Genomic DNA, 115343 nt, shown 5'->3' on the forward strand with positions numbered 1-115343 from the left:
CCTCGCGCCCTGCGCCACGCCAGCGGAGGCGGTGGCGGCCATTGGCGCTGGCCAGCCGGCTTTTCTGCCGATCGATGTGCTGGCGCCGGACATGGCGCGGCTGTTGGCGCTGCGCCGCGTGCTCGGTGTGCGCAACAGCACTCATACACTGGTGAAGATTCTGCAGCCGCTGCAGGGACGCGCGCTGCGCCTGGTCTCCTACACGCACCCGGAATATCTGGAGATGCTCGGCGCTTACTTCACCGAAGCGCGCGCCGACGCCTTCCTGATGCGCGGAACCGAGGGCGAGACCGTGGCCAATGCCGTGCGCGCGCAGCAGATCGACTGGTTCCACGAGGGCGAGCGCACGGTAATCGTGGAGAAGCAGGGCGTGGCCGATACGCCGCCGGAGCTGCCCGTCGAACGCGACGCCGCCACCACGGCCGCCTGGATTGGCCGCGTGCTGGCCGGTGCGCTGCCGGTGCCGCCCTCGATTGCGGACCAGGTGGCGCAGTGCGTGCGTGTGGCGCGGGCGATGCACCAAGCCGGTGCCTGAAACGTGGCACGTGTCTTGCTGTGATGCCCGTATGTGCAGCGACAGGCGGGACGAATATGGGCAAGGTGATGTTGGTGGGTGCGGGGCCGGGCGATCCGGAGCTGTTGACCCTGAAGGCGGTGAAGGCGATTGCGGCAGCCGATGTGCTGCTGGTTGATGCCCTGGTGCCCGATGCGGTGCTCAGGCATGCGCGGCCGCAGGCGCGTGTCATCCATGTGGGTAAGCGCGGCGGCTGCGCCTCCACCCCGCAGGCCTTCATTGAAAAGCTGATGATCACCGAGGCGCGTGCGGGCCATTGCGTGGTGCGCCTGAAGGGCGGCGACCCGTATATGTTCGGCCGCGGCGGCGAGGAGAAGGCGCACCTGGAAGCAGCAGGCCTTGTGGTGGAAGTCGTCAACGGCATCAGCGCGGGCCTGGCCGCGCCGGCCAGCATCGGCGTGCCGCTCACGCACCGCGACTTCAGCGCGGGTGCGATTTTCGTCACGGGCCACGAGCGGGCCGATGGCGGCGCGGGTAGCGCGCCCGATTGGGCGGCGCTGGCGCGCACCGGCCTGACCCTCGTCATCTACATGGGCGTGGCGCGCTGCCGCGAAATTCAGACGGCCCTGCTGGCGGCTGGCATGCGCGCCGCCATACCGGTGGCGGTGATCCAGTCGGCCAGCACGCCGCAGCAGGCCCAGTTGCTGACGACGCTCGATGCGATGGCCGAGGATATCGGCCGCGCCGGTCTGGGCAGCCCGAGCATCCTCGTCATCGGCGAGGTGGTGCGGTGCGCAGCGGCGCAGGCAGCGCCGCTGGCGGTGTCACTGGCGGGTTAGCGGACCGGCGGCGCGTGCCGCTGCGGCCAGCGCGTTCAGGGCTGCGGGCGCGATGCCGCTGCGCTGCGTGGCGTCGGCCAGATCCTTGAACAGGCCATCGCGATCGCGGCTGGCGACGGCGCGTGCGGCTGCCTCCGCGCCGATGCCGGGCAAGGCAGCCAACTGCGCCGCGTCGGCCGTATTCAGATCCCAGCACTGTTCGCCCGCCAGCAGCCACAGGGCGGGGCCGGTGTGCTCGGCCAGGCGGGCGGGTGCGGCCTGCACGGCGGCGACGGCGGCGGCCATCTCCTTGCGCAGGGCCTGCAGGGCCGGAACGAAAGCCTCGCCATCGCCTTTGCGCCCAGCCAGGGCCAGAGCTTCGGTCTTGCTGGCCAGGGCCGGTGCGCCCAGCACGCCGTAGCTGGTCTCCACAATCTGCTTGATGAAGGCCTGGCCGGCGGCCGGAGCGACTTTGTTGAGCGACTGGGCCAGCAACGGCAGCAGGGCGCTGTCCGGCGTGAGGGGCTGGCGGTTCAGATCCATGAAGGCGCGGAACAGCGGCGTGTAGCGCGCGGCCAGTGCCTGCTGGCTGCCAGGCGCCTGCTGGCGGTAGAACACGGTGGCCAGAAAGCCTTCGGAGGCCAAGAGCTGCGCGCCGTTGCGCAGACGGGCGCGGTCGAAAGCCGTGGGCTCGCTGCCGATCTGGTGGTGGACGAACAGATTCTGGCGCACGCCCTCGATGCGCATGGCGCGGTCGAAGTTGGATTCCCACAGCGGCGTGAAGGCCTTGAATTCGATGCCCTGGTCCTGCGCCTGCAGACGCGCATTGCGCGTGAAGCGGCGCGCCAGCGCCTGGAAATGGGTGGCGAAGCCTTCGTCAAACGCGGTCTGCTGGTCGGTCAGGCTGTAGCTGTGATGGGCCGCGCGCGCAAAGCCATTGGGCAGGGCGGGCAGCAGGCGGCGCAGCAGCACGTGGCCCAGTTCATGCGCGAAGATCTCTTCGAAACTGCCATCGGCCACGCTGTCGGCGTCGACCACCAGATCGACGAAGGGCTCGTCGACAAAGCGCTCGTGCGCGCCCTCGCGCAGCCAGAAGCCACTGCGCGCGAAGCCGCCGTCTTCCTGCGCCAGCATCAGCCAGGTGCGCTGGCCTTTGCCGGCCAGGCGCATCGCCGCTTCATCCAGCTGCAGCATGCTGGCGGTGAAGCCCTGGCGCGCCTCCTTCTGCAAAGCGCTGTGCAGGGCGCCGCTGTGCACGCGGGTCAGCACCGGCGCCGGCGCGCCGCCCTGCGGACCGGGGCGCATCAGCGCTTGCTTATCCTGGATGACGGGGGTGAGGACGGCCAGTTCGGCGGCCGCGGCTTCGGCGCCGATCAGCATCGACGCAGCAAGAAGAAGGCTTCGCATGGTCAGGAACAAAGAAATTGAACGCGGACAGGATACGCGATTCGCGGCGCTTGCTCGCGTACAATCTTGTATCAACTTTTTCCTTCGCGTATGCATTCTTCCTTTGACGTGGCCGTGATCGGCGCTGGCGCGGCCGGCATGATGTGCGCCGCCGTGGCCGCCCAGCGCGGCCTGCGCGTGGTGCTGATCGACCATGCCGAGAAGCTGGCCGAAAAGATCCGCATCTCCGGCGGCGGGCGCTGCAATTTCACCAATCTGCATGCCGGCCCGGCCAATTACCTGTCGCAAAATCCGCACTTCTGCCGCAGCGCGCTGGCCCGCTACACGCCGCGCGATTTCCTCGACCTCGTGCGCCGCCACGGCATTGCCTGGCATGAAAAGCACAAGGGCCAGCTGTTCTGCGACGATTCGTCCGAGCAGATCATCGCCATGCTGCGCGCCGAGTGCGAGGCCGGCGGCGTGCACTGGCGCCTGGGCTGCAAGCTGGGCGAGGTGGGGCAGACGGCGGACGGCGGCTTTCGGCTCGGCACCGACGCCGGTGAGTTGACCGTGCGGAACTTGGTCATCGCCACCGGCGGCTTGTCGATTCCCAAGATCGGCGCGACGGACATCGGCTACCGCATCGCCAAGCAATTCGGGCTGGGCCTGGTGGAGACGCGGCCCGGCCTGGTGCCGCTGAGCTTCGATGGCCCGGCTTGGGAGGCCTTTGCACCGCTGGCCGGCATCGCCCTGGAAGTCGATGTGGAAACGCGCCACGGCAAGGGCCGCCAGGCCGTGCACGGACAGTTCCGCGAAGACCTGCTGTTCACCCACCGCGGCCTGTCGGGCCCGGCCATCCTGCAGATTTCCAGCTATTGGGCGCCGGGGACGGCGCTCACGCTGAATCTGCTGCCGGAAATGGATCTGGCGCAAACCTTGATCGAAGGAAAGTCCACGATCAAGAAGCAGATGGGCAATGTGTTGTCGCAATGGCTAGCTTCGCGCCTGGCCGAGGGCCTGCTCGCCATGCATGGCATCGCCCCCGAGGCGCGCCTTGCGGATCTGCCGGACGCCAAGCTGCGCAAGTTGGGCGAGGCCGTGAACCGCTGGCAAATCGTGCCGACGGGCACGGAAGGCTATCGCAAGGCTGAGGTGACCTTGGGTGGTGTCAATACAAAAGAACTGTCGCAGCAGAGCATGATGGCCGAGCGGGTGCCGGGCCTGTATTTCATCGGGGAAGTGGTGGACGTCACGGGCTGGCTGGGCGGCTATAATTTCCAGTGGGCGTGGTCGTCTGGCAACGCCGCCGGGTGCGCCCTGCACTAAAAAAGCTGGCACAAATGCTCAATTTGGTGCTATCATCGCGGTCTTCCCTAAATCCGACGGTTTGAATTTTTACATGACCACTATCCGCCTGAAAGAAAACGAGCCGTTTGAAGTCGCTATGCGCCGCTTCAAGCGCACGATCGAAAAAACCGGCCTGCTGACCGAACTGCGCGCTCGCGAGTTCTACGAAAAGCCGACCGCTGAGCGCAAGCGCAAGCTGGCCGCTGCCGTCAAGCGCCACTACAAGCGCATCCGCAGCCAGCAACTGCCGAAGAAACTGTACTAATTCTCGTCCGACCCGTTCGGATTGAGCCGCAGACCCGCTCCGGTGTGACCGCAGCGGGTTTTGCCATTTAGCCCTCCAGCTTGCCGAGATTGCCATGAGCCTGAAAGCCCAAATCACCGAAGACATGAAAACCGCCATGCGCGCCAAAGACAGCGCCCGCCTGGCGACGATCCGCCTGATCCTGGCCGACATCAAGCGCAAGGAAGTCGATGAGCAGATCGAGCTGAACGATGCGCAGACCGTGGCCGTCATCGAAAAAATGGTCAAGCAGCGCAAGGATTCGATCACCCAGTTCGAGGCAGGTGGCCGTGCCGACCTGGCCGCGACCGAGCAGGCCGAACTCGTGGTGCTGCAGGCCTATATGCCGGCCATGCTGTCGGACGCCGAAGTGGCGGCCGAAGTGGCAGCCGCCGTCGCCGCCACCGGCGCCGCCGGTCCGGCTGACATGGGCAAGGTGATGGGCGTGCTCAAAGGCAAACTTGCCGGCCGCGCTGACATGACCCAGGTCTCGGCCCTGGTGAAAAAGGCCCTGAGCCCGGCTTGATGCCCGTTCCGGACCCCGGCAAACCGGGGTTCGTTTGATCCAGATCACGCCTGGCCGGCCCAGGCCTTATAGTGTGGCCTTGACACCATTGATCTGAACCCGTGATCCCGCAGACTTTCATTACGGATTTGTTAAGCCGCGTCGACATCGTCGATGTGGTTGGCCGCTACGTCCAACTCAAGAAGGGCGGGGCCAATTACATGGGGCTGTGCCCCTTCCACAACGAGAAGTCGCCGAGCTTTACCGTCAGCCCCAGCAAGCAGTTCTACCACTGCTTTGGTTGTGGCGCCCATGGCACGGCCATTGGTTTCATGATCGAGTATTCGGGCCTTGGCTTTGTCGAGGCCGTCAAGGAGCTCGCCCAGAACGTCGGCATGATCGTGCCCGACGCCGACGACAAGATTCCGCCGGCCCAGCGCGCCGCGCAGCAGGCCCAGGCCATGGCCCTGACCGAGGCGCTGCAGCGCGCCTGCGATTACTACCGCGCCCAGCTGAAAACCGCGCCGAACGCCATTGCCTACCTCAAGGGGCGCGGCCTGACGGGCGAAATCGCGGCCCGCTTCGGCCTCGGCTATGCGCCCGGGCATTGGGACAATCTGCGCGCCGTGTTCCCCCAGTACGAGGCCAGCGCGCTGGTCGAGTCCGGCCTGGTGATCGACAAGGTCGACGAGGACGGCCACAAGCAGAAGCGCTATGACCGCTTTCGCGACCGCGTGATGTTCCCGATCCGCAACGCCAAGGGCCAGGTGATCGGCTTTGGCGGGCGCGTGATGGACGGCGGCGAGCCCAAGTATCTGAACTCGCCCGAGACGCCTTTGTTCCAGAAAGGCCATGAGCTGTATGGCCTGTTTGAAGCGCGCAACGCCATCCGCGACGCTGGCTATGTGCTGGTGACCGAGGGCTATATGGACGTGGTGGCGCTGGCCCAGCTGGGCTTTCCGCAGGCCGTGGCCACGCTCGGCACCGCCTGCACCCCAACCCATGTGCAAAAGCTGCTGCGCCTGACCGACAGCGTGATTTTCAGCTTCGATGGCGATGGCGCCGGGCGCCGCGCCGCGCGCCGTGCGCTCGAGGCCTGCCTGCCGCACGTGTCGGACAACAAGACCATCAAATTTCTGTTCCTGCCGCCCGAGCACGACCCGGACAGCTTCGTGCGCGAACGCGGGCCCGAGGCCTTCGAGCAGGAGATCCACGAGGCCATGCCGCTGTCGCAGTTCCTGCTGCGTTCGGTCACGGCCGAGCACGATCTGGATACGCCCGAGGGCCGCGCGCGCGCCCAGTTCGACGCCAAGCCCCTGCTGCAGGCCATGCCGCCCTCGGCCCTGCGCCTGCAGATCGTGCGCGGCCTGGCCAATCTGACCGAGTCGACACCGGCCGAGGTCGAAGGCCTGTTCGAGCTCAGCAAGCCGGTCGCAGCCACGCGCATGGCGCCGCCGCGCAAGGGCCGGCCCCAGCCCGTGGGCCTGGAGCTGCAGTTCATCCGCCACCTGATTGCGCAGCCGCAGTTCTGCCGTACGCTGGACGAGGCCGCCCTGAAAGCCTTCGATGCCTTTGGTCAGGAAGCGGCCGAACGCCTGCGCCAGCTGGTGGCCGCCGGCGTGGCAATGGGCGAAGCCGGGAACTTTGCGGCATTCTCCCAGCATCTAAAGAACACGACCAACGAGTACGATAGCCTCATCGCCGAGCTGGCGGCCGAACCCGAGCAGGAGCCCGAGGTCGTCCAGCAATGGTTGTCGGGCGCCGTGCGACAGGTCAAAATGGACTTACTGAAAGCGGAACTCAATCAGTTGTTTTCCTCGGGATTGACCACAGATCAGATTGGCGTGCGCTACCGCGAAATCACGGCCCAGCAGGATCAATTGCTGCGCGAAGCGGAGGCGGAAAAAGCGCCGGGTTAAGGGTCTTGTCATAGAGGAAGCTCAACTGGAAAATGGGTGCCGCGTGCTATAATATTTCGCTAAGTGTTGTTTTCTTTGAATTTGTTTTTGTCCGGAAGAACGGCCGGCTGAAACGCCGGTTGGCCTAACAATCAACCTCGTCAAGCAATCCCATTGTTGTGACACCGAAAGCACCTGTGCCGATCAAGAAAACTGACTCCAAAGCGGCTGCCAAGCCAGCCAAGGCGTCCGCAGCCAAAGCGGACAAGTCGCCAGCCAAATCGCGCGCCGCCGCCAGCGCGCCGCCGGCGGTCAGCCAGACCACCGACGCCGCCGCTTTGGCCGCTATCGACACCTCCGGTTACGTTCTCCCGACCGTGAAGGTGCCGGGGCGCCGTGGCCGCAAGCCCAAAGAGTACACGCCCGAGACGGAAGAAGTCGCCGCGCTGAACGCGGTCGAGCGCGCCGAACTCAAGGCCGCCGACAAGGCCAAGGCCAAGGACCGCAAGGCCAAGGAAAAGGCGCTGCTGAAAGACGCGTTTTCGTCCGATACCGAGGCCTCGGAAGAGGAACTCGAGCGGCGCCGTCAAAAGCTCAAGACCCTGATCAAATTCGGCAAGGAACGCGGCTTCCTCACCTATGCCGAGATCAACGACCATCTGCCCGATAACATCGTCGACCCGGAAGCGATCGATGGCATCATCGGCACCTTCAACGACATGGGCATTGCCGTCTACGAGCACGCGCCCGATGCCGAAACCCTGCTGCTGTCCGACAATGTGGCCACCGTCACCAGCGATGACGAAGCCGAAGCGGCCGCTGAAGCGGCGCTGTCGACGGTCGACTCCGACTTCGGCCGCACGACCGATCCGGTGCGCATGTACATGCGCGAGATGGGCTCGGTCGAGCTGCTGACGCGCGAGGGCGAAATCGAAATCGCCAAGCGCATCGAGGACGGCCTGAAGGACATGATCCAGGCCATCTCGGCCTGCCCGGTCACGATCGCGGAAATCATCGCCGCCGCCGACAAGATCGCCAACGACGAAATCCGCATCGACGAAATCGTCGACGGCATGGTCGATCCGAACGAGGATGGCGAGCCGGTCGACGCCGCCGACGACGAGGAGGACGAGGACGGCGACGAGGAGGAAGAGGACGAGGAGGAAGAAGAGGCCAGCGCCGGCGGCGCCGCGGCCGGCTACTCGGCCGAACAGCTCGAGGCCCTGAAGGCCTCGGCGATGGAAAAGTTCGACGAAATCGCGAACCAGTTCGACAAGATGCGCAAGGCCTTCGAGAAGGACGGCTACAACTCCAAGGCCTATCTGAAGGCGCAGGAGGCGATCTCCAACGAACTGCTGGGCATCCGCTTCACGGCCAAGGTCGTCGAGAAGCTGTGCGACACGCTGCGCGGCCAGGTCGATGAAGTGCGCCACATCGAGAAGCAGATTCTCGACGTGGCCGTGAACAAGTGCGGCATGCCGCGCGCCCACTTCATCAAGGTCTTCCCCGGCAACGAAACCAATCTCGAGTGGGTCGACGGCGAAGTGGCCGCCGGCCACGCCTACAGCGCCATCCTGGGCCGCAACGCACCGACCATCAAGGAGCTGCAGCAGCGCCTGATCGACCTGCAGGCGCGCGTGGTGCTGCCGCTGCACGACCTGCGTAACATCAACCGCCAGATGGCGGCCGGTGAAATGAAGGCGCGCAAGGCCAAGCGCGAAATGACCGAGGCCAACCTGCGTCTGGTGATTTCCATCGCCAAGAAGTACACGAACCGCGGCCTGCAGTTCCTCGACCTGATCCAGGAAGGCAATATCGGCCTGATGAAGGCGGTCGACAAGTTCGAATACCGGCGCGGCTACAAGTTCTCGACCTATGCGACCTGGTGGATCCGTCAGGCCATCACGCGCTCGATCGCCGACCAGGCGCGCACTATTCGTATTCCGGTGCACATGATCGAGACGATCAACAAGATGAACCGCATCTCGCGTCAGATCCTGCAGGAAACCGGCGCCGAGCCCGATCCGGCCACGCTGGCGGTCAAGATGGAAATGCCTGAGGACAAGATCCGCAAGATCATGAAGATCGCCAAAGAGCCGATCTCCATGGAAACGCCGATCGGTGACGACGACGATTCCCATCTGGGCGACTTCATCGAGGACAACAACACGCTGGCGCCGTCCGATGCGGCCCTGCACGCCTCGATGCGCGGTGTGGTGAAAGACGTGCTGGATTCGCTGACTCCGCGCGAAGCCAAGGTGCTGCGCATGCGTTTCGGCATCGAGATGTCGACCGATCACACGCTGGAAGAAGTCGGCAAGCAGTTCGACGTCACGCGCGAGCGCATCCGCCAGATCGAAGCCAAGGCCCTGCGCAAACTGCGTCACCCCTCGCGTTCGGACAAGCTCAAGAGCTTCCTCGAAGGCAACTGAGCTCTTGACGAGGATAGGGCACAAGCCCTATCCTCGCCCCTCCACCCAGCAATCATCCCCCCCAGTGGGCCTCTAGCTCATGCTTGGTTAGAGCAGCGGACTCATAATCCGTTGGTGCGCGGTTCGACTCCGCGGAGGCCTACCAACCTTCTCCTTATTTTTCAGGGACTTGAGACGGAACACCGGCACTTGGGGCTGGTCCGTTACTGTCGGGTTGTGACGTATTTGTGCCATAGAGGATCCGGCCGACAATTTCCGCGTGCGACGCCATGTGGGCCGGGGACAGGTGGGCGTAGCGCCGCACCATCTCGCTCGACTTCCAACCGCCCATTTCCTGCAGCGTGTACAGCGGTGTCCCGTTCTGGACGAGCCAGCTCGCCCAGGTGTGCCGCAGGTCGTGCCAGCGGAAGTCCTGAATGCCCGCGCGCTTCACCGCATCGCGCCAATATTTCGTGTTCACGTACTTGATTGGCTTGCCCTCGCGCGTAAAAACCCAGTTCGGATGCTTGCCTTCCTGCCGCCGCAAGAGCTCGACCGCAAACTCGCTCAACGACACATGAATGTCTTCTCCGGCTTTCGCTTGCGACTCGGGAATCCACAAAGTCCGTCGCTCCAAGTCCACTTGTTCCCATGAGAGCAGGCGGACATTGGACTGACGCAACCCAGTCGCAAGCGAGAACAACACCATGTCCCGCTGGTAGGGCAGTCGCTCCGCAAGCAGCGTCTTAACCTGGTCTGGCTCGATCCAGCGCACACGCCGTTTTGGCTCGGGGTAAAGCTTAATTTTGGGAACACGGTCGATCCATTCCCACTCGAAGCAGGCCCGCCGCAGAATTGCCCGAAGCAGCGCCAGCACGCGATTGGCGGTCGAAGGACTGGATTCAGTCCGCTTGATCTCAGCAATCGCGATGATTTGGTCGCGCGTGATCGATGCGAGCAGCTGGCCGCGAAGGTGCTCTTGAAGCCAGGCCAGCCGCAGCACGTCGTCTCTGTGCGAGCGTTTGTGCTTGGTTTCCATCAGCCACTTGTAACCCGCTTCGTCCCACGTGTAGGCCGGCTTCGCCTTCATGACCTGGGTACGCCAGTATTCCGCCTTCAACGTATCGTGGAGCTCTTGCGCCTTCCGGCGATCTGCTGTCTGAGCAGAACGTCTAATTCGCTTTCCTGCTGGCGTAGTGAAGTCAATCCACCAGGTGCCTTCCCGTTTGTAGAGCGACATTCCGAATTCTCCGTGTCAAAGCTAAGGCCACAAGGCAATTGCTCATGGACGTATTGCGAACGAATGAATTCGACAAGATCACACTCGATGAATATCCACGCCCGGCCAATCTTCGCCCCCGGCAGCGTGCCCAGCTTTGCGCGGAGCCGAACTTGTTCCTTGTGCATGTGAAGGAACAAGGCCGCTTCCTTGAGGTTCATGGTTCGCATGGCTCAGCGCCCCAGGTAGACCGCCGTAATTTGTTCGCGCCCGTGGCCCATCTCGGCGGAGAGCTTGAGACGCGCCTCACGGTCAATTGCCTTGAGCTTTGTGTTGAGATCTTTCGACTTCGGTCCACCAGCTGCCGGAGCCGCCCAGCCAGTCAGTTGCCGATACCGGTCCTGCGCATACTTGTGCCGCAGCCCGTGTACACCGTTGATGCCTGCGCGCTGACACTCAAACCGAAATCGCTGCAACTGATCGCGGTACTTGAGTTCCTTTGGTATCAGGCTGCCGCCATTCGCCACTTGCCTCGCATGGTCCAAGGCCGCGCGCTGAGCATCCGTTGTGATGGGAATCTCCCGGTACTTGCCGCCCTTGGTCCAGGTATCCTTAAGGCGCAAGTACTCTGCCTGGTCAGCCCATTTCGGGTTGATCTTGATGCTCTCCTCGCGCCGCAGGCCAAACGCCGCCTGTAGGCGCAACGAAGCGGCCGTATGGGTGTCTTTGATGCGATCAAGGGTCGATGCGGTTAGCGTCTTTGCTTTCGAGACGTTGGTCACGAATTTGCGGTGCTCAATGCCATAGGCTTGATTGCTTCGCCCGATGATGTTGTCTTTGCCGATCTTCTCGGCCCACCATCGCAGCGCGCTCATGCGGTTCTTCAAGGTGCCTGTGCTGATGCCGTCCGCGCGCCATTGGCCGAGGAGGGCGGCGACATGCTTTGGCTTGAGGCTGGTCGCGTGCATGTCGCGAAAGCCGAGTTTCTCGAGCTGGGCTGCGGCCTGGCTCAAAATGCGCAAACGGTCGGCCCGGCCGGCGAAGCTGACATCGGGGTTCCGCTTGCACAACTGTTTCAGTTCATAATTCAAATCGCGCACGACAAGGCTCCTTGCAAGGGTTAGCAATCGTTCGGTGCAGATGAGTTCGGTAAGTGTTTTTAGCCGCCTGACTTGCCGCAGCAAAGCCAGGGAGTTGAAGGCTACGGGACACCACGCCCGTTCATGCGGTTTGTTGCACTGCTTGCCCACGCCGCATGCGTGTGTGGCGCCGCTGATGGCTTGAAGACCAATCAGCGGGCGGGCCAATGACCCAGGGCCCATGGAGTGCATCGACATGCACGAGACGGCTCCGTTTGACGGGAGCGAAGCTGCTGGCAAGCAGCATAGACGGTTGCTTGTGTGCCTACAGATGAGGCTGTCACTTGCTACCGTCACGTACCGTCTTCCTCCTCCTTGCTAGGCAGGAGGAGCGCGGTAGCGCGTCGTCACTGGCAGCGTTGCCACCAGTAACGACGCGCGGCGCACGCCGGTGGCCCAAATTACGGGCCGGCATGCTGGCGTCGGAACCCATGCTGCGGTATCCGACGTCCGGTACGTCCGCAGCGTGCGAGCGTGGCGGCCAGGCTGCAGCCGCGGGTGGTGGCCAGCGCGAGCTAGCATGCAAGCGGCTGAACGGCGTCGCTGGTAATGCTCAGGCGAAGCGACGACCGTACAACGAAGGTCCGCCGAAGCGGACGTGGCTATACGCGATCAAACTGCGAAGGCGTAAAAGCGGCAAAGGATGCCGCTGAGGTTGCGGACTAAGCCGCAAGCAGCAGAGCTGCTATGGAAAGGGCGCGTTTCATGCGCAGCGCCTGGAGCGTCACTCCAGGTCGGGCTTGAGCCCGCTCGGCGTTGGGGCGATCCCTGCCTGAATAAGCCCCTATTGTCGCGTGGCCCCATTCGAAACGACAGCAAGAACCCCCGGTATTTTGGAGGGGATTTGCGCTCACGGTTCGCGGAAAGAGGATATTTGCCGGTTTTTGGCCAAGGGATTCGGCCGGCCACGATGTAGCGGAATTCAGCGAGTGGATGAAATATGTCAAGTAGTCCATTGACATCTAGTAAATGGCAAATTCGTCATTGGAAATACATTCTTGGCAAGGTCTTATCGCCAGGAGTGAGCAATGTGTGTCATCAAGTTTTTCTCCGGAAAACGTACGTGTTCCTTCTTACTCGCTGCAATCATGTTGCTCTGGGTCGAACTGGCGCACGCGAATCCCGAAGGGTGGTTCGTCGCCGAACCACCTTTCACTCCACCGACTGTGGCGTCATCTCCAGAGCAGGCATGCGCCCACCACGGCCGACCCGCGGAATTCAAATTCATTGGTGCCGAACGCGATAGTGAGGACGGCACCGACTATATCTGCCACTACTACTTGCCCGATTTCGGCGTGTATTGGGTACTCAGGACGTTTCTCGTTTGCGACCATGATCGCAACCGCGTCCCACGTTCGCCTGGCGTGTGTGTCGACCTAAATATGCATAAGAACGTCTCGCAGTCCAATCGTCCCCCAGTGCCGCCGCCTTGCGACCCGACGTCGCCGGACTTCGAGGTGGGCAACCCGATCAGGCCAATCAGCGGCGAGAAGGTCCAGGTCGAGACCGACCTGACGCTGGTCGAAGGCTTTGCGCTCACGCGCCAATACCGCTCGGTGCGCGCAACGCGTACGAACGGGTACTTGGGCTTGCTTTGGTCCTTTTCATTCGAGCGACGTTTAACGCGGCAGGGTTCGCCCGGCAACTTCAGCGTCACTTTGGCATTCGGCGACGGTTCGACACGCGCGTTCAAGCAGCAGGGTAACCGCTTTGCGGACCAGGACAGCGGTGCTACGAATCTCGTGCTCGATGCCGCGGACGGCACGGCCTGGCACTACCAGGACCAAAACGGCACGGTCGAGGTCTACAAGCAGGTCGGAAACGACATCAGGCTGGTCTCCTTGGCCTACGCGAACGGGCGGCGGTTTGACTTGACCTACAAATCGGATGGCAGGCTGGCGCGTATTGCCGGCCCGTCCGGTAGAAGCCTGGTATTCGACATGAACCCGGATGGCACGGTTGCGGCAGTCCACGGTCCGACCTACAGCGTGAAGTACGATTACGAACCGTTCAAATTGGCAGGCATCGATACGGTAAAAGTCGGCTCTCAACTGAGCGAGGTCCATTTCTACGACGCTCAAGGCAATCCCGTTTCGGGCCGCAAGTTCGCCTATGTTGACGAAGACGGCAAGCGTCACCTCATCAGCGATATCATCGACGAGAAGGGGGGCCAGTTCGCCCATTACGAGTACGACGCCGACCTGCGAGCGACATTAAGCGAACATGCCGGGGGCGTGGAGCGATTCAGGGTCGATTACTCTGATCCATCCTCGCGAACGATCACCGACCCGCTTGGCACCGTACGCACCTTCCATTTGAGCGATGGACAGCGCGGCAAGGCCGTGACATCCATCGACCAACCTGCCGGCAGCGGATGCGCGGCGTCCGTCAGCCAAGCGAGCTACGACAAGTCCGGTATTAGTAGCGTGACCGACTTTACGGGCGCGAAGACATGCTACTTCCGTGATCCTGCAAGGTGGCTTGAAACGCGACGGGTCGAAGGCGTACCCGCAGGCACCAGCTGCGCGAGCGTAAGCTCAAGCGTGCCCGCAGGCGCACGCGCCATCAGCACCAAATGGCATCCAGACTGGTACTTCCCGACTGTCGTCGCGCAGCCGCTCAAGCGCGTGACGGTCATATATAACGGCCAGCCTGACACAGACGGCAAAATACTTAACTGCACGCCTGCTCCGAGCCTGCCTGGAGGCCTGACGCCGGCATTGGTCTGTAAGCGCATCGAACAGGCGACGTCCGATGCCAACGGTGCGCAGGGCTTGGGCGCACCCGTCGTGGGCCCAGCCGTGGTCCAGAATTTCACGTACAACGAGCGCGGCCAACTCATGAGCCAGAGCATCCGGCGCGACGAAGCCGGCCATGTGGACACGACGACCTTCACCTATTACGGGGACAATACAAGCGAGCACGCCATCGGCGATCTGGCGAGCGTCGTCGGCCCGACCGGCCACGCTCGCCATTACCTCAGCTACTACGCGGGCGGCCTGCCGCACGAAATTGAACGCGAGGACGGTTCGCACGCCATCTATACCTTTGACGAGGTGGACCGGATCAAGAGCATCACGATCCAGGCCGATGGTCAAAGCAGGACTACCAGTTATGAGTACCACGAAATCGGAGAGATCAGACATGAACGGCGTCCGGATGGAACGGACATTTACTTCGATTACGACGATGCGCACCGCCTGACGAGCATTCGCGACGGCCTCGGCAACCAAGTGCGCTACGTGCCTGACGACGCAGGCAACGTTGTGCGCGAAGAGGTTTATGACAAGGACGGTGTTCTGTCGCGCATGACCCGACGCGGGTTCGATGCCTTGAATCGCATGCAGTCGCTTGTGGTGGGCGGCAAGCTCGATCAGACCATCCCAGCTTCAGTCATGGGTTATGACGCGGAAGGGCGCCTGACCCAATTCTCCAACGAACTTGGGATCGGGACTTCGATCAAGCCTGATTTGCTCGGCCGGCCCGTCCTTCAAATCGGCCCGACGCGCACGAAGGAAGCCACAAGCCCTGCTGTGGTCCAGAAATTCGATCTGCAGGACCAACTGCGCGGCGTGACTGATCCCCGTCATCTCAGTACCACATACGACATCGACGGGCTTGGGCACTTGCATACCCTTGCCAGTCCCGACACCGGTCTGACGGGATACACGTTTGATGCGTCGGGCCGAGTCCAAACGGTGAAGGACGCTCGCGGCGTGGTCGCGACGCTCGGCTGGGACGGCCTCGACCGTATCAACTCGATCACTTACGGTAATGGTCCGAGACTGAGTTACTCATACGACCAAGGCCGCGGAGGAGCGACCGGAAAGCTGACTTTGATGACGGACGATTCGGGCCACACGAAATTCGACTTCAACGGCTTTGGGGAGCTCAAGCAGGTCACGCAAACCGTCGTCACAGGCAACCAGTCGCGCAGCTTCTCTGTAGGCTACGCGTACGGTTCGGGCGGCCCTGAAACGGGCAAGCTGACAGAGATCACCTATCCGAGCGGCATGAAATTGGCGTACGAGTACGGGAACGATGGCCGCGTGAGCAGAATCAAGCTGTTCCAACCCGGAAGCAAACAAGGCCAATATCTAATCAGGGACATCGCCTACACGCCTTTGGGCGAGGCCTTGGCATGGAACTGGGGCGATGACGCCAAGAGCCAGCCAGCGCGCTACGTGCGCGAAATGGACACGGCCGGCAGGATCGTGAAGTACCCGCTCGGGGACATTGACCACGGTGGCGTGGAGCGCATCTTGCATATTGATGCGGCCGGACGCATCAAGCAATACGAGCACCGGACGCGGGACGGCAAGCCTGTCAGCAACCTGGACCAAAGTTTTGACTACGATGACGCGGCCCGCCTGACCTATTTCACTGCGACAGGCACCACGCAACGCTTCCACTACGATGACAATGGGAACCGGACCAGAATCGATATCGGCGCGAATGGCTACACCAACGTGATCGACCCGAAGACCAACCATCTATTGAGCACGACTGGACCATTGCCCCTGCGAACCAATATCTACGACCTGGCTGGCAATCTTGGCAGCGACGCTCGCCTTAACCTAGCCCATGGAACGCGAGGACTGGTGACATCGGCTCAGTTTGGTAAATTCACCACCGGTTACCTCTATAACGGCTTCGCGCAACGTGTCGCGAAACTTTCGCCCACGCTGCGCGGCGGCGCGGAATACGCGATCTACGACCAATCGGGCCATCTGATCGCCGAACACGACGGCACGGGGTCCGTCATAGCCGAATACATCTACCTTGATAACACGCCCATCGCGACGCGCCAGCTTCACGACAAGGACAACGGCTTTGACGTATACCGCGTATTCTCGGACCAGATCGACACGCCGCGCCGGATCGAGAATGCTATTAACGGCAAGCTGGTTTGGAGTTGGGAAGGTGCTGATCCATTCGGTGTCGCGGGGCCGACCAAGAGCAAAGAAGCCTCTACGCGCTTTCGGTTTTCCCTCCGCTTTCCAGGCCAAGCTTTTGATGAAGAAACGGGACTGCATTACAACTGGCATCGTTACTACGACCCTCAGTTAGGCAGATATGTCGAGTCGGATCCGCTCGGTCTAATTGCGGGTATCAACACATACGCCTACGGTGCAAGTAGTCCGGCGCTGAAATATGATCGGCTTGGTCTTGCCACCTGGCACGGAACCTTGACCTTCTTTGGTGTTTCCAATATCGCGGGTGCTGGCGGCATGATGGTTCTATTTCAAATGACTTCCGAGTGCGTTCGAGGACAGAAATGGGTTGTTGAAGGTGATGGCGTTTTGGGGGCCGTGGGAATTGGGAAATTCCCGGTCAGTCAAACTCAATCGGCTGCCACGTTCGTTGACGGGCTAGACTATGTAAATCCCTATGTCTTCAACGGCCTGGCAAAGTCGTACGTGATCTTAAGCGGCGCGATGGGGCCTGGCGGTACGGCGGCAGGCCAAATTGCTTTGGGTGGGGCAATTGCGGACATCAGTGGCAAGCAAACAGGGGCTGATTTCACAATCCTTCAAGCTGCGCTAGGTTCATCAAAAGTGAACGGCGCGATAACGATTCAGTGTGGATGCAAATAACATGATCCGCGTATTTTTCTTTGCAGTCGTATTGGCTGCCGCCGTGGGTCTTGATGTGGGGACATTTCGCGGTTGCCCCTATTCTTCCAGCACAATCTCTTGGGGCACATTGTGCCTTGGGTTGGCGATCCAGTTGGCCGGATTCGCTTTGCTCGTGCGCGCCTTGTTTAAGGTCAGAGAGGAGATCATACCGAGCGATTATATCTACCATGGACTATTTCGGTCTCGATGGTTCTATGCAGTGATAGCAATTTATGCTGGCTGCATAATATTCGCGTATGGAGTGCACCATTTCGGACGCGACGAAGGAGGCCAATTTGCGCAGCAACTTTGGTTCTGCTCACAGAGATAAGAATGGACTCCTGCGGGAAATAGAGCCCTTAAACCCTGTGAGTGGTCAAAATGAACTTCAACCATGTCGACCGATGGCTAAGGGAATACAAGTCCCTGCTTGGCGTTTCTCTGGTTTGTCTTCTGGTGTTTTTCGCTTGGCTATCCATCGAATGATATTCGTTGCAGTTCTTGGACGAGCTCGCTCAACCAATGTGACGTATTTGTGCCGTGACAAAGAGAAAGGTGTTTCGACCTCCAGTTGTTCAACATTGACGCTGCCGCAGAGTTCAAAATCTAAGTCTTTGAATTCGCTGGGAATTTCAACCGAACTCTACGTCTCATAATCCGTTGGTGCGCGTTTCGACTCCGCAGAGGCCTACCGAAACTCTCTTAGTCAAAGAACTCCAACAGAATTCCAACGGAAGAGCAGCGGGCGCACGCCCTGCGGCCTACCTCGCCTTTGTTCGGCTCAAATCGCCTCTGCGCCGCGCTCTCGCGCATTCGGCAAGCAAAATCAACGGCAGGTCACTTCAATCTTGCGCTGGCCTGCCGCCTTACCGGGTTTGTGTGTGATCGTGCAATTAGCGATCCCATCATCGAGCCTGCGGGTTTGCATTACTTCACCGTACTCGCCATAGCTACATTCGAGCCATTTACCCTCGGGGAATCCTTGGCCATCGAGTTTGTACTTGGTTACCCAAGTTGTCTTGCCCCGCGACCAATCGCTTTCACCGACGAGCTGTGCTTTTCTTGTTGGCGGGCCTGCCGCAATAGCCGCCGTTGAGAGATACATCGGCCTCGCCGCCACAAGTACCCAGCCCGACTCACCGTGAATGCGGTGGAGGTCGTCTAAAGCGATCTGAGAGGGACACTGCAAAGCCTGCTTCGGAGCTTGCTTAGGCAAAGAAGCAGGTCCGTGCGCGGAAAGCCAAATAGCGAGTATGGAGAACATGATTCACTTGATAATGGAAAAGGCTGCGGCATTGTCTGAAGGGGTCACGAACGAGCCGTCCTTCTTCTTTCCCTTATCGTAAATGAATCGAATTGAGATCGTCTTCTTCTCTGGGTTGTCCCATTGGTCGACGATATAGATGCCATTGGAGACCTGACCTAAGTGGAACGCAGCGTGCTTCCCTTTCGGATGCGTGGGGTAGCGACCGTTTTCGAACGTCGCGATTGCGGTGCCAGGCGCTATTTCTTTATTGCCCAGGACTTTTTCACCCTCTCTCCAAACCATTGAAGGCGGGGCGTTCGTGTAAGTGCGAACGAGAGCAACACATTCAAAGTCGCCGACCTTGGGCTGGCCATCCAGCTTCCTGGCGTTGATGTAGACGTACGGCATCTGCGCCTCCAAAAAATGCGTGGGCCGTTTCCGGCGGAAACTCATTTTCAAGTTAGGCAGGAAAACGCTATTGCAATCGATCAATCCGTCGTGTGAAGGGCAGGAGGCCTAACGCGTCCTTCCAGTGCCCAACCCTGTCCAGTTCTGAACATCCATGCGTTACACTTAGCGCTTTTGAACAATTGCTAATCCTGACCATGCGTCTGTCCCAACTGTGCGCCGTTCTGTCCCTCACGCTCGTCCTCGCTGCCTGTGGTGGTGAGCAGTCCACGCCGATCGCCAGTGCCAGCCACAGCGCGCTGCGCGCGAGCCAGGGTGCGCCGGTGCAGGCCTCGGTGGTCAGCTTTGTTGGCCCGCTCGCCAATTACAGCTTCAGCAAGACCGCGGACGGCTATGTGGTGACCGACAACACCGGCAAGGAAGCGGCGCGCACGGTGGCGGCCACGGCGCGCCTGCGCTTTACCGACATCTCGCTCAGTTTCGATATCGACGGGATTCCGGGCCAGGCCTATCGTCTGTACCGCGCCGCTTTTGCCCGCACGCCGGACGTCGGCGGCCTGGGCTTTTGGCTCGGCGTGCTCGACAAGGGCTACAGCCTGGAAGCCGCCGCCAATGGCTTTGTCGACTCCCAGGAGTACAAGACCCTGTATGCGAGCGCGACCAGCAACAGCGATATCGTCAGCAAGTACTACCTGAACGTTCTCGAGCGCAAAGGCGACGCGGGCGGGCTGGCCTTCTGGAGCGGCATTCTCGACCGCAAGGACGGCACGCCGGCCGGTGTGCTGGTCGGTTTCAGTGAGAGCCCGGAGAACAAGTCCGGTACCGCGAGCCTGGTTCAGAACGGCATCGTCTATCAGGAAGATGGCGTCAGCTACAGCGAAAGCGTGCACAGCTTCCCGCTGCGTGCGGCCCTGCGTCAGCGCTCCCTGACGGCGGCGACCGATTACCTGAGCTTGACGGGCAGCTGCAATGGCTACGCGGCGTTCAACCGCATCGCCCCCTATGCGGGCACGATTGAAGGCAAGAGCGTGACGGTGGCGCAGACGAATGTCAGCGTCGGCCTGACCAACTGCAGCCCGACCTCGCTCGCCTGGTCCACCTACGACTTTTACGACAGCGCGGACAACCTGACCGGCCACTACGAGCCGGGCACCGAATACGACGTCACCAGTGGTGGCGCGCGCAGCCTGCCGGTGACGGCCAAGGTCGGCGACAAGGGTGTGTATGCGATCCAGGCCCTGTACCTCGACGCCACCAAGCAAGGGACGGCCGGCACGCGTACGCTGAGCTACAGTGTCGAGGCCGACGGCAGCTCGACCACGTCGGCGATCCTGCGCCTGACCGCGGTCCATGTCAGCGGGACAGGCGTGCTCAATCTGACGCGCGTGGCCAGCTACCGCGTGCACATCAATGGTCTGGTGCAGCCGCTGGGCGTGGAGGAAACCTACGCCAGCGGCATCAAGCTGACTTACACGCAAACGCCGGCCAATGCCCAACCCGCCAAGCTGATCATCAACGATACGCTCACCGGCACGGGGACCGTGTCGCAGAACGGCCAGACCCTGACCGTCAATTACACCGGCTGGCTGTACGACCCGAGCGCGGCCGACTTCAAAGGCAAGCAGTTCGACAGTTCCATCGGCCGCGGCCCCTTCAGTTTCCAGCTCGGTGCCGGGCAGGTGATCGCTGGATGGGACCAGGGCATGCTCGGCATGAAAGTCGGTGGCAAACGCACCTTGCTGATTCCGAGCAGCATGGGCTATGGCACCAGCGGCGCCGGCGCCAGCATTCCGGGCAATGCGGCCCTGGTGTTCGAGGTTGAACTGCTGAGCGCGAAGTAAGCCTACTTGACCCGCTGCTTCTCCAGCTTGCGGGCCAGTGTGCGGCGGTGCATGCCGAGCCGGCGCGCCGCTTCGGAGATATTGAAACCCGTCTCGGCCAGCACCTGGTGGATGTGCTCCCACTCCAGGGTCTTGATCGAGGTGGTGCGGTTCGTCAGCTCCACCTCGGTGACGCCGGCCACATGCCCGAAGGCGGCTTCGATATCGTCCGTATTCGAGGGCTTGGCCAGGTATTGGCAGGCGCCGAGCTTGATCGCCTCGACCGCGGTGTTGATGCTGGCGAAACCGGTCAGTACCACGATCAGCATGTCGGGCGAGTGGGTGTGCAGCATCTGCACGCAGGCAAGGCCGGAGTTGCTGCCATGGAGCTTCAGGTCGACCACCGCATAGTTCGGCGTCTCGGTCTCCAGCAGGCTGCGGACTTCGTCGATCGTTTCGGCGCGCGAGACGACATAGCCGCGCCGCTCGAAGGAGCGGGTCAGGGTGCGGGCAAAGGCGAGGTCGTCTTCGACAATCAGGAGCCGGCGCTCATTCTCCATTGGCATCCTCCTCGGGCAAGGCAATCGACCACAGCGGCAAACGCAGGTCGACAATCGCACCGTGTTCACCGCGGCGGGCTTCCACACTGCCGCCCAGGCTGCGCGCCACATTCACGACCAGGAAAAGGCCGAGGCCGCTACCAGGGCGGTTCTTGGTGGAATTGTACGGCTTCCCGAAATTGGCGAGGGTGGCGGCCGAAAATCCGGGACCGCGGTCGCTGACGCTCAGCACCAGCGTGTCCTGTTCGAGCGTCACCGTCAGCCCCACCCACTCGGGCGAGGCTTCGAGCGCATTGTCGAGCAGATTGCAGATGGTCTGCTTGAGCGCGGAATCGTGCACGACGGCGATATCGTCTTCCATCTGCACGGCATACGCGAGCACGGCCTGGGGCCGGGTGCGGCGCCATTCGTCCACCAGTTCGTCGAGAAAATGGCGCAGGGTGGTCGTGGTGGACGACTCGCCGCGCACTTCGCCGGCCGACAGCAGAATGCCGGTGACGATGCTCTTGCAGCGCTGCAGCTGGGTCTGCATTTCGCGGATGTCTTCCTGCAGCGCCGGATTGCTGTTGAATTCCTTCATGCGCAGCCAGTCGCCGAGCAGCACCGACATGGTCGCCATCGGTGTGCCGAGCTCGTGAGCGGCGCCGGAGGCAAGCAGGCCCATGCGGACGATATGTTCCTCTTCGGCTGCGCGCTGGCGGAACTGCGCCAGCTGGGCATCGCCCGCGCGCAGATTGGCGCTGATGCGGGTGATCAGCACCACCAGCAGCGAGGCATTCAGTGCAAAGCAGAACAGCAGGCCCACGACGTAGAGCTTGTTGAAGTCGTCGGGGCGCTCGAGCAGGGCGGGCAGGGGCGTGGACCAGAACGACAGGCCGGACAGGCAGAGCGCGGCAATGGCCACGAAGGTCCAGCTGGCCCAGGCGTCGAGCAGCACGGCCGACAGCACCACCTGCAGCAGATACAGCGAAGCGAACGGATTGCTGGCCCCGCCGCTGTAGTGCAGCTGGGCAGTGAGGCTGGCGACGTCGACCAGCAGGGCGACGAACATCTCGCCATTGGTGACGATGGGGTTTTCGTGCCAGCGCAGATGGCTGCCGATATTGAAGGCGCTCAGGCAGGCCAGCACGGCCAGCATCTGCGGCATCGGCAGGTGGCAGTCGAGCACCAGGCTGACAAAGGCGATCGTCGTCACCTGGCCGAACACGGCGATCCAGCGCAGCCGGATCAGATACAGCATGTTCTTGTGGCCCACCACATCGCCGACGTGGGGGCCGAAGCTCAGTCGTTTCATGCCTCGTCCATCGTTGCTTGGCGGCGCCGGATCTGCCAGACGCGCAGCAGCACCATCGCGGCAAGTGTAAACCAAGTCAGCGCATACACGAGATGGTGGTTGCGGAAGGCAATGACGGTCAGGCCGCCGACGGGGGCGCCGGGGGCGGCGCGCGGGTCCGCTTCGGCATCGATGAAATAGGGGGCGACGCTGCCCAGGCCGCGTGCGGCGGCGATGGCCTGGACATCGCGCGAATACCAGCGCTCGGCACGCGCATCGTTGTTGCGCAGGAAGCCGCCGCCCGTTTCGCTCAGGCGCAGCAGGCCGCTGACGCTAGTGCTTTCCTCGGCCGGGGCGGTGGGCAGGCGGCGCTCGGGTACGAAGCCGCGGTTAATCAGGATCGTGCTGCCATCGGTCAGGCGCAGCGGGGTCATCACCCAATAGCCGGGCCCGAGCGTGGTCGAAGCCTGGACCAGGGTGCTGCGCTGGTGTTGCAGAATGCCGCTGGCCTGCACGTGCAGGTATTCGGCATTCTCGGCGGTGAGACTGGCCCAGGCGGCGCGTGGGGGAGCGGGCTGGGCGGGCGCATGGACGCGCGCATCGACGCGCGCGATCAGGGCCAGTTTCCATTGCAGGCGAACCAGCTGCCAGCTGCCCAGGCCGAGGCACACGAGGGTGACCAAGGCCAGGGCGATGCGCCAGACCCAGCGGGCGGACATCAGGGCATATCCGCCATCGGTTGCGGCTGCGCGGCCGGCGCGCCGGCGGCTGCCGGGGCATGCTGCATGCCCGGCATCATATTGTGCTGCAGGTGGTACATGACCCAGATCGAGCCGGTCAGCACGATGACCACCAGCATGATCGTGAACAGCAGGGCCAGCAGATTCCAGCCGCCCTCGGCGCGCGAGTTCATGTGCAGGAAGTACACCATGTGGACGACGATCTGCACGGCGGCAAAGCCGAGCAGGATGGCGGCCGTGGCGCCCGAGCTCGGGATCACCTTGGCCATCACCAGCCAGAACGGAATCGCGGTCAGGATGACCGACAGCACGAAGCCGATGATATAGCTCTTGAAACTGCCGTGGTCGTGGCTGTCAGCATGGCCATGCTCGTGGCCGTGGCCGTGGCCGTGGTCGTGGTGCGCGCTCATGGCAGAACTCCCATCAGGTAGACAAAGGTGAAAACGCCGATCCAGATCACATCGAGGAAGTGCCAGAACATCGACAGGCACATCAGGCGGCGCATATTGGCTTCGCCCAGGCCCTTCTGTTTGAGCTGGACCATCAGGGTCAGCAGCCAGACGATACCAAAGCTCACGTGCAGGCCGTGGGTGCCGACCAGCGCGAAGAAGGACGTCAGAAACGCGCTGCGCTGGGGACCGGCGCCTTCGTGAATCAGGGCGGCGAATTCATGCAGTTCCAGATACAGGAAGCCCAGGCCGAACAGGCCGGTAATGGCCAGCCAGAGCAGGGTCTGGTTCAGGGCCTTGCGCTGGGCGTACAGCATCGCGAAGCCATAGGTGATCGACGAGAACAGCAGGAAGGCCGTGTTCAGGGCCACCGTCGGCAGGTCGAACAGTTCGGCGCCGGTCGGGCCGCCCGCGTAATTGCGGCCGAGCACGGCGTAGGCGATGAACAGACAGGCGAAGATCAGGCAATCGCTCATCAGGTAGATCCAGAACCCGAGCAGGGTGCCGTTCTCCGGATGGTGATCGCGCACGTAGAAGGCCATCTCGGCCTCGTTGGCGTGGAGAGTAGTGTCAGACATGGGCAATGCTTTCCAGAGTACGGGTACGCTCGGCTTCGGTGTCGACCACCTGGGCCGCCGGGATGTAGTAGTCGCGCTTGTAATTGAAGGTGTGGATCACCGAGGCGGCCACGGTGGCGACGAAGGCGACGATGGCCAGCAGCCACATCTGCCAGATCACGGCGAAGGCGGTCGCTGCGCTCAGGCCGGCGATGATGAAGCCGGCGGCGGTGTTCTTCGGCATGTGGATGTCGATGAAGCCGCTCAGCGGGCGGGTGTGGCCGCGGCGCTTCATATCGGTCCAGGCATCGTTGTCATACACGCGCGGCGTGAAGGCGAAGTTGTAGTCGGGCGGCGGCGACGAGGTCGACCATTCGAGCGTGCGCCCATCCCAGGGGTCGCCCGTCAGGTCGCGCTGGGCGCCGCGGCGGCGGAAGCTGACGTAGAACTGCACGAGCATGGCGCCGATACCGCAGGCGATCAGGACGGCGCCGACGGCGGCGATCTGGAACCAGATCTGCAGCGAGGGGTCTTCGAAGTGGCTCATGCGGCGGGTCACGCCCATCAGGCCCAGCACGTACAGGGGCATGAAGGCCAGGTAGAAGCCGATCACCCAGCACCAGAAGGAGATCTTGCCCCAGAAGGCGTCGAGCTTGTAGCCGAAGGCCTTGGGGAACCAGTAGTTGATGGCGGCGAACACGCCGAACACCACGCCGCCGATGATCACGTTGTGGAAGTGGGCGATCAGGAACAGGCTGTTGTGCAGCACGAAGTCGGCCGGCGGCACGGCCAGCAGCACGCCCGTCATGCCGCCGATCACGAAGGTGATCATGAAGGCGACGCTCCACATCATCGGCAGTTCATAGCGGATACGCCCACGGTACATCGTGAACAGCCAGTTGAAGATCTTGGCCCCGGTCGGGATCGAGATGATCATCGTGGTGATGCCGAAGAAGGAGTTGACGCTGGCGCCCGAACCCATGGTGAAGAAGTGGTGCAGCCACACCAGGTAGGACAGGATCGTGATCACGACGGTCGCATACACCATCGAGGTGTAGCCGAACAGGCGCTTGGAGGAGAAGGTCGAGACCACTTCCGAGAACACGCCGAACACCGGCAGCACCAGGATGTAGACCTCGGGGTGGCCCCAGATCCAGATCAGGTTCACGTACAGCATGGCGTCACCGCCGAAGTCGGCCGTGAAGAAGTGGGTGCCGAAAGTGCGGTCGAGCGAGAGCATGGCCAGCACGGCCGTCAGGACCGGGAAGGTCACGACGATCAGCACGTTGGTGCACAGGGCGGTCCAGGTGAACACCGGCATCTTCATCAGGCGCATGCCGGGCGCGCGCATCTTGACGATGGTGGCGATCAGGTTGACCCCGGACAGCAAGGTGCCGACCCCGGCCACCTGCAGCGACCAGATGTAGTAGTCGACCCCGACATCGGGACTGGCCAGAATCCCGGACAGCGGCGGATAGGCCAGCCAGCCGGTGCGCGCATATTCGCCGACGAACAGCGAGACCATGGTCAGCGCGGCGCCGAAGGCCGTCATCCAGAAACTGAAGTTGTTCAGGAAGGGGAAGGCGACGTCGCGCGCGCCGATCTGCAGCGGCACCACGTAGTTCATCAGGCCGGTGACGAAGGGCATGGCCACGAAGAAGATCATGATCACGCCGTGGGCGGTGAAGATCTGGTCGTAGTGGTGCGGCGGCAGGTAGCCGAGGTTCTCACCGAAGGCCATGGCCTGCTGGGCACGCATCATGAGGGCGTCGGCAAAGCCGCGCAGCATCATCACGAGGCCGAGCACCATGTACATGATGCCGATCTTCTTGTGGTCGATACTGGTGATCCAGTCGCGCCACAGCGGGCCCCACAGACGGTAGCGCGTCATCAGCGCCAGGGTCACCAGTCCGCCCAGCACCACCATGGCGAAGGTGGCGAGCAGGATCGGCTCGTGATAGGGAATGGCTTCCCAGCTCAGGCGGCCAAGCAGGGGCCGCGCCAGAAGAGATTGGTCTTGCATGATCAGTCTTTGCTAGGTTTGGTGTTCAGGGCCAGCGGCGTCGGCGTCTTGCACAGGCGCTCGTCCATTTCTTTCTTGCTCAGCACGGCGCGCGTGCGGGCGGCGTCGGCGGCCATCATCTTGTTGGCGCAGACCGTGCCTTCGGCCACGCAGCGATTCAAGATGGCGTCATACAAATCCGTTTCGACGCTAGCATAGTGGCGTACCGGTTCGCGTTCGCTGGGCTTCTCAAGCTGCAGGTACTCGGCGCGCTTGAGCTGGCCGTCGCCGGCCTTCATCTTGGCAACCCAGGCCTCGAAGTCCGTGGCCGATACGCCGTGGTACTTAAAGCGCATGTGCGAGAAGCCGGCGCCGCTGTAGTTGGCCGAGAAGCCGTCGTACACGCCCGGTTTGTTCAGCACCGCATTGAGGGTGGTGTCCATGCCCGGCATCGCGTAGATCTGGCCGGCCAGGGCCGGCACGTAGAAGGAGTTCATGACCGTCGAGGCGGTGATCTTGAAGCGGATCGGGGTGTCGACCGGGGTCACCAGCTCGTTGACGGTGGCGATGCCCTGTTCCGGATAGATGAACAGCCATTTCCAGTCCATCGCCACCACCTGCACGACCAGCGGCTTGTGGCTGGCGGCCAGCGGACGGTTGGCGTCGATGCGGCTCAGCGGGCGGTAGGGGTCGAGCAGGTGGGTGCTGATCCAGGTCAGCAGGCCGAGCACGATGATGATCATCAGCGGCGCGCCCCAGATCACCAGCTCGAGCTGGGTGGAATGGTCCCAATCGGGCAGGTAGGTGGCCTTACTGTTGTTTTTACGGTAGCGCCACGCAAAGAAAATGGTGAGCGCAATGACAGGCACAATTATCAATAGCATCAACAAGGTAGACACTGTGACGAGCTGTGCTTGCTGGGCAGCGATGTCGCCAGAAGGATTCATCACGACGGTATTACAACCGGCAAGACTGGCGGAAAGCAGAAGGAGCAGTATGATAGGCATTAGCAAGTTTCTTTGACCTGGATCAAGGAGTTCGATACTTTATCCACTGGGCAATAGTCTTGCGATTGGACATATTGTCCTACCAGAAAACTACATAACAGCAATAAATCTTGGTGATAACTCTACGAGCACTGGGATTGGAGACAAAAAATGCAAAGCATGACAGCACCGCTGCCGGGGCTTGCGGCCTCGAGCAAACCGTCCACTCCGGAGCGCATTGCGCCGTCTGAGATCGCCGTCGGCGTGATCATCGGGCGGGCCTCCGAGTATTTCGACTTCTTTGTGTATGCCATCGCCTCGGTGCTGGTCTTTCCGTCGGTGTTCTTTTCCTTCGAGCCCAAGCTCGATGCGATGCTGCATTCCTTCCTGATTTTTTCATTTGCCTTTTTGGCAAGGCCGCTCGGCACCGTCACCTTCATGGCGATTCAGCAGCGCTTCGGGCGTGAAACCAAGCTGACGGCCGCCTTGTTCCTGCTTGGCGCCTCGACCGCCGGCATCGCCTTCCTGCCGACCTACGAGACCCTGGGCCTGGGCGCGATTGCCTTGTTGGCCATGTTGCGTTTCGGGCAGGGGATCGCGCTCGGCGGCAGCTGGGACGGTCTGCCCTCGCTGCTGGCGCTGAACGCGCCGAAGAACAAACGTGGATGGTACGCGATGCTCGGCCAGCTCGGCGCGCCGACCGGTTTCCTGATCGCGGCCGGCCTGTTCGCGCTGCTGCTGTCGCAGCTGTCGCACCGCGACTTCCTCGACTGGGGCTGGCGCTATCCGTTCTATGTCGCCTTTGCGATCAATGTGGTGGCCCTGTTCGCGCGCCTGCGCCTGGTGTCGACGCCCGAGTACGCGCGCCTGCTCGAAGAAAAGGAACTGCAGCCGACCGATGTCGGCGAGATGCTCAAATCGCAGGGCCGCAATGTGCTGATCGGCGGCCTGGCGGCCCTGGCCAGCTATGCGCTGTTCCATCTGGTGACGGTGTTCCCGCTGTCCTGGATCAGCCTGTACTCGACGCGCTCGGTCAGCGAGTTCCTCACCATTCAGATGGGCGGGGCCGTGCTGGCTGCCATCGGCATCGTAGTCTCGGGCTGGATCGCCGACCGCGTCGGCCGCCGCCGCACGCTCGGCACCCTGGCCGTGCTGATCGGTGTGTTCAGCGGCTTCGTCCCGCTGCTGCTGCAGGGCGGCGATACCGGCCAGACGGTGTTCATCCTGCTCGGCTTCGGCCTGCTCGGCCTGTCGTATGGCCAGGCCGCCGGCGCCGTCACGGCCAATTTTGAACTGCGCTTCCGCTACACGGGCGCGGCCCTGACCTCGGACCTGGCCTGGCTGGTCGGCGCCGCGTTTGCGCCCCTGGTCGCGCTCGGCCTGTCGGCCAAGTTCGGCCTCGCCTATGTCAGCCTGTATCTGCTGTCGGGCGCGGCCGGTTCGCTGGCGGCCCTGAGCCTGAACCGCGCGCTCGAAATCAAAGACTGAGTCCACATAAAAACGCGCTGACCCGCCCGGCAGGTCAGCGCGTGTACTTTTGGGGCGGGACTCAGAACAGGTGGCGCAGCCCCCCCATCACCCCGCTTTGCGTTTTACCGCTGCCCACGCTGCCGCCGGCGTCGAGCGCGATGGCGGCATTGCCGTGGTTGTCCATGCGGCCCAGGCTGGCGTAGACGGCGCTGCGCGGCGACAGTGCGTAGCTCGCGCGCAGCACCAGCAGCGTCGTGTCATCGGCCGCGGCCTGCACATCCTTGCGTGCCACCTGGGCGTCCAGCGTCCACTGCCCCTGCGGCACACTCACTCCCAGATAGACCAGATCGCTATTCGTGATGCCGCTGGCGGCCAGCGTATGCCGGCGGATCAGGCCGCCGCCGAGTTTGGCGCTGCCCAGCATGACATAGGCATTCGCGCTCAGGCGGCGGTCGTATTTGTCGCTGCTGGTGAGGCCATTGGCGGCGCCGGCGTTGCCGAACAGCTTGTCGTAGCTGAAGCTGGCGCCATAGGCCTTGGACTCATAGCCGAGCAGCGCCGTGTACTGGCGGCAGGCGCGCGCATTGCCGCTGACTTCGCCCGCGCAATTGGTGGCGGCCGGGCCACCGGCGGCGGAGGCATCGCGGCCCAGGCTGTAGGTGGCGCCGGCGAGCACGCCATTGAAATTGCCCAGATAGCCGAGCGCATTGTCGCTGCGTGCGTTCGGCAGGTAGAGGTCGATGCTGCTGATCGAGAACAGGTTCGGGCGGAGCACATCACTGCGCGCCGTGGCGAGGAAAGTCATATTCGGGATGCGGCCCAGTTGCAGCGTGCCCCAGCCGCCGCGCAGGCCGACCCAGGCCTGGCGGCCGAACAGGCGCCCGCCCTGGCCCTGCACGCCGGTGTCGGGATTGAAGCCGTCTTCGAGCGTGAACACGGCCGCCAGGCCGCCGCCCAGATCCTCGCTACCGCGAAAGCCCAGGCGCGAGGGCAGGCTGCCGCTGAGCGAGGCCATCTTGGTGGCCGCATGGCCGGCCGCGTCGGTATTGGTGGTGCGTGCCAGGGCGGCGTCGATCACGCCGTACAGGCTGACATTGCTGTCGGCGTGAGCGAGGCCAGCGCCCATGGCCAGGGCCAGGGCGATCAAACTGCGTTTTTGCATCGGTGTCTCCGTGAGGTTTTTATTTGCTGGCCGCCAGCGGGCTGCTGACGGCGCTTGCGGGGGCGCTGCTGGGCTGGCGGATCATCGATACGGCCAGCGCGGCAAGCACGGCCGGAATGGCCATGGCCAGGAAGTTCTGCTGCAGCGGCAGGGCCATGCCGACCAGGATGCCGATCACGATCGGCGCCAGAATCGCGCCGCTGCGGCCCACGCCCGATGCCCAGCCGATGCCGGTCGAGCGCATCGCGGCCGGATAGAACTGGCCGGCGTAGGCATAGGTAACGATCTGGGTGCCGATGGTCGAGGCGCCCGCGAGGCCGACCAGTACGAACAGCAGCGGCGTCGGCATCGGGTAGCCGAGCAAGGAAATCGACACGGCCGCCAGGCAGTACATCCCCACCAGCACATGCTTGATGTGGAAGCGATCGGCCAGCCAGCCGCCGCCGACGGCGCCGATCACTGCGCCAAAATTCAGCACGAGCACGAAGTTCAGGGCCGAGCCGAGGCTGTAGCCGGCGCCGGCCATCAGCTTGGCCAGCCAGGAGCTCAGCGCATACACCATGAACAGGCACATGAAGAAGGCGACCCAGAACATCAGGGTGCTGAAGCCGCGCCCTTCCTGGAACAGGCGGCCAACCGGCGTACCCTGGCCGTGGTCGGCCTGGGCCAGCGTGTAGTGCTCGCCGGCCTGGGCACGGTAGTCAGGCATCAGGCGCTGCAAGATGGCCTGCAGTTCGGCGTGGCGCTGGCGGCGTGCCAGAAAGGCCATCGACTCCGGGAGGTTTTTCAGGATGAAGGGGATAAGCAGCACTGGCACACCGGCGGCCAGGAACACCGACTGCCAGCCGTAGCTGGCCAGCAGGCCTTTACCGAGCAGGGCGGCGAGCATGCCACCCACCGCATAGCCGCTGAACATCAGTGTCACCAGCGTGGCGCGGATGCGCTTGGGCGCGTATTCGGTCATCTGGGCGACCACATTCGGCATCACGCCGCCGATGCCCAGGCCGGCCAGAAAGCGCATCAGGCTGAAGCTGAACGGGTCGCTGCACATCCCGGCCGCCGCCGTGAACACGCTGAACAGCGCAAGGCAGATGACGATGGCCATGCGGCGGCCGATGCGGTCGGCGATGGTGCCGAGGAAGATCGCGCCGAACATCATGCCAAACAGGGCGGAACTGAGCATGAAGCCGGCGCTTTGCGGCGTCACGCCCATCTGCTACATGATCGAGGGCAAGGCGATGCCGGCCACGGCCAGGTCATAGCCGTCGCAGATGATGATCAGCGCGCACCAGAACAGGACGCCCGCGTGGAAGCGCTTGAAGGGGGCCGTGTCGGCCACCGCGTGAATGTCGATGTGTCGCATCGTGTGTCTCCTTTGTGGTTGTGGGTGTTATTTTTTGTGCAGCAGGTGGTGGGCGAAGCCCTGCTCGTCTATCCGAAGGCGCCGCGGCCCAGCTTCGCCGATCAGGTGCTGGCCGCCTTCGCGGCCGCCGGCCTGGTGCCCGAGCAGGTCAGCGAGGTGCGCGAGCTGCAGGTCGCCATGGGACTGGTTGCGGCCGGCCAGGGCATCGCCATCGTGCCCGAGAGCGTGCAGGGTATGCACCAGCGCAATGTGATTTACCGCCCGCTCGAGGACAAGCACGCGTTTTCGCCGATCTTCTTCAGCGCGCGCAGCCAGGACCGCACACCCGAACTCGAGAGCATGCTGGCCGCCGTCTACGCCACTTACGATCAGCTCGGCATTCCCTACACGCCGACCCAACTGTGAGGCGGCGGCTGCACTAAAATAGCGCCATTGCGCACATGAAAGGACCTGGCCATGAAGGCTCGTAACCTGCTCCGCACGCTGCTGCTGGGCGTCCTGGCCGGCGCGGCCTGGCCGGCGCTGGCCGCCTGCTCGCGCCCGATTCAGGTGCCGATGGCGCCGCATGGGGTCGCCATCGTCTCGAAAAACGACAAGGCGGCCGGCGTGCTGCCCGATCTGCTGCAAAGCCTGGGCGAGGCGCACGGTTGCAAATTCGTGTTCTCGCTGGTGCCGCGCGCGCGCCTCGAGATGCTGTTCAAGGAAGGCAATGCCGACCTCATCGTGCTGTCGACCCGCTCGCCCGAGCGCGACCGCGCGGGCAGTTTCGTCCCGATGATCAATTACCGCGCCGTCCTGGTCAGCAATAAACCCCTGCCCACGCCCGTGCACACGGTCGAGGAACTGGTCAAGAACACCGAACTGCGCATCGCCCTCGTGCGCGGCTTCGATTACGGCCCCGCCTACCGCACCCTGCTGGAGCCGGCGCTGACGGCGCGCGTGCAGCTGGCCAATGATCTGAACGACCTGATGCGCCGGCTGCAGGCGAATATCGCCGATGTCACCATCCTGCCCTACAGCAGCGCCTACAACACCATCGTCGACGATGCGCGCCTCAAGGGGCTCGATGCGACGCTCACGATCCACGCGCTGGACGACCTGCCATGGCAGGATGCGGGCTTCTACGTGTCGAGCCGCACGCTGGCGCCGGCCGACAAGAGCGCCCTGATCGACCTGCTCGGCGCGGACGAGGTGGGCAACCAGTTCATCAAGGGCCTGTCGAAGGCGATCCCGCCCAAGATTCTGGCCCTGACGGCGCGCCGCCATGCCAAGTGAGGCGGCGCCGCTGACGCTGGCGAGCCTGCCGACACCGTTTCGCGCCCTCGTGCTGGGCAGCTCGGGCGCGCTCGGCGCCGCCTTTGTCGAGCTGCTGCGCGCGCAGCCGCATTGCGCCGAGGTGGTGGGCCTGCACCGCGCCAGCAGCCCGGCCCTCGATTTCGCCGACGAAGCCAGCATCGGCGCGGCCGCCCAGGCCCTCGCGGGCGGGCCGCGTTTTCATCTGATCCTGAATGCCACCGGTATCTTGCATGCCGATGGGCTGATGCCGGAAAAGCGCCTGGCCGATCTGCACTACGCCCAGTTGCAGGCGACCTTTGTGGCCAACACTTTTGGCCCGGCCCTGGTGCTGCGCCATTTCACGCCCCTGCTCGACAGCGAACGCGGCCTGATGGCCCTGCTGTCGGCCAAGGTCGGCAGCATCGGCGACAACCGCCTCGGCGGCTGGTACAGCTACCGCGCCTCCAAGGCCGCACTCAATATGCTGGTCAAAACGGCCGCCATCGAACTGGCGCGCAGCCAGAAGAACGCGGTGCTGGTGGCCCTGCATCCGGGCACGGTCAATTCACGTCTGTCGCGTCCCTTCCGCGGCGAGCAGATCGGCCGTCCGGCGCTGGCGGCGGCGGCCGATATGCTGCGCGTGCTCGATGGCCTGGGCCCGGCCGACAGCGGCAGCTTCCGCGCCTACGACGGCAGTCTGTTGCCCTGGTAGGCCTAGCGCCAGCCCTGCAGCCAGCGGCTGCTGTCCTGCAGCTCGCGCCAGGGCAGGGTGAAGGCGCGCCGCGTCAGCACGGCCTCGAGCGTGACCAGCTCGATCGGCAGCTCGGGCTGCTCGGGCGCGATCACGGCGGTGACCATGAAATGCTTTTCCTTGTTGCGCGGCGTGGCCGCCGTCCATTTGCTGCGCAGGAGTTTGGCCGGATTGAGGCGGGGTGTGGAGCTGGGCATGATGCGGCCGTGGAAGCAAAGCGTGGCCGAGATTGAACGCCCTTTTGCCGGGCGCGTCAATGGCGCGCCGGAACTGCTAGACTCGCTGTATCACAACAGGACGGATCCACCATGCCAGGACGACATCGCGAACGCCATCAACTGGGCCAGGTCGGCTGGCTGCGCGCCGCTGTGCTGGGCGCCAACGACGGGATTGTGTCGACGGCCAGCCTGATTCTCGGGGTGGCCGCGTCGAATGCCTCGCATGCCAGCATTCTGGTGGCCGGCGTGGCCGGGCTGGTGGCCGGTGCGATGTCGATGGCGAGCGGCGAGTATGTGTCGGTGCAGTCGCAGGCCGATACCGAGCGCGCCGCCATCGAGAAGGAGCGCGCCGAGCTGCGCGACAATCCCGATGGCGAGCACGCGGAGCTGGCCCACATCTACGTCGAACGCGGGCTGGAGCCGGCGCTGGCGCAGCAGGTGGCGGCCAGCCTGATGCGCCACGACGCGCTGTCGGCCCATGCGCGCGATGAACTGGGCCTGACCGACACGCTCAGCGCACGCCCGCTGCAGGCGGCCGTATCGTCGGCGCTCAGCTTTGCTGTCGGCGCCGCGCTGCCGCTGCTGGTGGTGCTGGCCGCCCCGCCCGCGCGTCTGATTCCGCTGACGGTGCTGATGTCGCTGCTGTGCCTGGCCCTGCTCGGGGGTCTGGCCGCGCGCGCCGGCGGCGCCAATGTGCTGCGCGGCGTGCTGCGCGTGAGCTTCTGGAGCGCGCTGTCGATGGCGGCCGCGGTCGGCATCGGTGCCCTGTTCGGCACCAGCGTCTAGCGCAACTGGCGCCGGGCTGCGGGTGAGGACGCAGGGAGGCGCCAGCGTGAGAAGTCTCTCCAATGCTGAAGCCTGGGCGGAGACATCGGCCCGACTGTAAGCGCGAGGACACCGCCAATTGGTTTCCTTTTCTCCTGAATTAGAAGGTTTGTCACGTTCTAGAATTTCCCCTCGCGATGGAGGAGTGAGGGATGATTCTTGGAGAAGCATGTACACGTTTCCTGGCCTATTGCCGGGACGAGCGAAAACTATCCGAGGCCACGGTGCGTGCATATGGCCTCGATTTGCAGGACCTGCGCCAGGCGCTCGGCCCTGAGCGGCCGCTGGACGCCCTGGACCAGGCGGCGGCGGAGGCCCTGATTCACCGCTGGGCGACCTGCCCACGCTGGAAGGCGAGTACACTGAAGCGCAAGCTGGCGACGGTGCAGGTGTTTATCGTCTGGCTCTGCCAGCGGCGCCTGCTGGCCGCTGATCCATTCACGGCGATCCGACCTTCGATCAAGCTTCCCAAGCGTCTGCCGCGCAATCTGTCGACATCGGAAGTGGCGGCCCTGCTGCGCCCGGCCGGTGCGTCGCCGGATGCTGGTCCGAGCGGGCGCTCGCGTCGTGACATGGTGGCCGATTGGGACCGGAGAACGGCGCGCCTGGCGGCCGAGGTGATCACTCTGACCGGAATTCGCGTGGGCGAGCTGGTGCAGATTGCGCCGGCCGATCTGCGACTGGACCAGCGTCAGATCCGCATTCGTGGCAAAGGCGACAAGGAACGCTTGGTCGTTTTCCCTGACGCGGTGACGGCCGAACGCATTCGTGACTATCTGGCCAGCGCACGCCGGCGCTTCGCGATTGAGGCGCCGCAGACGGTGTTCATTAGCGCCCACGCGCGCTGCGCGTCGGATCAATACATCAGGCGGGTGCTGCGTCAATATGCTTCGGACGTCGGGCTCGACCGTCGCATCACGCCGCACATGCTGCGCCACACGGCCGCTACGCAACTGTTGGAGGCAGGGCTCGATATTCGTGTCGTGCAGCGCCTGCTCGGCCACGCCAGCATTAGCACAACGGAGATCTACACCCATGTCTCCGATCAGGTGCTGCATGCCCAGATTGCACGGGCCGATGTCCGAAGGAGGCTGGAAACCTACGGATAACTAGTAATTATCTGCCTTCCGATGGTGCAGCCCGTCAAATTTGCCAACAGAACTGTTGAAATCGCCAAGTTCAGGCAGTTTTTTCAGAGCCGTGATCCGACCAAGCGGGCAATCATCTTCCGAGCATCGAAATCCAGCGGGATATCCGAGTTTCTCAAACATCTGGCAGCCAGCCAGGAAAAAAGCGGGATTGCCATCTACTTTGACATGGCGGCCGGCGGCGTTTCTCAATTAGCTGATGCGTTGAAGGACAAGCGCGACGAGCGCTTGCTCTGCCGCCTTGGCTTTTTCTTCCAGGCGCCGCCGCTTATCTCCTTTCTGTCCAAGCTGGTCACGCTGTCGACAGCCACGCAGACCTTTGCCTCGCGCTTTGGCGTCACCACCCTGGTCGGCATCGGCGAGGGCATTCTGCTGACCCCTTTTCCGTCGACCTCGACCGCGCGCATTTGCAAGATGGCATTGACCTGGCCGCGGCCGGATGTGCTGTTTTTTTTGGACAACGCACAGAAGAAGACCGCGGAAATCGTCCAGCTCGCCCAAGCCTGTGCGGCGGATGACCACTATCGGCATGTGCGCTTTGTACTGGCGGTGACCGATGAAACGGAGGGTAATCTAGCCGAGGCCGGCTTCCGGCAACGATTACCATTCGGCCCTGAGGCCATCGACGAACAAGCACTGCAACCGATCGACGCTCAATTCGTCGCCGCCATTTGCGCCGCTAATGGTCTCGCGCTGGATACGGCCGATTTCGACCGGTATGCGGCGCTGGCCGGGAACGACATGTGGATGCTGCTTAGTCACCTGACTGTGCGCGGAACGTCCGCCCGTCCTGTAGCACTGGGACCGGTCAGTGAATTCCTGGTCCGCCTGCTGGTCGTTGCAGAGCAGCCACTGCGGCTGGCGGACATGCGTTTGCTTGCACTTTATTCAGAACAGATCGTTTGCACGCCGGATGCATTTGACAAAGCGATCGCTGACTTGCAGGCCCAGCGCATCATTCAGCGCCACGCAACGGAGGACGGTGAGGCACTGATTCTGCTGGTGAGTGATTCGGCGCTGCCGGTCCGCGCCATCAAGGGCGCTGAGGTCGCCAATCTCGCGGTGGCCCGCGATTTATACGACTTCTTCGCTGAAGCCGAACGTGCCGGCTCCGCGCGCCACTCTGATGCTGCGCTGGCTCAACTACTCTACCGTCTGGCGCACGATCTCGATCCGGCTGCGCTGCCGGCCCGCGCCCAGACCCTGGTGCGAATCGCCATGGCGCAAGGGTCGATGGCCGATGCGGAGCGCTATATTGCGCATGCCCAGAGAAAGCACGGGGCGGCCAATCTGCATGACTTCTTCGTGCAGATTTCACTCTTCGTCTCGCTGCAGGATTATGCGCGCGCCAAGGAGATTCTCGAAAAGATCCCTCGGGTCGAGTTCAGCCGCTATCGCATCCTGCGCATTCTCGACGCTGTTGCTCTGAATCGCATACGCAGTCACGCCGACGCCAATGTCGCGATCGACCGTCTGCTTGCTGAGCACGGTTCTGCGGAAGAGCGTGTGCTGCTAGTGTCGTACAAGATTGCCGGCCTCCTGCACGAGGAAGAATGGGCGGCCGCCTCCGCCGTGTTGAGTGAATGGCGCCCCCAGTTGAGCAAGGCAGCGAACTACCCCTACCTGCTTAGAACGGCAGCGGCCGTTCCCATGCTGCATCCGCAAGCGGATCTGGCGGCTGCTGAACAGATGCTGCTTGAGGCACTGCGGGGCTTCCGCGCTGCCAGGGACGCGTTTGGCGAGGCTACCACCGTATGCAATCTCGGGGTGACCAGAGCCTATGCCGGTGACTTTGCTGCGGCCGAGCGGGATTTTCACGTCGCCTATCGTAGCCTTGCCGTGCTCGGCACGCAGCATATTCAGGAGTCGGGGACAAATCTCGGTACGGCGCTATTGTGTTTGGGCGAATACGCGCGCGCCAGACTTCACATGAACAAACTTCTGCCGATGATGGAGATGAATTATCCGCGCGCAATCACAGAGGCGAACCTGGCGATGCTGCATTTGTACGACGGGCAGACGCAGCAGGCCCTCGATCAGGTGCGTGCCCTGATCATCGCCGCCGATGCGGTGAAAGTGCTTGATTGCGCGCGTCATGTGCGCTTTGCCGGTGCCTTGATCGAATACTGCGCCGGTTACCCGGTGCGCGCTACCGCCTTGCTCGATGAAATCGACACCATTGGCGGTGATAGTCCATATCTGAACCGACTACGTACGCGCTTCAGCGCTGGCCCCCTGGAAGCGGCTGAAGCACTCGCACTCTACCGCACCGACTGGATGCAATACTGGTCACAGAACCCACTTCAAATGCTGCCGGCTTCCACACTGACGGCCCAAAGCATGTTCCACCACGTGGCCGAGCACGCCTGACAGAGACAGGCCATGGGCTGCGGCAGCTAGGCCAATCGCACCATCGGCGCCGAGATAACAGCACAGGTTGAATTCCAGGAACTGGCGTTGCCCCGTGTGCGGGTCGTACCGGTAGTCGATGCGCAGGTAATCCATCGGGCCCGTGGCCGACCAGAGTGCCAGCGCATCGCGGCAGATGTCGTCTGCCACGCCGTCCAGCATCAGCAGTTCGTAGCCAAGCGGATCGTCCATCTTCAGATCCTCGGTCAGGATATTCCCGGCCTTGTCGGAGCGCGGATGAACGTGGCCGAGGATGAGAGGCATGGTGTCGCCAAGTATCGGTACGGTGACGTCAATGCCGGGAGCAAATTGCTCGACCAGGACTGGCACACCCTCGCGTAGCCGCTGGGCGGCGACCGCCTTCGCCCCAGACCAGGTATCCTGCAGCGACTGCGCTGTGATGCCTTCCGACCCTGCACCGAAGCGGTCTTTGATGAAGTAAGGGCCAGCAAATAAGGGCGCCGCCTCAAGGGCAGCCTCATCCGAGTAGGGTATGCCGTCGGGACAAGGAATGCCCAGTGCGCGCGCGGCCAGCTTGCTCAGCCATTTGTCTTCGGCGAGGGCTCGGATGCCCGGCGGAGCACCGAGGTAGGGAATGCGCGCATATTCGCAGAAGGCCGATACCAGGACTTCCGATTGGTTGAGCGGCATCCGGTTATACAACGAGAACACAAAATCGACATTGCCTCTGGCGAACAATGCGGAGGTCGGCTGGGCGGAGGAGCGCATCTGATAGCCCAGTTCGCCAAGCAGCTGCCAGATACTGAAATGGTAGGCCGGATAGCCGCCGTCTCCTGGGAAGGTCTTCGCGCATGGGGCAGATTCATCCGGCGCATACTCAGCAAGGAAGAGGATACGCCGCTGCTCGGGGACTTGTGGTTGCAGGATACGTTCGGCGATTGAGGGCGGCATGGTGATGATAATTACTAGTTATCACTTGTAGTACTGCCCATTTGATTTGATTTTGGCAATGTTGTCAATGATTGTTGAATTTATGGGGCCGATACGGGTGCTGCCGCGCTGTGTTCATGATTTCGTGACCGGCGCGTCCTGCAGGTGCGCGATCGCGCCGAGTGCGAAGTCCCATGCCACGCGACAGCCGCCGGCTTCGCTCAGGTCCCAGTGCGCATGGCCGCCCCAGCGCTGGCAGCGCAGGGCCATATTGCGCCGGCCCTGGCCGCTCCCGTCGGCATGCGCCGGCTGCAGGCCAATGCCATCGTCATCGAGCTGGAAGTGCAGGCGCTCGCCATCGAGCGTGATGCGCACGGCGATACGGCGCGCGCGCGCGTGTTTCAACGCATTGCTGACCGCCTCGCGCAGCACGCGTGCGATGTCGAGCGCGGCCGAGGGCAGTACCTCGGGACCGGGCGCGTCGAGCGGATAGTCGGGCGCTTCCCAGGCGAAGCGCAGGCCGGCATTGGTGATGCGCGTCGCCACCTCGCTGCGCAGGTCGGCCAGCAGAAAGGCCAGCGGCTGCGGCCCCTGACCGGAATGCGAGACCATCGCACGCAAATCCTGCAGCGCCGCGCGCGCCGTTTGCGCATGCTCGGGATCGGGTGCGGCGATCACCAGCGTCAGGAGCTTGGCGCCGATGTCGTCGTGCAGATCGCGGTAAATCTGTTCGCGCTCTTCCTGCAGCAGGCGGTCCTGCTGCAGGCGCTGGGCCTGGCTGGCGCTGTGCAGCGCCTCGGCCGTGCGCTGGTGGACCTGTTGCTCGAGGCCTTTGTTCATGTCGAGCAGGCGCTGCTGCATCAGTCGGTAGCGGCGCAGCACCATGAACAGGATACAGCCGAACAGCAGCACGCCGGCGAAGTGATTCAGCATCGGCTCGGCGAAATCGAGGCGGCCGGCCCACCAGGCCAGATCGTGCAGATTGAGGCCATGGGCGGCCAGCAGCACGCCGGAAACGACGATGGCTTCGGTATCGGCCGCGCGCACCCCATGCAGCACCGAGGCGCCGAGCAGGGCCAGGTAGAAGGCGCCGGGCAGGGCGAACAGGCCGGTGGAGGCGGCGGCGAAACCGCGCGGCCAGTCGTAGGCGGTGAAGCCGAGCACCAGCAGCCAGGTGACGATCATCAGCGGCGCCATCCAGCGCAGGCGCAGATGGAAGAAGCGGTAGAGGAACAGGCCGATCAGGTAGGGATAGGACAGGCGCGCCAGGTAGTAGTACATCTCCCAGCGCGCGCCGCCGATCCAGGGCGTCTCGCTGCTCCAGCCGAACACCGAGATCGCCCAGCAGATCATCGACAGGCCGGCGTAGGCGAAGCCGCGCTCGCCCATCGTGTGGTTCAGGCCCAGCATCATCAGCGCCAGGAAGATCATCGCCAGGCCAATCGCCTGCTGCGCGATCGGCTGCCAGATCAGCATCCGCTGGTAGTAGGGCGCGAGGCGCTGGTAGTCACCCACATACACCTGCGACAGGCCGCCGCGCAGGCCGGGCAGGGTCTTCAGGCGGATCGTGGCCCGGTGGCGCCCGGCTGTGCCGGCCGGCGGATCGAGCCGGTACAGGCGTGGCTGATTGAGCTGGCGCGGCGCCTCGCCGTCCCAGCTGGCGGGCATGTCGACCAGGTCGTCGTCCCAGTGCAGGGCGCCGGTCATCGACCAGCGCGGGATATACACGGCGGGCTGGCGCAGGTCGGCCGGCAGATCGAATTCGAGCCGGTAGGTCGCCAGGCCGGCGCGGCCCGGCGCACGCGCGTCCCACAGGTCGGGCAGGCTGATCGCCTGCCAGCTGCGTTCGCCGTCGTGCAGGACCCAGGCGCTGACGGGCAGCACGGCGTCGGCGGCGGCGGGCGCGCGGCCGACCAGCAGCGAGCGGCTGGCCAGGCTGATCAGAATGGCCGGCAGCAGTACCCCGAACGCCAGCCACAGGTGGCGCCGCTGGGCCAGCAGTTGGCGCAGCCAGCGCTTCATACGAGGCCAAGGGCGCGGGCGGTCAGGGCCGCTTCGGCGCGCGTCGAGACATTCAGTTTGCGGTAGATGACCTTGACGTAGCCGGCCACGGTATTGGCCGTTAGTTGCAGCAGGTCGGCCGCCTCGCGCAGGGTCAGGCCCTTGGCGATCAGCACCAGCACCTCGCGCTCGCGCGGGGTCAGGGCTTCCTCCAGCGGCGGGGCGCTTGCGCCGGCGCGGAAATGGTGGAGCAGTTTGCGCGCGATCGCGGGCGAGAGCGGCGGGCGGCCATCGAGAATGCCGCGCAGTGCCAGTTCGACGTCGCCGGCGGCGGCATCCTTGAGCAGGTAGCCGATCGCGCCGGCGCGCAGGGCCGGGAACAGATGCTGATCGTCGTCGTAGATGCTGGCCACCACGCAGACGGTGTCGGGCGCGTGTTCGCTGCACCATTGGATCAGCTCGACGCCGGAACCGTCGGGCAGGCCGAGGTCGATCAGGGCCACCGCCGGCGCGCCGGCGCGCAGCTGCGCCAGCGCGCTCTGGACGGTGTCGGCCGTGCGCAACGCAATCGGCGGAAAAGCACGGCGCAGGGCGGCGCTCAGCCACTCGCGCGAGGCAGGGACGTCGTCGACCACCAGCCCGGTTTTCATGGGTCCTCCATCGGTATAGCGCCATTGTGCAAGCCTGGCTGGCGCTGCCAACCCCCTGAACAGGGGATGCACAGATTAGCATTTTGCTAGCGAAAATGCCCGCGCTGTGTCCAATAACCAACCAGGATTTCGCCATGCAAAATCGCTCCCTGCTTCGTCTGTCGCCACTGAGCCTGGCCCTTGTGCTTGCCGCCTGCGGCGGCGGTTCTTCCAGCAATACGGCGCCGACGCCCGCACCGGCGCCCGTCCCGGCGCCCGCGCCCACGCCGACGCCCGCGGTCACCAGCGTCACCGTCAGCGGGACGGCGGCCACGGGCGCGCCGCTGGCCAATGCCAGTGTCCAGCTCAAATGCCGTGCCAATACGATTCCGGCCACAACCAGCGGCAGTACGGGCAGCTTCAGCCTGGCGGTCCCGTCCGATAGTTTCCCTTGCGTCGGCCGGGCCAGCGCCGGCAGCGTCACCTTGCACGCAGTGCTCGAGGGGGCCAGCGGCAATACGGCGCGCATGAACATCACCCCGTTCACCGAGATGATGGTGGCCCAGATGGCGGGCAGCACCCGCACCCCGGCCCAGTTCTTCGAGGCGATCGGCGTCAGCGCGGCCGGGGCGCCGGCCTTCAGCGCCATCAACGCCAGTGCGGTGGCGGCCGCCTTTGCCGGCCTGAAGAATATCGTGCCGGACAGCGTGCGCAGCGCGCTCAATGAGCTGGGCAGCGAAACCCCGCTGAACGTGAATTTCCTGGCCAATGGCAGCGGCCACGACGCCGCCCTCGACAGCTTCAACCAGGCCTTGGCCGCGGCCAAACTGACGCTGGCCCAGGCCAGTGCCAGCCTGGCGGCCAATCCGGGCGGCAGCGTGGCCCTGCTGCCGCTGGTCCAGGTGCAGACCCTCAGCGCCCAGGCCGGCGCCAGCATCAGCATCGCCATCAGCGGCAAGGCCCTGCCTGCCAATAGCGATGTGACGGTCCGCTTTGGCAGCATCACCACCGCGCTCGGCAAGACCAATGCCAGCGGCACCAGCGTGACGGTGACGCTGCCGTCCAGCCTGGGCGTGACCGGTCTGCCGCTTGCCGTCGCCGTCGATGGCGCCTATGGCTCGGCGCTGCTGACCGTGCTGGCGCCGCCGACGCCGGTGCCGCCTGCCGGCGAAAGCCGCAAGCCGCTGCTGGTGCGGACCCCGACCGGCTTCGCGGATCTGAACTACAAAGCCACGGCGGCCGATGTGGCCGAACTCGACGGTAAGAAGTTCGACGGCACCCTGGGTGACGGTTCGGCCTGCTCGGTGGGCTTCAACCGGGGCACGATGACGCTGACGGCGCGCGGCGCCAGTTACAGCGCCAGCTTCAACGGCGACAGCAACGACAGCATCGAGTCGAACATGGGCAATGGCTCGCCCTACCTGAGCCTGACGGCCGTGGACGGCGGCACCAAGACCGTGTTCGCCACGCTGGGCGCGGCCAGTATTGCCTCGGCCACCGGGGTGCCGGTCGGCGATGTCTGCCGCCTCAGCAAGGGTGCGGCGCTGCCGGCCGACTTCACGACCCTGAGCCTGAGCGACCGTTCCTGGGCCGCCAACAAGGCGCGCATCGTCTCTGCCACCCCGTACACGGGCAAGGGCAAGCGGACCGGCGGCAGCGGCACCGAGTCCTGCAGCGTGACGATCTCCGAGACGGCCGTCAAAATCCAGGTCGGCAGCGCGCCTGAAGTCAGCGTGCCGCTCGAGGTGCTGGCCGATGGCAGCGTGGGCGGGGTCAACTACGGCACCAGCGGCGCCTGGTTGCCCTGGTATGTGGCGCCGCTGGTCGCGGTCAAGGCGCCGGCGATCGAGTTCACCAGCTATGCGCGCCACAGCACGGCCGACGAGGCGGCCGGCAATGGCGCGTATGCGGAGATCCGTGCCTTCTACGCGGGCGATGGGAGCAACCAGATCACTGGTCTGGGCCAGGTGTTCGTGCGCAAGCAGAAGACCGCCGGCGGCACCTATGAGGACAACTACGCCTGCGTGATCCGGCAGTCGAAGAACGGAGTCGACTGGTAAGTCTGGCGTTCAGGCGGCGGGCGCGCTGCTGACGCGGTTGCGCCCGCCGTTTTTGGCTGCGTACAGGGCGCGGTCGGCGCGCGCCATCAGGCTGGCGATGCTGTCGTCCGGCCCCTGCAGACAGGCGCAGCCGATGCTGGCCGTGTACTCGGGCAGGCCGGCCGCGCGCCCGCCATGCGCGAGCCGGCTGCGGATGCGCTCGGCCACGGCGCTGGCGCTGGCCAGTTCGCTTTCGGGCAGCAGGATCAGGAATTCCTCGCCGCCGATGCGGCCGACCACATCGATCGTGCGCAGGGTCGACTGGATGCCGGCCACGGCATGGGCGAGCACGCGGTCGCCGGTGGCGTGGCCGTGCGCATCGTTGATGTGTTTGAAGTGGTCGATATCGAGCATCAGCAGCGAGAACGGGCGGCCGTGGCGGCGCGCGCGCGCCAGTTCGCCGTCGAGCGCCTCGAGCGCGGCGCGGCGGGTGGCGGCGCCGGTCAGCACGTCGACATTGGCCATGCGTTCGAAATCGGCGCGCACCCGTTCGCTGGCCAGCAGCACCACGCCGAGACAGGTCAGCATGCCGCCAATGCTGAAGGAGGCCAGGTAGACGGTCTGGATCCAGCCGGGGTCGAAGCGCGTGGCCGTGCTTGCCTCAAGAAAGGGCGCCGTGACGGCGCGCAGCAGCAGCACGGCGCAGCGCACGGCCAGAATCGCGGCCAGCAGGCGTCCGGCGAAACTCAGGCCGAAGCGCCAGTGCAGGCGCGCATGGGTGGCCGTCACCACCAGCAGGGTCAGCGCGTAGAGCACGACGCGCACGCGGTAGTCGGGCCAGATGAACATGAAGGCCGCCAGCGCCGCCAGCGCGGCCAGGCCGAACAGCAGCCAGCGGCGCAGCGACAGCGTCTGCTCGTAGAAGGCGGCGCTGCCGAACAGATTCAGGCCGCCGCTGGCCATCGACAACGCATTGCTCAGCATGGCCACGAGCGGCGCGGCCAGTATCCCTTCCAGACCAAAGGCCAGCGCCGACAGCGCACCAAGCAGGGGCGACAGCGCCCACAGCCCGGTGCCGCGCAGCGGACGCGGATAGTAGTGGCGCATGCCGAGCAGGATGCAGGCCATCAGCAGCCCCATGATCCCAGTGACGGCATTGATCGTGCGCAGGTCGAGCATAAGCGGCGGTGAAGTGGTAATTGACCAAGATTATACCCACGCAAAGTTGCCGGTCGTCACAGCCGCCAACCAATAGTTTGGCATGGGAATTGCTTATCAAAGTGTTCAGGACTTTTGCATTTGATAATCCTGACCGGCTTGCACCACTTTCTCGCGCCCGCCGCCATCCGGTGCGCGCGCAACCCAAAACGGTGCAAGCTCCAGCGGACAAAAGGACGCGGCCACAAGCCGCGTTGATGTATTGGCGAGGAGTAGGCGTGGCACGCTACAAGAATGTGGAAATCGATGGGGAGCTGGTGGAGCTGCTCCCGTACATGCGGACGGTCGAGGACTACCGCGAATCCCTGCAGAGCCTGCAGGCGGTCTGGGACAATCTGAACCTGCTCGGCCAGCTGTCGGGCACGGCGGCGGACATGACCGAGACGCGCGCCGCCTTCGCCGGTCTCAGCGACAGCCTGCTCAATCACCTCGGGCGCGAGATCCTAGCCAAGACGGCCGCCGAGCTGCGCGCCAAGGCCCAGGTGACGATCGATATGCTGGTGCGCAATCTGTTCGAGCGTACGGCCGATATCGGCTTCCTGGCCACCGACGAGGACGTGCGCGCCTGTCTGGCGGCGCCGTCGGAGGCCGCCGTCGGCGCCCTGCGCCAGCGCTTTGGCGCCTACCGCGCCAAGTATTCGGTGTACGCCGATATCCTGCTGTTCGACAGTGCCGACCAGCTGCTGGTGCGCCTCGAGTCGGGCGCCGCGCCGAGCGAGACCGATCGCCGCTTTGTCGAGCGCGTGCGCGCCTCGGACGCGCCCTACACCGAGGCCTACCGCCGCTTCGACTGTCTGGGCGCGGCGCCGGCCCTCGTGTATGCGGCGCGGGTCGGCAGCGGGCAGGGCGTGCTGTGCCTGGTGTTCCGCTTCGACGATGAGATGCGCCGCATCTTCTCGGCCCTGGCCGGCGAGCGCGGCGTGCTGCTGCTGCTCGACGCCGATGGCCAGGTCCAGGCCAGCGCCGATCCCTTCCATGTGGCGCCGGGCGCGCGCCTGCCGCAACTGGGCGCGGCCGCCTGGCGCGTGATCGAATTCGGTGGCAATGACTATCTGTTCTGCGCCTGCCAGGCCCAGGGCTTTCAGGGCTATCAGGGGCCGGGCTGGCGCGGCGCCGCCTTGCTGCCGCTGCGCCACGCCTTCCATACCGACGCGGCGCGCCTGCTGGCCGATATCGACCCGGCGCTGCTGGCCGTGGTCATGGAGCACACCAGCCTGTACAGCGAGGCCCTGCGCGCGATTCCGCTCCAGGCCGAACGCATCCAGCGCGATCTGAACCGCTCGGTGTGGAATGGCACGGTGCTGCAAAGCGGCAGCCAGCGCTCCTCGAATCCGGCCTTCTCCAAGGTGCTGCTGGCCGAGATCAGCAAGACCGGCGAGCGCACGCGCGAGATGTTCGCGCGCTCGATCGCCGACCTGCGCGCCACCATCGTCTCGACCGTGCTGCACGACTGCCGCTTCTATGCGGCGCAGGCGGTCGACATCATGGATCGCAATCTGTACGAGCGCGCCAACGACTGCCGCTGGTGGGCCCTGAGCACGGCCTTCCGCCAGGCGCTGGCCGACGGTAGGCCGGATGCGGCGCGCCGCGCTGAGCTCAGCCGCATCCTCGCCTACATCAACCGCCTGTACAGCGTGTACACGAATCTGCTGCTGTTCGACGCCAGCGGGCGGGTGGTGGCCGTCTCGCAGGACAGCGCGGCCGAGCTGGTCGGCCAGCGGCTGGAGGCGCCGTGGGTCGCGCGCACGCTGGCGCTGCGCCATCCGCAGGAGTATGTGGTGTCCGACTTCGAAGCGAGCCCGCTGTACGGCGGCGCGCCGACCTATGTGTATGCGGCGGCCGTGCAGGCGCCGGATGCGTCGGCCGTGGTGGGCGGCATCGCCATCGTGTTCGACAGCGCGCCGCAGTTCAGCGGCATCCTGCACGATATTCTGCCGCGCGCCGGCGGCTTCGCCTTGTTCGCCGACGAGCAGGGGCGGGTGATCGCCAGTTCCGATGGCCGCTATGCGCCCGGCCACTGTCTGCCGCCCGCGCTGCTGCGCACGGGGGCGCCGCCGGCCGCGCTGGTGCACGTGGCCGAACTCGATGGAACGCTGTATGCGATCGGCCAAGCCGAGTCCTGCGGCTACCGCGAATACAAGGGGCCGGACGACGTCTACCGCAACCCGGTGCGCGCCTTCGTGTTCCAGCCGCTGTGCGCGGCGCGCGCCGCCAGCGCCGCGCCGCAGCCGGCGCTGGCCCTGCGCGGCGACCGTGCGCGCGCCGGCGGCGACACGCGCGAGATCGCCACGCTGCGCATCGGCGCCAACTGGTACGGGCTGGCCTCGGCCGACGTGGTCGAAGCGGTCGAACGCCAGCCGATGGTGAGCATCAAATCCGAGGCCGGGGTGATGCAGGGCTACCGCATGATCGACAAGACCCCGGTGCCGGTGTTCTTCCTCGGCACCGCCCACGATGAGGCCAGCGCGGCCCAGCAGATCGTGATCCTGCGCCACCCCGAGCAGGGGCGCTTCGGCATCCTGGTCGATGAACTGGGCGCGATCGCCGATGTCGACGTCGCGCGCCTGAAGCCGCTGCCGGCCGAAATCAGCTGGGGCCGCAATGTGATGACCGAGTCGGTGCTGATGCTGAATCAGTCGGCCCAGCCGGGCCTGCTGCAGGTGATGAGCGCGGCGCGCATCTTCACCTGGCTGACGATGGCCTGCCCGGAGGCGGCCACGCCGCCGGCCCTGACGGCGGCCATGCTGGCCGAATACGCCTAGCGCGCGGCCAGGCGCGGCAGGGTCGGGGCGGCGCCGCCGGAACCGACGCGGAACATGCGCACGGCCTGGTCGAGCAGCTGCGCCTGTTCGCGCAGACGTTCGGCCGCGGCCGCGCCTTCTTCCACCAGCGCGCTGTTCTCGGCGGCGGCGTCGTCGAGCGCGCGCAGGGCCTGGTCGACGTGGGTGATGCCCTCGCTCTGGGCGCGGCTGGCGGCGGCGATATCGTGCATCAGCTCGGCCACGGCGCGCGTGCGGTCGACGATTTCGGCCATCGTGGTGCCGGCCTCCTGCACGTAGCCGGCGCCGGCGGTGGTGTTCTGCACCGAGGTTTCGATCAGCTGCTTGATGTCCTTGGCGGCGGCGGCCGAGCGCTGCGCCAGGCTGCGCACTTCGGAGGCCACCACGGCAAAGCCCTTGCCCTGCTCACCGGCGCGCGCCGCTTCCACGGCCGCATTCAGCGCCAGGATATTGGTCTGGAAGGCAATGCCGTCGATGACGGTGATGATGTCGGTGATGCGGCGCGAGGAAGCGTCGATCGCGCCCATCGCGCTGACCACGCGTTCGACCACGGCGCCGCCGCGCTGGGCCGCCTGGGTGGCCTGGCCGGCCAGCTGATTGGCCTGCTCGGCATGGCTGGCGTTGTTGCGCACGCTCTCGGTCATGTGTTCGACCGCATCGGCCGATTGCATCACGGTCTGGGCCTGGCGTTGGGTGCGCTGCTCGAGATCCATATTGGCGGCGGCCACCTCGTCGGCCGTGTGGGCGATGCTGATGGCGCCGTCATGCACGGCGCCGATGGCCTGGCGCAGCTGGGCGATCAGGGCTTCGAGCAGCTGGCCCGATTCGCTGCGCGGGGCGCTGGCCGGGGCCGACAGGTCGATCACGCCCTGCTGGGCGCCGACCAGGCCGGCGACCCGGCTGCGCAGTTCGATGGCGCGCTCGGCATCGCGCTTGAGCAGCACCGACACGTAGCACAGCACGGCGCTTTCCACCACGACGAACAGGGCATGCACGACCACGCGCATGAAGCTCGGGGCGGTGAAGCAGATCACGCCATAGCCGAGTTCCTGCAGCTGATTGAAGCACAGGTGGTGGACCGCCACCACGCCGGCGCCGACCAGGATCACGCGCCAGTCGCGGTAGACGACCAGGAAGGCCAGCAGCACGAACACGCCGAAGTGCAGCTCGGTGACGCCGCCGCCCTGGTGGATGTGCAGGCCGGTCATGGCCATCAGGCTGAAGGCCACGCTGGCGTGGGTCAGGAAGGCGTCCGGGCTGCGCAGGATCAGGATGGTCGGCAGGGCGGCGAAGGGCAGGCCGAACAGCAGGGCCCAGTTCAGGGTGTCGTGCATGCCGGACAGGCCGAGGGCCAGGACGAACAGGCCCCAGATGACGATCAGCATCATCCGGCTGGCTTGTTGGAATTCGGGGACGGCGGTATCAGTGGTGGCGGTGATGGTATTCATGGTTCCGGTCGGTGAAGGCGGGAAGAGGGCCGACAGGGGCGGGGGCGGCGCGGTGAGGCTCGTGTATGCACGATTGTAACTGTTTCTTGGTCGTAGCCAAACCGGTTTTAATAGAGAATATCCTCGCTAATTGTCGATTTGTCCAGGACAAAATAAGTGGGGACGAAAAAAGAGCCACGCCGTAACGTGGCTCTTTTGGCAAGCCGCCGGGCTTAGGCCTGGAAGGCGGCCAGGGCGGCGTTGAAGGTGGCGCTCGGGCGCATCACGGCTTTCACCTTGACGTCGTCCGGCTTGTAGTAGCCGCCGATGTCGGCCGGCTTGCCTTGCACGGCCAGCAGCTCGGCGACGATCGTGGCCTCGTTCTCGGTCAGGGACTTGGCCAGCGGCGCGAAGGCGGCGGCCAGTTCGGCGTCCTCGGTCTGGGCGGCCAGTTCCTGGGCCCAGTACATCGACAGGTAGAACTGGCTGCCGCGGTTGTCGAGCTCACCGGTCTTGGGCGAGGGCGACTTGCGGTTGTCGAGCAGCTTGCCGGTAGCGGCGTCGAGCGTCTTGGCCAGCAGCTTGGCCTTGTTGTTACCGCTCTTGATGCCGAGGTCTTCGAAGCTGACGGCCAGGGCCAGGAATTCGCCCAGCGAATCCCAGCGCAGGTGGTTTTCTTCGACCAGCTGCTGGACGTGCTTCGGTGCCGAACCGCCGGCGCCGGTTTCGTACATGCCGCCGCCGGCCATCAGCGGCACGATCGACAGCATCTTGGCGCTGGTGCCCAGTTCCAGGATCGGGAACAGGTCGGTCAGATAGTCGCGCAGGATGTTGCCGGTCACCGAGATGGTGTCCAGGCCGCGGCTGACGCGCTCGAGCGTGTAGCGCATGGCGCGCACCTGCGACATGATCTGGATGTCGAGGCCGCTGGTGTCATGCTCCTGCAGATAGGCCTTGACCTTCTTGGTCAGTTCGGCTTCGTGCGGACGGTAGGGGTCGAGCCAGAACACGGCCGGCATGCCCGAGTTGCGCGCGCGCGTCACGGCCAGCTTGACCCAGTCGCGGATCGGGGCGTCCTTCACCTGGCACATGCGCCAGATATCGCCTTCCTCGACGTTCTGGCTCAGCAGCACTTCGCCGGTGGCCAGGTCGGTGATATTGGCCACGCCGTCTTCGGGGATCTCGAAGGTCTTGTCGTGCGAGCCGTATTCCTCGGCCTGCTGGGCCATCAGGCCGACGTTCGGCACCGTGCCCATGGTGCGCGGATCGAAGGCGCCATGCCATTTGCAGAAGTTGATGATCTCCTGGTAGATGCGGGCGAAGGTGCTTTCCGGGATCACGGCCTTGACTTCCTTCAGGCGGCCGTCGGCGCCGTACATCTTGCCGCCGGCGCGGATCATGGCCGGCATCGAGGCGTCCACGATCACATCGTTGGGCGAGTGGAAGTTGGTGATGCCCTTGGCCGAGTCGACCATGGCCAGGGCCGGACGGTGTTCCTGGCAGGCGTGGAAGTCACGGATGACTTCGTCGCGCTGGGAGGCCGGCAGCGTGTCCAGCTTGGCGTACAGGTCGGCCATGCCGTTGTTGACGTTCACGCCCAGTTCCTTGAGCAGGGCGCCGTGCTTTTCAAACGCTTCCTTGTAGAAGGTGCGCACGCAGTGGCCGAACACGATCGGGTGCGAGACCTTCATCATGGTCGCCTTCACGTGCAGCGAGAACATCACGCCATCCTTGCGCGCGTCTTCGATCTGCTTTTCGTAGAAGGCCAGCAGGGCCTTGCGGCTCATGAACATCGAATCGATGATCTCGCCGTCGAGCAGGGAGACTTTCGGCTTCAGGACGATGGTTTTGCCGCTCTTGGTGATCAGTTCCATCTTGACGTCGCGCGCGCGGTCCAGGGTCATCGACTTCTCACCGTGGTAGAAGTCGCCGCTGGTCATGTGCGAGACGTGGGTGCGCGAGGCCTGCGACCATTCGCCCATCGAGTGCGGGTTCTTGCGCGCGTATTCCTTGACGGCGCGCGGCGCGCGGCGGTCGGAGTTACCTTCGCGCAGCACCGGGTTCACGGCCGAGCCGATGCACTTGCTGTAGCGCGCCTTGATGGCTTTCTCTTCCTCGGTCTTCGGATCGGCCGGGTAGTCGGGGATCTTGTAGCCCTTGTCCTGCAGTTCCTTGATGGCGTTGAGCAGCTGGCCGACCGAGGCGCTGATGTTCGGCAGCTTGATGATGTTGGCATCCGGCTCCAGGGTCATTTTGCCCAGCTCGCTCAGGGTATCGGGCACACGCTGTTCAGGCGTCAGGTACTCGGGGAAATTGCCGAGGATACGGGCGGCCACCGAGATGTCGCTTTGTTCGACCTGGATCCCGGCCGCCTTGGCGAAAGTGGTGACGACGGGCAGGAAGGCGTGGGTCGCCAGCAGGGGCGCCTCGTCGGTGAGAGTGTAGATGATGGTCGAATTGCTGCTCATGGGCTGTGTGCTCCGTCGGAGGGAGAAGTTGGATGGCGTTGCGGCTGGATTATGGTCTTATATAAGACATAAGACAGAATCCACATTATGCATTAGCTTTTCACGATATACAACACGTATAAGTGTAGTACATTCGCGCGCCGCCGCCGGAATGTTAGAGTGGCCAGATGGACAAGCTGATCTTTTTACAGCGCGCCGCGCCGCCCAAACCACCCCTGGGCCAGCCCTGCAATGGCTGCGGCGTGTGCTGTGCGGCGGCCACCTGTCCGCTGGCGCGCCTGGCGCTCGGCCAGTGGCGCGGACCGTGCCGCGCGCTCGAATGGGATGCGGCCCTGGCCTGCTACCGCTGCGGCCTGCTGCGCCAGCCGCAGGCCTATCTGCGCTGGCTGCCGGCCGCGCTCGGCCCCTGGTTCGGGCGGCGCGCGCGGCGCTGGATTGCCGCCGGCGTCGCCTGCGATTCGTCCGCAAACGTTGCCGATTAGCAACGAGTGAGAAAATAAAGTTAAGGCGCACCTGCACCAAGTCGGAGTAAAGTTGCACCTGGGAGGTGCATACAATGAACAACTTTACAATTTCGACCCGGATTCGCTTCCTGGTAATTTCTCTGTCCGTCATGTTGGTGCTGATCGGGGCCGTCGGCCTGTGGAGCACGTCCAAGACGAATGACGCCGTGCAAACCGTGTATGCCGATTGCACCGTGCCGACCGCCCTGCTGGCCTCGGTCAACCGCCAGAACCTGCGCAACCGCATTGCGCTGGCCTATGCGGTTATGGAAAACCAGCCCGACAAGCTGGCCGCCACGCTCAAGCAGATCGAAGAAAACATGGCCGTCATCGACAAGAGCTGGCAGGCCTACCGCGTCACCATCCTGTCCGACGAGGAAGGGCGGCTGGCGCGCGAATTCGAAACCAGCTATGCGACCCTGCTCAGCGAGGGTCTGCGTCCGGCCATCGCGGCCCTGCGCGCAGGCGACCTCGATCAGGTGCGCAGCCTGATGCTGAGCAAGGTGCGCACCCTGAACACGCCGACCGCCAACGCGCTCGACGGCCTGATCAAGCTGCAAAGCGAACTCGCGCGCGCCGAGTACGAGAAAGCCGTGGCGCGCTACGCCCAGGTGCGCAACTGGCTGATCGCCGGCATCGTCGTTGCCGTGGTGCTGGCCAATCTGATGGGCTTTGCCATGGGCCGTTCGATCGGCGCGGCGCTCGGCCAGGCGGTCGACACGGCGCATGCCGTCGCCGGCGGCGATCTCAGCCGCACGATTGAGATCAGCGGCAATGACGAGGTGGCCGAGCTGCTGCGCGAGCTGCAGACCATGCAGGCCAGCCTGCTCAACCTGGTCGGCAAGGTGCGCCACGGGGCCGACACGGTCGCCACGGCCAGCGGCGAGATCGAACACGCCAACCAGGACCTGAGCGCGCGCACCGAAGCCCAGGCCAGCGCGCTGGAAGAGACGGCCGCCTCGATGGAGGAGCTGTCGAGCACGGTCAAGCAGAACGAGGACAATGCGCGCCAGGCCAATCAGCTGGCCAAACAGGCCAGCAACGTGGCGCGCGAAGGCGGCGACGTCGTGCATGCCGTGGTCGATACCATGCAGGACATCAGCGCCTCCAGCCAGCGCATTGCCGACATCATCAATGTGATCGACGGCATCGCCTTCCAGACCAATATCCTGGCGCTCAATGCCGCCGTCGAGGCGGCCCGCGCCGGCGAGCAGGGCCGCGGTTTCGCCGTGGTCGCGGGCGAGGTGCGCAGCCTGGCCAGCCGGTCGGCCGAGGCGGCCAAAGAAATCAAGGCCTTGATCACCGAGAGCAATAGCCGGGTGGCCCAGGGCGCCGAGCTGGTCGGCAAGGCCGGGCGCACCATGGACGAAGTGGTCAGCAGCATCCAGCGCGTGACCGACATCATGGGCGAAATCAGCGCCGCCAGCAGCGAGCAGAGCATGGGCGTCAGCCAGGTCGGCGAGGCCATCACCCAGATGGACCAGGCGACCCAGATGAATGCCGCCCTGGTCGAGGAGATGGCGGCCGCCAGCTCCGGCCTGCGCCAGGAAGCCCAGGAGCTGGTCAACGCCGTGGCCGTGTTCACGCTGCCGGCCGGCAGCGGCCGCGCGCTGGCGGTCCGATGACGATCATTGGGCCTTTGCAGCGCCGCCAAAACATCGTAAGCTCTTCGGCTTCTGCATGAGTTTTCGGGCCTCGGCCTTTGATGTGATGCGCGATGATGCAAGCCCCTTCGAGTGGCTGGCGGGCCAGGCCAGGGACGACCTGCATGGCCTCGGCCAGTTACTGATCGAAATCGAATGTGCCAAGCTGGGCATGGTCCTCAACGATATCGAGGCCGTGCGCGCCGACGCCAGCCTGCGGCCGGGCAGCGTCGTGTATGGCGGGCTGTGCTCCCAGGTCGGGCGTGTCGCTCATCTGATGACGGGTCTGTGCAAGATCGGCGAATCGGCCTGCGCGGTGGCGGCGCCGGGCCAGCTGCCGGCCGACGCGGAGGCGGTGCAGCTCGGGCTGCAGGCCTTTGTGCGCCAGTTCCAGGAGCTGGAAACGGGCCTGCGCCGCGCCGTCGAGACCGACATCGCGTTTTTGTCCTGCGACGCCGATGTGCTGCTGACCCACCCCGAACTGCGCGCGCTCGAGACCCTGCAGCGCCGCTTCTCGCTGTGCAATGCCAGCCTCCTCGTGATGTCGGCGCGCTGGCGCGAACTGGCCGACACGGCGCGCGACAAGGCCGCGTTGTACGCCGCCAGCCTGGTCAGTCCGGCCGACTCCTTCCAGATTCACTGAGCGTTTCACCGCGCCGCGCCGGTCTCCAGGCGCGCGGCCAGTTCGGCCGCCAGCGCGGCGGCGGCCTCGGTCTCCAGATCGGCGAACAGGGCCGCAATCCGTTCGAGCTGGGGCGCGTGGGCGCTGCCGGCCAGCGCGGCGCCCGCCTGCTCGAGCAGGGCGCCGGCGCTGTAGTCGCCGGCGGCCAGCAGCGGCACCAGGCGCGCCAGCAGAGGCGCGGCGGCGCTGGCGGCGGCGACCGGCGGCGCGGCCGGGGCCAGCAGCTGCAAGGCCGCGTGGGCCGCCTCGAAGGCCTGCACGAAGTCCTGGATCAGCCGCGGCAGCTGGGCGTGGGCGCCGTCCCGCACGGCATCCTCGACGGCGGCGGCGGCCTGCTGCAGCTGCAGCGCGCCAAGCAGCGGCGCCGATCCCTTGATCGGATGGGCCAGTTCGGCCACGGCCGTGTAGTGGCCGGCGGCCGCGTGCGCGCGCACACGCTGCGGCAGGTCGGCATAGGCGCGCACAAAGGCCTGGGCGGCGCGCAGCACCAGGTCACGCTTGCCGTTCGATAGCGTCAGCGCGGCGTCGAAATCGATCACGGTCTGCAGCGGGGCCACCATCTCAGGCTGCCTCCTCGGCGTCGCCGGCGCGCCAGGCGATCTGATTGCGCCCGCCCTGCTTGGCCAGGTACAGCTGCTGGTCGACCGCTTCGAACAGGGCGCCCGCGGTTTCGGCGCCGCGCCCGCCGTAGGTGGCGCCGCCGACGCTGATCGTCAGGCTCGGGCCGACCGGCGAGGCGGCATGGGCGATCGTCAGCTGGGCGACGGCCTGGCAGACGCAGGCCACCAGATGGCGGGCCTGGGCGGCGAAGGTGTCGGGCATCAGCAGCACGATCTCCTCGCCGCCGTAGCGGCAGGCCAGATCGGCCGGACGCCGCATGAAGCTGGCGCAGGTGCGGGCCACGGCGCGCAGCGCGCGGTCGCCGGCCGGGTGGCCGTAATGGTCGTTGTACTGTTTGAAGCAGTCGATATCGAGCAGGGCCACCGACAGCGGGCGCCCATTGCGCTGGGCGCGCCGCCATTCGCCCTGGTAGACCTCGTCGAAGCGGCGCCGGTTGGCCAGCTCGGTCAGGGCGTCGACGTGGGCCAGGCTTTCGAGCAGGCGGCGCTGGCGCACCAGCTGCAGATGCATGGCCACGCGCGCCATCACCACGGTGGCGTTGAAGGGTTTCGCGATGTAGTCGGCGGCGCCCAGCTTCAGGCCATTGGCCTCGTCCTCGGGCCGGTCCAGGCCGGAGATGAAGATCACGGCGATGCCGGCCGTGGCCGGGTCGGCGCGCAGCTGGCGCAGCACCTCGTAGCCGTCCATATCGGGCATCATCACGTCGAGCAGGATCAGGTCGGGCGCGTGGCGCTGCGCGCGTTCGAGCGCCTGCGCGCCGTTCTTGGCCAGCAGGACCGTGTATTCGGGCTTGAGCAGCTCGCCCAGCACCTGGCGGTTGATGGCGTCATCATCGGCCACCAGCACCTTCGGCATGTCGACTGCGTTCATGCAGCTTCTCCCAGATTGATCTCCAGCGCCTGCGCCAGCGCCGCCAGCGGCGCCTGCGCGGCCGCGTATTCGATGTCGTCCACGGCGGCGCGGATCGCCTCCAGCAGGGCGCCGTGGGGCGAGGCCGCCAGCAGGGTCTGCAGCTCGGCCAGCGCATCCTCGGCGCGCGCGTCGTCGTGGCGCAGGTGGGTCTCGAGCTGGCGCACCAGGCGCGCCACGTCGGCCGGATCGTAGGCCGCCGGCGGCGGCGGCGCGCCGATCGCGGCCAGGCCCTGCACCACGCTCTCGCAGCTGGCGATCAGCAGCGGCACCAGGGCGGCCGCCTGTTCGCGCTCGCCGGCGCGCAGCGCCTGCTCGACTGCATTCGCCTGCGCCGTCAGGCGGCCCGCGCCCAGATAGGCGCCGCTCGACTTCAGATTATGCGCCAGGCGCTGGATCGTGTCGAAACTGGCCGTGGCCAGCGCCTCGCGCAGGGTCTGCGGCGCGCTTTGATATTCCTGCACGAAGCTGCGGATACGCTGGCGCAGGCGGCCCTGCTTGCCGCTGGCGTGGGCCAGCGCCTGGTTCCAGTCGAGGCCGGCGATCAGCGGCAGCACCAGGGCCTCAGCGCCGTGCCCGTCGGGCGCCAGCGGGGCCGGGGCCGGCAAGGGCCGGCCGGCCAGGCGCTCGGGCGCAATCCAGCTCAGCAGCGCACGGAACAGCAGATCGGGGTCGATCGGCTTGGTGATGTGGTCGTTCATGCCGGCCGCCAGGCTGCGTTCGCGGTCGCCGGCCATGGCATGCGCCGTCATGGCGATGATCGGCAGGCCGGCGCGGCCCGGCAGGGCGCGGATCTCGCGCGTCGCCGTCAGGCCGTCCATGCCTTCCATCTGGATGTCCATCAGCACCAGGTCGTAGTCGCCGGCGCGCACCATCTGCACGGCTTCGGCGCCGTTCACGGCCACGTCCACCTGCAGGCGCGCGGCGGCCAGGAAGTCGAGCGCCACTTCGCGGTTATTCGCATTGTCCTCGACCAGCAGGATGCGCGCGCCGTCCAGGCGCGACAGGTCGGCCAGCTGGGCCGGCATCGGCGGCGGGTTCTGGCCGGCCAGTTCGGGACGCAGCACCTGCAGCAGGCTGTGATACAGCAGGGCCGGGCCGACCGGCTTGACGAGGAAGGCGTCGACTGCGATATCGCCGGCCTGGGCCACGACGCCTTCGCGTGTGGTGGCCGACACCATCAGGATGGCCGGCGGGGCGGCCTCGCGCGCGTCGGCGCGGATGCGTTCGATCGTCTCGACCCCGTCCAGGCCCGGCATCGCATAATCCATCAGCACCACCTGGTAGGGCAGGCCGCGTGCGCTGGCGCGCGCCAGGCACTGCAGGCATTCCTCGCCCGAGGCGGCGCTGTCGGCCTGAATCCCGAAGGCGCTCAGCATCTCGACCAGCGCATCGCGCGCGCTCGGGCTGTCGTCGACCACCAGCACGCGCACCTGGCGCAGTTCGGCCAGGGCGCTGGTCGGGTCGGCATCGGCGCCGGCTTCGCCCAGGCCCAGGGTGAAGCTGAAGCAGCTGCCCACGCCCGGCGTGCTGGTCACGCTGATGCTGCCGCCCATCAGCTCGACCAGCTGCTTGCAGATCGACAGACCGAGGCCGGTGCCACCGTACTTGCGCGTGATCGAGCCGTCGGCCTGGCTGAAGGACTGGAACAGGCGCGCGATCTGGCCGGCGTCCATGCCGATCCCGGTATCGCTGACCGAGAAGCGCAGCTGCACCTGGCCCGCGCTGCGCGCCAGCAGGTCGACCGCCACCACGATCTCGCCGCGCTCGGTGAACTTGACGGCGTTGTTGGCCAGGTTGATCAGCACCTGGCCCAGGCGCAGGGGATCGCCGACCAGGCGCGCCGGCACCGCGCGGTCAACGCGGAACACCAGCTCGACCTTCTTGGCGTCGGTCTTCACCGCCGTCAGGCTGGAAAGATGGTTGAGGATGTCGTTCAGATTGAACGGCACCTGCTCGAGCGCCAGCTTGCCGGCCTCGATCTTGGAGAAGTCGAGAATGTCGTTGATCAGGCCGAGCAGATGCTCGCCGGCGCCGAGAATCTTGCCCAGGTAGTTGCGCAGCTTGGGATCGGGATCGGCCATCAGGGCCAGCCGGCTCATGCCGATGATGGCGTTCATCGGCGTGCGGATCTCGTGGCTCATATTGGCCAGGAAGTCCGATTTCATGCGCGTGGCCGCTTCGGCGCGCAGCATGGCCGTCTGCATGGCCTTGGTGCGCAGACCGAGGATGCGCATGAAGACCAGCATGTCGAAGGTATTGCCGAACTGGAGGGAATGCAGGGTCCAGAAATTGGCGCCGACCGTGCCATTGATGACCTGGGACAGCACCACCGCCGACAGGAAGGACACGGCCCAGCCGACCAGGAAGTAGATGCCGACCCGGTCGCCCTGGCGCGCGCGCTGGAAGGCGCCGGGCAGGCCAAGCAGCATCGGCATCAGGCCGAGCGTGTTGACGATCAGGACCAGCACCTTGACGTCGAACAGGTCGCAGCCATAGGCCACGGCGGCCAGCACGCAGGCCGCGGCCAGGGCGCGCATCAGGCGGCTGAACAGGCGGTCCATGCCGGGGCGCGCCAGCGCGTGGCCGACGAACAGGTAGGCGCCGCAGGCCGACATCAGGGCGAACAGGCCGCCCGCGTGCATCGCCATCCAGACGCTGTCATGCCACAGATACTGGGCGCCGAGGCCCGAGAACTCGAGCGAAAACAGGGTGGTCCCGGCCAGCAGCAGCGCGTATTTGCCGAACAGGTGCTCGCGCAGATTGATCCATTGGGCCAGGCTGTACAGCAGCAGGCACAGGGCCAGGCCGACCAGCAGGCCTTGCAGCATCTGCTCGTCGAGCGCGCGCTGCAGATAGCCGGATGGCTTGGACAGGCGCACCGGCAGGATCATCGAGCCGCTGTTCTCGACGCGCAGCAGCAGCACGTAGTTGGCGCCCGGCTCCAGCAGCAGCGGCAGGGCCGGCGCGCGCGCGTCGAGCGCATCGCGGTGGCGCGGCTGCAGATTGCCGAGCACCGCGCTGTAGACCAGCTTGCCCTCGCGCGTGAGCAGCACGTCGATCCGGTTCAGCACCGCGTAGTCGATGTCGAGCACCCAGCGGCCGTCGCTGTTGGCGGCCACCGTCAGCGGGATGCGCAGCCAGACGGTGTCGCGCGCCACGCCCAGCGTCGCATAGGCGCCGGCGGGCGGCTGGAACTGGGCGCTGGCGGCCAGCACCCGTTCGATGCTGTAGTGGCTACTGTCCTCGCTCAGCACGTTGACGGCCGGCCAGGCTTCGATCTGGGCGCGGGCGTCATCGAGCACCAGCGGGGCGCTGGCGTGGGCTGGCGCCAGCATGGCGCAGCACAGCAGGAGCAGGGACAGGAGGCGGATCATGCGCGGGATTCCTTCGGCGGTGGGGCGGCGCGCCCGGTCATGCGCCGTTCCAGCGCATTGACCCAGGCCGGCGCCTTGGGGTCGCTGCCCCAGCCGGCCGCAGTGGCGCCGACCTGGTTGAGCAGGGCGGTCGGCAGCTGCAGCGGGCGGGTCTGGTCGAGCAGCAGACGGGTGGTGAAATGGTAGCCAAGCGCGCGCGAGAACATGCGCGTCAGCGAGAACTGCGGCAGCAGCAGGCGCACCAGGCTGTCGATGGCGCGCGTCAGCCCCATGCCGAGCGCGAACAGTAGGCGTGGCAGCAGGCCCACCTGCTGGTCCAGCCCGAGTTCGGCGGCGACCTGCGGCCCGCACAGATAGCGCGTCATCAGCACCGGCACCGGCTTGAGCACGCGCAGCGGAATCACATCGGCCATGGCCGCCATCAGGGCCTGGCCCAGGGCCGGGCGCGGATCGGGCGCATACGGGTGGGCGCGCCCACTGGCCTGCAGGCGCGCGAACTGGGCGGCGGCGGCGTCGACACTGTGCGGCAGCAGCGCGTCGTCGATGCCGATCACGTGGCCCAGCACATTCCAGGTGTGCAGATAGGCCTGTTCGTCGGCCGGCGCGAAGCCGATTCCAAGTTTGCGCAGCCCGGCCAGGAAGATGTAGTGGAAGGTCAGCAGCGTGTAGGCCAGCTCCTCCTGGTTGACCGGCAGGCCGTCGCGCGCCGTGTCCCAGCCATGCGCGTACAGGGCCTGGTGCAGGCTGGCCGGGGCGCTGGCGCTGGCCAGCGGCGCCAGCGTGGCCGGCGCCGCCTCGGGCGCGCCGCGCAGCACCAGATGGCGGATCATCGCGTGGATCAGGCGCACCTTCAGGGCCTGGGCCAGGCCCGCGCCCTGCGGCGTGCACAGCCCGCCCTTGAGCATCACCGGGAAGATCATCGCCGCCGTCATGCGGATCCGGTAGTCGGTATGCGCTTCGAGCTGGCCGGCCGCGTGCAGCACGGCGGCCAGGTCCGGCACCACATAGCACTGCGGCAGGCTGGCGCAGAACAGCAGGGTGCAGGACATCATGCTCATCTCGTAGAACAGGGTCTCGGCCCGTTCGATGGCGGCCGGATCGGCCCAGGACGGCAGCTGGCTGGCGCTCGCCAGGTAGTGCTGGAGCGCGGCCACCGCCTCGGGCGGCAGCGGCGTGGCCGGCTGCCAGCTGGCCAGAGCGGCATTGCTGTCCCAGCGCGCGAATTCACGGTTGAGCAGAGCGACGCGCGTCCACAGGGCCGCTTCGTCGGCGCAGCCGGCCAGGGCGGCGCTGATGGTGGCATCGGCCAGCGGGTCGGCGCGTAGGCGCAGCGGATCGGGGGCGCTCATTGGGCCGCTCCCGCCGCGACCGGCTGCCAGCGCTGATAGCCGCACAGCGCGGCCAGCAGCGGAATCCCCATCGCGAACACGGCGATCGTGCGCGTCTCCACGGGCGCGCCCTGGCAGGCCTGGAACAGCATGCTGCCGCCGTAGACGGCCAGCGGCACCAGCGCGTGGCGCTTGTCGAAGGTCTGGCTGGCCTGGGCCGGGGCCTTGCCCAGGCTGAGGCGGAAGGCGAGGATGATGGCGCCGCCGACGACGGTCCAGCCGACGAAGCCCTGCAGGGTCTCGCCAAACCACCAGCCATCGGTCTTGGCCATGATCCAGGCCTTGAGCACATACACCATGTAGGGATCGGCGCCGAGGTCGTAGGCGCACACGATCAGGGCCGCCAGCAGGGCCATCACGAGGTTCTGGCCGAGCGACGCGGCATTGTCGCGCGCGGTTTGCCAGACCAGCAGATTGGCGATTACATAGCCGGTGTAGCTGAGCGCGAACCACATCAGCGGAATCACCACCGGCACTGCGCCAATGCGCGGGCCGAGCACCTCGGTGTAGACGTAGTCGCCGAAGAACCAGCCGCGCGTGGCGCCCATCTGTTCGGCGAACCAGCCGAAGCTCACGCCGAGCAGCACGAAACGCAGGGCGGCGCGGGCGCCGAGCAGGTGGATCGCGCTGGCCCAGCAGCAGGCGAACATCAGCACCGAGGCGATGATCAGGGCGACGGTGGTGTCCGACCAGGCGCGGCTGGCGGTGGCGGCGAGAAAGGCGAGCAGCAGGGCGGCGCTGATGCCGGGCAGATGCTTCATGGGGCGGGTGTCCTTTGCGGAGCGCGCGGGACGGTCGGCACGCAGCCGCGCCACCCGCGCGGGCGCTGCTGCGTGAAGCAAGTCGGATCAGTAGCGCGCATCCAGGCGCAGGGCGACGGTACGGGGCGCGCTCGGCACGCTCATGCCGAAGCTGTCGATCGTGATCGGGGCCACCTTGTTCTCGGCATTGCGCAGCGCCAGACCCAGGGTCCAGGGCGCGCCGTCGGGATGGTAGGCCAGCTGCAGATCGGTCTGGGTGCGCGCCGGAATCCGGTACTGCAGCAGCTGGGTCGGTACGCCGATCTGGTAGGCCGCGCTGGCGCGCGTGCTGATCCCGGCGCGCAGCTGGCCGCCGCCCAGACGCAGGCGCTGTTCGTAGCCAAGCGTGAACACCTGGGACGGCGCGCGGTCAAGCTTGTAGCCGGCCCAGGAATGGATGCCGTCCGGGCTGTAGCGCACGTAGTGGGCGTCGAGCCAGGTCAGGCCATAGTGCAGGCGCCCGCCGGCGCCCAGCAGCAGCGTGCCGTCGGCTTCCAGACCGCGCACCCTGGCGGCGCCGGCATTGGTGGTCACGTAGCGCGGCGCGCCCATCACAATGGCCACGCCGGACAGCTGCAGATTGCTGTAGTCGTAGTCGAACACGGCCAGATTCAGGCTCGCGCGCTTGTCCCAGAAGCGGCTTTTCAGACCGAGTTCGGTCGCGCGCAGGGTTTCGGGCTGGTAGAACAGGGTGGCGGCCGGCACCGCCAGCGGCGCCGGGCAGTCGATCCCGAGCTGGCGCTCGCCGGCCAGGCAGCCGTCATTGAAGCCGCCCGCCTTGTAGCCGGTGGCCAGGCTGGCATAGGCCAGGGTGTCGGGCGCTAGCTCGGTGTCGAGGCCGAGGCGCCAGGTGGTCTGATGGGTGCGCAGGCGCGCCGCGTTCAGCAGGCGCAGATCGGTGGCCGCATTGAACACCGGCCCCTGCTGGAAATTGGTCGAGCCCAGGCGCGATTTGTCGTCGTCTGTGTAGCGCGCGCCGGCGGTGAGGCGCCAGAGCGGCATGAAGCTCCAGCTGGCCTGGCCGAAGGCGGCGCGGCTGCTGGCCACGGTCGGGCCGTGCGGGAACACGTAGTAGGGCGGCAGCTTGAGCAGCTCGAGATCGCGGAACACGTAGACGATGTCGGAGTGCTCGCGGAAGTAGTAGAGCCCGGCCTGGGCGCTGAGCGGGCCGCCCGGCTTGGTCGCCACGCGCAGCTCGTGCGAGTTCTGGCCGTAGCTGCCGTCAAAGTGTTCGCGCACGCCGAGCGCAAAGCCGGGCGCGACCCGGTAGTAGAAATTGGTCAGGAAGTCCTGCGTGTAGCGGCGCCGCGCGCCCAGATAGTCGAGCGTCAGCGCCCCCAGGTCCCAGTGCAGCTCGGCGCCGATGCCCTGGCTGCGCTTCTCGCCGTGGCCCTGCTCGCGCGCGGCATTGAAGGGCAGGAAGCCGTTGCTCAGGGCGGCGTCGGTGGCCGGCGCGCGCCAGCGCGGATTGCCGCTCTCGATGCCCGTGTAGAAATTGGTGTCGGGGACAAAATTATCGGGATTGTCCTTGACCGTGCTGTGGTCCAGGCGCAGCAGCAGGCTGGCCTGCGCGCTCAGGGCCAGGCGCGCCGTCACGCGCGCCGACAGGTCGTCGCGGTCGAGGCCGAGCGCATACGGCGCGCCGCCCGTGTAGCGCAGATAGCTGTCGTGGCGGTTGGCGACGAAGGCCGCGCGCACGGCCAGGGTCGGCGAGAGCGGCAGATTCAGCATGCCGCCCAGCTTGCGGCTGGCGTAGTTGCCGGCCTCGAGCTGCACGGCCGCCTCGAACTGCGGGCTCGGGGTGTTGCTGATCACATGCACAACGCCGGCCGTCGTATTGCGCCCGTACAGCGTGCCCTGGGGGCCGCGCAGCACTTCGACGCGGGCCAGGTCGTAGAAGGCCAGGTCCTGGTTCTGCGGGCGCGCGAGGTAGATGCCGTCGAGCAGGAAGGCGGCCGAGGGGTCGCCTTTTTCGGTGGTGTCGGCGTTGGAGACGCCGCGGATTGTGATCTTCAGGCCGTCGGCCGCGCCTTCCAGGTAGACATTCGGCAGGCGCGCGCCCAGATCGGACGGACTGGCCACGCCGGCCTCGAGCAGCTGGTCGCCGCTGAGGACACTGATCGCGAGCGGGGTTTTCGAGGCCAGCGAAGTGCTGCGCTGGGCCGTGACCAGCACTTCGGGGACTTGGGTGTCGGGGCTGGTCTGGGCCTGCGCGCTGGTGGCGAGCAGACCGGACAGCAGCAGCGCCAGTCGCGGTCGACGGGGCTCGAACATGGGAGCAATCTCCTGCGTTTTATCTTTTTCAGTGGGGGCGTGGTCTGGGCCCGTCACGGCCACGCCGACCGTGTTGCAACTCGCGCATGTTTGCTTGAAAAAATATGCATGCGCGAGGGTGTTAATTTTGCAGTTGAAAGTCTAACAGGTCGTATTGATGGCATCCAATTTTTGATCGGACCCGCTGCGGGCGCGCCACAGCAGCGCTGCTAGAATGCGGTCTCTTCCGATCCGCGAGCTCTTGATGATGGTGGAATGTAACCGCACCCTGGAACAGGCGCGGCGCGACCTGGCGCAGGGACTGCTGCGCAGCGCCGCGCTGCTGCGCGTGCCGATGCAGCGCCAGGCCTGGCATGTGCATCTGGCCGGCGCGCGTGGCGACGCCGGCCTCCTGCTCGATGTGAGCACCCTGCAGCCGCAGGTCTTCCGTTCGCTCGACCAGGCCGTGGCCGTGCTCGAGCAGATCGGCTTTCGCTGCGATCAGTTGCGCGTGGCCTGAGCCGGTGCGCCGAGGGCGATGGCGCGCACGGCCGCCAGGGTCCAGCCTTCGCCGGCGCGGCGCAGGATGGCGATGGTGTGGAATTCGCGCAGCAGGCGGCGGCTGCCGTCGGCGCCCGGCTGTTCGAGGAAGACCGCGTTATCCGTGATCAGGTAGGGGCCGAGGGCCTCGACCCGGCGCACTTCGGTGCGGTGGGTGATCCCGGCCGGCACGGCCGCCAGCGACTGCTTGAAGTAGTCGGCGATGGCGGCGCGCCCGCTCAGGGCGCGGCCGCTGATGCTGAAGCTGGCGTCGTCGGCGTAGTAGCCGGCCAGACGCTGGGCGTCGCGGGTATTCCAGGCCTGGTCGGTCTGGTCGGCCAGCTGCTGCAGCTGGAGCGGCAGATCGGCGGCCTGCACGGCGCTGGCGCACAGCAACAGCAGGACGGCGCCAAGGCGGCGGATGAAAGACATGAGTTCTCCTTGTATGCATCGGATGATTCCGCGCGCCCCCATGGCGCAGCGGTAGAATGGCGATCCTAGAAACCTGTGGGCGCGCCTGCCAGCGCGTTTTCGCCAAGTGCCTGATTTCCTTCGCCAAATTCGCCAAATGCCGTTCGCGCTGCGTGAAATGCGCTGGCTGCGCCAGGGCCTGCTGGTGCTGGCGCTCGGCCTGCTGTTCGCCGCCTTCGGTCCGTTCGGCACCTATGCCGATCTCGGCTGGGAGGCGCGGCTCGGCTACTGGGTCGGACTGATGCTGCTGGCCTGGGGCGCGAGCGTGCTGGTGGCCCAGGCGCTGGCCCCGCTGGCGCTGGCGCCGTGGCTGCGCTTTGCCCTGGTCTGCCTGCTGGCGGCGCTGCCGGTGACGCTGGCCGTGGCCTGGGTCGAGGCCCTGCTGCGTCTGAGACAGGCAGTGCCGCCGCGCGTGATGCCGCGCGTGTATGTCAGCGTGGTCGGGGTCGAATTGCTGCTGCTGGCGCTGCTGACGCGCCTGCGCTGGGACCTGGGCCCGCTGCTGCTGGCGCGCACCGCCGCACCCGCGCCCACGCCCGCCGCGGCGGATGCGAGCGCCGTCGAGGCCGCGCCGGCGCCCTTCCTGGCGCGCATTCCGCCCCATCTGGGCAGCGAGCTGCTGGCGCTCGAGGCCGAAGACCACTATCTGCGCGTGCACACGGCGCGCGGCTCCGACCTGATTCTGATGCGCCTGGGCGACGCCCTGCGCGAACTGCCGCCCGCGCTCGGGCTGCAGGTGCACCGCTCGTGGTGGGTCGCGCATGCGGCCGTGCGCGCGCAGCGCCGGGTCGGCGGCAAATGGGTGCTGGAACTGGCCGGCGGCCTGCAGGTGCCGGTCAGCCGCAGCTGGCAGGCGGCCGTGCGCGCGGCCAACTGGCCGGCCGCGGCCTAGGCGGCCGGAAAGGCGGCGCGCACGGCGTCGCCGACATCGTCCAGCACGCTCTGCCAGCGCATCAGGCGGTTCTGGCGGAACAGGCGCAGCGACGGATACCAGGGACTGTCGGCGCGCCCGGTCAGCCAGCGCCAGTCGGGCGCGTACGGCAGCAGCAGCCAGGACGGCAGGCCGAGTGCGCCGCACAGATGCACCACGCTGGTGTCGACCGAAATCACCAGATCGACGTGGGTGGCCAGGGCGGCGGTATCGGCAAAATCCTTGAGCTCGGCGCCGAAGTGGCGCATGTTCGGATGCTGGCGCAGGGTCCCGGCGTCGCTCTGGCGCAGGTCCTTCTGCAGGCTCACATAGTCCCAGCCGGCTGGCAGCGCGGCCAGCACGTCGGCCAGGCTGAGGCTGCGCATCTCATCGTTCTTATTGCCCGTATTGCCGCTCCAGGCCAGGCCGATGCGCGGCTTGTGGCGGGGGCCGAGGCGTTCGCCCCAGGCGGCCACGCGGGCCGGGTCGGCGCGCAGATAGGCCGGGCTGGACGGAATCGTCTCGAGCGTGGTGCCGAACACCAGCGGCAGGCTCAGCATCGGGCAGTAGTAGTCGGCCGTGACGGCGGTCTGGCGCTTGGCGATCACCTCGTCGGCGGCCTCGAGCGTCTCCAGCAGCGCGCACAACTCGCTCGGCACATGCAGCAGCACGCGCGCGCCGCGCGCCTTGAGCAGGGCGGCATAGCGGCAGAACTGGATGGTGTCGCCAAAGCCCTGCTCGGCGCTGAGCAGCACGGTCTGGCCGGCCGGGTCCTGCTCGGCGCTCAGGCGCGGCAGGCCATAGTCGGGCAGGCGCAGGCCGTGCTTGTCGCTGCGCCAGCGCCACTCGTACAGGGGCCAGCCGCGCGCGAAGTCGCCGGCCAGCAGCAGGCACAGGGCCTTGTTCAGATGGGCGTCCGGGTCCTGCGGGTGGCGCGCGATGGCGGCGTCGTAGCTGGCCTCGGCCGCTTCGAACAGCTGCAGTTCGAGCAGCACATTGGCGCGGTTCGACAGCGCGGCCGGGTAGTCGGGACGCAGCTCGAGTGCGCGGTCGTAGGCGGCCAGGGCTTCGTCGTGGCGGCGCAGGGTGCGCAGCAGGGTGCCGCGGTTGCCATGCGCCTCGGGGAAGTTGGGGCGCACGGCCAGGGCCGCGTCGTAGGCGGCCAGGGCGGCCTCGTAGCGGCGCAGCTGCTTGAGCACATTGGCGCGGTTGAAGTGGGCCTGGGCGTCGTTCGGCTTGAAGCGCAGCGCGCCCTCGAAACTGGCGAGCGCCGCTTCCGGCATCTTCAGCTCGAGCAGGATCATGCCGCGGTTGCTCCAGGCGTCGGCGTAGTCGTGCTTGAGGGCGATGGCGCGGTCGTAGCTGGCCAGCGCGGCGTCGAAGCGGCGCAGGTGCTGCAGCGAGATGCCGCGGTTGGCGTAGAAGGTGGCGTTGCCCGGCAGGCGCGCGATGGCGCGGTCGATCAGGGTCACAGCCTGCTCGTGGTCCTGATCGATCTGGGTGCACAGCACGCCGAGCAGGTGCAGCGCGTCGGCCTGCTCGGGTTCCGTCGCCAGTACGGCCGCATACGCGGCGCGCGCCTCGGCCAGCTTGCCGCTCTGGTGCAGGGCGACGGCGGCCTGCAGCTGTTCCTGGAGCGTGCTCATTGGGCCGTGTTCTGCAGCAGGCGATGGTAGAAGCGGATCATCTCCGTGTAGTTGCTGACGGCCAGGCGCTCATTGGTGCCGTGGAAGCGCGGCACATCGGCGGGGCCGGCGCGCACAGGCGAGAACTTGAAGATATTCTCGGTCAGGCCGGCGTACAGGCGCGAATCGGTCGCGCCCAGCATCAGGGCCGGGGCTACCACGGCGCCGCTGAAGACTTCGCGCACGGTGCGGTTCAGGGCCGTGTAGGCGGGCGTGCTGGTGGGCGTCACGCGCGAAGGTTCGGCTTTGCCGTCCATCACGCGCACGCTGATGGCCTCGTTCTTGATGACCGCCTTCACGTGCTCGACCACGTCGGCGATGCTGGTGCCGGGCAGCATGCGGAAATTGACGGTGGCCGTGATCTTGCCGGGCAGGACGTTGTCCTTGTCGCCGGCCTGGAAGATGGTCGGCGCCGTGGTCGTGTGCAGCATGGCGGCCGTGGCCGGGGCCTTGGCCAGTTCGCGCGTCAGCAGCGGGCCGAACAGCCACAGATTGCTGAGCGCCACCCGGTTCACGCCCGTCATCTCGGGCGCCAGGGTCTCGAACATCTCGCGCGCCACGCCGCTGGCCTGGGCCGGGAAGCCTTCGCGCTCGAGGGCGGCGACGGCGGCGCTCATCTGGCCGATGCCGGTGGCGGCCGGCGGCGTCGACGAGTGGCCGGGCGGCACGCGCAGTTCCAGCACCACGCTCGCATAGCCTTTCTCGGCCACGCCGATCAGGGCGGCCGGCTGCGCAAGGCCGGGCAGCATGCCTTCGGTGACCAGCATGCCCTCGTCGAGCACATAGCCGAGCTTGATCTGGCGCTGCTGGAGCAGGGCGACGATGGCGCTGGCCCCGTGCACGCCGCCGACTTCCTCGTCGGCGCCATAGCCGAGATAGACGGTGCGGCGCGGGGTAAAGCCCTGGGCCAGCAGGGTCTCGATCGCCTCCAGCTGGGCCAGCAGATTGCCCTTGTCATCCCAGGCGCCGCGCCCCCAGACGAAGCCGTCCTTGACGACCCCGGCGAACGGCGCCTGCTGCCAGTCGGCCTCGGTGCCGGGCGCGACCGGCACCACGTCCTGGTGGGCCAGCCACATGATGGGCTCGGCCTTGGGATCCTGGCCGCGCCAGGTGAACAGCAGGCTGCGCCCGACCAGTTCGCGCTGCAGGCTGGCATGCACGCGCGGGAATTGCTGGGCCAGATAGTCCTGGAACTGGGCGAAGGCCTCGGCATTCGCGTCCGGCTGGCCATGCAGGGAGATCGTGCGGAAACCGAGGGCCCCGCCGAGCCGGCGCGCGGCGGCGTCGGCATCGATGGCGAGCGCCGGGGCCGGCTGCACGGCCAGCTGGCGCGAGGGGCTGCGCCAGGTGTTCACGGCGACAGCCACGGCCAGCGCAGCGACAGTGGCGGCGGCGAGGCCGAGCACGGTTTTCAGAGGGGAAATCGGCATGGCGGCAAGTTCTCCAGAGAAAGTGAACTTGTCGATTGTAGCCGATTGGCGCGCCTCTAACGGGGGGGAAGCTGGGCCAGGCTGGCGCCCTGCGCCTCGGCGGCCGCCTGGGCCGTGCGGGCCTGGGCCAGTTCGCGCTCGACGATCTGGGCCAGCTCGCCGCTGGCCTGCAGACGCTGGACGGCCGCATCGAAGCGGCGCAGCAGGGCCGGCGTGTCGGGCCGCAGGGGCAGCACCAGGTGGATCGGGGTCTGGCTCAGGACCTGGGCGGCCGGGCTGATCGGCCGGAACTCGGGCAGGGCGCGCGCCATGCCGCCGGCCAGGGCATTGGCCACGACGGCGTCGACGCGGCCGATCACGAGCTTGCGGAAGTTCTGGAAATCGGTGCCGACGTCTTCGGTCTGGAACAGGCCGGCCGCGCGCGCCGCGTCGAAGGCGGGGCCATACGACCAGCCGCGGATCACCCCGACCGTCCGCCCGTGCAGGCTGGCCAGGCCGGCGAACTGCCATTGCGGCGGGCTGCGCTGGTAGAGGCGCAGCTCCTCCCGATAGTAGGGCGCGCTGAAGCGGCCGATGCGCTCGCGCTCGGCGGTGGCGACCAGGGCGCCCGCCCCCAGGCTGCCCGCACGCAGGCCCTGCAGAATGCGCCGAAATGGCAGACTCTGCAGCGTGACCGGTTCGCCCATCAGCGCGAACGCGCGCCGCACCACGGCCGGATAGACGCCCGCAGCCGCACCCTGCGCATCGGCGTACTGGGTGGGCATGCTGGCATTATCGAAGGCCACCACCAGCGGCGCAGCCGCGGCCGGCCCCAGCAGGCAGCACAGGCCAAGAAACAACAGACGTCGCATGCGCTTTTCGCTTCACCTCGCAATCGGAAAGGCGCCCATTGTGGCGCGCGCGCGCCGGACCCGGCGCACTCTTGACTCCACGCAATTTGGCGTGCGCGCCGCGCCAGTAGGCTGCGCATTTTGCGCGGGAGGCGGCGATGGGGACGGCATTCTGGCTGGCGGCCTGGCTGCAGGCGGCTGCGTGCGGCGACGATGGCGGCGCCAGTGTGCGCTATGTGAGCAGTCCGGCGGCGGCCCTGTATCCGCAGCCGCAGGCCGAGGCGCCCGGCGCCCGTCTGCCGCTCGGCACCGCGCTCGAAGTGGCCTGCAGCCAGGGCGGCTGGCTGCAGGTGGCGGCGCCGCGCTATCCGGGCCTGCAGGGCTGGCTGCCGGCGGCCAATGTCGACGAGGCCCAGCCGACCCTGGGCGCGGTGCTGCGCGCGCTCGACGCGGCCGACCCGGAGGCGACGGCGCTGCGGCGCCGCCTCGCTGCCCAGGCCGAAGCCCTGGCCCCGCTCGACCCCGAAGTGCTGGCGCGTGTGCTGGCCGTCGAACGCGAACAGGGCGCGGTCGGCGCGGCTGCCGCCACCGCCGCGCGCCTGGCCCAGGTGCTGACGCCGCGCGTGGCGCCGCTCGGCCAGCCGGCCCTGCTGGCGCTGGAGAACGGGCTGGCGCGTCCGCTCGCCAATCTCGGCCCGCACGGCCTGCTGCCCTTCGGCGGCAGTCTCGAGGCGCAGCTGGCGCCGGCACGCGCCTACCGCGCCAGCAGCGGCGCGCTGGCCCTGGTGGCGCAGCTCGAGCCGGCCGCCTGCGGCGTGCGCGCGCGCCTGGCCTGGCCGCAGTCGGACGCGCCGCCCGAGCCGCTGCTCTTGAGCGACGCCGCGCCCGGCACCCTGAGCCCGTTGACCCTGCGCGCGGCCGCGCCGGCCGAATGGGAAGGTCTGACCCTGGCCATGCGCGCCAGCGCGCTGTGGCGCAAGCGCGTGCGGCGCGGCCAGGCCTGGTGGATCGCGGCGCCGGTGGGCCCGCCCTGGCTGCTGGCGCTGCTGGACGAGGGCTGGCTGCTGGCGCAGCGCGCGCCGCATGGCGGCTTCCGGATTCAGGCGGGGGAAGTGCGGCGCGGACCATGGCGCCTGCTGGGGGCGCTGCGCCTGGCGGCGACGCCGCTGCTGTTCGTGGCCGACGCCCAGGGCGACCATGTGCTGGCCGCGCGCGGCGCCGGCTGGCAGCGCCAGGCCCTGGGCGCGCACGCCTGCGCGCTCAGCGCGGCGAACTGAGTCCGGTACTGGCCAGACGTACGCAGTCGCGCCCGTCCTGCTTGGCGCGGTACAGGGCCTGGTCGGCCTGTTCGATCAGATGTTCGATGCGCTGGCCGGCGCGCGGGCTGAGCGCGGCGATGCCGGCGCTGACCGTGACGATCATGCGCGGCGCCTTGGCATGCACGATGCCCAGGCGGCGGATGTCGGCGCCGATCTCCTCGACGATCTGGCGCAGCTGTTCGGACTCGGTGCCCGGCGCCAGGAAGGCGAATTCCTCGCCGCCGTAGCGCGCCACCATGTCGCTGGTGCGGCGCGCGTGGCGCGCGATCACCTGGGCGATCTGGCGCAGGGTCTCGTCGCCGGCCTGGTGGCCGTAGTGGTCGTTGTAGGCCTTGAAGTGGTCGACGTCGATCATCGCCAGCGCCACCGTGGTGCCGGCCCGCTTGGCGCGCCGCCATTCGCTGTTGAGGGCGATGTCGAAGCCGCGCCGGTTGCTGACCGAAGTCAGGCCGTCGGTGGTCGACAGCGTGGCCAGCTTGCGGTTGCTTTCCTCGAGTTCGCGGGTGCGCTCGGCCACCAGGGTTTCGAGCGCGGCGCGCTGGCGCGTCAGGCGGCGCACGCGCAGCTTGTAGGCCAGGGTCAGGCTGCCCAGCACCAGCAGGCTGGCCAGGGTGCGGAACCACCAGGTGTCCCAGAACGGCGGATGCACGCGCAGCGGCAGGCTGGCCGCATACTCGCTCCAGGTGCCCTGGTCGTTGGCCGCCTTCACCTCGAACACGTAGTAGCCGGGGGCCAGATTGGTGTAGGTGGCGGTGCGGTGGCGCGCGTCGGTCTCGACCCAGTTGCGGTCAAAGCCGGCCAGGCGGTAGGCATAGCGGTTCTTGGCCGGATCGGTATAGTGCATGGCCGCGAATTCGATCGACACCACGGTCTGGTCGTGCGCCAGGGTCAGGCCCTGCGGCGCATTCACCGTACCCTCGAGTTCCACCCCCTCGGGGGCCGGATAGTCGCGCAGCGAGCGGTTGTAGACGCTGATGTCGGTGATCGCCACCTGGGGCGGCATGCTGAGCGCGCGCACATTGGCCGGATGGGCCGCCGTCATGCCCTTGACGCCGCCGAAGTAGAGGGTGCCGTCGGGCGCCGCGAACGAGGCGCCGATGGCGAAGCCCTCGGTCAGGCCGTCGTTGGCGTCGTAGCGGCTGGCCTTGCCCGTGTCGGGCTCCAGACGCACCAGGCCGGTGGCGGTAGCCAGCCAGATCATGCCGGCCTTGTCGCTCCGGATCGACAGCACCTTGACCTGGCCGACGCTGCCGCCGGCCACAAAGCCGCGGAAGCGCACGCGCCCGTCGGGCTCGGTGATCAGTTCGTTCAGGCCCTTGGCCGTGCCGACCCACAGGCGGCCGAAGCGGTCCTGGTAGATGGCCGAGACATTGTTGTCGGCGATGCTGTCCGGATTGCCCGGCTGGTGCAGGAAATGACGGAACTTGCCCGTCTTCGGGTCCAGCATGTCGAGCCCGCCGCCGTTCCAGTCCGAGCCCATCCACACGCGTCCCTGGCGGTCCTCGACGATCGTGGTGGTGCCGTTGACCGAGCGGCTGTCCGGCTTGCCGGCCTCGCGCGAATAGCGCACATGCTTGCCCGTCTGCGGGTCGTAGCGGATGACGGAGACGCCGGTGCCCAGCCACAGCTGGCCCTGGCTGCCGGGGGCGATCCAGTTGATGTAATCGTCGGCCGTGCTGTCGAAATGGATGGTGCGCACGGCGCTGGTGGGCGTGTCCATACGGTTCAGGCCGGCCGAGGTGCCGATCCACAGCGGCCCGTCCGGCTGCTGGTAGAGACTGTAGACGATGTCGTTCGCCAGCGCCTGCGGCCCGCTGCCGCCGCGCCAGCGCCTGAGCACCTCGCCGCTGGCCGGATCGAACAGCGACAGGCCGGTGTTCTGGCCCAGCCACAGGCGGTTGCCCGGGGCGCCGTCGATGGCGACGATCGAATTATTCGGATGCGGATTGTCGGGTGTCGGATCGAAGGGCACGAAGCGCTGGAAGCCCTGGCTGTTCAAATTGACCAGGCTGATGCCATCGGTGAAGGAGCCGATCCACAGCATGCCGCCGCGGTCCTGCATGATGGCGCGGATATTGTCCGACTGCAGGCTGTACTTGTCGATCGGGCGGTGCGTGAAGACTTCGGTCGCGCGGCTGCCTTTCTTCCAGTGCAGCAGGCCGGCCGAGAGGGTGCCGGCCCAGAGCCCGCCTTCGCGGTCGCGGAAGAAGCTCTGCACGCGCGAGTCGGGGCTGCTGACGCGCGCGCGCGTGCTCCAGGGCTGGCGCGTGTCCCACAGCAGGACGCCGCGTTCGGTGCCGATCCACAGCAGTTTGCTGGCGCTGTCGTAATGCAGGGCGCGCACGATGTTCAGCTTGGCGTCGGGTCGGGCCGGATCGTCGACGCGCAGATGGCGCAGGCTGCGGCTGCCCGGGGCCAGATAGTCGAGCCCGGCCGGCCAGGTGCCCGCATACACGCCGCCCTGGTCGTCGACGGCGACGGCGTTCACGTCATTGCTGGCCAGGCTGTCCGGCTTGTCGGCCTCGTGCACATACTGCGTGATCCGGCCGCTGTCCGGGTCGACATGCTGCAGGCCGCCCCAGGTCGCCAGCCACATGCCCTGGCGGCCGTCGCCGACGATCTGCTTGATGATGCGGTGGTTGTTCGGGCCCGAACTGGGGGCCAGGCGCGCGAAGTTGTTGGTGTCGGGATTGAAGCGGGCCAGCCCGTCCTGGGTGCCGGCCCAGATCCGCCCCTTGCCATCCTGGTACAGGGCCGAGACGCGGTCGTGGGGCAGGCTCGATGGCTGCAGCGGCTGATTCGTGTAGTGCAGGGCCTGGTAGCCGTTGTAGCGGTACAGGCCGCTGCTATTGGTGCCGATCCAGACATAGCCCTGCTTGTCCTGCAGCAGGGCGATCACCGAGGCCTCGTCCGCGCCGATTGCATCGACCCGTTCGAAGCGCAGGGTCGAGGTGGGCGTGGCTCCGCCCGGCAGGCACGCGACCGCCAGAAAAGCGGCCAGGGCACAGGCGCGCACGGACGTGAGCAAACGCATCATTCGTGGGTGATTGTTAATTTTTTGAATAGTTTTCTAGGCGGTGTGCAACAATCAACCGCGTAGAATACCGTGTTTTCACGGACTTTCATATACAGTTCCCGCGTTTTCCGGTATCGTTACAGCCCTATGCAAGAACAAGACCTCAGTTCGCAGCCAGAGTCGGCTGCCCCGCGCTTTGAGGATTTCGGCCTGGCGGCCCCTATCCTGCGCGCCCTTGCCGAGCAAGGCTATACCCACCCGACGCCGATCCAGGCCAAGGCCATTCCCGTGGTGCTGCAAGGCCGCGACGTCATGGGCGCAGCCCAGACCGGTACCGGTAAGACGGCCAGCTTCTCGCTGCCGATTATCCAACTCCTGCTACAACACGCCAACACCAGCATGTCGCCGGCGCGCCATCCGGTGCGCGCCCTGGTGCTGACGCCGACGCGCGAACTGGCGATCCAGGTGGCCGACAACGTCAAGGCCTATGCGCGCCACACGCCGCTGCGCACCTGCGTGGTGTTCGGCGGGATGGACATGGCGCCCCAGACCCAGGCCCTGCGCGGCGGGGTCGAGATCGTCATCGCCACGCCGGGCCGTCTGCTCGACCATGTGCAGCAGAAGACCGTCAGCCTGGGCCAGGTGCAGATGCTGGTCATGGACGAAGCCGACCGCATGCTCGACATGGGCTTCCTGCCCGATCTGCAGCGCATCATCAATCTGCTGCCCAAGCAGCGCCAGAATCTGATGTTCTCGGCCACCTTCTCGCCCGAGATCAAAAAGCTGGCCAGCAGCTTCCTCGACCAGCCCCAGCTGATCGAAGTGGCGCGCCAGAACCAGACGGCCGACCGCGTGACCCAGCTGGTCTACAAGGTCGACGAGGACGCCAAGCGCGACCTGTGCGTGCACCTGATCCGCGGGCGCGACCTCAAGCAGGTGCTGGTGTTCTCGAACACCAAGATCGGCGCCTCGCGCCTGGCCCGCCAGCTCGAGCAGGAAGGCATCAAGGCGATGGCCATCCACGGCGACAAGACCCAGCAGGAGCGGCTGGCCGCGCTCGAGGCCTTCAAGGCCGGCGGCATCGACGTGCTGGTGGCGACCGACGTGGCCGCGCGCGGCCTCGACATTGCCGAGCTGCCGTGCGTGATCAATTTCGATCTGCCCTTCAATGCCGAAGACTATGTGCACCGGATTGGCCGGACCGGCCGCGCCGGTGCCTCGGGCGACGCCTTCTCGATCTATTCCGACAAGGACGAGCGCCTGCTGACCGACATTGAAAAGCTGATCAAGCAAAGCATTCCGAAAGGCGAGCTCGAAGGCTTCGCGCCCGGCGCGCGCCGGCGCGAGGCGCGCCGGCCCGACAGCGCCGGCGAACGCGAACGTGAGCGTGAACGCCGGCCGTCCGGCGCCGGCGCCGGTTCGCCGCCGCCGCGCCGCGCGGCCGTCGACCCCTGGTTCCTCAAGCCCTACGAGCCGAGCAAGGGCAGCCAGCCGGCCGCGGGCGCCAACCTGCCGGCCGCGGCAAAAGGCCCGCTCAAGCCCGCCAAGGGCCAGGTCGCCTTCCTGCTGGGCGGCACCCCCAAGCCCAGCACCTAAGCCGCGCGCAGCGCGCACAAACCGCCAGGATCCGCCTGCCAGCCAGGCCATCCTGGCGTTTTTTTGCCCCCCAAACAAATCGGGGTCAGACCCCATTTATCCTGGCGGATAAATGGGGTCTGACCCCGATTTGTTTGGGCGGAAAGTGCTGGCTTACTGGAAGCGCAGCTGGCGCAGCTGGATGCCGAGCTGGCGGTCGTCGTGGCCCTTGCCTTCGGCCGTCGGACTGCTCGGATGGAGGATCTCGATCCGCAGCACGAGCCGTTCGGGCAGCGGCTGCGGCAGCGCCAGCTCCAGCTTCTGCCGGATCGTCGCCTGCGTGTAGTGGGCGCTGACCGGCGCGCCGCCATTCAGGCTGAACTGCACGTCCTGGCTGGCCCCGGCGAGGAAGGCCTCGCTCTCAATCTCGACCCGGGTCGGCTGCGGCTTGGCGGCGCGCGGCATTGCACAGTCGAGCTCGGCCTGCTTGCCAACAGTCCAGCTGCCATCGACCTCTTCGATACTGAAACCCTTGAGCTTGCAGCGGTGCGGGCTATCGCTCGCGCGGAAACCGATCAGCTGGCGCGTGCCGCCCAGTTGGCGATCGAGGCAGCTGCCGTCGAGCACCACCAGGCCCTGGCGCGGCGCCCCGCGGCGGCAGGCCGGAAAGCGGTCGAGCATGCTGCCCTCGGCCGTCACCACATTGCCCACCTGATACCAGTCTTCAAGCGGTCGGTTGCCGATCAGCGCATTCCCATTCGCATTGCGCGCCATCGTGAACACACCCAGCGAGAACATGTAGTCGACGATGGCGCTGCGGTAGGGCAGCCCGATCACATAGGTGTAGCGGCCCGGGGTGTCGGGTAGGGTGCTGTCGCGCAGCACCTGCAGCTGATGTTCGGTACGCACCAGGGCCGAGGCGCTCTGGATCGCGTACTGCGGCAGCACACTCAGGCTGGCGATGGCGCATACAGCCAGCGGACCCAGATAGGCATAGCCGAGCCCGAGGTTGCGCGTCGGCGCCGCCGTGCGCCCCGTGCGCGCCAGCAGCAGGCCGGCGCCGAGCGCGGCGTTCAGCAGCAGCAGGCTGTTGATCGTGAACGCGTATTTCTTGACGGCGTAAGGCGAACCCTCGTGCAGCACCAGCAGCATCAGGTATTGCAGCAGGCACAGCGCGGCGCAGGCGAGACCGAGCGCGCCCGCATATTTCAGGCTCAGCATGCTGTGGCGCTCGGCCGGCGCCTGGCGCCGCCAGACCCACAGCAGAGCGGCCGAGATCGCCGCCAGCAGCAGGGCGGCCCCGGCCACGCCGCTGGGCTTGCGGTACAGGGCCAGTTCGAGCCAGCCATCGTGATTGCCGAGGCTGCGCATGGTCTGGTAGGCCTCGCTGCTGTGCACGAGCAGCGCGGCCACAGCCGTGCAGAGCAGCGGCAAGGCCAGGCTGCGCAGCTGCTGGCGCCAGCCGGCCGCTGCCAGCAGCTGCCATTCGAGCAGCAGCAGCAGGGCCATCATGGCCAGCAGCATCAGGCCGGGCAGCAGATGCAGGGCATTGATCAAGAGTGCGCCCGGCACCAGCAGCAGATAGCGCCAGCCGAGCGCCATGCCGCGCGCCTCGGCGCCCTGCCACAGGCGCAGCAGGGCGAGCAGGCCGGCCTGGCCGACCAGCTGGGCATAGAAGTAATTGATGACGATCTCGCCGCCGTGCAGATCGAGCATGCCGCTCAGGGCATTCACGCTCAACAGCAGCACCAGCACCAGGGCGGCGCCGCGCCCGATCCGCTTGGGCAGGTCGAACACGATGGCGGCCAGGGCCCCCCAGACCGTGAACACGGCCAGCAGGGACAGCACATGCAGGCCAGCCAGCGGCGAGCCGAGCACGCTGCCCAGCACGGCGGCCAGCACATGGCTCGCGCGCGGATAGTAGTTCATCTCGCCGAGGCTGACATCGCCCGCATGGGCCAGGCCCCAGTTCTCCATCAGGCGCGTGACCAGCGCGTAGTGGTGCGCCAGGTCGCCTGTATTGCCCCACATATGCTCGACGGTGAACAGCAGCAAAGCCAGGGCCAGCAGGGCCCACAGCGCCAGGCGCAGGGGCAGCGAGGGTTTCAGGATCAGCAGCGTGGATGGGCTCATCGGGGGGCCTTATTGGAAAGTCATGCGACGCAGGGCCATGGCCAGCAGGCGCGCGTCGGGCGACTGGCCAAGCGCCTGCGGCGACTGGGCGTCGGGAAACTCGAAGCGAAGGCTCAGGCTGTCCTGGGCGGCGGCGGGCAGCGCCAGGCGCACGGTCTGGACCGGGTGCGCGAGGTCGAGCACCAGCGTCTGGCTGGCGCCGCCGATCACCGTGATCTGGACGCGCTGGCGCGGCCAGGCCGGCGTGACGAAGCCGGCCACCTCCAGATCGACGCTGCGCAGCGCTGGACCCGGACGGGCCGGCAGCGGGCAGCGCAGGCTGGCGCTGCGGCCATCGCTCCAGCTGCCGTGGTCTTCGCGCCCGGAGAAATGCTCGAGCGTGCAATTGTTTGCCAGCCCCTTGCGTTGGAACGACAGGTCATGGGCGGGCCGGCCCAGGGCGGCGCCGACGCAACTGGCGTCGAGCACCACCAGCTCATTGGCCGGTGGCGCCCGGCGGCAGGCCGGGTCGCGGTCGAGTTCGGAGTGTTCGGAGGTCAGCACGCTGGACAGCGCGCTCCAGTCGCTGGGCAGGCGGTCCTCGACCAGCACGATGGACATGGCATCGCGCGGAATGTGGAAAATCCCGAGCGAGAACAAGTAATGGGTGATCGGCGTCTGACCATCGAGGCGCAGCACGTAAGTGGGCTTGTCCGACGGCGGCAGCTGCAGGTCATGGCGCAGCTGCAGCTGGTGTTCGAGCGCAACCAGCGGCGCCATCGGCGCGCCCGGTTGGAGCGGCAGCGCCATGCGGGCCAGCGCCACCATCAGCAGCACTGGCAGCAGACCTTGCAGCAGAAATCCGCGTGCCGGATGGGCCGCCGCGCGCGCCAGTCCCCAGGCGAGGCCAAGGCTGATGGCAAACAGCATGGCGCCATGCAGGGCAAATGCATGCTTTTTCAGCGCATACAGATTGCTGTGACCAGTCATAAACAGCAGGAACTGGAGGCCTGCGATGCCGGCCACGGCCAGGGCGTACAGCCCGGCCAGCTTCAGGGCCGGCCAGGCTGCGCCCTGCTGGCGCCACCAGGCGCTGAGCAGGGCGCAGCCAAGCAGTGCCAGCACCAGCACATACAGGCCGAATGCCCAGGAATGCTGGAACCACGGGGTGTTGAGCACGCCGTCATTGGCGGCGATTTTGCCCATCGCCCAATAGCTGTGGTGGCTGCGCAATAAGAGGGCGCCGGCCAGACCCGGCCACAGCCCGATCACCAGGCTGCGCGCGCGCCAGCCGCCCGTGCGCAGCGCCTCGAGCAGACTCTGCGCCGCCAGATAGGCCAAGACTTCGGCCGCGGGCAGCAGGTGGATGCTGGCCACCAGATACATGCCGGCCAGCAGCAGCAGGCGGCGACCCACCGGGGCGGCCGCGCGCCGTTCGGCTGCCAGGTCGAGCACCAGCAAGGCCAGTGCCGCCGCATGGCCGACCAATTGGGCATAGAAGTAGTTGCCGACCAGCTCCTCGCCATGCAGGGGCAGGCCGAGACCATAGTGCAGGCCGGCGCCGCCGAGCAGCAGGGCGGCGGCGGCGAGCAGGCTGGCGCGCCGCGGCAGGGTGGCGAGGCTGCTGGCCAGCGCGCCCCACAGCACGGCCAGCGACAGCAGGGCCGTCAGGTGCATGCCCAGCAGCGGCGAGCCGAGCAGACGCCCGAGCACGGCGGCCAGCTGGTGCGACAGACGCGGGTAGATATTCATCTCGCCCAGGCCGGGGTCGGTGTATTCGACGTGGGACAGCGGATGCAGGGTCCAATGCTCGGCGATGCGCGCCACCAGCGAGTAGTGGTGGGCGAAATCGAAGGACTGGGTCCACTGCTGATTGAGCACACTGAGCGCCAGCAGCAGCGCGCCCGCTGCCAGCAGTGCGCAGCGGCTTCCCAGTCCGAGTGCGCCTGGCTTCATGCTGCGCCGGTGTCCAGCAGGCGCTGGGCGATCGCCCGGCCCTCACGGATCGCGTAGTTGGTGCCGCGGTCTTCCGGGTAGATCTGGGCCATGGTCGAGATGAAGGCGTTGGCGAACGGCGTCTCCTGGCCGGGCACGTAGTCTGAGTAATGGCGTTCGGTGACCGGCTGGGCATAGTCGGCGCGCCACACCTTGTAGTCGCGGATCCAGTCGCGCGCCATGTCCGGGAACATGCGCTGCAGGTGGCCGAGGGCGAACGTCAGGTAGGCGGCATCGTCCATCTGCCAGACCGGGTCTTCCTTGGCCAGATAGCGCGACAGGAACACGATGTGCTTGCCGCCGTAATTGGCCGGGCTGTCGAAATTGGTGTGTTCGATCACGCCGACGAAGGGGAAGCCGGGGTCGTTCACGTTCAGCCAGTAGGTGTCCGACAGGCTGCGGTCGAGTTCGAGCACGAGGCAGACATTGCCCAGATAGCGCACGCGCCGCAGGCTTGCCAGCCAGTCGGCCGGTGCGGCTTCCTGCAGGATGTCGGCGATGATGCTGAACGAGGGCGTGAACAGGAATTGCTTGGCCGTGCAGTCGCCGGCGGCCGTGCGCAGGGCCTGCAGCTGGCCGCCCTCGGCGCGCACGCCGAGCACCGGCGTGCCGTACTGGACGCGCCCGCCCAGGCGGTCGATCTCTTCGGCCATCTTCTGCGCCAGGCGGCCGAAGCCGCCCTTGAAGTAGGCCAGCTGTTCGCCGCCCTTCTTGTCGCGCGTACTGCCGCGCAGCACCAGTTTCTTCCACATCCAGACTGCATTGACCTCGTCGGCCACGACCGAGAATTTGTTCTCGATCAGCGGCTGCCAGACCACGCGGTAGGCGGCCGCGCCGCACAGGGGTTCGAGCCACTCGCGGATCGACAGATGTTCGATCGACTTCCAGTCCTTCACCTTGCGCACCTTCAGCACCATCAGGCCGAGGCGGATGCGGTCGAGCAGGGGCAGCGGTTTGAAGCGCAGCAGGTCGAGCGGGGTCGACAGGCGCCAGTGGCGGCCGTTGAAATACATGCCGGTCTTGGACGGCATGATCACGACATCGCCTTCCATCCCCAGTTCCCGGACCAGCTCGGGCACATAGCGGTCATTGTCGAACCAGTGGTGGTAGAACTTTTCGATCGTCACCCCGTCCTGGAATTCGAAGGTGCCGGCCAGGCCGCCCGGGCCGCTGTCGGCCTCGAGCACCAGCACGCGCTGGCCGGCGCGCGCCAGTTGCAGGGCAGCGGTCAGGCCGGTGAAGCCGGCGCCGACGATCACGGTATCGTAAGTGGCAGTCATTGTTTGAAAGAGAAACGGCGGTTCAGAGTAAATTGCAGGGCCACGACCATCGGCAGGCTCAGCACTTTGGCGAGACGGGCATCGAGGCCGAAGCCGCCGATCAGCACGGCCAGCAGCGCGGCCGAGGCCGCATAGCCGACGGCGGCCACGGCCAGGAACATGGCGAGGCGCTGGCCGACCTTGTCGCGCTGATTGAAGGTGATCACGCGGTTGAGCGCGAAGCTGACCAGGGTGCCGCTCACATAGCCGGCCACATTCGCCAGCTGGTAGTGGACGCCGGCATGCACGGCCAGCCAGTAGATGGCCAGATCGGTCAGCACGCCGGTGCCGCCGCACAGGCAGTAGAGCAGGAACTGTTTCATTCGAGGCCGACCGTCTTGCCGACCACGTATTGCGGACGCATATTCAGGGTCAGCAGCACGCGCCCCAGGTATTCGCCCAGCATCCCCAGGGCCAGCAGCTGCACGCCGCCGACGATCAGGATCGTGACGATCAGCGAGGACCAGCCGACCGGCATCAGGTCGAGCGTGAATTTCTGGATGATCAGGAGCAGGGCGAGCAGGAAGCCGAGGCCGGCGAAGACCAGGCCCGCAAGCGAGGTCAGGCGTAGCGGCACGATCGAGAAGCTGGTCGCCATCTTCAGCCACAGCGACACCGACTTCTTGAAGCTGTAGCCGGTTTCGCCCGCATAGCGCTCGTGGTGGTCGACATCGACCGTGCCGATATTGCGCGTCACCGACAGGATCAGGCCGTCCACATAGACGTACGGCCCGGTGTAGCGCAGGATATCGTCGCGGATGCTGGCGCGCAGGGCGCGGAACGGCGACAGATAAAGGCCGCGCGGCTTGTGCATCAGATAGCCGGCGACCAGGTCATTCAGTTTGCTGCCCCACAGCTTCCAGGTCGCGTGGCCTTTGCGCTTGCCGAAGCGCGCATAGACGACGTCGCGTCCCTGCTCGAGTTCGGCCAGCAGGGCCGGGATGTCGGACGGCGCATGCTGCAGGTCGTCGTCCATGGTCACGATGATCTCGCCGCGCGCCTTGGCGAAGCCGGCCATCAGGGCATTGTGCTGGCCGGCGTTCATGCGCAGCAGGATGCCGCGCACGGCCGGATACTGCTGGGCCAGCTGTTCGATCACGCGCCAGCTGCCGTCGGGCGAGCAGTCGCACACGAAGATGATCTCGAAACGCCCCGGGCCGGCCTGGGGCAAGGCCTCGAGCGTGGCGTACAGGCGGGCGACCAGTTCGGGCAGCACCTTCTCGCTGCCATACACGGGAATCACCAGGGACAGGGCGGGGCGCTCAGGCATCGGCATAGTATTTGCGGATCAGCTGGGGGAGGTAGTCGTCGTCGAAGCGGATGCCCAGCGCCTGGGCGGCCGTTTCGGTCAGGGTGGTGTCGATCGGATAGCGTCCGCCGGCGGCCACCGGCACCGTCTGGGCCGGGCGTCCGAGCACGCGGGCGAACAGCGCCACCAGCTCCGGCACGCCGATCGAGAACGGGCAGGCGATATTGGCCACCAGCTGCTGCGGCGCCTGGGTGCGCAGAATCCAGCCGGCGATCGCCGCCACGTCGTCGACGTCGATCAGATTGCGGCGCGCCTCGGTCCAGACCTGGATCGGCTGGCCGCTGCGGATCTGCTGGGCCAGAAAATTGGTCAGCGTGTGCGGATTCGGCGTGCGCCCGACCACCTGCGGCAGGCGGAAAATCGCGTAGCGCTCGGCGCGCTCGCGCACCAGGGCTTCGAGCGCGCGCTTGTGGCGCACATAGGGCGCGTCCTGCAGGGCCGGGTCCTCGACCGAACAGGTCGAAAAATACACGAGCCGCGCGGCGCTCGGCAGTGCCGCTTCCAGCAGCGCACGTTCGCGGGCAAAGGCCTCGGGCCGGGTCTCGCGCGAATTCGAGACGCCCGACGCGAACACCAGCACGTCCGCCGCATCCGCGAACGCGGGTGCAAAGGCGCTTGCGAGCATGCCCTTACCGATAATCATAAATGTCGTCTGCCAACAATGGTCAAACGGACATTATACCGTTGAGGCATCGGAAATTTGTCTGTCAAATGTCAAGCGGGCGGCAGCGTATGGCGCCACTTTCCGCCCAGCACGCAGTCGAGCAGTTGGCCCGCGCTGTCGGCCCAGGTCAGCCAGGGCATGCCCTCCGAACGCGGCGCCGTGCCCGCGGCCAGGGCGGCCAGCCAGTCGGCCAGGGCGCCGGCCAGATCGCTGGCTTCCAGGCCGTCGAAATAGCTGGCGTGTGCACCCGTCACCTCGCGGAACACGGGCAGGCCGCGCGCCAGGATCGGCAGGCCGTGCTGGGCCGCCTCGATCAGCGGCAGGCCGAAGCCTTCGCCCTCCGAGGCCGCCAGCAGGCCGTCGCTGGCCGCATACACCTTGAGCAGCATCTCGTCCGAAATCCCTTGCAGCCAGAACAGGCGGCGCTGGTATTCGGCATGGCCGAGCGCCTTGTTCTCGAAGTCCTCCATCATCCAGCCGAGCTTGCCGACGATGACGAGGTTGACGTCGATGCCGCGCGCCCACAGCAGCTCGAAGGCGGCCAGGGCCTGGCGGTGCGCCTTGCGCGGCTCCACGGTGCCGACCATCAGCACGGTCGGGCGCGCCGCCAGCGCGGCCAGGATGCTGTCGGCCTGCTCGGGCAGACCGGTCGAGGGCTGGCTGGCGTCGATGTCGGCGCCAAGGTGGAAGGCGCCGATCCGCAGCGCCGTCGCGCGTTGCGGCGGACGCGCCTGGAGCCAGGTGTGCAGCTCGTCGGCCACCGCGCCCGAGATGCAGGTCAGGCCGTGCGCAACGCGCGCGATCGCTTCGACCCAGGTGCGGAAATCGTCTTCGGCCCCATACGGGAAGCAGTCGGGGCGCAGCAGCGGCAGGATGTCGTAGACCACGAAGTGCAGCTGCACGCCTCGCTCGGCCATCGCACGCAGGCGCGCCTCGTTCTGGTAGGTGCCTTGCATGAACAGGTCGATGCCGAGGAAGATGTCGCCGGCGCGCGCGTCGATCGGTGCGTCCTCGAGCTCGGGCGCATGCAGCTCGAGCGCGTGCGCCATCCACTGGCGCGCGTAGCGGTAGGGCGTGCCGCCGCCGCGCGTGTAGACCGGTTCGATGCGGTAGCCGGCCGGCGGCGCGTCGAGCAGGGCCATGAGAATGGCGCGCACCACGCGCTGAATGCCGGTCTTCAGGTCGCGCTGGACCATGGCCGAGACGTCCACATACAGGCGGCGCGGCAGGTTCGGCGGGGCCGCCTCGGCCACGGCCGCGGCCAGCGCCGCCATCTCGGCCGGCGTGCCCGGGCCGAGCTGGGCGACGCGCTGCAACAGGCTGGTGTAGGCCAGGCGCGGATGCTGGCGGTAGAAGCCTTCGATCGCGCCCGCATAGCGCTCGCCCACGGGAGCGGGCGCATGCTCGGCGCGCAGGTAGGCGGCGCCGGCCTGGCCAAGGCGCGCGCGCAGAGCGGCGTCGCCCCGCAGGCGCACCAGGGCCGCGCAGAGGTCGGCGTCGTCGAAGCAGTCGTCCAGTTGCAGCAGCACCGTGGACGGCAGTTCGGCCATGGCGCCATGGGCATTGGCGATGGTCGCCACGCCGGCCAGCAGGCAGTCGAGTACGGCGGCCGAGGTCTCGCCGCGGGTGGCGCTGCGCAGCTGCACGGCGGCGTCGCAGGCGGCCAGATACAGGTGGTACAGGGTGCTGTCGACATAGCCGCTGATCTTGGCGCGCGGCGCATGGGCGATCGCCTCGGTCATCTGCTGGCCATAGCGGCCGCCGTCGTTCTCGCCGACGAAGACCAGGTGGGCCTGGCTGTCGCGCGCCAGCGGCGAGGCCTGCCAGGCCGCCAGCAGGCGGTGATTGAGCTTGGTCGGGCCGAGCAGGCCGAAGCTGCAGACCAGGAAGTCGTCCTCGTTCAGACCGAGCGCGGCGCGCGCGGCGGCCCGTTCCGGCAGGGTGTTCGCGGCGCGCAGCAGCGGCAGCTGGGCCCAGCCGGTATCGGCGCCGGGGCCGTACCACTGGCAGGCCAGCTGGCGCGCGTAAGCCGAATGGACGATCACCCCGCCCGCATGGCGCAGCACGCGCTGATTGCACGGATGCGACCAGACGAAGTCGTGCAGGCCCTGGCGGGCGCGCGCCAGCAGGCCGCTGTAGCCATGCGCGTCGAAGGCGGCGCGGTCGAACACGGCGCCGCCGCCCGGGCGTTCCTGCAGGTGGTGCAGAATGTTCGACAGGTAGAAATCGTGCAGCACCACCACGCCTGGCACGCTCTCGAGCAGGGCGAACATATGGGCGTGCATCGGCGAATTGCCGATGTGGTAAAGCACGCGGTCAAAGTCTTCGGCGTGCTGCTGGAACCAGGCCACGTCGCGCACCGGCAGCTCGGCTTCGACCCACGGACAGTCGAGCTTTTCCTGGCACAGGATGACGGTGATCTCGTAGTGGCGCGCCAGTTCGGGCAGCAGTTCGGCGCTGTAGTCGGCGATGCCGGAGCGCTCGGGCGGCAGCGGCGAGACATAGGCCAGGCGCGGTTTGGCGCGCGCGTCGCTGCTTTGATCCAGCGCGGCGGCGGCCTGTTGCGGATCGAGGCCGGCATCGCTGTGGAAGATGCCATCGGCCGCATGCCGGGTCAGGCTGTAGGCGTGCAGGGCGCGCTGGGCGGCGCGGCTCCAGTGGCTGTCGCCGGCCAGCGCGGGACCGGGGGGCAGGATGCGTTCGGGCGCGATCAGCCCGGCGAAGGTGGCGCTCAGCTCGTCCAGCACCTGGGCGCTCATGGCGCCGGGTGCGAGCCAGAGTTCGTGCTGGCGGGCCGCCTCGGCAAAGGCCAGGGCCGGGCCCAGATAATCGGTATGGGGCAGGGAGATCAGCACGCGCATCAGGCAGCCTCACGCGGGGAGTGGGTCACGCGCTGCAGGTCGTCCAGCACGGCGCGCGCGTCGTGCGACAGCTCGGCACGCAACGGGTCTTCGGGTGGGGGCGGCGGCAGCGCGCTCTGGCGCGCCGGGTCGACCTTGTCGAGCACCTCCTGGGCCATGCTGTTCACGCCCGGCACATGCTGCATCAGCGGCTTGGCCACGCGGCGCGCCCAGTTCTGGGTTTTCAGCCACAGCAGCAAGCGGGTGGCGTGAGTGCGCAGGCCGCCGTGGCGCAGGCCGAGCACGAAGCGCAGCGGCGCCGTGATGCGCCAGCTGCGGCTGTGGTAGACCGCGTGCAGCTGCTGTTCGAGTTCGCCGATGCGGGCGCCGCGGGCGTCGTGGGCGGCCTGCAGGTGGGCGGCGTTCTGGTACAGCGTGCTCAGTTCGACGTGAATCGCGTCGCGCTGGGCCAGGGTCTCGGCCAGGCTGGCGCGGGTCTGGGCCAGCTCGGTCTGGGCCGCATGCAGATCCTGGCTCAGACGCTCATTGGCGTCGCCCATGTCGAGCAGGCGGGCGCGCGCCACGCTCTGGCGGCGCTGGCTGGCGGCCAGGTCTTCGCGCAGCAGGGCCAGCTGGCGCTGCGCCTCCTGTGCAGCCGCCTCGGCCTCCTGCAGGCGCGCCTCGCTGGCGCGGCGCGCCGCGTCGGCGGCCACGCTGCGTTCGATGGTGGCGGCCAGGTCGGCGCGCAGGGCCTGGTAGTCGGCGCGCGCGGCGTCGCGTTCGGCCAGGGTGCGCTGTTCGCGTTCGGCGGCCGCCTCAAGCTGGCGCCAGGCGCCATCGAGGTGCCAGCTGATGTAGGCGTCGAACACATTCGGCTGCACGGTGAAGGCTTCGGCCAGTTCCGGATGCTCGGGCGCGATGTAGTAGCGGTTCAGACCATCGAACCACACGAAGCGGTAGCCGTGGCGCGTGACCAGGGCTTCCCATTGCGCGTGATTGGTGGTGCGGCTGGCCGGTTCGGTGGCCTCGATCACCAGCACCCACGGGCGCCAGCGGCCAAAGTCCATGCCGCGCAGGACGTCGCCCTCGAAGCCCTCGACGTCGATCTTCAGGAAGTGGATGTCGCCGCGCGCGTGCTCGGCACAGATGCTGGCCAGGGTGCGCTGCTCGACCTGCACTTCGGTGGTCGCATGCCCTTCGCGTGCGATGCGGGCCGCCACTTCGGGCGTGGTGGTCGACCAGCCGCTGATGTCGGTGACGTCGTACAGGGTGATGCGGCCAGCTTTGGCGCCGGCCGCCACGGCCAGGTTGACGTCGCGCGGGCGCTGCTCGCGGAAGGCGGCCACGAAGCGCGGCAGCGGTTCGACATTGATGCCCCACCAGCCACGCTCGTAGAAGGCGCGCGTGACCGAGTGCTCGGTCGGATCGTTGGCGCCGACGTCGATGTAGAAGCCGTTCTTGATGTGCCCGAGGGCGCGCCAGAGCAGCACGTCCTCGTGGTTCTGGGCATAGGACAGGAAGTAGTTCATGGGCGCGTGATCTCGATCTGCGGATCCAGCCAGGCGGTGCCCTCGAAATACGGGCGGTGCATGTTCACGACGGTGAACACCAGGGCCAGGTCGCGCCACTCGTAGTTGTTGACCAGGTGGGTCTCGGTGCTGACGATGGCGGTCGACACCGAATAAGTGCCGGGGCCCAGGTTCATCGGGAAGGCGAAGCGATAGACCACGCGCTCGCCGGGGCTGACGTCGTCGAGCGGCTGTTCCTTCAGATGGGTATTGGTGCCGTACATGGCCTGGCCGAGCCGGTCCTTGATCATATAGCCGAGCACCATGCGCGGAATCGGCGCATGCGCGTGCACCGCCACTTCGAGCGTGACCGGGGCGCCGACGTCGACCACCTCGACCCGCTGGCCGGCGGCGTCGAGCAGGGCGATGTCGGCCACCGTCGCTTCGAGCGTGCCGCTGATGGTCTGCACCTTGCCGTGCGCGCCGACGCGCGTCTGCACGGTCTGGTTTTCGCGCTCGGCCAGCATGGCGTTGTAGTAGTCCATGATTTCTTCCGGCTTGCCCTCGCGCGCCAGGCGTCCGCCGTCGAGCAAAATGGCGCGGTCGCACACCGACTGGATGGCCTGCTTGTCGTGCGAGACCAGCAGCAGGGTGGTGCCCTGGGCGCGGTAGGCCTTGATGCGGGCGAAGCTCTTGTGCTGGAAGTAGGCGTCGCCGACCGACAAGGCCTCGTCCACGATCAGGATGTCGGGGCGGCGCGCGGTCGCCACCGAGAAGGCCAGGCGCACCTGCATGCCGCTCGAGTACACGCGCACCGGCTGGTCGATGTAGTCGCCCAGTTCGGCGAAGGCTTCGATCTCGGGCATGCGCGCCGTGATCTCCTCGGCCGTCATGCCGATCAGCTGGCCGGCCATGTAGACGTTCTGGCGCCCCGTGAAGTCGGGGTGGAAGCCCATGCCCAGTTCGAGCAGGGCGGCCACGCTGCCACCGAGGTGGACGCTGCCCGTGGTCGGCATGGTGGTGCCGGTGATCATCTTCAGCAGGGTCGACTTGCCGGCCCCGTTGATGCCGACCAGGCCGACGGCCTCGCCCGGCGCCACGTGGAAGCTGATGTCCTGCAGCACCCATTTGAGCTGGTGGCGCTGCTTGCCGCTCAACCATTCGAGCAGGCGCGCGCTGCGCGTCGAATAGATCTTGTAGGCCTTGCCCAGGCCGCTGACTTGAATCGTGCCCATCAGAGTTCGTCCACCATTTCGCCCGAGCGCTTACGGAACAAGTGCAGGCCCAGCAGGCACAGCACGAGGGCCAGCCCGGCCGGATAGAGCAGCGTCGACCAGACCGGCGCCGTGGCCTTGACGAAGATGGTCTGGTAGGCCACGGTCAGCGCGAACATCGGGTTGTAGGCCAGCAGATCGTGCACGGCCGGCGGCAGGATCGTGGCCGGGTAGACGATCGGCGTGAACCAGAACCAGAACTGCACAAAAATCTGGAAGAACTGGCCGACGTCGCGGAAGAACACATTGAGCACGCCGAGGATCATGCCCAGGCCAATCGCAAACAGCACCTGGATCAGCAGCACCGGCAGCATCGCCAGCGCGATCCAGCCGGGGAAGCTGCCGGTCAGCACGAGAAAGCCGAGAAAGAGCCCGAAGATGATGGTGAAGTTCAGCAGGGCATTGAGGATGATGATGATCGGCAGGCAGATGCGCGGGAAGTTAATCTTCTTCAGCAGATTGCCCTGTTCGAGGAACATGGTCTGGGCGCGCCCCGTGATTTCCGAGAACAGGCCCCAGGTCAGGGTGCCCGCGCACAGGTAGATCGAATAGGCGAACGGACCGGCCGCGCCCGGCAGACGGTTCTGCATCACCTGCGAAAAGATCAGGGTGTAGACGAGGATCATCGCCAGCGGGCTCAGCACAGACCAGCTGGCGCCGAGGATGGCATTGCCGTATTTCAGTTGGAACTCGCGCCGGACACTGCCGAGGATAAACCCGCGGTAGCTCCAGGCGCCTTTGAGCATGGCGGCTGGGATCATCGTAGAAATGCCAAATAAACAAGCGCCGGATTATACCGCGCTCAGCGCTGCGCTCAGGCGCTTTGGGTGAGTTTTTGCAGCGCTTCCGGGTTCAGGATGATCAGCTTGTGCGAATCCTTCTGCACGATGCCCTGCTGCTGCAGGGTCAGCAGGGCGCGCGTGACGGTCTCGCGCGAGGTGTTGATCATGTTGGCAATGTCCTGGTGGGTCGGCAGGTTTTCCACCTTGGCCGTGCCGTCCGGATTCTTCTGCTGGAGCAGGGCGATATAGGTGTAGATGCGTTTGACCGTGTTGTTAATCGACAGCAGGGCGCGGAATTCCGAGTCGCGCTGGATCTTCTGGGCCAGGTGGCGCAGCATCTGGTTGGCCACCGAGGGCGAGTGCGAGAACAGATGCAAGGCCGTGGGCGCGGGCAGGAAGGCGACCAGCACCTCGCTCATCGCGACCACCGAGGCCGAGCGCGTGGAGTTATTGATCAGCGCGATTTCGCCGAAGAAGTCGCCCGGCTGCAGCATGCGCAGGCCGATCGCGCGCCCGTCTTCGGTCACGTCGATCACCTGCAGCGAGCCGGCCAGCAGGAACAGCAGGCCATCGCCACTGCCGCCCTTGTGCAGCACCACGTCGCGCTTGGCGTACTGGCGGATGCGGATATCCTGCTTGACCTTCAGCACTTCCTCGTCCGACAGGCCGGACAGCAGGGGGATGCGGCGCAGGTGGATGTGGATATTCTGCTGGCGCGGCTCCTCCTGGAGCGCGGCCGGATCGGGCGGGCTCGGGTTGTCAGGCAGATCGGACATGGGGGCGGCGGCATTCATCGTCTTGCAGCATACATGAGGGGGACGGGCTCGGCCAAGGGCCGTGTTGCGTGCGCGTCCGGGGTGGCTAGGGGGCCTGCCATTGCCAGCTGAGTTGCACCAGACGGTTATTGTACTGAAAGATCGAGATGTTTTCGCGATTGACAAGACGGCGCACCTCGAGCTGCAGGCTCTGGCGCGGGGCGACCGGATAGGTCCAGGCGGCCCGCAGCGCATGGGTGCGCTGGGCGCGCGTGGTGTCGATCAGGCCGGCCGCATAGGCGCGCTGGCTCTGCCAGGTCTGGCGCGTGTAGGACAGGTCGATCCAGCCGGCGCCCTCGGGCAGGGCCTGGCGCAGCACCAGGCTGGCCTGCTGGCCATGGCGGTCGCCGCCCGGGCGCAGCTCATGCGCTTTGTCGTCCAGCACGCCGAAACTGGCCGTCCACTGCCGCGTTTCGGCGCGGTAATTGAGGATGGCGCGCATTTCCCAGGTATTCGTGTCGAAATGGGTGAGCGTCATGTAATCGACATGGTTGAAGCCGGCCAGCAGCTGGGCCTGCAGACTGCCGGGCAGGGGCAGGGGCGGGCCGACGCGCGCCTGCAGCTGCAGCTGGCGCTGGTAGAGCCGGCCGCCCAGGCTCATGGCGCCCAGCATGGCATTGGTGCGCACGGTCCAGGCGCCCAGGCGCCACGGGCTTTCGGTGCCGATGAACACGGAGCCGGTGTCGTACTGGTGCAGGCGGTCGTTCTTGCGCAGCGAGAACTGGGCATAGCCGACGCTGCCATTGCGCGAAATATCGCGCAGGTAATCGCCGCTGAACACCGTGTAGTGATCGGGCTTGGGCAGGAACTCGTCGGACAGGGTGATCTCGCCGCCCGTGACCTGCAGCACCGGATTGGTGGCGCCCTGGTTGACGTTGTGGTCGAGCCCGCGCGCCAGGCTGAGATTGGCCTGGCGGTGCGCATTCCAGGTGCTGCAGCCTTCGCTGCGCGCCTTGCTGATCAGGGCGCGGATGGCCGGCGACGGCTGGAAACGGCGTTCGATTTCGGCGAACAGGCGCTCGGCCTCGTCCCCGTTGCCGAGGCTGCACTGGATCAGGGCCACTTCGAGCCAGGCGCCGGCGTGGGTCGGCTCGCCTTCGATCAGGCGCTTCAGGGTTTCGTAGGCATCCTGGTTGCGGCCTTCGCTGATCGACTGCAAGGCTTCCTGGTAGAGGTCGGGCGGCACCTGCTCCTCGCCGGCGCGGGCCGTCAGGGCCAGCAGGCAGAGCAGGGCGGGCAGCAGGCGGCGCAGCATCATGCGGCCTCCGGCGTGGCCAGGGTGAACAGCTGGGTCGGCTTTTCCTTGCCGCGCAGCAGACGTTCGCCCAGGGGCAGGAACTGGTGGCGCTTGGCGCGTTCGACCGTGCCGGCGCCGATGATCACGCAATGGGGGAAGTCGCGCGCGGCCTGTTCGAGGCGCGACGCGGTGTTGACGCTGTCGCCGACGGCCGTGTAGACGCTGCGGAACTGGGTGCCGAAGTCGCCTGCCATGGCGGGGCCGGAGTCGATCCCGATGCGCACCCGCAGCGGCGGGCGGCCGGCCGCCACGCGTGCGGCCGACAGCACGGCCACGCGGCGCACGATGTCTTCGGCCGCGTCGAGCGCCAGGTCGGCGTGCTCGGCGTTCGGCAGCGGCGCGCCCCAGAACGCCACCAGGCCGTCGCCCGTGTATTTGTCGATGGTGCCGTGGCGCGTGAAGACCGGCCCGGTCAGGCAGTCGAGGAAGTCGCGCGTCAGCTTGGCCGCTTCATCCACGGGCAGTTGTTCAACCTGGGTCGTATAGCCTTCCATGTCGGCGATCAGGGTGGTGACGTCGCGCAGGCGCGGCGTGAGCGGGTCCTTGACGTCGCTGCGCAGCAGTTCGTCGACCACGGCCGGCGCCACATACTGGCGCAGAGTATCAAACAAATGGCGCGAGCGGCGCTGCGTCAGCTGCCAGTGGAAGGGCACGCCGACGGCCAGCAGCCAGGCATGGGTGGCGAGCGGGCCGGTCAGGCCGAATTCGGCATCGTGGCGGCTGACCACGAAGGCCAGGCCCATCCAGCCGGCCGCCGACAGCGCCAGCAGGCCGACATTGGCCAGGGCCGACAGGCGCGCAAACGCGAAGCTGGCCACGAGCGTCGCGGCCAGCGCATAGGCCAGCGCGATCCAGCGGCCCGGCCAGGGTGGGGGCGCGGTGCCGGCTTTCAGGTCGAGCAGGGTCGAGGTCATGGCCGCATGCACCCAGACCCCGGGCCGGTTCTCGGCCAGCGGCGTGGTGACGCGGTCGCCCAGGCCGAGCGAGGAGGAGCCGACGATGATCAGGCACTGCTGGCAGCTGGCCGGATCGATCTCTTCCTTGAGAATCTCGGCGGCCGACACCAGATAGTAGGCAGGCCAGTCGCGCTTGAGGCCGACGCGCATGAAGGCTTCGCGCGGCAGCACCAGGGAGCCGGGTCCGCTGCAGCAGTCGACCAGGGCCACGCCGAGGGTCGGATAGCGCTGGCCTCCCCAGCTGGTGAACAGCGGCAGGCGGCGCAGGGCGCCATCGGAATCGGGCACGAAGCCCAGATTGCCGACCTGGCGCGCATGCTGGACCACGCTGGCATGGTTGGCCAGGTAGCCCGTGGCGGGCACGGCCGCGGTCTGGGCGTGGGCGCTGCTGGCACCGGCCAGCTGGCCCTTGCGCAGGGGCTCCGGCCGCTCGCTGCTGTAATCGAACATCTGCGCCAGCACCAGGCGGCCGGTGCGGCTGAGTGCGGCCAGGCGCGCCTCGCCGAGCGGGTCGCTGGCGTCCTCGAGCACGATGTCGAAGGCGACCCCGCGCGCATGGTAGTGGCCGAGCAGGGTTTCGGCCAGGTCGGCCAGGCGGCCGTGCGGCCACGGCCACGGCCCGTAGGCCTGCAGACTGGCCTCGTCGATGTCGACAATCAGGATGCGCGGTTCCGGCGCCAGCGTGGTCTGCAGCTGCAAATAGCGGTCACGCACCCATTCGCCGGCGAAAAACGAGGTCGTCGGCGCCGTCCACCATTGCGCCCAGACCGTCAGTACGACCGCCATCACGGCGATCAGACTGCGGGCGATCAGGACGAAGGAGGGACGCGACATTGTGCTCGTGGGAAATATAAACGCGCAGTATAACCTTCACTGTCGTGACAGGAATGTGGCGCCAGGTCTTAAATTGTTATTAATTTGTAATTTTAGCGGGCTTTCTGGCGAACAGCAGTAAAATGTGATCGTTGTCACAGAATCCTATCCCATTGGCAGGATAATGGGAGAGAAAGGGGAAGTATATGTTGCGTGGTCTAATTACAAGTGCTGTGTTGCTGAGTATCGCTGGCCTGGCCCATGCCGGGGTGGCGGGCAAGGTCATTTTCGTGACCGGCGACGCGCAGGCCGGCGGCCGTCCCCTGCTGCTCGACGCGAAAGTGAACGAGGGCGAACTGCTGACGACGGGTAAAGACGGTTTCGTCTATATCGAAACGGTCGACGAGGGCCTGCTGGTATTGCGCGCCAATACCAAGGCGCGGATCGTCGCCTACCAGGTCGATACCAAGCAGCCGAGCAATACGCGCGTCAAGCTGGAACTGCTGTCGGGCACGGCCCGTACGAGTTCGGGCAATGCCGTCAAGCAGGCGCGCCAGAATTTCCGCTTCAATACGCCGCTGGCCGCCATCGGCGTGCGCGGCACCGATTTCACCGTCTATGCCGACCAGGACGTCACGCGCGTGACTGTCCATACGGGCGGCATCGTGATGGCCGGCTTTGGCGGCGCCTGTAATCCGGAAGGCACCGGCCCCTGCGAAGGCAATGCCAGCCGCGAGCTGTCGGCCAATCAGCGCGGCCAGCTGCTGCAATTGCAGCGCGGCCAGCTGGCGCCCCAGCTGCTGGCAGCCGGGGCGAATGCGCCCGACGCCATGTCGCCGCCGCGTTCGGACGAGCCGGTCGGCAAGCCCGGTGGCACGGCCCAGGCGCCCGTAGTGCAGCCCAACCTCGATCCGCAGAAGACCGCCGTGATCAAGGAGCAGGTCGCGAATACCCCGCCGACGCATGCGCCGACCCCGGCCCCGACCGCGGCGCCGACCCCGGCCCCGACGGCCGCGCCGACGCCCGCCCCGACCGCGGCGCCGACCCCTGCGCCGACGGTGCCGCCGACGCCCGCGCCGACACCGATCCCGACGCCGGCCCCGACGCCAGCGCCGCCGCCGCCGGACAAGGCTATTAGCTGGGGTCGCTTCCAGCCGCTGGCTGACGCCCCGGCCACGATCGATCTGGCGCAGGCCGGTATTGATAATGAGCGTTTGGCGATGAATCGTTACTACGCGCTGTTCCGCAGCCGCAGCGGGTCCGACTGGACGCCGCCCGAGCGTGGTACGGCCAGCTTTGTGCTCAAGGGAGGCGAGGCCGTCGTGCTGGATGACTACTCGTCGCGCGTTGCGTCGGCCAGCCTGTCCAATGGCAAATTGAACGTCGACTTTGGAGCGGGCAATTTCTCGACCAGCTTCGATCTGCTGGCCGCCGGCACCAGCTATCAGATGAAGGCCACCGGCACGGTCGGACCGAGCGGCATGATGTACGGTGACGGCCAGTGGAAGCCTAATAACAATATGGAAGTGACCGGGGCGCTGTTCCGCGATGGGGCGGCCTACCTGTTTGAGGGTAGGCTCAATGCCACCCAGTCTGTGCAGGGCGCGACCAGCTGGGGCAAATAGTAGTTTTTTTGCAACGGCTTTCGAAATTCAAACAGGGGCAGTGGCCCCTGTTTTTATTTGTATGTTCAAGAAACTTCCTGCGCCGCCGATGTCAGCAGGGAGGGTCGAAACAGCCGCATCCTCTCCCGCCTGTTGCCGCTCTGCTGCGGCTGCCGCGCTTCGTTTCGGAAATTCTTGCTTTCGCAAATATTCTCTCTGATAATGGCCGCGGGTTAATTTCAGTATAAAAAATACTAGGCCCAGAAGGTTTTTGATGGTCAATGTGATGCCCGTCACATTTTCCATTGAAAATCCTCTGTCACTATACGGTCCGCAGGCTCGCCGAAAGCAAGTGAGTGGCACCGCATAGTACGTTTCAACACAACCTCTTAGGAGTTATTAATGGCTACAGCATACACGTCCGCTATTCAGCAATTGTACGTGGCTTACTTCAACCGTCCTGCAGATCCGGTCGGCCTGGCATTCTGGGAAGGTCAGATCAAATCCGATGCTGACCTGCAAAAAGTGATTACCTCGTTCTCGAAAGAGAAAGAGTACACGGACGCGTACGCCAATATGTCGACCGCCCAGACCATCAACCAGGTTTACCTGAACCTGTTCGGCCGTCCGGCTGACACCGGTGGCCTGCTGTACTGGGCTAACAAGCTGACCGATCCGACCTCGGGCCTGACCATCGCCAACATGGTTGCCGAGATCACCAAAACCGCCGTGGGCACCGACGCCACCGCGATGAAGAACAAGACCACTGCCGCCGTGAACTTCACGAACGCTCTGGATTCGGGCGACAAGATCGTCGCTTACAACAGCGCTTCCGTCGCTACCGCCAAAGGCTACATCGCTAGCGTGACGACCGACGCTTCGCTGGCTACCGCGACCACCAACCTGTCGGCCACGATCACCACGGTCCTGACCCAAGGTAACCCGGACGCCGCCAAAGAAGCCGTGGCCCTGACCACCGCTGCTGCCGCTGCTACCGCCGCTTCGGACGCCCTGACCGCCGCCACCACCAAGGTTGCTGCTGCTCAGACCGCCGCTGCCGCTGTGAAGACCGCGCAGACCACCGAAGCCGCTGCCAAGGTCACCGCTGACAAGACCGACGCAAGCGCTCTGGCTGCTGTGACCACCGCCAAGGCACAAGCTGTGACCGATGCGGACACCGCCAACAAGGCCGCTATCCAAGCAGTGACGGACGCTCAGAAAGCCCTGAACGACGCCATCGCTTCGGGCGACGCTACCGCTGTGTCGACCGCGAACGGCAAACTGCTGATCGCTCAGAGCAACGCCACCACTGCCGCCAAGGCCCTGGCCGACGCCAACAGCGCCTACACGACCGCCAAGGCCGCTTCGGACGCTGCTGCTGCTGACGACAAAGCCTATGTGGACGCCCAGGCTGCTACCGCCAAGGCCGTGACCGACGCTGACACCGCCAGCAAGGCCGCTGTTGCTGCTGCCGCTGACGCGCAGACCAAGGCTGCTCTGTACGTGACCGCCGCTGCTGCCACCAAGTCGACCACCACCGACGACACCGCTGCTGCAACCGCCAAGGCCAGCGCCGACAAGTCCGTGACCGACGCTGCTGCTGCCAAGGCCGTGTCCGACGCCATCCTGAACGAAGCCGCTGCTGTCAAAGCTACCGCTGACGCCCTGGCCGCCTACAACACTGCCAAGACCAAAGCCGACACCGACAGCGCCGCTGCTGGCCAAGCCACGACCGACGCCACGAACGCCCTGGGCGCCGTGAACTCGAAAGTGACCGCCCAGACCGCCATCGACAAAGCCAAGGCCGAGCAGACCGCTGCCACGACCGCCGCCAGCTCGGCTGCCGCTCTGAAGCAAGCTGCTGACGCTTACGCTGCTGCTGCTGCCAAGACCGCTTCGACCTCGGACGATACCGACGCTGCTGCCGCAGTCAAGTACGCCCAAGGCCTGGTGGACGCTGCTGCAACCGCCAAAACCAGCGGCGACACCCACCTGTCGACCGCCACCCCGCTGCCGGCCAAGTACGACCCGCTGACCCTGAAGCTGACCACCGGCGCTGACACCGTCACCGGCGGCCTCGGCAACGACACCTTCGACGCAGGTACCAACAACTCGCTGACCACCTTCGACAACATCGACGGCGGCGACGGCGTGGACACCCTGAACGTCCTGACCTCGAACACGACCCTGCCGGGCCTGCTGACGGTCAAGAACGTCGAAGTCGTCAACGTCAACACCACCGGCGCTGGCTACACCGCTGACATGAGCGGCTTCACCGGCCTGACCAATGCCACCATCAACGCTTCGGACACCGGCGCTAACCTGGTCGATCTGAAAGTCGGTGCTGGCGTCGCTTCGTCGGTCACCAACCTGGGCACCAACGGCGTGAAGATCGCTGGCGGCAGCACCCAGACCGTGAGCAGCTCGGGCGGCAACATCACCCTGTCGGGCGCTACCGGCAACATCTCCGTGTCGGGTTCGGCTGTGGGTGCTAGCACCACCAGCATCGACGGCGGCAAAGACATCGTCTACAGCGGCACCGGCGTGACCACCGGCGCTGTGACCGTGGGCGCTACCACCGCCGCCAGCGGCGTGGTGTCGATCACCGCTGCTGCCAAGGCTGACAATGCTGGCGCCACCAACATGGGCGCGATCAATGTCACCGGCGGCACCACCGTGTCCGTGACCCAGTCGGCTTCGCAGTCGACCGCCAACGGCGTGGGCGACGTTGCCCAAGGTAGCGTGACCGTGACCGGTACCTCGGCCACCACCTCGGTGACCGTCAAGCAGACCGCTGCTGCCGCTGCTGTGAAGGAAGCCTTCACCGCGACCTTCGCTGGCGCCACCACGGCCGGCCAGACCATCACCTTCGACGGTCAGACCTACACCAGCGCCGGTACCGCCAGCGCCACCGCCACCGCCACCGCTTTCGTGGCTTACTACAACGCTCAGGCTGGTATCACCTGGGACGCTGTGGACAACGGCGACGGCACGGTCAAGTTCACCAACAAGACCGCCAAGGCGATCACGGATGCAGTGGCCACCGACTTCGGCGGCACCGCAACCAACAAGGTGACCTCGGTCTCGACCGGCACCCAAGGTAAGAGCGCCATCACCACCGGCACCGTGACCATCTCCGACGCCAACGCATCGGATGCCACCAAGGCCAACACCATCACCTCGGTGACTCTGGACGGCTACAACACGACCAACATCAACAGCAACAATCTGCAGAGCCTGACTCTGAAGAACTCGACTGCTGGTGTGACCGTGACCGACCAGGCTACCACCAAGGCTGACAAGCTGACCGTGACCATCGACGGCACCAAGTCGGGCGCTACGCTGACCGACGCCACCGTCAAGACCCTGACCGTGACCGCCGCTTCGGCTTCGGCCCTGAACGTGACCGGCGCTGCCGTGACCGCTCTGACCGTGAATGGTTCGGCTGTGTCGACCCTGACCGGTTCGACCCTGGGCGCTGTCAAGACCATCACCGTGTCGGGTACCGGCGCTGGTATGACGGCTGACGTGAGCGGCATGGGCAGCCTGACCTCGGTGGACGCTTCGGCTTCGACCGGCACCAACACGATGACCGTCAAGGCCGACCAGACCTCCTACAAAGGCGGTTCGGGTGCCAGCGTGATCACCATCGCTGTTGACGCCTCCAAGGCCGTCGCTGCTGGTTCGGGTACGTCGGACGTGCTGGTGGCTAACGCCGCTGGTGCTACCTTCACCGCTGCCAACACCGGCGCGAACGTGTCGGGCTTCGAAACCCTGCGTATGGGCGCCGCCTCGACCGGCACCTACAACATGTCGGTGTTCTCGGGCGTGAAGACGATCGAAGCCGCTGCTGGCGCTGGCGCCCTGACGTTCTCGAACGTCGCCGCCGGTACCGGTCTGCTGCTGAGCGCAGCTCCGGGTCAGAACGTGACCTACAACCTGGTCAACGACACTGGTACGGCTGACGCTGTGGCCATCACCCTGGCTGCTTCGACCTCGAACGGTATCAACTTCTCCGGCAAGACCGTTGACGTGGGTAACATCGAGAGCGTGACGATCAACTCGCAAGGTACTGGCAAGGCTGGCACCGCCAACCAGCTGGCACTGACCGACGGCGTCGCCACCAGCCTGACCGTGAACGGCGCTGAAAGCCTGACGCTGACCGGCCTGGCAGGTAACACGCTGAAGACTGTGACCTCGAACCTGGCCAAGGGCCTGACCCTGGACATGACCGGTGTCACCCTGACGACCGCTGGTTCGACCGTGACGGCTGCTGACGGCATCCTGAAGTTCACCGACGCTGGTCTGGCCGCTGGCAAGACCGACACCATCACTGCAGGCAATGGCGACAACGTGATCAAGATCACCGCCGCTACCGCCTTCAACTCGATCGTGACCCTGGGCAACGGCGCCAACAACGTCGACCTGTCCACCGCGACCGGTGGTGTGCAGAAGGTGACCGTCGGTTCCGGCGACAACGTCATCAAGACCGGCGCTGGCGCCGACGTCATCACCGTGGGTGCTGGTACCAACACCATCACCGGCGGCGCTGGCGCCGACACCTTCAACCTGTCGGGCAAAGCCAACACCCTGGTGTTCGCTGCTGGTGACACTGGCACCAACAACGCCACTGTGACCCAGACCAACGAACTGACCAGCACCTTCGACATCGTCAAAGGCGCTGTGGCTGGTGACAAGATCGATCTGTCGGCTCTGGCCACGTCGATCACCGGTGGTCTGGTGCTGGCTGGTACCAACCTGGCCGCACAAGATCAGAAGATCGTGTTCGTGACCGGTACCTACGACGCCACCAACGGCTCGTTCACCTACTCGGCCAGCGGCAACGACACCGCCATCACCTGGGATACGGACGCTTCGGGCGCCGTGTCGGGTCAGACCATCATCCTGGTTGGCTTCCACGCCACGACCTCGGGTGCTGGCGCGACCTCGATCGCTGCCAACGTCATCACCCTGGGTTAATCCCGGTGCAGGGGCGGCGGTTCACGCCGCCCTTCATGAAAGCCAGGCTTCGGCCTGGCTTTTTTTATTGAGGCTTGTGCATCATGCAGATTCTCTTTGTCCACCAAAACTTCCCGGCCCAGTTCCGGCACCTGGCGCCGGCTGTGGCGGCGCGCGACGGTCACGCCGTGCATGCGCTTGGGCTGCATTTTCCGCAAGGGCAGTGGATGGGGGTGCACGTGCACCACTACGCGTGCGACGCGAGCGCCGCGCGCCCGGTGCATCCGTGGCTGGGGGAAGTGGCGCCGAAGCTGCTGCGTGCTGAAGCCGGTTGGCAGGCCGCACGCCAGCTGCGTGCGCAGGGCCTGATGCCCGAACTGATCTACGCCCACCCGGGCTGGGGCGACAGCCTGTTCCTGCGTGAGGTCTGGCCGCAGGCCCGTTTGCGCCTGTACTGTGAATACCATTACCCGCTGGCCGGTGGTGAGCTCGATTTCGATCCGGAGTTTGCAGCGAACATGCCCGACCTGGCGATCCGCATGCGTCTTAGAAACCTCAGCAATACCCTGAGCTTTGAGCAAGCCGAAGCCGGATTAGCGCCCACCCATTGGCAGGCGCAGCAGTTTCCGGAGAGCTTCCGTTCCCGCATCCAGGTGATCCACGATGGCATCGACAGCATGCGCTACCGTCCGCGCGCCGACGTGGCCTTGGCCATTCCCGGCCTCGGCACCTTGACCCGCGCAGACGAAGTCATCACGTTTGTCGCCCGCACGCTCGAGCCCTACCGGGGCTACCACAGCTTCATGCGCAGCCTGCCTGCGCTGCTGGCCGCGCGGCCCCGGGCGCAAGTCTTGATCGTCGGTGCCGACGAAGGCGGTTACGGGCCGCGCCCGCCGTCAGGACAGAGCTGGAAGCAAATCTTCGCACTGGAAGTGCTGTCCGCCATGCCAGAGGCGGACCAGCGCCGCATCCATTTCCTCGGCACCTTGGCGCCAGACGCCTATCTGGCTGTGCTGCAGTTGTCGCGCGTGCATGTCCACCTCAGCTATCCCTTCGTTCTCTCGTGGAGCTTGCTGGAGGCCATGAGTTGTGGCTGCGCCGTGGTGGCCAGCGACACCGCGCCCGTGCGCGAGTGTATCGCGGCCGGTGAGCAGGGCCTTCTGGTCGATTTCTTCGATTATGCCGGTCTGGCGCAGTCGGTTCAAACATTGCTCGACGACCGCGCCTTTGCTGACCAGCTTGGCGCCCGGGCGCGCGCGCGTGTCGAGGCGGACTACGACCTGCATCGGGTCTGTCTTCCGGCACAGTTGGAATGGCTTGAAAATTAGAAAGCTTTCGTTTCTGACATTGCTTTGTGATGTAGATCACATTTTTGTTGACTCAATTGAGGATAATGCTTATCCTTGCTCCGTGCCTGAGTTTGACTTAGCGTCACCTCACTCACAATTCCCACCGGCCACCGCTGCCGGGCGGTTGTCAAACTGAACGGTCGCGCACGCCTGTGCGCTGGAGTGTTATGTTTCCATTTAAGAAAGCTGGTCCCGGTTTCGGGAAGGACAGCAATGAAGTCCTCGACGCCCTCAAGGGCTTCAAGAGCGCATTCCGTACGGTCGCCGTATTCAGCGCAGTCATCAATTTCCTGATGCTCGCGCCCTCGCTCTATATGCTGCAGGTGTACGACCGCGTGCTGCAGAGCCAAAACGAAATCACCCTGCTGATGCTGACGCTGATGATTCTGGTGGCCTATCTGATGATGGGCGGGCTGGAACTGATGCGCAGCTTTGTGCTCGTGCGCGTAGGCGCCCAGTTCGACATGATCTTGAATAAGCGTGTCTACACGGCGGCGTTTGAACAGAATCTGAAGCGCATCGGCAGCAATGCCGGTCAGGCCCTCAGCGACCTGACCCAGCTGCGCCAGTTTCTGACTGGGAATGCGCTGTTTGCTCTGTTCGATGCCCCTTGGTTCCCGATCTATCTGGTCGTGATCTTCCTGTTCGAGCCGCAGTTAGGCGTCTTTGCACTGGTCGGCACCCTGATTCTCGTGGTGCTCGCGTATGTGCAGGAAAAAGTGTCGAAAGATCCGATCGCCGAAGCCAACAAGATGTCCATTATTTCGGGCAATCTGGCGACGAATAATCTGCGGAACGCAGAAGTCATCGAATCGATGGGCATGCTGCCGAACCTGCAACGCCGCTGGTTCAAAATGCATCAGGAATTCCTGCGCCTGCAGGCCGAAGCAAGCGAGAAATCGGGCCTGGTCGGCGCGGCCACGAAATTTGTCCAGGTGTCGCTGCAGTCGCTGGTGCTGGGCATTGGCGCGTTGCTGGTGCTGGAACACAAGATGACCCCGGGCATGATGATCGCGGCGACGATTCTTGTCGGTAAAGCACTGCAGCCTGTTCAGCAGGTGATTGCGGTCTGGAAGTCGGTCAGCTCCGTGCGCTTTGCCTATGAACGGCTGGTGGCGCTGCTCTCCGAAAATCCGCCGCGTCAAACCGGGATGGAATTGCCTGCACCGAAGGGTGGGCTGGCGGTGGAAGCCGTCACGGCCGGTCCTCCGGGGTCCAACATCGCCGTCGTTAAAGGCCTGAGTTTCTCGATTCAGTCCGGCGATGTGTTGGGCGTGATTGGTCCGAGCGGCAGTGGTAAATCGACCCTGGCGCGCCTGCTGGTCGGTGTCTGGCATTCGCAAATCGGCCATGTGCGCCTGGATGGCGCTGACATCTATCGCTGGAACAAAGATCAGCTCGGTCCGCATATCGGCTACCTTCCGCAAGATATTGAACTGTTTGCCGGGACCGTCGCGGAGAATATCGCCCGTTTCGGCGAGATCGATGCCGATAAAGTCGTGCTGGCGGCGCAGCGTGCCGGTGTCCACGAGATGATTCTGCATCTGCCGAAAGGTTACGATTCCCCGCTCGGCGACGGCGGCGCCGGTCTGTCCGGTGGCCAGAAACAGCGCCTGGCGCTGGCCCGCGCCCTGTACGGCGACCCGGCACTGATCGTGCTGGACGAGCCCAATTCCAATCTGGATGAGGCAGGCGAGCAATCGCTGGTGAACGCGGTCTTCCAGTTGCGTCAGATGGGCAAGACCATCGTAATGATCACCCATCGCCCGAATGTGTTGGGCGTGACGACCAAGCTGCTGGTGATGAAGGACGGCCAATTGGCCTTGTTCGGCGGCACGCAGGCTGTACTTGATCACATCAATAAGAGCCAGGCGGAAGCACAGGCTCAAGCCCAGGCCCAAGCCCAAGCCCAAGCGCAGGCCCAAGCGCAGGCGCAGGCCCGTGCGCTGGCCGAGCAGCAGACCGCCACCCACGCGGTCGACGCGGAAGAGGCCAAGGCAACGGCACTGCAAGCCGATGATGAAGCGCGTCTGGCCGCCGAATCGGCCGCCGAGAAAACCGGACAGGAATAAGCATGAAACTAATGAAACGTGAATCCGCGAGCGATGTCGTCTCGCAGGACGTGGCGCCGCTGACGGTCAGCACTGATGCGCGTCCGTATAGCCGCCTCGGTTGGGGCATCGTACTCGGTGGCGTGCTCGGCTTCCTCATCTGGGCTTGCGTGGCGCCGCTCGACAAAGGTGTGCCCGTCAGCGGCACCCTCAGTGTGGATAGCAATCGCAAGGCGATCCAGCATCAGCAGGGCGGTATCGTCGATGATGTCCTGGTCAAGGATGGCGATATTGTCAAGGCCGGGCAGGTCCTGGTGAAGATGAATGCCTCCATCCCGCGCGCCAACTTCGAAGCGGCGTTTGCCCAGTACATGAGCATGGCGGCGACGGCTGCCCGCCTGACGGCCGAGCGTGACGGTGCGAAGGAGATCAGTTTCCCGGCCGACATGCTGAGTGCGAAGAATGATCCAAAGGTGGCTGAGGTGATGTCGGTGCAGCGCCAGCTGTTCGTCACGCGTCAGGCTGCGCTGCAGTCGGAGTTGTCTGCCGCTGATGAGAACATCGCCGGGCTGCGCGTGCAGATCGCCGGCCTGAAGGACATGTCCGAATCCAAGCGCGGTCAGCTCAAGCTGATGAAAGAGCAGCTCGATGGCCTGCGGGACCTGTCCAAGGATGGCTTCGTCGCGCGTAACCGCTTGCTTGAGCTGGAGCGCAATTACCTGCAGCTGGAAAGCGCCGTGAACGAGGATCGCATGAACATGGCCCGTCTGGAGCGTCAAGCCGCCGAGGTCGCGCTGCGCCGCGGTCAACGCGCCCAGGAATTCCAGCGTGAAGTGCGCACTCAGTTGGCCGATATGCAGCGTGAGGCCGACATGGCGGGCGCACGCGTGGCCGCCGCCAAGTTCGAGCTGAACAATGTTGAAGTGAAGTCCCCGGTTGACGGCGTCGTCATGGGTGTGGCCGTATTCACCAAAGGCGGCGTGGTGCCCGGTGGCGCCCGTCTGATGGATGTGGTGCCGACGGCCGACGCGTTGACGGTGGAAGGCGAAGTTCCCGTGAATATGATCGATCGCGTTCATCCGGACATGAAGGTCGAGATGATGTTCTCGGCGTTCAATACGAACTCGACGCCCCATATTCCTGGCGTCATCACGACCGTGTCGGCTGACCGTTTCGTCAACGAACACAACGGTGCGCCTTACTACAAACTGAAGGCCAAGGTCACGCCGGAAGGCATGCGTGTCATCGCCGCCAGGAAGCTGCAGCTGCGCCCGGGTATGCCGGTCGAGGTGTTCGTCCACACCGGTGAGCGCACGATGATGAATTACCTGCTCAAGCCGATCTTCGACCGTGCCAAGACGTCGATGTCCGAGGAGTAAGACGATGCGCCAACCTTTTGCAATGCGTGCCACGCGCCTGGCTGTCGGCCTGGCGCTGGCCCTGGGCGGTAGCCAGATGGCGCAGGCCATCGGTCTGCAGCAGGCGCTCGAACTGGCCATGAAGAATGACCCGACCTACCGCGCCGCGATATTCGAAAACGCGGCGGGTCAGGAGAATCGTGCCTTGGGCCGTGCCAATTTGCTGCCGCAGCTCTCTTACAGCTACTCGGCAAGCCGGAATCGTGCCGATCAGGAGGCCGATTCCCTGTATGGCCGCAGTACCACGCACCCGCAGTACATGAGCCGTTCGTCCTATCTGAGCTTGCGTCAGCCGTTGGTCAATGACGAAGGCCTGGCGCGCTTCCGTCAGGGTCGCCTGCAGGCTGACCTGTCCGATGCAGTATTCGCCAGCCGTGCGCAGGATCTGATCCTGCGCCTGGTCGGCGCCTACATCGAGGCCCTGTTTGCGGAAGAGCAGTTGCGGCTCTCGACGGCCCAGCGTAATTTCTACGCCGAGCAGAAGCTGGTGAATGAGCGTTCCTTCGCTTCTGGTGAGGCGGCCCGTACCGATGTGCTGGAAACCCAGGCCAAGCTCGATACGGCCGAAGCCCAGGTGCTCGAGGCCCAGGACAATGTGCGCGCCACCCGTCTGGCTCTGGGCCAGATCATCGGCAAGGAGGTCGACGGCGTCGACAAACTGGCCGAGGGCTTCAAGGCCGTGGCCGTGGACGACAAGTTCAGCGACTGGAGCGAGCGTGCGCGCCGCCTCAATCCCGACATCGTCGCCCAGAATTATTCGGTGGAACTTGCCCAGCAGGAGATCGCCCGCGCCAAGGCCGGCCACCAGCCGCGCATCGATTTTGTGGCCAGCTACGGCAAGGGCAGTTCCGAGACCATCAACACCTACAACCAGGACACCACCTCGCGCAGTGTCGGCGTGCAGATCCAGGTGCCGCTGTTTTCGGGCGGCGCGGTCAGCGCCAGTGCGCGCCAGGCCGTGGCTAACAAGGAAAAGAGCCTGGCCGATCTGCAGGCGCGCGTCGACAAAGTGATGCTTGATTTGCGCAAGGCCTACGACACCGTGGTCAGTTCGACGGCCAAGGTGGCGGCGCTGGAAAAGGCGGTGGCCTCGTCCACGCTGCTGGTGGAAGCGACCGAGAAAAGCATCAAGGGCGGCGTGCGCATCAACCTGGATCTGCTGAATGCCCAGACCCAGCGTTTCCAGAACCTGCGCGACCTGTCGCAGGCCCGCTTCAACTACCTGGTGAACCTGATGCGCTTGCGCGCCGGGGCTGGCGCGCTCGGTCCAGCCGACGTCAAGGAAATCGCGGCCTTCTTCCGCTGACAAAAACCGGGGCCCGACCCCGGTTTTTTATTTGAGCGCGCAGTGCGGGCAGGATTGGCCGAGCACGTAGTCGGGCGACAGCTGCTCGCGCGGGGTGACCACGGCGCGGCAGGCGAAGCACTGCACGGTTTCGGTCGGCTCCAGGCGCGGATTGAGGGCCGTGCGGTAGTCGAACACGAAGCAGTCGCCATCGTAGTGGGCGCCGCCGACTTCCTCGAAATACTTGAGAATGCCGCCTTCGAGCTGGTAGACGTGGTCCATGCCGATGTTCTGCATGTGGATGGCGGCTTTTTCGCAGCGGATGCCGCCCGTGCAGAAGCTGACCACGGTCTTGCCGGCAAAGTCCTGCTTGTGCGCGGCGATCACCTCGGGGAACTCGGTGAACTTCTGCAGCCGGTAGTCGACCGTGTTGTGGAAGGTGCCCACGTCGACCTCATAGTCATTGCGCGTATCGAGCATCACCACCGGGCGGCCCGCGTCGTCGACGCCGGCATCGAGCCAGCGTTTCAGGGTCTGCGCATCGACGCTCGGGGCGCGGCCTTCCTCGGGCTTAATCAAGGGCATGCGCATGGTGATGATTTCCTGCTTCAGCTTCACCAGCATGCGCTTGTGCGACTGCTCGCGCGAATAGCTGTACTTGACCTCGATATCGGCAAAGCGCGCATCGCTGCGCAGCCAGTCCAGATACTCGCCGATGGCCGCCTGCGTCCCCGACAGGAACATATTGATGCCTTCCGGCGTCAGCAGAATCGTGCCCTTCAGACCGAGGCGGGCGCAGATATCCTGGTAGCGCGGGCGTTGGGCTTGCGTGTCATCGAAGCTGATGAATTTATAGGCGGCGATGTTGACGTAGGGGGCGGCGTGCGACATGGGTTTTCCTTTTCCGAACCTGCCATTATAGCGCCGCCGGCGCGCCCGGCTCGCGGTAAAATAGCCGGATGAGCTCTCCATCCTTCGTCCACCTGCGCGTTCACTCCGAGTATTCCATTGTCGACGGCCTGGTCCGTATCGACGACCTGGTGGCGGCCGCCGCCAAGGACCGCCAGCCGGCCCTGGCCGTGACCGATCTGGCCAATATGTTCTGCCTGGTGCGCTTCTACAAGGCGGCGCGCGGCAAGGGCATCAAGCCGGTGGTGGGCGTGGACGCCTGGATCAGCAATGACGACAACCGCGACAAGCCGGGCCGCCTGCTGATTCTGGCCAAGGACCGCACCGGCTATCTGCAGTTGTGCGAACTGATGGCCGACGCCTGGCTGACCAACCAGTACAAGGGGCGCGCCGAGCTGCGCGCCGAATGGCTGGAAAAATACGCGGCCCAGGACCCGGGCCACCTGATCGTGCTGTCCGGCGCCCAGTTCGGCGATATCGGCCAGGCCATCGACAACGGCAATCCGGAGCTGGCCGAAGCCTGCGCGGCGCGCTGGGCGCGCATCTTCCCCGACCACTTCTACGTCGAGATCCAGCGCTGCGGCCAGCCGAACCAGGAACTGCAGGTGCGCCACTCGGTCGCCCTGGCCGGCCGCCTCGGCCTGCCGGTGGTGGCCACCCATCAGGTGCAGTTCCTGCAGCAGTCGGAATTCATCGCCCACGAGGCGCGCGTCTGCATCGCGGAAGGCGAGATGCTGGCCAATGCCAAGCGCGTGCGCCGCTTCAACGAGCAGATGCACTTCAAGACCCAGGCCGAGATGGCCGAGCTGTTCGCCGATCTGCCGGGCGCCCTGGCCAACTCGGTCGAAATCGCCAAGCGCTGCAACGTGACGCTGGAACTGGGCAAACCCAAGCTGCCGAACTTCCCCACGCCGGGCGGCATGCCGATCTCGGACTATCTGGTCCAGCAGTCGAAAGAGGGCTTGGAAAAGCGCCTGCTGCACCTGTTCCCTGATCCCGAGGTGCGCGCGGCCAAGCGCCCGCGCTACGACGAACGGCTCGAGTTCGAACTCAATACCATCATCAAGATGGGCTTCCCCGGTTACTTCCTGATCGTGGCGGAGTTCATCCAGTGGGCCAAGGAGAACGGTGTGCCGGTCGGCCCCGGCCGGGGCTCGGGCGCGGGCTCGCTGGTGGCCTATGCGCTGCTGATCACCGACCTCGATCCGCTCGCCTACAACCTGCTGTTCGAGCGCTTCCTCAATCCCGAGCGCGTCTCGATGCCCGACTTCGACATCGACTTCTGCCAGGAGGGGCGCGACCGCGTCATCCAGCACGTGAAGGACCTGTACGGCAAGGACGCCGTGTCCCAGATCGCCACCTTCGGTACGATGGCGGCCAAGGGCGCGATCCGCGACGTCGGCCGCGTGCTCGACATGGGCTACAACTTCTGCGATGGCGTGTCCAAGCTGATCCCCTTCAAACCGGGCAAGCAGGTGACCATCGCCGATGCGCTCGAAGAGGAGCCGCTGCTCAAGGAGCGCCAGGAGAACGAGGAGGAGGTGCGCCAGCTGCTCGACCTGTCGCAGCAGGTCGAAGGCATCACGCGTAACATCGGCATGCACGCCGGCGGCGTGTTGATCGCCCCTGGCAAGCTCACCGACTTCTGTCCGCTCTACACCCAGGGCGGCGATGCTGGCGTCGTCTCGCAGTACGACAAGGACGATGTCGAAGCCGTCGGCCTCGTGAAGTTCGACTTCCTGGGCCTGACCACGCTGACGATTCTGAACCGCGCCGTGCAGTACATCCGCGCGCTCGATCCGGCCGATGCCGACTTCGATCTGGCCAAGCTGCCGCTCGACGACCGCGCCTCCTACGACCTGCTGTGCAAGGCCAAAACGGTCGCCATCTTCCAGCTTGAATCGCGCGGCATGCAAGGCATGCTGAAGGACGCGCGGCCCGACCGCTTCGAGGACATCATCGCCCTGGTGGCGCTGTACCGTCCGGGGCCGATGGACCTGATCCCCGACTTCTGCAAGCGCAAACACGGCGAAAAATTCGAATACCCCGATCCGCGCACCGAAGGCATCCTGGCCGAGACCTACGGCATCATGGTGTATCAGGAGCAGGTGATGCAGATGGCCCAGATCATCGGCGGCTACACGCTGGGCGGCGCCGACATGCTGCGCCGCGCGATGGGTAAGAAAAAGCCCGAGGAGATGGCCCAGCACCGCCTGATCTTCCGCGAGGGCGCGGCCAAGGGCGGCCTGAATGAGGAAAAGGCCGACGAGATCTTCGACCTGATGGAGAAGTTCGCCGGCTACGGCTTCAACAAGTCGCACGCCGCCGCCTACGCGCTGCTGTCCTACTACACGGCCTTCCTGAAAGCGCACCACACGGCCGCCTTCATGGCAGCCAACATGTCGCTGGCGATGGAAGACACCGAAAAGGTGAAGGTGCTGGTCGAGGATTCGATTGACGTCTGCAACCTGGCGATTCTGCCGCCCGATATCAACCAGTCGCAGTTCCGCTTTGTGCCCGTGGGCGAGCCGCGTTCGCAGACCGGCAAGCAGGTCGGCCAGATTCGCTATGGCCTGGGCGCCGTCAAAGGGGCGGGGCAGGGCGCGATCGAGGCCATCATCGCCGCGCGCCAGGAGGGCGGGCCGTTCACCGACCTGTTCGACTTCTGCCGCCGCGTCGACCGCAAGCAGATCAACCGCCGCACGATCGAATCGCTGATCCGCGCCGGCGCCATGGACTGCCTCGGCGTCGACCGCGCCGTGCTGCTGGCCAGCGTCGGCTTCGCGATCGAATGCGCCGACCAGGAGCAGGCCGCGGCCAACCAGGTCAGCCTGTTCGGCGACGACGATTCGCTGGTGGCGCCGCCCGACTACGTGAAGGCGATCCCGTTCACCGACAAGCAGAAGCTGGCCGAGGAAAAGACCGCGCTCGGCTTCTACCTGTCCGGCCACATGTTCGACGCCTACGCGCGCGAGGCGCGCAAGTTCGCGCGCACCAAGCTGTCCGAACTCGAACCGGCGCGCGACGTGCGCATGCTGTGCGGCGTGATCACCGGCCTGCGCACCCAGATGACCCAGCGCGGCAAAATTCTGATCGTGACCCTGGACGACAAGACTGCGGTGGTTGAAGTCACCATCTACGGCGAGCTGTTCGAAGCGCACAAGAAGATCTTCAAGGAAGACGAATTCCTCGCCGTGGTCGGCAAGGTGTCCGAGGACCGCTTCACCGGCGGGCTGCGCATCACGGCCGACAAGGTGTTCGACATGGTCAGCGCGCGCATTCACTACGGGGTGCGCTACAACTGGACCCTGCCCGCCAGCGTGCCCGCGCACCGCGTGGCCGAAGTGCTCAAGCCGCACGTCGAAGCGAATGGCCTGCAGTGCGCCGTCAAGGTGCGGCCGCAGGGCGTGGAATGCCAGCTGCAGCTCGGGGACGACTGGCGCGTGGCGCCGTCGGATGAATTGAAGCTCGCGCTCGAGCAGATGCTGGGCGCGCAAGAGGTCGCGGTCGAATACTGATGAAGATCCTTTTCCTGTCGCAGGATGGCAAGCTGGGCGACGCCATCGTTAACACCGCGTTTGCCGCGGCCCTGGCCGACGCCGAACTGCATGTGACGGCGCGCGGCGCCACGCTCGACTTCTGGCGCCACGATCCGCGCATTACGCGCGTCTGGCCGGTCGAGCGGCCCGGCTGGGGCGACACCGTGCGTCTCGGGCTGGCGCTGCGGCGCGAGCGCTTTGACGCCATCGTCACCTGGCTGCCCCTGCGCAAAGAGAAGAACAAGCTGCTGCTGTGGCTGGCCCGGCCGCGCAAGGTGATCGACCTGCGCGCCTTTCTCAGCGGCCCGCCGCACCACAAGATCGAAGACTGCGCCGAAGCCCTGCGCCAGCTGGGCCGCCCGGTGCCGCCGCTGCACTACACGCTGCGCTATCCGCTTGCGCCGGCTGTGGCGCGGCCGCCCTATGTGCTGGTGAACCTGTGCGCGGCCGATGCCGAGCGCACCCTGTCCGCGCCCGAGGCCGAACAGCTGCTGCGCGCCGTCAAGGGCGCGGCGACCGGGCACGAGATTCTGATCAGCTGCACCGATGCCAGCGCGGCGTCGATGCAGGCGCTGGTGCAGCGCACCGGCATCGGCCAGCTGGTCAACACCGACGGCCAGCTGGGCGCGCTGTTCCGCCTGTGCCATGACGCACGCCTCGTGATCAGTCCCGACACGGCCCTGATCCACATCGCCAGCGCCTACGACGTGCCGGTCATCGGCATCTACCAGAACAATGGCGTCAAGGCCACGCAATGGGGCCCGCGCAGCAGCGCCGCAGCCACCATCCTGAGCGACAACCCCGATACGATACACGGCTTTTCGATCGCCGCCGTGAGCAGCCACATCGCCGCCATCCTCGACCGCCTAGCCTTTCCGGCCAGATAAATCGGGGTCAGACCCCATTTATCCGGGCGGAAAAATGGGGTCTGACCCCGATTTTTATTTGCGGAACTGGCGGCGCCAGGCGAGGGCGGGGCGCTCGATCAGGAAGTAGCTGCCGAGCGCGAATACGGCTGAGATGCCCAGGCATAGCAGGGCCTCGCGCGCGTGGAACTCCTTGACGCCCAGGTATTTGTTCATCAGCCAGATCACGAGGAAGTGGTTGAGGAAAATGCCATAGCTGAGGTTGCCGAGGAATTCGTCCAGATCGGAAAAGCGGCGCCCGCTCGCCACGGCCAGGAAGCCCAGGCCGATCAGCAGGCCGAGCAGGACTTCCTTGTTGAACGGGGTCTGGTAGAGCGGCTCGTGCAGCCAGGCCCAGACGAACAGCAGGACGCCGGCGCCAAACACGGCCCAACGGTACAGGCGGCTGCCGGCGTCGCGCGCGGCGAAGGCGGAACCGGCCAGGAACATGTAGAGCGTGCCCGGCAGCAGGCGGTAACCGAAGAAGTCGGAATGCAGCTTGCCAAAGTACGCGGCCAGGAACACCAGGAAGGACAGGCCGGCCAGCAGATTGCGCTGGCGCGCGCTTGCATACAGGTGGATCCAGGGGAACACCAGGTAGAAGCACAGCTCGAGCCCGAGCGACCAGGTCTGCGGAATGATCAGCGCGCCATCGGCCCACAGCATGAAGAAGCCCTGGGGCAGCATCAGGAAGTTGAGCAGCACCTTGAACGGCGTCAGCGCGTTCAGAAAGATCGATTCGAAACCGAGCGCATACACGAGCACGGTCGTCAGGCCCATGTAGAACAGGAACTGGGGGAACAGGCGCGCGGCCCGGTCCTTGTAGAAGTCGCCGATCGCCCCGGGCCGGCGGTAGTGCTTGTCGACCAGCAGGGTCATCACATAGCCGCTCAGCAGGAAAAACGAGATCACGGCCACGACGCCCGGGTTATAGCCGGCGACGCTGATGCCCATGTGGGAAATGGCCACCATCGCGGCCAGCAGAAGTCGGTACAGTCCCATGGTGTTCAGTCTTGTTGGTGTTCGGCAAGGCCGCGGATGGCGCGCACGGTGCCATCGGCGGCGCGCTGCAGCACGATCTGGCGGTTACTGCTTTCCTGGTCGCGCTGGGCTTCGCGGTGCCACAGGTGGAATACCTCGGTGGCGAGGGCGCCGTCCTTGCGCAGCACGCCCGCATGGAACAGGCGCACCACGAGGTCGGAATCCTCGTGGCCCCAGCCGGTAAAACTTTCGTCGAAACCGTTCACGGTCAGCAGGTCCTGGCGCCACACGGCCAGATTGCAGCTCTTGATGCGGCGCCAGGAGAAGCGGCGCCGTTCGCGCCCGGCATCGGGCCAGCGCAGCAGCACCTGCAGCACTTTGTTCAGGTCGCCGGACAGGCGCAGGCGCAGCAGGCGGGCCGCGCTGGCGCCGGCAATGTCTTCGCCCGTGCGCAGCAGCTGTTCGGTCAGGCGCTGCGACATCAGCACGCGGCTGCCCGAGACCAGAAAACCGTGCGCGGCCAGCTTGCGGTGCTGGGCGATGAAGTCGCGCTGGGGCACGCAGTCGCCGTCGAGATAGATGATGTAGTCGCCGCGCGCGGCCAGGGTGGCGCGGTTGCGCGCCATGGCGGCACGAAAACCTTGGTCTTCCTGCCAGACATGGCGCAGCGGCATCGGCGCCTGCGCGGCCAGGCGCTGCACCAGCTCTGCAGTGTTGGCGGTCGAGCCATCATCGGCGATAATGATCTCGAAATCCTTGTCGTCCTGCGCAAAGCAGGCACGCAGCACCGCCTCGAGCGCGTCGGGCCGGTTGTAGGTCGTGATGACGAGGGAAATGGTCGGTGCTGGCGGCATACAGTGACACTGGGTGGTCCAAGAGCGCAAGCATATCCCACAACGCAATGAATGAACAATAACGCTAACCCCGCGGCCGGCCCTGTCCAGCATTGGGTCGCCCTGCTGCTGGGGTGCACCCCCGTGCTGACTCTGCTGTTGCGCAAAGGCGCTTCGGTCGCCAGCTTCCTGCTGCTGCTCACCGCCCTGGCCCTGTGGCCGCGCGTGCGCGCCGCCTGGGCCGCCTTGCCGCGCCTGGCGCGCTGGTCGGTGCTGGCCTTTGCGCTGCAGGCCGGATTCATGCTGCTGCTGGTGGCCGTGCGCGGCGATCCCCTGTCGATCGCGGAGAAGCCGGTGCGCATGCTGGCCGCCGCCAGCGCGCTGCTGCTGGTGCTGGCCGTGCGCCCCGATGCGCGCGCCTTCTGGGGCGGCTGCATCGCCGCCGCCATGACCGGCCTGCTGTTCATCGGCTGGGAGCGGGTCACCTTCGGCCTCGATCGGCCGGGCGGCCAGCTCAATCCGATCACCTATGGCGATCTGGCCCTGTGCCTGGCCCTGGTGGCGGCCGCCGCCCTGGGCGCCGGTCTGGGCCGGCGCTGGAATGCGCTGGCGCTGGGCGGGGCGCTGGCCGGTCTGGCGGCCAGCCTGATCACCGGCTCCCGCGGCGGCCTGCTCGGCTTGCTGCTGGCGGCCGTGGTGGCCCTGGTGTTCGCCGCCGGCGTGCGCAAGCGCGTGGCCGGCGGCCTGCTGCTGGCCGGCAGTCTGGCCGTGGGCCTGGCCTATGTGACGCCGGAGACCGGCATGCGCGAGCGCCTGCACGAAGTGGTCGAGGATGTGCAGGCCTACCGCGAAGGCCAGGTCTACACCCATATCGGCATGCGCTTTGAACTGTGGCAGGCCGGCGCCACCCTGGCCGCCGACCACCCGCTGCGCGGCTACACCGAGGCGCAGCGCCAGCAGGCCATGGCTGCGCTGGTCCAGGCCGGCCAGCTCGATGCGCGCGCCTTGAGCCTGCCCCATCTGCATAACGATGCGCTGCAGGCCCTGGTACTCGGCGGTGTGCCCGGTTTGCTGCTGTGGCTGGCCAGTTTGCTGGTCCCGGCCGCGTTTTTTGTACAATCGCTGGATGGCCGCCTGCGGCCGGGGGCGCAGCGTGCGGCCCTGGCCCTGGCCGGCCTGTTTGTGGTCAGCGCTTACCTCGGCTTTGGTCTGACCGAGGTGATCTTCTGGTCGGTCAACGCCAGCCTGTGCTATGCGCTGCTGGTTTTCATTTGCATGGGGCTGGTGATCATTACCGATGATGGACAATAATGCCGTGATCCGGCGTCTTCTGGGCGCGCTCAAACCCTATCGCGGGCGTGCCCTGCTGTCGCTGCTGGCCATGGCGGGCACGGCCAGCACCCAGCCGATGCTGGTGCGCGCCATGCAGGCCCTGATCGACCGCGGCTTTGGCCCGAACCGGGCCGAATTCAATCTGTGGCTGGTGCCGGCCATCCTGCTGTTCATCTTCGTGCTGCGCGGCGTTTTCACCTTCTCCACCGCCTACCTGAACAACTGGGTCACCACGCGCCTGCTCAATGACCTGCGGCGCGCCATGTTCGGCCGCCTGCTGCGCCTGCCCGTCGGCCACTTCCACAACGAGTCGACCGGCAAGATGATCAACACCATCATCAACGACTCGCGCCAGGTGGTGGACATGATCAACTCGGTCTTCCTCGCCTTTGTGCGCGATGCGCTGGTGGTGGTCGGCCTGTTCTGGACCCTGCTCTGGCTGAACTGGCGCCTGACCATCGTGGCCGCCGCCATCGTGCCGACCACGGCCATCATCGTGCGCCTGACCACCGGCCGTCTGCGCCGCCTGAACCGCGAAAACCAGCGCGTGACGGCCGAGATGACCCAGGTGGTGGAGGAGGCCGCGCGCGGCCATCAGGTGATCCGCGTGTTCTCCGGCGAGGCCTATGAAAAGGCGCGCTTCGAGCAGCGCAGTGAGGCCCTGCGCGGCTTCTCGCAGCGCATGACGGTGGCCTTTGCCGCCACCCAGCCGATCACCCAGATCGTCACCGCGGTGGCGGTGGCGGTGGTGGTGGTGCTGGCGATTCAGGCCCACATGACGGCCGGCGAATTCACGGCCTATATCACCTCGATGCTGATGCTGCTGGCGCCGCTCAAGTCCCTGGTCGAAGTCAATGGCCCGTGGCAGCGCGGCCTGGTCGCGGCCGAGACGGTGTTCGGCATGATCGACGCGCCGGTCGAGGAAGACACCGGCACCCGCACGCTGGCGCGCGCGCGCGGCCATCTGCGCTTCGAGGGCGTCGGCTTCCAGTATCCGAATGCCGAGCGCCCGGCCCTGAGCGGCATCGATCTGGAGATCGCACCGGGCGAGACTCTGGCCCTGGTCGGCGCTTCGGGCGGCGGCAAGTCGACCCTGGTCAACCTCGTCACGCGCTTCTACCATCCGAGCAGCGGGCGCCTGGTGCTCGACGATGTCCCCTACGAAGACCTGCGCTACGCCAGCCTGCGCGCCCAGCTGGCCATGGTCAGCCAGAACGTGGTGCTGTTCGACGACACGCTGCGCGCCAACATCGCTTACGGCGAGGCGGCGCCCGACCCCGAGCGCCTGG

Annotated in this window: 84 protein-coding genes, 1 tRNA gene and 1 pseudogene (2 of these 86 only partly in view); 36 read left to right on the forward strand and 50 right to left on the reverse strand. The window is 66.1% G+C overall.

What is annotated here, in order from left to right; all coding sequences use genetic code 11:
* Window positions 1-535, forward strand: partial view of a DNA-binding protein YbiB gene (ybiB, locus tag LZ005_RS04260; RefSeq protein ID WP_237805033.1) — the 3' portion only. 410 nt of this gene lie to the left of the window's left edge; the window shows 535 of its 945 coding nt (coding positions 411-945); its start codon lies off the left edge, out of view; the stop codon is at window positions 533-535.
* A 56-nt stretch (window positions 536-591) separates the two neighbouring features.
* Window positions 592-1353 carry a uroporphyrinogen-III C-methyltransferase gene (cobA, locus tag LZ005_RS04265; RefSeq protein WP_237805035.1) on the forward strand — a complete coding sequence of 254 codons (762 nt, stop codon included), beginning with the start codon at window positions 592-594 and terminating at the stop codon, window positions 1351-1353.
* Here the strand turns inward: cobA and LZ005_RS04270 are convergent.
* Complete coding sequence (locus LZ005_RS04270; protein WP_237805037.1) at window positions 1339-2739, reverse strand: helix-hairpin-helix domain-containing protein; 1401 nt, start codon at window positions 2737-2739, stop codon at window positions 1339-1341. The genes cobA and LZ005_RS04270 overlap by 15 nt on opposite strands.
* Before the next feature lie 90 nt (window positions 2740-2829).
* On the opposite strand from LZ005_RS04270, the gene LZ005_RS04275 reads away from it, so the two are divergent.
* The 6 genes from LZ005_RS04275 to LZ005_RS04300 all read left to right on the forward strand — a co-directional run bounded on the left by LZ005_RS04275 (window position 2830) and on the right by LZ005_RS04300 (window position 9328).
* Window positions 2830-4044, forward strand: coding sequence for an NAD(P)/FAD-dependent oxidoreductase (locus LZ005_RS04275; protein ID WP_237805038.1), 1215 nt, complete (start codon window positions 2830-2832; stop codon window positions 4042-4044).
* A 73-nt stretch (window positions 4045-4117) separates the two neighbouring features.
* A complete protein-coding gene (rpsU, locus tag LZ005_RS04280; RefSeq protein ID WP_005665410.1) occupies window positions 4118-4330 on the forward strand; it encodes a 30S ribosomal protein S21 in 213 nt (70 codons plus the stop codon).
* 94 nt (window positions 4331-4424) lie between these two features.
* Window positions 4425-4874 carry a GatB/YqeY domain-containing protein gene (locus LZ005_RS04285; protein ID WP_237805040.1) on the forward strand — a complete coding sequence of 150 codons (450 nt, stop codon included), beginning with the start codon at window positions 4425-4427 and terminating at the stop codon, window positions 4872-4874.
* A gap of 101 nt (window positions 4875-4975) precedes the next feature.
* A complete protein-coding gene (gene dnaG, locus LZ005_RS04290) occupies window positions 4976-6772 on the forward strand; it encodes a DNA primase (protein WP_237805042.1) in 1797 nt (598 codons plus the stop codon).
* A gap of 176 nt (window positions 6773-6948) precedes the next feature.
* Entirely contained in the window at window positions 6949-9183 is a 2235-nt protein-coding gene (gene rpoD, locus LZ005_RS04295; protein WP_237805044.1) for an RNA polymerase sigma factor RpoD, read from the forward strand.
* Between the two features lie 66 nt (window positions 9184-9249).
* Window positions 9250-9328: transfer RNA gene (locus LZ005_RS04300), tRNA-Ile, on the forward strand.
* 9 nt (window positions 9329-9337) lie between these two features.
* On the opposite strand, the gene LZ005_RS04305 is transcribed toward LZ005_RS04300, so the two are convergent.
* From LZ005_RS04305 to LZ005_RS04310, 3 genes are read right to left on the reverse strand one after another with little or no spacing between them, the layout of a single operon-like run.
* Complete coding sequence (locus tag LZ005_RS04305) at window positions 9338-10369, reverse strand: tyrosine-type recombinase/integrase (protein WP_373889304.1); 1032 nt, start codon at window positions 10367-10369, stop codon at window positions 9338-9340.
* On the reverse strand, window positions 10279-10611 hold the full coding sequence (locus LZ005_RS21860; RefSeq protein ID WP_373889301.1) for a helix-turn-helix domain-containing protein: 333 nt from the start codon (window positions 10609-10611) through the stop codon (window positions 10279-10281). The genes LZ005_RS04305 and LZ005_RS21860 overlap by 91 nt, the downstream gene beginning before the upstream one ends.
* Window positions 10612-10614: 3 nt before the next feature.
* Entirely contained in the window at window positions 10615-11481 is an 867-nt protein-coding gene (locus tag LZ005_RS04310; RefSeq protein ID WP_373889305.1) for a phage integrase N-terminal domain-containing protein, read from the reverse strand.
* A gap of 1067 nt (window positions 11482-12548) precedes the next feature.
* On the opposite strand from LZ005_RS04310, the gene LZ005_RS04315 reads away from it, so the two are divergent.
* Window positions 12549-17117, forward strand: a complete 4569-nt coding sequence (locus LZ005_RS04315) for an RHS repeat-associated core domain-containing protein (protein ID WP_307727769.1) — start codon at window positions 12549-12551, stop codon at window positions 17115-17117.
* Between the two features lie 847 nt (window positions 17118-17964).
* Here LZ005_RS04315 and LZ005_RS04320 read toward each other — a convergent pair.
* Together LZ005_RS04320 and LZ005_RS04325 are read right to left on the reverse strand one after the other, a co-directional pair.
* The gene (locus LZ005_RS04320) at window positions 17965-18402 is read right to left on the reverse strand and encodes an STY0301 family protein (protein WP_237805049.1); all 438 of its coding nucleotides are present in this window, start codon (window positions 18400-18402) and stop codon (window positions 17965-17967) included.
* 3 nt (window positions 18403-18405) lie between these two features.
* The gene (locus tag LZ005_RS04325; RefSeq protein ID WP_237805051.1) at window positions 18406-18792 is read right to left on the reverse strand and encodes a BPSL0067 family protein; all 387 of its coding nucleotides are present in this window, start codon (window positions 18790-18792) and stop codon (window positions 18406-18408) included.
* 197 nt (window positions 18793-18989) lie between these two features.
* Here LZ005_RS04325 and LZ005_RS21735 point away from each other — a divergent pair, with 197 nt between their 5' ends.
* Window positions 18990-20633 carry an FKBP-type peptidyl-prolyl cis-trans isomerase gene (locus tag LZ005_RS21735; protein ID WP_307727770.1) on the forward strand — a complete coding sequence of 548 codons (1644 nt, stop codon included), beginning with the start codon at window positions 18990-18992 and terminating at the stop codon, window positions 20631-20633.
* Window positions 20634-20635: 2 nt separating this feature from the next.
* On the opposite strand, the gene LZ005_RS04340 is transcribed toward LZ005_RS21735, so the two are convergent.
* From LZ005_RS04340 to cyoA, 7 genes are read right to left on the reverse strand one after another with little or no spacing between them, the layout of a single operon-like run.
* Window positions 20636-21172: a response regulator transcription factor gene (locus tag LZ005_RS04340; RefSeq protein ID WP_237805053.1), complete on the reverse strand. Its 537-nt coding sequence runs from the start codon at window positions 21170-21172 to the stop codon at window positions 20636-20638.
* The gene (locus tag LZ005_RS04345) at window positions 21162-22466 is read right to left on the reverse strand and encodes an ATP-binding protein (RefSeq protein WP_237805055.1); all 1305 of its coding nucleotides are present in this window, start codon (window positions 22464-22466) and stop codon (window positions 21162-21164) included. Before LZ005_RS04345 ends, LZ005_RS04340 begins: the two co-directional genes overlap by 11 nt.
* Window positions 22463-23164: an SURF1 family protein gene (locus LZ005_RS04350; RefSeq protein ID WP_237805057.1), complete on the reverse strand. Its 702-nt coding sequence runs from the start codon at window positions 23162-23164 to the stop codon at window positions 22463-22465. Before LZ005_RS04350 ends, LZ005_RS04345 begins: the two co-directional genes overlap by 4 nt.
* Complete coding sequence (gene cyoD / locus LZ005_RS04355; RefSeq protein ID WP_237805059.1) at window positions 23164-23595, reverse strand: cytochrome o ubiquinol oxidase subunit IV; 432 nt, start codon at window positions 23593-23595, stop codon at window positions 23164-23166. The genes LZ005_RS04350 and cyoD overlap by 1 nt, the downstream gene beginning before the upstream one ends.
* Complete coding sequence (cyoC, locus tag LZ005_RS04360) at window positions 23592-24212, reverse strand: cytochrome o ubiquinol oxidase subunit III (protein ID WP_237805061.1); 621 nt, start codon at window positions 24210-24212, stop codon at window positions 23592-23594. Before cyoC ends, cyoD begins: the two co-directional genes overlap by 4 nt.
* Complete coding sequence (gene cyoB / locus LZ005_RS04365) at window positions 24205-26214, reverse strand: cytochrome o ubiquinol oxidase subunit I (RefSeq protein ID WP_237805063.1); 2010 nt, start codon at window positions 26212-26214, stop codon at window positions 24205-24207. Before cyoB ends, cyoC begins: the two co-directional genes overlap by 8 nt.
* A gap of 2 nt (window positions 26215-26216) precedes the next feature.
* On the reverse strand, window positions 26217-27200 hold the full coding sequence (gene cyoA / locus LZ005_RS04370) for a ubiquinol oxidase subunit II (protein WP_237805065.1): 984 nt from the start codon (window positions 27198-27200) through the stop codon (window positions 26217-26219).
* Between the two features lie 159 nt (window positions 27201-27359).
* Here cyoA and LZ005_RS04375 point away from each other — a divergent pair, with 159 nt between their 5' ends.
* Window positions 27360-28667: an MFS transporter gene (locus LZ005_RS04375; protein WP_237805528.1), complete on the forward strand. Its 1308-nt coding sequence runs from the start codon at window positions 27360-27362 to the stop codon at window positions 28665-28667.
* Between the two features lie 61 nt (window positions 28668-28728).
* Here the strand turns inward: LZ005_RS04375 and LZ005_RS04380 are convergent, their stop codons facing one another.
* Window positions 28729-29811: a porin gene (locus LZ005_RS04380; protein ID WP_237805067.1), complete on the reverse strand. Its 1083-nt coding sequence runs from the start codon at window positions 29809-29811 to the stop codon at window positions 28729-28731.
* Window positions 29812-29830: 19 nt separating this feature from the next.
* Window positions 29831-31174: pseudogene (locus LZ005_RS04385) on the reverse strand (MFS transporter).
* Window positions 31175-31198: 24 nt separating this feature from the next.
* Here LZ005_RS04385 and LZ005_RS04390 point away from each other — a divergent pair.
* The 3 genes from LZ005_RS04390 to LZ005_RS04400 are packed head-to-tail and all read left to right on the forward strand — an operon-like array spanning window position 31199 to window position 33161.
* On the forward strand, window positions 31199-31579 hold the full coding sequence (locus tag LZ005_RS04390) for a LysR substrate-binding domain-containing protein (protein ID WP_237805070.1): 381 nt from the start codon (window positions 31199-31201) through the stop codon (window positions 31577-31579).
* Between the two features lie 51 nt (window positions 31580-31630).
* Window positions 31631-32449 (forward strand): ABC transporter substrate-binding protein, encoded by an 819-nt coding sequence (locus tag LZ005_RS04395; RefSeq protein WP_237805071.1) that lies wholly within the window; start codon window positions 31631-31633, stop codon window positions 32447-32449.
* Complete coding sequence (locus tag LZ005_RS04400) at window positions 32439-33161, forward strand: SDR family NAD(P)-dependent oxidoreductase (RefSeq protein WP_237805073.1); 723 nt, start codon at window positions 32439-32441, stop codon at window positions 33159-33161. The genes LZ005_RS04395 and LZ005_RS04400 overlap by 11 nt, the downstream gene beginning before the upstream one ends.
* Before the next feature lie 2 nt (window positions 33162-33163).
* On the opposite strand, the gene LZ005_RS04405 is transcribed toward LZ005_RS04400, so the two are convergent.
* The gene (locus LZ005_RS04405) at window positions 33164-33397 is read right to left on the reverse strand and encodes a TIGR02450 family Trp-rich protein (protein WP_237805075.1); all 234 of its coding nucleotides are present in this window, start codon (window positions 33395-33397) and stop codon (window positions 33164-33166) included.
* 111 nt (window positions 33398-33508) lie between these two features.
* Here LZ005_RS04405 and LZ005_RS04410 point away from each other — a divergent pair, with 111 nt between their 5' ends.
* From LZ005_RS04410 to LZ005_RS04420, 3 genes are all read left to right on the forward strand, one after another.
* Window positions 33509-34204 (forward strand): VIT family protein, encoded by a 696-nt coding sequence (locus LZ005_RS04410; protein WP_237805077.1) that lies wholly within the window; start codon window positions 33509-33511, stop codon window positions 34202-34204.
* A gap of 191 nt (window positions 34205-34395) precedes the next feature.
* Complete coding sequence (locus tag LZ005_RS04415; protein WP_237805079.1) at window positions 34396-35352, forward strand: tyrosine-type recombinase/integrase; 957 nt, start codon at window positions 34396-34398, stop codon at window positions 35350-35352.
* 21 nt (window positions 35353-35373) lie between these two features.
* Complete coding sequence (locus LZ005_RS04420; RefSeq protein ID WP_237805081.1) at window positions 35374-37761, forward strand: hypothetical protein; 2388 nt, start codon at window positions 35374-35376, stop codon at window positions 37759-37761.
* Here LZ005_RS04420 and LZ005_RS04425 read toward each other — a convergent pair.
* The 3 genes from LZ005_RS04425 to LZ005_RS04435 form a co-directional block, all read right to left on the reverse strand.
* On the reverse strand, window positions 37681-38712 hold the full coding sequence (locus LZ005_RS04425; RefSeq protein ID WP_237805083.1) for a hypothetical protein: 1032 nt from the start codon (window positions 38710-38712) through the stop codon (window positions 37681-37683). The genes LZ005_RS04420 and LZ005_RS04425 overlap by 81 nt on opposite strands.
* 114 nt (window positions 38713-38826) lie before the next feature.
* On the reverse strand, window positions 38827-40713 hold the full coding sequence (locus LZ005_RS04430; protein WP_237805085.1) for an ATP-binding protein: 1887 nt from the start codon (window positions 40711-40713) through the stop codon (window positions 38827-38829).
* Entirely contained in the window at window positions 40710-41342 is a 633-nt protein-coding gene (locus LZ005_RS04435; protein ID WP_237805087.1) for a response regulator transcription factor, read from the reverse strand. The genes LZ005_RS04430 and LZ005_RS04435 overlap by 4 nt, the downstream gene beginning before the upstream one ends.
* Before the next feature lie 134 nt (window positions 41343-41476).
* Here LZ005_RS04435 and LZ005_RS04440 point away from each other — a divergent pair, with 134 nt between their 5' ends.
* Window positions 41477-43381: a hypothetical protein gene (locus LZ005_RS04440; protein ID WP_237805089.1), complete on the forward strand. Its 1905-nt coding sequence runs from the start codon at window positions 41477-41479 to the stop codon at window positions 43379-43381.
* A 9-nt stretch (window positions 43382-43390) separates the two neighbouring features.
* On the opposite strand, the gene LZ005_RS04445 is transcribed toward LZ005_RS04440, so the two are convergent.
* Entirely contained in the window at window positions 43391-44539 is a 1149-nt protein-coding gene (locus LZ005_RS04445) for a diguanylate cyclase (protein WP_237805091.1), read from the reverse strand.
* A 257-nt stretch (window positions 44540-44796) separates the two neighbouring features.
* Here LZ005_RS04445 and LZ005_RS21865 point away from each other — a divergent pair, with 257 nt between their 5' ends.
* Window positions 44797-47340, forward strand: a complete 2544-nt coding sequence (locus LZ005_RS21865) for a chemotaxis protein CheW (protein ID WP_237805093.1) — start codon at window positions 44797-44799, stop codon at window positions 47338-47340.
* On the opposite strand, the gene LZ005_RS04455 is transcribed toward LZ005_RS21865, so the two are convergent.
* Together LZ005_RS04455 and LZ005_RS04460 are read right to left on the reverse strand one after the other, a co-directional pair.
* A complete protein-coding gene (locus tag LZ005_RS04455) occupies window positions 47337-48806 on the reverse strand; it encodes a methyl-accepting chemotaxis protein (protein WP_237805095.1) in 1470 nt (489 codons plus the stop codon). The two genes, LZ005_RS21865 and LZ005_RS04455, sit on opposite strands and share 4 nt — an antisense overlap.
* Window positions 48807-49018: 212 nt before the next feature.
* Window positions 49019-51253, reverse strand: coding sequence for an NADP-dependent isocitrate dehydrogenase (locus tag LZ005_RS04460; RefSeq protein ID WP_237805097.1), 2235 nt, complete (start codon window positions 51251-51253; stop codon window positions 49019-49021).
* Window positions 51254-51420: 167 nt separating this feature from the next.
* Between LZ005_RS04460 and LZ005_RS04465 the strand changes: the two genes are divergently transcribed.
* The 3 genes from LZ005_RS04465 (at window position 51421) to LZ005_RS04480 (ending at window position 54042) form a co-directional block, all read left to right on the forward strand.
* Window positions 51421-51735 (forward strand): hypothetical protein, encoded by a 315-nt coding sequence (locus LZ005_RS04465; RefSeq protein WP_237805099.1) that lies wholly within the window; start codon window positions 51421-51423, stop codon window positions 51733-51735.
* A gap of 74 nt (window positions 51736-51809) precedes the next feature.
* Window positions 51810-53381, forward strand: a complete 1572-nt coding sequence (locus tag LZ005_RS21740; RefSeq protein ID WP_307727771.1) for a methyl-accepting chemotaxis protein — start codon at window positions 51810-51812, stop codon at window positions 53379-53381.
* A gap of 55 nt (window positions 53382-53436) precedes the next feature.
* On the forward strand, window positions 53437-54042 hold the full coding sequence (locus LZ005_RS04480; RefSeq protein ID WP_237805101.1) for a hypothetical protein: 606 nt from the start codon (window positions 53437-53439) through the stop codon (window positions 54040-54042).
* A 5-nt stretch (window positions 54043-54047) separates the two neighbouring features.
* On the opposite strand, the gene LZ005_RS04485 is transcribed toward LZ005_RS04480, so the two are convergent.
* From LZ005_RS04485 to LZ005_RS04510, 6 genes are all read right to left on the reverse strand, one after another.
* Window positions 54048-54641 carry an Hpt domain-containing protein gene (locus LZ005_RS04485; protein WP_237805103.1) on the reverse strand — a complete coding sequence of 198 codons (594 nt, stop codon included), beginning with the start codon at window positions 54639-54641 and terminating at the stop codon, window positions 54048-54050.
* Between the two features lies 1 nt (window position 54642).
* Window positions 54643-55572 carry a diguanylate cyclase domain-containing protein gene (locus LZ005_RS04490; protein WP_237805105.1) on the reverse strand — a complete coding sequence of 310 codons (930 nt, stop codon included), beginning with the start codon at window positions 55570-55572 and terminating at the stop codon, window positions 54643-54645.
* Window positions 55569-58988: a hybrid sensor histidine kinase/response regulator gene (locus LZ005_RS04495; RefSeq protein WP_237805107.1), complete on the reverse strand. Its 3420-nt coding sequence runs from the start codon at window positions 58986-58988 to the stop codon at window positions 55569-55571. Before LZ005_RS04495 ends, LZ005_RS04490 begins: the two co-directional genes overlap by 4 nt.
* Complete coding sequence (locus tag LZ005_RS04500) at window positions 58985-60337, reverse strand: oxygenase MpaB family protein (protein ID WP_237805109.1); 1353 nt, start codon at window positions 60335-60337, stop codon at window positions 58985-58987. The genes LZ005_RS04495 and LZ005_RS04500 overlap by 4 nt, the downstream gene beginning before the upstream one ends.
* Window positions 60334-61137, reverse strand: a complete 804-nt coding sequence (locus LZ005_RS04505) for a carotenoid biosynthesis protein (RefSeq protein ID WP_237805111.1) — start codon at window positions 61135-61137, stop codon at window positions 60334-60336. Before LZ005_RS04505 ends, LZ005_RS04500 begins: the two co-directional genes overlap by 4 nt.
* Before the next feature lie 87 nt (window positions 61138-61224).
* Window positions 61225-63450: a TonB-dependent receptor gene (locus LZ005_RS04510; protein WP_237805113.1), complete on the reverse strand. Its 2226-nt coding sequence runs from the start codon at window positions 63448-63450 to the stop codon at window positions 61225-61227.
* 214 nt (window positions 63451-63664) lie between these two features.
* On the opposite strand from LZ005_RS04510, the gene LZ005_RS04515 reads away from it, so the two are divergent.
* Window positions 63665-63949 (forward strand): hypothetical protein, encoded by a 285-nt coding sequence (locus tag LZ005_RS04515; protein WP_237805115.1) that lies wholly within the window; start codon window positions 63665-63667, stop codon window positions 63947-63949.
* Here the strand turns inward: LZ005_RS04515 and LZ005_RS04520 are convergent.
* The gene (locus LZ005_RS04520) at window positions 63931-64401 is read right to left on the reverse strand and encodes an SgcJ/EcaC family oxidoreductase (protein WP_237805117.1); all 471 of its coding nucleotides are present in this window, start codon (window positions 64399-64401) and stop codon (window positions 63931-63933) included. The two genes, LZ005_RS04515 and LZ005_RS04520, sit on opposite strands and share 19 nt — an antisense overlap.
* Window positions 64402-64537: 136 nt before the next feature.
* Here LZ005_RS04520 and LZ005_RS04525 point away from each other — a divergent pair, with 136 nt between their 5' ends.
* Window positions 64538-65332, forward strand: coding sequence for a LytTR family DNA-binding domain-containing protein (locus LZ005_RS04525; RefSeq protein WP_237805119.1), 795 nt, complete (start codon window positions 64538-64540; stop codon window positions 65330-65332).
* On the opposite strand, the gene LZ005_RS04530 is transcribed toward LZ005_RS04525, so the two are convergent.
* The 3 genes from LZ005_RS04530 to LZ005_RS04540 are packed head-to-tail and all read right to left on the reverse strand — an operon-like array spanning window position 65329 to window position 69316.
* Window positions 65329-66996 carry a tetratricopeptide repeat protein gene (locus LZ005_RS04530; RefSeq protein WP_237805121.1) on the reverse strand — a complete coding sequence of 556 codons (1668 nt, stop codon included), beginning with the start codon at window positions 66994-66996 and terminating at the stop codon, window positions 65329-65331. The two genes, LZ005_RS04525 and LZ005_RS04530, sit on opposite strands and share 4 nt — an antisense overlap.
* Entirely contained in the window at window positions 66993-68465 is a 1473-nt protein-coding gene (locus tag LZ005_RS04535) for a M20 family peptidase (RefSeq protein WP_237805123.1), read from the reverse strand. Before LZ005_RS04535 ends, LZ005_RS04530 begins: the two co-directional genes overlap by 4 nt.
* A gap of 56 nt (window positions 68466-68521) precedes the next feature.
* Complete coding sequence (locus LZ005_RS04540) at window positions 68522-69316, reverse strand: ABC transporter substrate-binding protein (RefSeq protein ID WP_237805125.1); 795 nt, start codon at window positions 69314-69316, stop codon at window positions 68522-68524.
* A 137-nt stretch (window positions 69317-69453) separates the two neighbouring features.
* Between LZ005_RS04540 and LZ005_RS04545 the strand changes: the two genes are divergently transcribed.
* A complete protein-coding gene (locus LZ005_RS04545) occupies window positions 69454-70572 on the forward strand; it encodes a hypothetical protein (protein WP_237805127.1) in 1119 nt (372 codons plus the stop codon).
* Here the strand turns inward: LZ005_RS04545 and LZ005_RS04550 are convergent.
* Entirely contained in the window at window positions 70556-73651 is a 3096-nt protein-coding gene (locus tag LZ005_RS04550) for a diguanylate cyclase (protein WP_237805129.1), read from the reverse strand. The two genes, LZ005_RS04545 and LZ005_RS04550, sit on opposite strands and share 17 nt — an antisense overlap.
* A gap of 126 nt (window positions 73652-73777) precedes the next feature.
* On the opposite strand from LZ005_RS04550, the gene LZ005_RS04555 reads away from it, so the two are divergent.
* The gene (locus LZ005_RS04555) at window positions 73778-75226 is read left to right on the forward strand and encodes a DEAD/DEAH box helicase (protein ID WP_237805131.1); all 1449 of its coding nucleotides are present in this window, start codon (window positions 73778-73780) and stop codon (window positions 75224-75226) included.
* 153 nt (window positions 75227-75379) lie between these two features.
* On the opposite strand, the gene LZ005_RS04560 is transcribed toward LZ005_RS04555, so the two are convergent.
* From LZ005_RS04560 to LZ005_RS04620, 13 genes are all read right to left on the reverse strand, one after another.
* Window positions 75380-77338, reverse strand: coding sequence for a hypothetical protein (locus tag LZ005_RS04560; protein WP_237805133.1), 1959 nt, complete (start codon window positions 77336-77338; stop codon window positions 75380-75382).
* 9 nt (window positions 77339-77347) lie between these two features.
* On the reverse strand, window positions 77348-79273 hold the full coding sequence (locus LZ005_RS04565; RefSeq protein ID WP_237805135.1) for a hypothetical protein: 1926 nt from the start codon (window positions 79271-79273) through the stop codon (window positions 77348-77350).
* Window positions 79270-80592, reverse strand: a complete 1323-nt coding sequence (locus tag LZ005_RS04570; RefSeq protein ID WP_237805137.1) for an NAD(P)/FAD-dependent oxidoreductase — start codon at window positions 80590-80592, stop codon at window positions 79270-79272. The genes LZ005_RS04565 and LZ005_RS04570 overlap by 4 nt, the downstream gene beginning before the upstream one ends.
* A complete protein-coding gene (locus LZ005_RS04575) occupies window positions 80589-80954 on the reverse strand; it encodes a GtrA family protein (protein WP_237805139.1) in 366 nt (121 codons plus the stop codon). Before LZ005_RS04575 ends, LZ005_RS04570 begins: the two co-directional genes overlap by 4 nt.
* Window positions 80951-81901, reverse strand: coding sequence for a glycosyltransferase family 2 protein (locus tag LZ005_RS04580; RefSeq protein ID WP_237805141.1), 951 nt, complete (start codon window positions 81899-81901; stop codon window positions 80951-80953). The genes LZ005_RS04575 and LZ005_RS04580 overlap by 4 nt, the downstream gene beginning before the upstream one ends.
* On the reverse strand, window positions 81894-82583 hold the full coding sequence (locus tag LZ005_RS04585; protein WP_237805144.1) for an NAD(P)-dependent oxidoreductase: 690 nt from the start codon (window positions 82581-82583) through the stop codon (window positions 81894-81896). Before LZ005_RS04585 ends, LZ005_RS04580 begins: the two co-directional genes overlap by 8 nt.
* A gap of 71 nt (window positions 82584-82654) precedes the next feature.
* Window positions 82655-85465, reverse strand: a complete 2811-nt coding sequence (locus LZ005_RS04590) for a glycosyltransferase (RefSeq protein ID WP_237805146.1) — start codon at window positions 85463-85465, stop codon at window positions 82655-82657.
* The gene (locus LZ005_RS04595; RefSeq protein ID WP_237805148.1) at window positions 85465-86973 is read right to left on the reverse strand and encodes an FkbM family methyltransferase; all 1509 of its coding nucleotides are present in this window, start codon (window positions 86971-86973) and stop codon (window positions 85465-85467) included. Before LZ005_RS04595 ends, LZ005_RS04590 begins: the two co-directional genes overlap by 1 nt.
* Entirely contained in the window at window positions 86970-88187 is a 1218-nt protein-coding gene (locus LZ005_RS04600) for an ABC transporter ATP-binding protein (RefSeq protein WP_237805150.1), read from the reverse strand. Before LZ005_RS04600 ends, LZ005_RS04595 begins: the two co-directional genes overlap by 4 nt.
* Window positions 88187-88987, reverse strand: a complete 801-nt coding sequence (locus tag LZ005_RS04605; protein ID WP_237805153.1) for an ABC transporter permease — start codon at window positions 88985-88987, stop codon at window positions 88187-88189. The genes LZ005_RS04600 and LZ005_RS04605 overlap by 1 nt, the downstream gene beginning before the upstream one ends.
* 53 nt (window positions 88988-89040) lie before the next feature.
* On the reverse strand, window positions 89041-89784 hold the full coding sequence (locus LZ005_RS04610; RefSeq protein ID WP_237805155.1) for a Crp/Fnr family transcriptional regulator: 744 nt from the start codon (window positions 89782-89784) through the stop codon (window positions 89041-89043).
* An 85-nt stretch (window positions 89785-89869) separates the two neighbouring features.
* Window positions 89870-91081: a tetratricopeptide repeat protein gene (locus LZ005_RS04615; RefSeq protein ID WP_237805156.1), complete on the reverse strand. Its 1212-nt coding sequence runs from the start codon at window positions 91079-91081 to the stop codon at window positions 89870-89872.
* The gene (locus LZ005_RS04620) at window positions 91078-92910 is read right to left on the reverse strand and encodes a CHASE2 domain-containing protein (RefSeq protein ID WP_237805158.1); all 1833 of its coding nucleotides are present in this window, start codon (window positions 92908-92910) and stop codon (window positions 91078-91080) included. Before LZ005_RS04620 ends, LZ005_RS04615 begins: the two co-directional genes overlap by 4 nt.
* A gap of 212 nt (window positions 92911-93122) precedes the next feature.
* On the opposite strand from LZ005_RS04620, the gene LZ005_RS04625 reads away from it, so the two are divergent.
* A complete protein-coding gene (locus LZ005_RS04625) occupies window positions 93123-94514 on the forward strand; it encodes a FecR family protein (protein ID WP_237805160.1) in 1392 nt (463 codons plus the stop codon).
* Window positions 94515-94541: 27 nt separating this feature from the next.
* Here LZ005_RS04625 and LZ005_RS04630 read toward each other — a convergent pair whose 3' ends face one another.
* Window positions 94542-94799, reverse strand: coding sequence for a hypothetical protein (locus tag LZ005_RS04630; RefSeq protein ID WP_237805162.1), 258 nt, complete (start codon window positions 94797-94799; stop codon window positions 94542-94544).
* A gap of 96 nt (window positions 94800-94895) precedes the next feature.
* Here LZ005_RS04630 and LZ005_RS21610 point away from each other — a divergent pair, with 96 nt between their 5' ends.
* From LZ005_RS21610 to LZ005_RS04660, 5 genes are all read left to right on the forward strand, one after another.
* On the forward strand, window positions 94896-99473 hold the full coding sequence (locus LZ005_RS21610) for a DUF4214 domain-containing protein (RefSeq protein WP_269106504.1): 4578 nt from the start codon (window positions 94896-94898) through the stop codon (window positions 99471-99473).
* Between the two features lie 83 nt (window positions 99474-99556).
* A complete protein-coding gene (locus LZ005_RS04645) occupies window positions 99557-100780 on the forward strand; it encodes a glycosyltransferase (RefSeq protein ID WP_237805164.1) in 1224 nt (407 codons plus the stop codon).
* A 188-nt stretch (window positions 100781-100968) separates the two neighbouring features.
* A complete protein-coding gene (locus LZ005_RS04650; protein ID WP_237805166.1) occupies window positions 100969-102873 on the forward strand; it encodes a type I secretion system permease/ATPase in 1905 nt (634 codons plus the stop codon).
* A gap of 11 nt (window positions 102874-102884) precedes the next feature.
* A complete protein-coding gene (locus tag LZ005_RS04655) occupies window positions 102885-104231 on the forward strand; it encodes an HlyD family type I secretion periplasmic adaptor subunit (protein ID WP_237805168.1) in 1347 nt (448 codons plus the stop codon).
* Between the two features lie 4 nt (window positions 104232-104235).
* Window positions 104236-105576, forward strand: coding sequence for a TolC family outer membrane protein (locus tag LZ005_RS04660; RefSeq protein ID WP_237805170.1), 1341 nt, complete (start codon window positions 104236-104238; stop codon window positions 105574-105576).
* A 27-nt stretch (window positions 105577-105603) separates the two neighbouring features.
* On the opposite strand, the gene LZ005_RS04665 is transcribed toward LZ005_RS04660, so the two are convergent.
* Window positions 105604-106446: a sulfurtransferase gene (locus LZ005_RS04665; RefSeq protein WP_237805172.1), complete on the reverse strand. Its 843-nt coding sequence runs from the start codon at window positions 106444-106446 to the stop codon at window positions 105604-105606.
* 68 nt (window positions 106447-106514) lie between these two features.
* Between LZ005_RS04665 and dnaE the strand changes: the two genes are divergently transcribed.
* Both dnaE and LZ005_RS04675 read left to right on the forward strand, forming a co-directional pair.
* Window positions 106515-109982, forward strand: coding sequence for a DNA polymerase III subunit alpha (gene dnaE / locus LZ005_RS04670; RefSeq protein ID WP_237805174.1), 3468 nt, complete (start codon window positions 106515-106517; stop codon window positions 109980-109982).
* On the forward strand, window positions 109982-110890 hold the full coding sequence (locus LZ005_RS04675; protein ID WP_237805176.1) for a glycosyltransferase family 9 protein: 909 nt from the start codon (window positions 109982-109984) through the stop codon (window positions 110888-110890). The genes dnaE and LZ005_RS04675 overlap by 1 nt, the downstream gene beginning before the upstream one ends.
* 54 nt (window positions 110891-110944) lie before the next feature.
* Here LZ005_RS04675 and LZ005_RS04680 read toward each other — a convergent pair whose 3' ends face one another.
* Both LZ005_RS04680 and LZ005_RS04685 read right to left on the reverse strand, forming a co-directional pair.
* Window positions 110945-111910, reverse strand: a complete 966-nt coding sequence (locus LZ005_RS04680; protein ID WP_237805178.1) for an acyltransferase — start codon at window positions 111908-111910, stop codon at window positions 110945-110947.
* Between the two features lie 5 nt (window positions 111911-111915).
* Window positions 111916-112743: a glycosyltransferase family 2 protein gene (locus LZ005_RS04685; RefSeq protein ID WP_237805180.1), complete on the reverse strand. Its 828-nt coding sequence runs from the start codon at window positions 112741-112743 to the stop codon at window positions 111916-111918.
* Window positions 112744-112794: 51 nt separating this feature from the next.
* On the opposite strand from LZ005_RS04685, the gene LZ005_RS04690 reads away from it, so the two are divergent.
* Together LZ005_RS04690 and msbA are read left to right on the forward strand one after the other, a co-directional pair.
* Window positions 112795-114033, forward strand: a complete 1239-nt coding sequence (locus tag LZ005_RS04690; RefSeq protein ID WP_237805182.1) for an O-antigen ligase — start codon at window positions 112795-112797, stop codon at window positions 114031-114033.
* A protein-coding gene (gene msbA / locus LZ005_RS04695; RefSeq protein ID WP_373889302.1) for a lipid A export permease/ATP-binding protein MsbA crosses the window boundary here: on the forward strand, window positions 114020-115343 show its 5' portion. It continues 419 nt past the right edge of the window; 1324 of the gene's 1743 nt are visible here — the first part of the coding sequence; the start codon lies at window positions 114020-114022; its stop codon lies beyond the right edge, outside the window. Before LZ005_RS04690 ends, msbA begins: the two co-directional genes overlap by 14 nt.

The sequence above is a fragment of the Massilia sp. TS11 genome (assembly GCF_022012445.1).
In the GTDB taxonomy this organism is placed as follows: domain Bacteria; phylum Pseudomonadota; class Gammaproteobacteria; order Burkholderiales; family Burkholderiaceae_D; genus Telluria.

Coding starts and splice junctions, on each gene's coding strand:
- cobA (WP_237805035.1), top strand. CDS start 592: ATGGGCAAGGTGATGTTGGTGGGTGCGGGGCCGGGCGATCCGGAGCTG.
- LZ005_RS04270 (WP_237805037.1), bottom strand. CDS start 2,739: ATGCGAAGCCTTCTTCTTGCTGCGTCGATGCTGATCGGCGCCGAAGCC.
- LZ005_RS04275 (WP_237805038.1), top strand. CDS start 2,830: ATGCATTCTTCCTTTGACGTGGCCGTGATCGGCGCTGGCGCGGCCGGC.
- rpsU (WP_005665410.1), top strand. CDS start 4,118: ATGACCACTATCCGCCTGAAAGAAAACGAGCCGTTTGAAGTCGCTATG.
- LZ005_RS04285 (WP_237805040.1), top strand. CDS start 4,425: ATGAGCCTGAAAGCCCAAATCACCGAAGACATGAAAACCGCCATGCGC.
- LZ005_RS21860 (WP_373889301.1), bottom strand. CDS start 10,611: ATGCGAACCATGAACCTCAAGGAAGCGGCCTTGTTCCTTCACATGCAC.
- LZ005_RS04315 (WP_307727769.1), top strand. CDS start 12,549: ATGTGTGTCATCAAGTTTTTCTCCGGAAAACGTACGTGTTCCTTCTTA.
- LZ005_RS04320 (WP_237805049.1), bottom strand. CDS start 18,402: ATGTTCTCCATACTCGCTATTTGGCTTTCCGCGCACGGACCTGCTTCT.
- LZ005_RS04325 (WP_237805051.1), bottom strand. CDS start 18,792: ATGCCGTACGTCTACATCAACGCCAGGAAGCTGGATGGCCAGCCCAAG.
- LZ005_RS21735 (WP_307727770.1), top strand. CDS start 18,990: ATGCGTCTGTCCCAACTGTGCGCCGTTCTGTCCCTCACGCTCGTCCTC.
- LZ005_RS04340 (WP_237805053.1), bottom strand. CDS start 21,172: ATGGAGAATGAGCGCCGGCTCCTGATTGTCGAAGACGACCTCGCCTTT.
- LZ005_RS04345 (WP_237805055.1), bottom strand. CDS start 22,466: ATGAAACGACTGAGCTTCGGCCCCCACGTCGGCGATGTGGTGGGCCAC.
- LZ005_RS04350 (WP_237805057.1), bottom strand. CDS start 23,164: ATGTCCGCCCGCTGGGTCTGGCGCATCGCCCTGGCCTTGGTCACCCTC.
- cyoD (WP_237805059.1), bottom strand. CDS start 23,595: ATGAGCGCGCACCACGACCACGGCCACGGCCACGGCCACGAGCATGGC.
- cyoC (WP_237805061.1), bottom strand. CDS start 24,212: ATGTCTGACACTACTCTCCACGCCAACGAGGCCGAGATGGCCTTCTAC.
- cyoB (WP_237805063.1), bottom strand. CDS start 26,214: ATGCAAGACCAATCTCTTCTGGCGCGGCCCCTGCTTGGCCGCCTGAGC.
- cyoA (WP_237805065.1), bottom strand. CDS start 27,200: ATGCCTATCATACTGCTCCTTCTGCTTTCCGCCAGTCTTGCCGGTTGT.
- LZ005_RS04375 (WP_237805528.1), top strand. CDS start 27,360: ATGACAGCACCGCTGCCGGGGCTTGCGGCCTCGAGCAAACCGTCCACT.
- LZ005_RS04380 (WP_237805067.1), bottom strand. CDS start 29,811: ATGCAAAAACGCAGTTTGATCGCCCTGGCCCTGGCCATGGGCGCTGGC.
- LZ005_RS04395 (WP_237805071.1), top strand. CDS start 31,631: ATGAAGGCTCGTAACCTGCTCCGCACGCTGCTGCTGGGCGTCCTGGCC.
- LZ005_RS04400 (WP_237805073.1), top strand. CDS start 32,439: ATGCCAAGTGAGGCGGCGCCGCTGACGCTGGCGAGCCTGCCGACACCG.
- LZ005_RS04405 (WP_237805075.1), bottom strand. CDS start 33,397: ATGCCCAGCTCCACACCCCGCCTCAATCCGGCCAAACTCCTGCGCAGC.
- LZ005_RS04410 (WP_237805077.1), top strand. CDS start 33,509: ATGCCAGGACGACATCGCGAACGCCATCAACTGGGCCAGGTCGGCTGG.
- LZ005_RS04415 (WP_237805079.1), top strand. CDS start 34,396: ATGATTCTTGGAGAAGCATGTACACGTTTCCTGGCCTATTGCCGGGAC.
- LZ005_RS04420 (WP_237805081.1), top strand. CDS start 35,374: ATGGTGCAGCCCGTCAAATTTGCCAACAGAACTGTTGAAATCGCCAAG.
- LZ005_RS04425 (WP_237805083.1), bottom strand. CDS start 38,712: ATGCCGCCCTCAATCGCCGAACGTATCCTGCAACCACAAGTCCCCGAG.
- LZ005_RS04430 (WP_237805085.1), bottom strand. CDS start 40,713: ATGAAGCGCTGGCTGCGCCAACTGCTGGCCCAGCGGCGCCACCTGTGG.
- LZ005_RS04435 (WP_237805087.1), bottom strand. CDS start 41,342: ATGAAAACCGGGCTGGTGGTCGACGACGTCCCTGCCTCGCGCGAGTGG.
- LZ005_RS04440 (WP_237805089.1), top strand. CDS start 41,477: ATGCAAAATCGCTCCCTGCTTCGTCTGTCGCCACTGAGCCTGGCCCTT.
- LZ005_RS04445 (WP_237805091.1), bottom strand. CDS start 44,539: ATGCTCGACCTGCGCACGATCAATGCCGTCACTGGGATCATGGGGCTG.
- LZ005_RS04455 (WP_237805095.1), bottom strand. CDS start 48,806: ATGAATACCATCACCGCCACCACTGATACCGCCGTCCCCGAATTCCAA.
- LZ005_RS04460 (WP_237805097.1), bottom strand. CDS start 51,253: ATGAGCAGCAATTCGACCATCATCTACACTCTCACCGACGAGGCGCCC.
- LZ005_RS04465 (WP_237805099.1), top strand. CDS start 51,421: ATGGACAAGCTGATCTTTTTACAGCGCGCCGCGCCGCCCAAACCACCC.
- LZ005_RS21740 (WP_307727771.1), top strand. CDS start 51,810: ATGAACAACTTTACAATTTCGACCCGGATTCGCTTCCTGGTAATTTCT.
- LZ005_RS04480 (WP_237805101.1), top strand. CDS start 53,437: ATGAGTTTTCGGGCCTCGGCCTTTGATGTGATGCGCGATGATGCAAGC.
- LZ005_RS04485 (WP_237805103.1), bottom strand. CDS start 54,641: ATGGTGGCCCCGCTGCAGACCGTGATCGATTTCGACGCCGCGCTGACG.
- LZ005_RS04490 (WP_237805105.1), bottom strand. CDS start 55,572: ATGAACGCAGTCGACATGCCGAAGGTGCTGGTGGCCGATGATGACGCC.
- LZ005_RS04495 (WP_237805107.1), bottom strand. CDS start 58,988: ATGATCCGCCTCCTGTCCCTGCTCCTGCTGTGCTGCGCCATGCTGGCG.
- LZ005_RS04500 (WP_237805109.1), bottom strand. CDS start 60,337: ATGAGCGCCCCCGATCCGCTGCGCCTACGCGCCGACCCGCTGGCCGAT.
- LZ005_RS04505 (WP_237805111.1), bottom strand. CDS start 61,137: ATGAAGCATCTGCCCGGCATCAGCGCCGCCCTGCTGCTCGCCTTTCTC.
- LZ005_RS04510 (WP_237805113.1), bottom strand. CDS start 63,450: ATGTTCGAGCCCCGTCGACCGCGACTGGCGCTGCTGCTGTCCGGTCTG.
- LZ005_RS04515 (WP_237805115.1), top strand. CDS start 63,665: ATGCGGTCTCTTCCGATCCGCGAGCTCTTGATGATGGTGGAATGTAAC.
- LZ005_RS04520 (WP_237805117.1), bottom strand. CDS start 64,401: ATGTCTTTCATCCGCCGCCTTGGCGCCGTCCTGCTGTTGCTGTGCGCC.
- LZ005_RS04525 (WP_237805119.1), top strand. CDS start 64,538: ATGCCGTTCGCGCTGCGTGAAATGCGCTGGCTGCGCCAGGGCCTGCTG.
- LZ005_RS04530 (WP_237805121.1), bottom strand. CDS start 66,996: ATGAGCACGCTCCAGGAACAGCTGCAGGCCGCCGTCGCCCTGCACCAG.
- LZ005_RS04535 (WP_237805123.1), bottom strand. CDS start 68,465: ATGCCGATTTCCCCTCTGAAAACCGTGCTCGGCCTCGCCGCCGCCACT.
- LZ005_RS04540 (WP_237805125.1), bottom strand. CDS start 69,316: ATGCGACGTCTGTTGTTTCTTGGCCTGTGCTGCCTGCTGGGGCCGGCC.
- LZ005_RS04545 (WP_237805127.1), top strand. CDS start 69,454: ATGGGGACGGCATTCTGGCTGGCGGCCTGGCTGCAGGCGGCTGCGTGC.
- LZ005_RS04550 (WP_237805129.1), bottom strand. CDS start 73,651: ATGATGCGTTTGCTCACGTCCGTGCGCGCCTGTGCCCTGGCCGCTTTT.
- LZ005_RS04555 (WP_237805131.1), top strand. CDS start 73,778: ATGCAAGAACAAGACCTCAGTTCGCAGCCAGAGTCGGCTGCCCCGCGC.
- LZ005_RS04560 (WP_237805133.1), bottom strand. CDS start 77,338: ATGAGCCCATCCACGCTGCTGATCCTGAAACCCTCGCTGCCCCTGCGC.
- LZ005_RS04565 (WP_237805135.1), bottom strand. CDS start 79,273: ATGAAGCCAGGCGCACTCGGACTGGGAAGCCGCTGCGCACTGCTGGCA.
- LZ005_RS04570 (WP_237805137.1), bottom strand. CDS start 80,592: ATGACTGCCACTTACGATACCGTGATCGTCGGCGCCGGCTTCACCGGC.
- LZ005_RS04575 (WP_237805139.1), bottom strand. CDS start 80,954: ATGAAACAGTTCCTGCTCTACTGCCTGTGCGGCGGCACCGGCGTGCTG.
- LZ005_RS04580 (WP_237805141.1), bottom strand. CDS start 81,901: ATGCCTGAGCGCCCCGCCCTGTCCCTGGTGATTCCCGTGTATGGCAGC.
- LZ005_RS04585 (WP_237805144.1), bottom strand. CDS start 82,583: ATGATTATCGGTAAGGGCATGCTCGCAAGCGCCTTTGCACCCGCGTTC.
- LZ005_RS04590 (WP_237805146.1), bottom strand. CDS start 85,465: ATGCGCGTGCTGATCTCCCTGCCCCATACCGATTATCTGGGCCCGGCC.
- LZ005_RS04595 (WP_237805148.1), bottom strand. CDS start 86,973: ATGAACTACTTCCTGTCCTATGCCCAGAACCACGAGGACGTGCTGCTC.
- LZ005_RS04600 (WP_237805150.1), bottom strand. CDS start 88,187: ATGGGCACGATTCAAGTCAGCGGCCTGGGCAAGGCCTACAAGATCTAT.
- LZ005_RS04605 (WP_237805153.1), bottom strand. CDS start 88,987: ATGATCCCAGCCGCCATGCTCAAAGGCGCCTGGAGCTACCGCGGGTTT.
- LZ005_RS04610 (WP_237805155.1), bottom strand. CDS start 89,784: ATGTCCGATCTGCCTGACAACCCGAGCCCGCCCGATCCGGCCGCGCTC.
- LZ005_RS04615 (WP_237805156.1), bottom strand. CDS start 91,081: ATGATGCTGCGCCGCCTGCTGCCCGCCCTGCTCTGCCTGCTGGCCCTG.
- LZ005_RS04620 (WP_237805158.1), bottom strand. CDS start 92,910: ATGTCGCGTCCCTCCTTCGTCCTGATCGCCCGCAGTCTGATCGCCGTG.
- LZ005_RS04630 (WP_237805162.1), bottom strand. CDS start 94,799: ATGGAAAATGTGACGGGCATCACATTGACCATCAAAAACCTTCTGGGC.
- LZ005_RS21610 (WP_269106504.1), top strand. CDS start 94,896: ATGGCTACAGCATACACGTCCGCTATTCAGCAATTGTACGTGGCTTAC.
- LZ005_RS04645 (WP_237805164.1), top strand. CDS start 99,557: ATGCAGATTCTCTTTGTCCACCAAAACTTCCCGGCCCAGTTCCGGCAC.
- LZ005_RS04650 (WP_237805166.1), top strand. CDS start 100,969: ATGTTTCCATTTAAGAAAGCTGGTCCCGGTTTCGGGAAGGACAGCAAT.
- LZ005_RS04655 (WP_237805168.1), top strand. CDS start 102,885: ATGAAACGTGAATCCGCGAGCGATGTCGTCTCGCAGGACGTGGCGCCG.
- LZ005_RS04660 (WP_237805170.1), top strand. CDS start 104,236: ATGCGCCAACCTTTTGCAATGCGTGCCACGCGCCTGGCTGTCGGCCTG.
- LZ005_RS04665 (WP_237805172.1), bottom strand. CDS start 106,446: ATGTCGCACGCCGCCCCCTACGTCAACATCGCCGCCTATAAATTCATC.
- dnaE (WP_237805174.1), top strand. CDS start 106,515: ATGAGCTCTCCATCCTTCGTCCACCTGCGCGTTCACTCCGAGTATTCC.
- LZ005_RS04675 (WP_237805176.1), top strand. CDS start 109,982: ATGAAGATCCTTTTCCTGTCGCAGGATGGCAAGCTGGGCGACGCCATC.
- LZ005_RS04680 (WP_237805178.1), bottom strand. CDS start 111,910: ATGGGACTGTACCGACTTCTGCTGGCCGCGATGGTGGCCATTTCCCAC.
- LZ005_RS04685 (WP_237805180.1), bottom strand. CDS start 112,743: ATGCCGCCAGCACCGACCATTTCCCTCGTCATCACGACCTACAACCGG.
- LZ005_RS04690 (WP_237805182.1), top strand. CDS start 112,795: ATGAACAATAACGCTAACCCCGCGGCCGGCCCTGTCCAGCATTGGGTC.